82 protein-coding genes and 1 tRNA gene are annotated in these 87,245 nt (G+C 32.6%); 22 read left to right on the top strand and 61 right to left on the bottom strand.

Annotation, left to right across the window (positions count from 1 at the left end; all coding sequences use genetic code 11):
* Window positions 1–734: 734 nt before the first annotated feature.
* From Q0998_RS14045 to Q0998_RS14020, 6 genes are all read right to left on the bottom strand, one after another.
* The gene (locus Q0998_RS14045; protein WP_299664781.1) at window positions 735–1,118 is read right to left on the bottom strand and encodes an HU family DNA-binding protein; all 384 of its coding nucleotides are present in this window, start codon (window positions 1,116–1,118) and stop codon (window positions 735–737) included.
* A 1,292-nt stretch (window positions 1,119–2,410) separates the two neighbouring features.
* A complete protein-coding gene (locus Q0998_RS14040; protein WP_299670817.1) occupies window positions 2,411–3,025 on the bottom strand; it encodes a hypothetical protein in 615 nt (204 codons plus the stop codon).
* A gap of 642 nt (window positions 3,026–3,667) precedes the next feature.
* The gene (locus tag Q0998_RS14035) at window positions 3,668–5,224 is read right to left on the bottom strand and encodes a redoxin domain-containing protein (protein ID WP_299670815.1); all 1,557 of its coding nucleotides are present in this window, start codon (window positions 5,222–5,224) and stop codon (window positions 3,668–3,670) included.
* A gap of 24 nt (window positions 5,225–5,248) precedes the next feature.
* On the bottom strand, window positions 5,249–6,676 hold the full coding sequence (locus tag Q0998_RS14030) for a RagB/SusD family nutrient uptake outer membrane protein (protein ID WP_299670813.1): 1,428 nt from the start codon (window positions 6,674–6,676) through the stop codon (window positions 5,249–5,251).
* A 7-nt stretch (window positions 6,677–6,683) separates the two neighbouring features.
* A complete protein-coding gene (locus Q0998_RS14025; RefSeq protein WP_299670811.1) occupies window positions 6,684–9,869 on the bottom strand; it encodes a TonB-dependent receptor in 3,186 nt (1,061 codons plus the stop codon).
* A gap of 577 nt (window positions 9,870–10,446) precedes the next feature.
* Window positions 10,447–11,649 carry a FecR domain-containing protein gene (locus tag Q0998_RS14020; protein ID WP_299670809.1) on the bottom strand — a complete coding sequence of 401 codons (1,203 nt, stop codon included), beginning with the start codon at window positions 11,647–11,649 and terminating at the stop codon, window positions 10,447–10,449.
* Between the two features lie 543 nt (window positions 11,650–12,192).
* Here Q0998_RS14020 and Q0998_RS14015 point away from each other — a divergent pair.
* Entirely contained in the window at window positions 12,193–12,774 is a 582-nt protein-coding gene (locus Q0998_RS14015) for an RNA polymerase sigma factor (RefSeq protein ID WP_299670807.1), read from the top strand.
* Between the two features lie 11 nt (window positions 12,775–12,785).
* On the opposite strand, the gene Q0998_RS14010 is transcribed toward Q0998_RS14015, so the two are convergent.
* The 5 genes from Q0998_RS14010 to Q0998_RS13990 form a co-directional block, all read right to left on the bottom strand.
* A complete protein-coding gene (locus Q0998_RS14010) occupies window positions 12,786–14,258 on the bottom strand; it encodes a DUF389 domain-containing protein (protein WP_299670806.1) in 1,473 nt (490 codons plus the stop codon).
* A 63-nt stretch (window positions 14,259–14,321) separates the two neighbouring features.
* A complete protein-coding gene (locus Q0998_RS14005) occupies window positions 14,322–14,819 on the bottom strand; it encodes a CIA30 family protein (RefSeq protein ID WP_299670804.1) in 498 nt (165 codons plus the stop codon).
* A gap of 144 nt (window positions 14,820–14,963) precedes the next feature.
* Window positions 14,964–15,036: transfer RNA gene (locus Q0998_RS14000), tRNA-Lys, on the bottom strand.
* A gap of 60 nt (window positions 15,037–15,096) precedes the next feature.
* Window positions 15,097–15,864: an ATP-binding cassette domain-containing protein gene (locus Q0998_RS13995; RefSeq protein WP_299670802.1), complete on the bottom strand. Its 768-nt coding sequence runs from the start codon at window positions 15,862–15,864 to the stop codon at window positions 15,097–15,099.
* A gap of 4 nt (window positions 15,865–15,868) precedes the next feature.
* A complete protein-coding gene (locus Q0998_RS13990) occupies window positions 15,869–16,609 on the bottom strand; it encodes an ABC transporter permease (protein ID WP_299670800.1) in 741 nt (246 codons plus the stop codon).
* Between the two features lie 111 nt (window positions 16,610–16,720).
* On the opposite strand from Q0998_RS13990, the gene pafA reads away from it, so the two are divergent.
* Entirely contained in the window at window positions 16,721–18,364 is a 1,644-nt protein-coding gene (gene pafA / locus Q0998_RS13985; RefSeq protein ID WP_299670798.1) for an alkaline phosphatase PafA, read from the top strand.
* Here pafA and Q0998_RS13980 read toward each other — a convergent pair whose 3' ends face one another.
* The 39 genes from Q0998_RS13980 to rpsL form a co-directional block, all read right to left on the bottom strand.
* A complete protein-coding gene (locus Q0998_RS13980; protein ID WP_299670796.1) occupies window positions 18,365–19,039 on the bottom strand; it encodes a PrsW family glutamic-type intramembrane protease in 675 nt (224 codons plus the stop codon).
* On the bottom strand, window positions 19,040–19,975 hold the full coding sequence (gene ctlX, locus Q0998_RS13975; protein ID WP_299670794.1) for a citrulline utilization hydrolase CtlX: 936 nt from the start codon (window positions 19,973–19,975) through the stop codon (window positions 19,040–19,042).
* Window positions 19,976–20,119: 144 nt separating this feature from the next.
* A complete protein-coding gene (locus Q0998_RS13970) occupies window positions 20,120–21,034 on the bottom strand; it encodes a dimethylarginine dimethylaminohydrolase family protein (RefSeq protein WP_299670792.1) in 915 nt (304 codons plus the stop codon).
* Window positions 21,035–21,101: 67 nt separating this feature from the next.
* The gene (locus tag Q0998_RS13965) at window positions 21,102–22,388 is read right to left on the bottom strand and encodes a citrate synthase (protein ID WP_299670791.1); all 1,287 of its coding nucleotides are present in this window, start codon (window positions 22,386–22,388) and stop codon (window positions 21,102–21,104) included.
* A gap of 173 nt (window positions 22,389–22,561) precedes the next feature.
* Window positions 22,562–23,848, bottom strand: a complete 1,287-nt coding sequence (eno, locus tag Q0998_RS13960) for a phosphopyruvate hydratase (RefSeq protein WP_299670789.1) — start codon at window positions 23,846–23,848, stop codon at window positions 22,562–22,564.
* A 119-nt stretch (window positions 23,849–23,967) separates the two neighbouring features.
* Window positions 23,968–25,086, bottom strand: coding sequence for a glutamine-hydrolyzing carbamoyl-phosphate synthase small subunit (carA, locus tag Q0998_RS13955; RefSeq protein WP_299670787.1), 1,119 nt, complete (start codon window positions 25,084–25,086; stop codon window positions 23,968–23,970).
* 68 nt (window positions 25,087–25,154) lie between these two features.
* On the bottom strand, window positions 25,155–25,844 hold the full coding sequence (locus tag Q0998_RS13950; protein ID WP_299670785.1) for a hypothetical protein: 690 nt from the start codon (window positions 25,842–25,844) through the stop codon (window positions 25,155–25,157).
* 601 nt (window positions 25,845–26,445) lie between these two features.
* Window positions 26,446–26,919: a 50S ribosomal protein L17 gene (gene rplQ, locus Q0998_RS13945; RefSeq protein WP_299670783.1), complete on the bottom strand. Its 474-nt coding sequence runs from the start codon at window positions 26,917–26,919 to the stop codon at window positions 26,446–26,448.
* A gap of 143 nt (window positions 26,920–27,062) precedes the next feature.
* Window positions 27,063–28,055 carry a DNA-directed RNA polymerase subunit alpha gene (locus tag Q0998_RS13940; protein WP_299670781.1) on the bottom strand — a complete coding sequence of 331 codons (993 nt, stop codon included), beginning with the start codon at window positions 28,053–28,055 and terminating at the stop codon, window positions 27,063–27,065.
* A gap of 94 nt (window positions 28,056–28,149) precedes the next feature.
* The gene (rpsD, locus tag Q0998_RS13935) at window positions 28,150–28,755 is read right to left on the bottom strand and encodes a 30S ribosomal protein S4 (protein WP_299670779.1); all 606 of its coding nucleotides are present in this window, start codon (window positions 28,753–28,755) and stop codon (window positions 28,150–28,152) included.
* 145 nt (window positions 28,756–28,900) lie between these two features.
* Entirely contained in the window at window positions 28,901–29,284 is a 384-nt protein-coding gene (gene rpsK, locus Q0998_RS13930; protein ID WP_299670777.1) for a 30S ribosomal protein S11, read from the bottom strand.
* 78 nt (window positions 29,285–29,362) lie between these two features.
* Window positions 29,363–29,728, bottom strand: coding sequence for a 30S ribosomal protein S13 (gene rpsM / locus Q0998_RS13925; RefSeq protein ID WP_299670775.1), 366 nt, complete (start codon window positions 29,726–29,728; stop codon window positions 29,363–29,365).
* On the bottom strand, window positions 29,728–29,844 hold the full coding sequence (ykgO, locus tag Q0998_RS13920) for a type B 50S ribosomal protein L36 (RefSeq protein WP_004568720.1): 117 nt from the start codon (window positions 29,842–29,844) through the stop codon (window positions 29,728–29,730). The genes rpsM and ykgO overlap by 1 nt, the downstream gene beginning before the upstream one ends.
* Before the next feature lie 14 nt (window positions 29,845–29,858).
* Window positions 29,859–30,074: a translation initiation factor IF-1 gene (gene infA / locus Q0998_RS13915; RefSeq protein WP_004568721.1), complete on the bottom strand. Its 216-nt coding sequence runs from the start codon at window positions 30,072–30,074 to the stop codon at window positions 29,859–29,861.
* A gap of 1 nt (window position 30,075) precedes the next feature.
* Window positions 30,076–31,398 (bottom strand): preprotein translocase subunit SecY, encoded by a 1,323-nt coding sequence (gene secY / locus Q0998_RS13910; protein ID WP_299670772.1) that lies wholly within the window; start codon window positions 31,396–31,398, stop codon window positions 30,076–30,078.
* 11 nt (window positions 31,399–31,409) lie between these two features.
* The gene (rplO, locus tag Q0998_RS13905; RefSeq protein ID WP_299670770.1) at window positions 31,410–31,859 is read right to left on the bottom strand and encodes a 50S ribosomal protein L15; all 450 of its coding nucleotides are present in this window, start codon (window positions 31,857–31,859) and stop codon (window positions 31,410–31,412) included.
* A 13-nt stretch (window positions 31,860–31,872) separates the two neighbouring features.
* Window positions 31,873–32,055, bottom strand: coding sequence for a 50S ribosomal protein L30 (rpmD, locus tag Q0998_RS13900; protein WP_299670768.1), 183 nt, complete (start codon window positions 32,053–32,055; stop codon window positions 31,873–31,875).
* A gap of 11 nt (window positions 32,056–32,066) precedes the next feature.
* The gene (gene rpsE / locus Q0998_RS13895) at window positions 32,067–32,591 is read right to left on the bottom strand and encodes a 30S ribosomal protein S5 (RefSeq protein WP_299670819.1); all 525 of its coding nucleotides are present in this window, start codon (window positions 32,589–32,591) and stop codon (window positions 32,067–32,069) included.
* 3 nt (window positions 32,592–32,594) lie between these two features.
* Complete coding sequence (gene rplR / locus Q0998_RS13890) at window positions 32,595–32,945, bottom strand: 50S ribosomal protein L18 (protein ID WP_299670766.1); 351 nt, start codon at window positions 32,943–32,945, stop codon at window positions 32,595–32,597.
* A 96-nt stretch (window positions 32,946–33,041) separates the two neighbouring features.
* Window positions 33,042–33,587, bottom strand: coding sequence for a 50S ribosomal protein L6 (gene rplF / locus Q0998_RS13885; protein WP_299670765.1), 546 nt, complete (start codon window positions 33,585–33,587; stop codon window positions 33,042–33,044).
* 10 nt (window positions 33,588–33,597) lie between these two features.
* Entirely contained in the window at window positions 33,598–33,996 is a 399-nt protein-coding gene (rpsH, locus tag Q0998_RS13880) for a 30S ribosomal protein S8 (protein ID WP_299670763.1), read from the bottom strand.
* Window positions 33,997–34,157: 161 nt separating this feature from the next.
* Window positions 34,158–34,427, bottom strand: coding sequence for a 30S ribosomal protein S14 (gene rpsN, locus Q0998_RS13875; protein ID WP_299670761.1), 270 nt, complete (start codon window positions 34,425–34,427; stop codon window positions 34,158–34,160).
* A gap of 3 nt (window positions 34,428–34,430) precedes the next feature.
* Window positions 34,431–34,982 (bottom strand): 50S ribosomal protein L5, encoded by a 552-nt coding sequence (gene rplE / locus Q0998_RS13870; protein WP_299670759.1) that lies wholly within the window; start codon window positions 34,980–34,982, stop codon window positions 34,431–34,433.
* A gap of 8 nt (window positions 34,983–34,990) precedes the next feature.
* Window positions 34,991–35,293 (bottom strand): 50S ribosomal protein L24, encoded by a 303-nt coding sequence (gene rplX, locus Q0998_RS13865; protein ID WP_299670757.1) that lies wholly within the window; start codon window positions 35,291–35,293, stop codon window positions 34,991–34,993.
* 11 nt (window positions 35,294–35,304) lie between these two features.
* Window positions 35,305–35,673, bottom strand: coding sequence for a 50S ribosomal protein L14 (gene rplN / locus Q0998_RS13860; RefSeq protein ID WP_299670755.1), 369 nt, complete (start codon window positions 35,671–35,673; stop codon window positions 35,305–35,307).
* Window position 35,674: 1 nt separating this feature from the next.
* Entirely contained in the window at window positions 35,675–35,932 is a 258-nt protein-coding gene (gene rpsQ, locus Q0998_RS13855) for a 30S ribosomal protein S17 (RefSeq protein ID WP_018943599.1), read from the bottom strand.
* Window positions 35,933–35,952: 20 nt separating this feature from the next.
* On the bottom strand, window positions 35,953–36,144 hold the full coding sequence (rpmC, locus tag Q0998_RS13850; RefSeq protein ID WP_299670753.1) for a 50S ribosomal protein L29: 192 nt from the start codon (window positions 36,142–36,144) through the stop codon (window positions 35,953–35,955).
* Window positions 36,145–36,155: 11 nt separating this feature from the next.
* A complete protein-coding gene (gene rplP / locus Q0998_RS13845) occupies window positions 36,156–36,587 on the bottom strand; it encodes a 50S ribosomal protein L16 (protein WP_088354716.1) in 432 nt (143 codons plus the stop codon).
* 22 nt (window positions 36,588–36,609) lie between these two features.
* Window positions 36,610–37,338 (bottom strand): 30S ribosomal protein S3, encoded by a 729-nt coding sequence (gene rpsC, locus Q0998_RS13840; protein ID WP_299670750.1) that lies wholly within the window; start codon window positions 37,336–37,338, stop codon window positions 36,610–36,612.
* Window positions 37,339–37,349: 11 nt separating this feature from the next.
* Window positions 37,350–37,754, bottom strand: coding sequence for a 50S ribosomal protein L22 (rplV, locus tag Q0998_RS13835; RefSeq protein ID WP_299670748.1), 405 nt, complete (start codon window positions 37,752–37,754; stop codon window positions 37,350–37,352).
* A gap of 6 nt (window positions 37,755–37,760) precedes the next feature.
* The gene (rpsS, locus tag Q0998_RS13830) at window positions 37,761–38,039 is read right to left on the bottom strand and encodes a 30S ribosomal protein S19 (protein ID WP_015482224.1); all 279 of its coding nucleotides are present in this window, start codon (window positions 38,037–38,039) and stop codon (window positions 37,761–37,763) included.
* 6 nt (window positions 38,040–38,045) lie between these two features.
* The gene (rplB, locus tag Q0998_RS13825; protein WP_299670746.1) at window positions 38,046–38,870 is read right to left on the bottom strand and encodes a 50S ribosomal protein L2; all 825 of its coding nucleotides are present in this window, start codon (window positions 38,868–38,870) and stop codon (window positions 38,046–38,048) included.
* Between the two features lie 9 nt (window positions 38,871–38,879).
* Window positions 38,880–39,170 carry a 50S ribosomal protein L23 gene (gene rplW, locus Q0998_RS13820; RefSeq protein ID WP_299670744.1) on the bottom strand — a complete coding sequence of 97 codons (291 nt, stop codon included), beginning with the start codon at window positions 39,168–39,170 and terminating at the stop codon, window positions 38,880–38,882.
* A gap of 9 nt (window positions 39,171–39,179) precedes the next feature.
* A complete protein-coding gene (gene rplD / locus Q0998_RS13815) occupies window positions 39,180–39,809 on the bottom strand; it encodes a 50S ribosomal protein L4 (protein WP_299670742.1) in 630 nt (209 codons plus the stop codon).
* Entirely contained in the window at window positions 39,809–40,426 is a 618-nt protein-coding gene (gene rplC / locus Q0998_RS13810; RefSeq protein WP_299670740.1) for a 50S ribosomal protein L3, read from the bottom strand. Before rplC ends, rplD begins: the two co-directional genes overlap by 1 nt.
* Window positions 40,427–40,842: 416 nt before the next feature.
* Window positions 40,843–41,148, bottom strand: a complete 306-nt coding sequence (rpsJ, locus tag Q0998_RS13805; protein ID WP_075342599.1) for a 30S ribosomal protein S10 — start codon at window positions 41,146–41,148, stop codon at window positions 40,843–40,845.
* 18 nt (window positions 41,149–41,166) lie between these two features.
* Window positions 41,167–43,284: an elongation factor G gene (fusA, locus tag Q0998_RS13800; RefSeq protein ID WP_299670738.1), complete on the bottom strand. Its 2,118-nt coding sequence runs from the start codon at window positions 43,282–43,284 to the stop codon at window positions 41,167–41,169.
* A 5-nt stretch (window positions 43,285–43,289) separates the two neighbouring features.
* Complete coding sequence (rpsG, locus tag Q0998_RS13795) at window positions 43,290–43,769, bottom strand: 30S ribosomal protein S7 (RefSeq protein ID WP_208079957.1); 480 nt, start codon at window positions 43,767–43,769, stop codon at window positions 43,290–43,292.
* 115 nt (window positions 43,770–43,884) lie between these two features.
* Window positions 43,885–44,259 (bottom strand): 30S ribosomal protein S12, encoded by a 375-nt coding sequence (gene rpsL / locus Q0998_RS13790; protein ID WP_018943587.1) that lies wholly within the window; start codon window positions 44,257–44,259, stop codon window positions 43,885–43,887.
* Between the two features lie 212 nt (window positions 44,260–44,471).
* On the opposite strand from rpsL, the gene Q0998_RS13785 reads away from it, so the two are divergent.
* From Q0998_RS13785 to rlmB, 7 genes are all read left to right on the top strand, one after another.
* Window positions 44,472–46,103 (top strand): hypothetical protein, encoded by a 1,632-nt coding sequence (locus Q0998_RS13785; protein WP_299670729.1) that lies wholly within the window; start codon window positions 44,472–44,474, stop codon window positions 46,101–46,103.
* Between the two features lie 227 nt (window positions 46,104–46,330).
* On the top strand, window positions 46,331–49,459 hold the full coding sequence (locus tag Q0998_RS13780) for a SusC/RagA family TonB-linked outer membrane protein (protein WP_299670727.1): 3,129 nt from the start codon (window positions 46,331–46,333) through the stop codon (window positions 49,457–49,459).
* 20 nt (window positions 49,460–49,479) lie between these two features.
* The gene (locus Q0998_RS13775; protein ID WP_299670725.1) at window positions 49,480–50,922 is read left to right on the top strand and encodes a SusD/RagB family nutrient-binding outer membrane lipoprotein; all 1,443 of its coding nucleotides are present in this window, start codon (window positions 49,480–49,482) and stop codon (window positions 50,920–50,922) included.
* A 71-nt stretch (window positions 50,923–50,993) separates the two neighbouring features.
* A complete protein-coding gene (locus Q0998_RS13770; protein ID WP_299670723.1) occupies window positions 50,994–51,821 on the top strand; it encodes a hypothetical protein in 828 nt (275 codons plus the stop codon).
* Between the two features lie 12 nt (window positions 51,822–51,833).
* Window positions 51,834–52,730, top strand: coding sequence for a hypothetical protein (locus Q0998_RS13765; RefSeq protein WP_299670721.1), 897 nt, complete (start codon window positions 51,834–51,836; stop codon window positions 52,728–52,730).
* Between the two features lie 71 nt (window positions 52,731–52,801).
* Entirely contained in the window at window positions 52,802–56,017 is a 3,216-nt protein-coding gene (locus tag Q0998_RS13760) for a PA domain-containing protein (RefSeq protein WP_299670719.1), read from the top strand.
* 84 nt (window positions 56,018–56,101) lie between these two features.
* Complete coding sequence (gene rlmB, locus Q0998_RS13755) at window positions 56,102–56,872, top strand: 23S rRNA (guanosine(2251)-2'-O)-methyltransferase RlmB (protein WP_299670717.1); 771 nt, start codon at window positions 56,102–56,104, stop codon at window positions 56,870–56,872.
* 6 nt (window positions 56,873–56,878) lie between these two features.
* Here the strand turns inward: rlmB and Q0998_RS13750 are convergent, their stop codons facing one another.
* Window positions 56,879–57,556 (bottom strand): rhomboid family intramembrane serine protease, encoded by a 678-nt coding sequence (locus Q0998_RS13750; protein ID WP_299670715.1) that lies wholly within the window; start codon window positions 57,554–57,556, stop codon window positions 56,879–56,881.
* Between the two features lie 75 nt (window positions 57,557–57,631).
* On the opposite strand from Q0998_RS13750, the gene Q0998_RS13745 reads away from it, so the two are divergent.
* The gene (locus Q0998_RS13745; protein ID WP_299670713.1) at window positions 57,632–58,903 is read left to right on the top strand and encodes a replication-associated recombination protein A; all 1,272 of its coding nucleotides are present in this window, start codon (window positions 57,632–57,634) and stop codon (window positions 58,901–58,903) included.
* On the opposite strand, the gene Q0998_RS13740 is transcribed toward Q0998_RS13745, so the two are convergent.
* The 4 genes from Q0998_RS13740 to Q0998_RS13725 are packed head-to-tail and all read right to left on the bottom strand — an operon-like array spanning window position 58,900 to window position 62,315.
* On the bottom strand, window positions 58,900–59,676 hold the full coding sequence (locus Q0998_RS13740; protein ID WP_299670711.1) for a hypothetical protein: 777 nt from the start codon (window positions 59,674–59,676) through the stop codon (window positions 58,900–58,902). The two genes, Q0998_RS13745 and Q0998_RS13740, sit on opposite strands and share 4 nt — an antisense overlap.
* A gap of 1 nt (window position 59,677) precedes the next feature.
* Window positions 59,678–61,045, bottom strand: coding sequence for a DUF5723 family protein (locus Q0998_RS13735; protein ID WP_299670709.1), 1,368 nt, complete (start codon window positions 61,043–61,045; stop codon window positions 59,678–59,680).
* 1 nt (window position 61,046) lies between these two features.
* A complete protein-coding gene (locus Q0998_RS13730; protein ID WP_299670707.1) occupies window positions 61,047–61,595 on the bottom strand; it encodes a hypothetical protein in 549 nt (182 codons plus the stop codon).
* A 36-nt stretch (window positions 61,596–61,631) separates the two neighbouring features.
* Window positions 61,632–62,315, bottom strand: a complete 684-nt coding sequence (locus Q0998_RS13725; RefSeq protein WP_299670705.1) for a YjjG family noncanonical pyrimidine nucleotidase — start codon at window positions 62,313–62,315, stop codon at window positions 61,632–61,634.
* Between the two features lie 73 nt (window positions 62,316–62,388).
* On the opposite strand from Q0998_RS13725, the gene Q0998_RS13720 reads away from it, so the two are divergent.
* Together Q0998_RS13720 and Q0998_RS13715 are read left to right on the top strand one after the other, a co-directional pair.
* Entirely contained in the window at window positions 62,389–63,522 is a 1,134-nt protein-coding gene (locus tag Q0998_RS13720) for a glycosyltransferase (RefSeq protein WP_299670703.1), read from the top strand.
* A gap of 1 nt (window position 63,523) precedes the next feature.
* Window positions 63,524–64,789: a polysaccharide biosynthesis C-terminal domain-containing protein gene (locus Q0998_RS13715; RefSeq protein WP_299670701.1), complete on the top strand. Its 1,266-nt coding sequence runs from the start codon at window positions 63,524–63,526 to the stop codon at window positions 64,787–64,789.
* Here Q0998_RS13715 and Q0998_RS13710 read toward each other — a convergent pair.
* The 3 genes from Q0998_RS13710 to radC form a co-directional block, all read right to left on the bottom strand.
* On the bottom strand, window positions 64,759–65,613 hold the full coding sequence (locus Q0998_RS13710; RefSeq protein WP_299670699.1) for a hypothetical protein: 855 nt from the start codon (window positions 65,611–65,613) through the stop codon (window positions 64,759–64,761). The two genes, Q0998_RS13715 and Q0998_RS13710, sit on opposite strands and share 31 nt — an antisense overlap.
* Before the next feature lies 1 nt (window position 65,614).
* On the bottom strand, window positions 65,615–66,919 hold the full coding sequence (locus Q0998_RS13705) for a polysaccharide deacetylase family protein (protein WP_299670697.1): 1,305 nt from the start codon (window positions 66,917–66,919) through the stop codon (window positions 65,615–65,617).
* A 103-nt stretch (window positions 66,920–67,022) separates the two neighbouring features.
* Window positions 67,023–67,709, bottom strand: a complete 687-nt coding sequence (gene radC, locus Q0998_RS13700; RefSeq protein ID WP_299670695.1) for a DNA repair protein RadC — start codon at window positions 67,707–67,709, stop codon at window positions 67,023–67,025.
* A 196-nt stretch (window positions 67,710–67,905) separates the two neighbouring features.
* Here radC and trkA point away from each other — a divergent pair, with 196 nt between their 5' ends.
* From trkA to Q0998_RS13670, 6 genes are all read left to right on the top strand, one after another.
* Window positions 67,906–69,252 (top strand): Trk system potassium transporter TrkA, encoded by a 1,347-nt coding sequence (trkA, locus tag Q0998_RS13695; RefSeq protein WP_299670693.1) that lies wholly within the window; start codon window positions 67,906–67,908, stop codon window positions 69,250–69,252.
* 2 nt (window positions 69,253–69,254) lie between these two features.
* Window positions 69,255–70,754, top strand: coding sequence for a potassium transporter TrkG (locus Q0998_RS13690; RefSeq protein WP_299670691.1), 1,500 nt, complete (start codon window positions 69,255–69,257; stop codon window positions 70,752–70,754).
* A gap of 362 nt (window positions 70,755–71,116) precedes the next feature.
* Entirely contained in the window at window positions 71,117–73,336 is a 2,220-nt protein-coding gene (locus Q0998_RS13685) for a T9SS type A sorting domain-containing protein (RefSeq protein WP_299670689.1), read from the top strand.
* A 27-nt stretch (window positions 73,337–73,363) separates the two neighbouring features.
* On the top strand, window positions 73,364–73,531 hold the full coding sequence (locus Q0998_RS13680; RefSeq protein WP_299670687.1) for a hypothetical protein: 168 nt from the start codon (window positions 73,364–73,366) through the stop codon (window positions 73,529–73,531).
* Between the two features lie 90 nt (window positions 73,532–73,621).
* The gene (locus Q0998_RS13675) at window positions 73,622–74,761 is read left to right on the top strand and encodes a hypothetical protein (protein ID WP_299670685.1); all 1,140 of its coding nucleotides are present in this window, start codon (window positions 73,622–73,624) and stop codon (window positions 74,759–74,761) included.
* Window positions 74,751–75,863 (top strand): nucleotidyltransferase family protein, encoded by a 1,113-nt coding sequence (locus Q0998_RS13670; protein ID WP_299670683.1) that lies wholly within the window; start codon window positions 74,751–74,753, stop codon window positions 75,861–75,863. Before Q0998_RS13675 ends, Q0998_RS13670 begins: the two co-directional genes overlap by 11 nt.
* On the opposite strand, the gene Q0998_RS13665 is transcribed toward Q0998_RS13670, so the two are convergent.
* A complete protein-coding gene (locus Q0998_RS13665) occupies window positions 75,838–77,199 on the bottom strand; it encodes a Mur ligase family protein (protein ID WP_299670681.1) in 1,362 nt (453 codons plus the stop codon). The two genes, Q0998_RS13670 and Q0998_RS13665, sit on opposite strands and share 26 nt — an antisense overlap.
* A 170-nt stretch (window positions 77,200–77,369) precedes the next feature.
* Here Q0998_RS13665 and Q0998_RS13660 point away from each other — a divergent pair, with 170 nt between their 5' ends.
* From Q0998_RS13660 to Q0998_RS13650, 3 genes are all read left to right on the top strand, one after another.
* Entirely contained in the window at window positions 77,370–83,558 is a 6,189-nt protein-coding gene (locus tag Q0998_RS13660) for an MG2 domain-containing protein (RefSeq protein WP_299670679.1), read from the top strand.
* A gap of 94 nt (window positions 83,559–83,652) precedes the next feature.
* On the top strand, window positions 83,653–84,135 hold the full coding sequence (locus Q0998_RS13655; RefSeq protein ID WP_299670677.1) for a hypothetical protein: 483 nt from the start codon (window positions 83,653–83,655) through the stop codon (window positions 84,133–84,135).
* A 109-nt stretch (window positions 84,136–84,244) separates the two neighbouring features.
* A complete protein-coding gene (locus Q0998_RS13650) occupies window positions 84,245–84,691 on the top strand; it encodes a hypothetical protein (protein ID WP_299670675.1) in 447 nt (148 codons plus the stop codon).
* Between the two features lie 62 nt (window positions 84,692–84,753).
* Here the strand turns inward: Q0998_RS13650 and Q0998_RS13645 are convergent, their stop codons facing one another.
* Window positions 84,754–85,272 (bottom strand): DUF4136 domain-containing protein, encoded by a 519-nt coding sequence (locus Q0998_RS13645; protein WP_299670673.1) that lies wholly within the window; start codon window positions 85,270–85,272, stop codon window positions 84,754–84,756.
* A gap of 12 nt (window positions 85,273–85,284) precedes the next feature.
* Window positions 85,285–86,283, bottom strand: a complete 999-nt coding sequence (locus tag Q0998_RS13640) for a M28 family peptidase (RefSeq protein WP_299670671.1) — start codon at window positions 86,281–86,283, stop codon at window positions 85,285–85,287.
* Between the two features lie 68 nt (window positions 86,284–86,351).
* Here Q0998_RS13640 and kdsA point away from each other — a divergent pair, with 68 nt between their 5' ends.
* Entirely contained in the window at window positions 86,352–87,185 is an 834-nt protein-coding gene (gene kdsA / locus Q0998_RS13635; RefSeq protein ID WP_299670669.1) for a 3-deoxy-8-phosphooctulonate synthase, read from the top strand.
* The last annotated feature ends 60 nt before the right edge of the window (window positions 87,186–87,245 follow it).

Below are 87,245 nucleotides of genomic sequence, written 5' to 3'. Positions count from 1 at the left end.
GACATTTTGATTTCCGTATTATTTTATCTTTTGTACTCATATTCATACTTTGCACTTTTAACTTCTAACTTCCAACTTCCTGTCATCTCGCCTGTGCTGAACCTGTCTGCCGACAAGGCAGGCTTGATTCAGTGACCTTGTGGAGAGATCTCTAAAAAGCTAACGTTAACACGATATGAGATTGCTCTGTTCCGCTCCGCTTCGCTAGCTACCTTCCATCAAAATACATTTTGATTTCGGTAATATTTCTCCTTTATAAAGCCAACCCGCCAGCTGGCACGTTCACTAAAAATGTCCACTGGACATTTTCTTTACGTTCCGTACTATTATATCTTCTAAACTCACATTCAAATTGTTATTAAACCCAAAGCTTCCTAACCCTTCCCTTTGGGAAGGGTACTCACAGAGACTTAATAAAGCGAATAATACACTGGGATGGGCTTCACAAAGCAAAAAGTCTCCTCTGAGATGGGATCTCGGGGAAGGGCTCTCACAAACATTTCACAAAGCAAATAATACATCGGGATGGGCTCTCAGCCCAGTAACCACGGGGGCTAAAAACTGTGCCTACAAAAAAGTTGATTTGTAACTACAAAATGTTCTTTTTGTAACTACAAAAGTGTTCTTTTGTAACTACACTTTTCTTGCGCTGTGCTTACAACTTTAAAAAGAAAGCTGAGAACACTAAAAAAAAGGTGTTTTATGACCCCTTTTTTAGTGCTTGCTTTGCCAATTTATACTTTTTGATAGGTTAAAGTATCTCGCATCACTTTAAGTCGTGATCCTGGTGCAAAGAGTATTCTGGCTTTTTTAATCAGTGCTGTGGTGACTTCTTCTTGTGTAGCAACACCTTCGCTGCTTACACCTACACGTAGGTTTCCAAGTTCTCCTATACGAACCACATTGCCATAACTTAATTCTTCTATACACACATCAACGAGGGCATAGAGTACGGCACGGATGTCTGCACCACTAACGGTGCTTATTTTTTCAATACTTGTGGTAAGTGCTTCAATATTGCGCTCGTCTTGTTTGGCTGTAGTAGCATACCATTTTTTGATACCACCACCTGCTACACCTGGTTCTCCACGTTCCAGAGCTTTAATCTTTACTGGCATTTTATTTGTTTTTAGTGAAACTCTAATTTTAAAAACACGTAGTGTTTTAAAATTAGTTAGTTGAACTAATCCCTGCGACCTGTGCTGAACTTGATTCAGTAAGGCAGGGATCTCTCAACCTTTTAAATAAGATTTTTTTAAAATCGCGTAACATCCGTTCTAATCTATTAGAAGCGTTAAGGTTCATGAGACTCTAATTTTAAAACACTGCGTGTTTTAAAATTAGTTAGTCGAATTCATCCCGCGGAATCGCGGGATCTCATCTGTATATAAAGAGATCTTCTAAACAATCTCATCGCATCCGTTCCAAGATAGGAATCGGTAGGGTTCTTTTTTTGTTTGTATCATCATCTTTTTCTTTTGCAATGTCGTTGTGAATCTTCCTGTCATCCTGAATAGCCTGTGCTGAACAAAGTCAAATCACTCAGTTAGACATTTGTAATTACTTTTCAGACAGCCTCTCATCTGTATATAAAGAGACTTTCTAAACAATCTCTATCCCATCCATTCCCATATGGGCAAGGTTCGTTCTTTTTATTTATTGCATTGCTATTCTTTACTGTATACCATCTCGACCTGCGAGGTTATGGATTCCTGCCACCACTTCGTCTTCACTCAGCATAAACTCCGGAATGACAACGTAATTGTCAGATGCTATTGCGGTTAAAAATTCTAACTAATTGTTTTAATTTACTGCATATATTTTTCTTATTATTCTTCTGCACATATCAATAATATCAACATGAAACAAATGGTTATTGAAGTGATATAAAAAATCATGTTTTATTTTTTGTATGTATAATAAAAGGATAGGAAGCATTTTCTAGTTTTTACAAGGATCAGACATTTAGAAAATGTTTCCTAATTCTTTTTTTTTATTTCTATTTCTCTTTTCTACTACTTTTTCTTGATAACCTTCGATAGCTTCGCTAGCTACCTTCGGCGCAAAATGTCTTTTGTTTTTCGGCAATGGTCAAACAGCATTTTTTTCTTTACGAAATCTTCTAACCATTGACGCCTGACGGTAGACAGGCTCGCCTCCAAATCCTATGGCGAACCTACCATTTGATATTTTGTACAATTTTTATACTTTGTACTTCTAACTTCTAACCTTCAACTCTCTGTCATCTCGACCTTGCAGAGAGATCTCTAAAAAGCTAACGTTAACGCGATATGAGATTCCTCGGTTCCGCTTCACTCCTCTCGGAATGACACGATGATTTTAGATTTGATTTTATCTTTTGTACTCATCTATACTTTGTACTTCTAACTTTTAACTTCAAACTTTAAAACTACCCCCAAAAAACAACCACCACCACATCACTTTCCTGCCCAATTTCATCATCGCCTTTTAGGCCGATGGCCATATATTCTCGGGTTTCTGGAACATTGGGGTTTTCTAACGGACGTTGGTCTTCATAGGGACTGCTAGTATCTCGAGATAAAAAACTCCACCCAACAGAGCCCTTGATACGGGAATAGATGTTAACGCCACTAAAACCGCCTTTGATAAATTTAATACGTACATAGCCCGGAAACGCCTCTGCGCTAAGGGTAGGTTTAGCATTATTTAAATCTTGTGGGGTGGTTTCGCCTACAATACTCAGGTCTTTACCAATGGCCTCGGTATAGTTGGGGTTGGTTTTAATACGGGCAATTTCGGTACGCAGGGTACTAATGGTACTCTTTTTGGTGTTGTCTTTGGCCGTTACGGCTGTGGCCAGGTCTGTTCTGGCGGTTTCTACCGCAGTAATGGTGGCAATTAAGGCCTCACAATCTGCGGTAATAGCGGTAAGGGCTTCTGGACTTAACCCCAGGTCTGCCCCCAAGGTAGCTATTTTGTCTTTAAAATTTGTCAACCATATGATAAGCTGACCTTCTGTTCTAGGAATAAAATCTCGTGTCATAATAAACTTATTTTTACGTTTAGGTATCTACTACTTTTTTTTATGGTGGGCTAATACGGAGTCACCATAACCTCCAACAAAACGGGCAGTGGCTTCAACAAACCAACCGTTGCTCCCAACGGAACAAGCGTTGCCCCCAACAGAGCGCCCGTGAGCCCCAACGGAGCGGCCGTGGACTCCAACGAACCAACCGTGGGCTCCAACGGAGCAAGCGTTGCCCCCAACGGAACAGCCGTGGACTCCAACGAACCAACTGTTGTGCCCAACGGAGCGCCCGTGAGCCCCAACGGACCAGCCGTGAACCCCAACGGACCAGCCGCGGACCCCAACGGAGCAGCCGTTGGCTCCAACGGAGCGGCTGTTGTGCCCAACAATTGAGCCGTAACCCCCCACCTTTAGGCCATAACCCCTTATAATACTGGGGTTATAACCGTTTTAACCCCAATTGGGCTACCCATAGGGGATTGAACACGGCTTAAATAGGGCTTTTGTTCTGGACTTTCATAGGTGTGCTATTTTTTATTATTGTTCTTCTTTTATGGGTGTTCTTACCCATTTTGTAAAATTGATACCATAACAGCTGTAACGCTTCTTCTTTTAGGAAGTTTTGATGCACGACACCTGAGGAGACTAAATTTGACTTCATGGTACCGTTTTTTGGTTTGTAATGGGGTCTCTAATGACCACTACCTTCATTGGATGAGTGCTTCTCTCTAAATTCAAGCCCAAACGATTTAAAAAAGCTTTTGCCAATGAAAAATCGTGCTTGTTTAATGCAGTATTTATCTTGTCGTTCTCTTCCAAACTTATACTATAATCTATTTGAAAATCAAATTCTGTAGCATCAATAAAAGGAAGTATATTTGCGGTTTTATTGGATGGAGGACGGGGTGTATCTGTAAGCCCTGAATTTGAAGCCAATTTCCATATAAAATCTTGAATTTCTGCATTTTTGACGTCATATCCTTTTTCATTATCCCATTTTAACCTACGATAGGGTTGCCCAGGTGTTTTTGATTTTAAATTTTGAACAGCATTTTTATTCGCTGTGATTTTCCAACATGGCATTTCCCTAATTTCTACACGTACATCATATCCGAAGTAGGTTTTTAGGTCTCTTTGCATGGCATCTTGTAAAAATTTGGCAGTGCCTTTTTCTGTCGGAACCTTTAGGCTATAATTGTATTTATTCATAGGTGAGTTATAAAACCAATCAAAGGGTTTCTTATTGGAAACTTCCACAATAGGTTGCAACCAATATTTACCATAAGATCTTTTGGTATAAGGATTCTTTAAAGTATCTGGAAACATAAGGTTCTTTGGAAGTCTGTATGAAGGCATATTCCAAAGAGTATCACCATAAGCCATGTTATAAAGATGCGGAAGCGAAGTACCTGTTGTCTGAACTCTTCCCAGATACATCTCTGTCTCTGGTTTTGGATGTGCCAAATAATATCCAGTTATAAATGATGGAGGTGCTTTTTGTATATCTCCATTATAATTTGTTAAAATAGAACGGTATAAAAAATTAGTTGACTTACCGCCATTGTCCTCTATTAACAACAGTTTTTTGTCATTATAAGGAGTTTGATTTTTTTTATCTTCTTTGCTCCAAGCAATAAACTTATTGATATCATACTCATTACTTAATATAGTATTCAATATTTTTTCTATTCCATTGGATTCTACCCGACCAATCCAGGCTATCCGCCCTTGTTTATCAACAATAAATGTATATGGGACTCCATTTTTTCCTTCGGCTCGTAACCAAGTATTTTCCATGGTGCGTTCTGGATCATCCACGGCAACACTGTAGTCCATTTGATCACCCTTTTTAGTCACATACTTTTGCACTCTTGCAACATATTTTGGTTTTTTAGTGTCTTTAGGTTCATTATTATATTCCATCACAAAAAGACCAATCACTTTAACTTTTTTCTTGTATTTTTTTTGCAAGGCTGTCAATTTTGGGATAGCTACTGCACAGGGCTTACACCAGGTAGCTCCAAATTCTACCACATAGACTTGTCCTTTTTTAAATTCAGAAACAGGGCTTCCCTTTATCCATTGAAAAACCTTTAAAGGTGGCGCTGAATCACCTATTTGTAAAGAGCTATTTTGAGCTTTTACATAATTACTAAGTAAAAAAATACATAGAATTAATAACAATTTGTTTACCCTACTATCTTGAAAATTCATTTATTAAGTATTTATTAGCTATTATTAATAACCATTGTTCTGAGGTAATAGGTTCGGATTTACTTCTAATTCAGATATGGGAATTGGAAATAATATGTCTGTAGATTGCCAATCTTTTAAAGGAATAGCGGACAGTACTGTACCTGCTTGTCCAAAGCGTCTTAAATCAAACCAGCGATGCCCCCATTCTACAAACAATTCAAATCTTCGTTCTTTTAATATCGCATCCAACAAATCTATTTGACTGATACTGGGATTGGTTTGGGCTATTAATGGTAAACCCGCTCTATGACGAATTATGTCTAGGTCTGCTATTGCACTTGCTAGCTTATTTTGCCTTGCATGGGCTTCTGCACGGATTAGATACTGCTCTCCTAAGCGAAAAAGAGTAGAATACTCTACAAGATTTCCATCAGGGAATTTGTATTTAAAGGGATAGTAAAAGGTATCACCATCATCCATAAGCATACCTACCCAATCTGATTGTCTATTATCCCCTGTCTCAAAAGCATTATAAAAATCATCTGCCAATGATACCTCTGAAGGTCTGCTTGTAAGCACGAATTTCTGTGCTTGAAGCACAAAACCAGAAGGTGTTGCTGGTTTTAACTGCCAGATTGCTTCGGTATTGTTTGGCGTAAATACCTGATTAAGGTCAGTTTCCAATGAATAGGTGCTTGATAAATTAATAAGTGCCGTGGCTTGAGCTTCTGCATTTATCCAATCTTCTTGATATAAGTAGACTCTTGCCAACAAGGCAGTCGCAGCTCCTTTATTAGGACGTACCCGTTCGTCATTCGCAAAGGAAAAATCATCCGTCATCAAAGATTGTGCTTCTAATAAATCTGAAATGATTTGTTCATAGACTAAATTAATTGATGAACGACTTAATACTTTATTTCTTTGGAAATCTGTAGTAGTTACAATAGGGATCTCGCCAAATAAATTGACCAAATAAAAATGGCAAAAGGCACGTACAAATAGGGCTTCTCCACTAATCTGATTCTTAGTAAAATCCGTAATAGACGACGCATTCTCTAACTGTTCCAAAATTTCATTAGCATTCCATATATAATTATAGGCTTGCTCCCAAAACGACCCAAACACAATTCCATTATCTGGATTTAAATTATTCGTAAAAAATTCCCCATCATCAAGCGAAAAGGTATTAAAGTTAAGTAGTTCATCCGAAGCCAGTCCTGTATACTGTTCAATCTCAGCGTTGGTAAAGCTTCGATTGGTAATCATTTGACTATAAATACCGCTTATGGCAGATAGCACTGTAGCATCAGTAGTAAATACGGTTTCACTGGTAACTTCTGTTCTTGGTGGATCAATATCCACAAAATCCTCACAGGAAAACAATGCTATCGCCCCAAAAAAAGCTGCTACAATCAATCCGTAGGATTTTGATATTAAATTTCTGCTATTATTAAATGTTATTTTCATCATTATTTTTTTAGAAGGTGAATTGAATCCCTGTAGTAATCATCTGTAATGGTGGTAAGGCAATAGTACTTTGGCTTTCAGGGTTTAGACCATTGTAATTTGTAATGGTAAAGAGGTTCTGTCCTTGTAGATAAACCTTTAATTGCTGTAATTTTAATCTGTTGGTTATCCTATTTGGAAATTTATAAGCTAACGACAAATTGCTTAAGCGTATAAAAGAGGCGTCTACAATACTGGCATTGGAGATTCTGTTATTCAGGGCTGCTCTTTGCGCAACACTAGAAGTGATATAATATCTTTGGATATTTGTAATGTCGTCAGGATTTTGCCAACGACTCAACACGACTTCTGGCTGATTAGAGAAACTTCCTGGATCCCCAAAAGAAGTTATATAACTATTTCCCGTTTGTTTTACAAATTGAAATAAAAAGCTTAATTCCAACCCATTATAGGTCAAATTATTTTGAACCCCCCAAAAAAAATCTTGAGCGACTTCTCCTATTATCTGATAATCATTATTATCAATAGTGCCATCCTCGTTGACATCTTCAAAAGTATAAATTCCCGTATCTGGATCCACACCTGTATATACAGGTCCTTTTCTTATAAATAATGAACTCCCTACTTCATACCTATCAGCAAATGGAGAATTTTCTAATTCATCATATTTTACCAATTTTGAACGGGGTATACTTAAATTAATACTCGTATTCCATTTAAAATCAGCTTTGTTTACATTGACTGTATTTAATTCAAATTCCCAACCTCGGTTTTCAATCTCGGCAGGTAAATTGAACTGGATAGAAGATTGACCTGTAATAACTGGTAAAGGCAACGCCAGGAGTTGATCCAAAGTACGATTCCTATACCAACTAGTATTTAATAAAATTTTATCTTTTGCAAAACCCAACTCCAAGCCTACTTCCAATTTTCGCACGGTTTCCCAAGAAAAATCAGGATTGCTTAAACGGGTTAGAGACAACCCTGAAACCCCATTATAGGGATTATTTGTTGATATATAGGTATTTAAATATCCGTAATTTCCAATATTATCGTTCCCCGTTGTTCCATAACTTCCTCTTAATTTTCCATAACTTAGAAAATCCCAAGTATTTTTTATAAAGGCCTCATTAGAAAATAACCACGCAGCACCAATACTGCCGAAATTAGCAAATTGTTTACCTGGACCAAATCGACTGGAGCCATCCCGTCTACCTGTTAGATTTATAATATAGCGTCGGTCATAATTATAATTGATTCTTCCAAAAAGGGCACTGTATCGATACTGTGAATAATTAGAACCTAAAGAACTTAATATAACAGCGGCATTCCGATTTCTGAGCAGTGCATCACTGGTATACCCAGATCCGGCTATTCCATCTACTTCCTGAACTGAATTTTGAAAAGTCGTACCAATCAAGGTATTTAATTTCCCATTTTCAAAAGCTTTTTTATATTCCAATTGAGGTTCAACAATCCAGCTTCTTAAGTTGGATGTCGAAAAATTCGCACTACCTGTACTAGTACTAGTAATGGTTTCAGGATTCCTCGCACTTAATGGCAAAATACTGTTTTCATCTGTTTTTTGAAGAGTAAACCCGATTGATGTCTTAAACTGAATTTCAGGTGTTATAAAATAACCTAAAACGGCATTGGATACCAAATTATCTGTCAAGTTTTGATATTTATTTTCAAGCTGTGCTAAAGGGTTGAACCAGGTCCCATCCTCCCAGTTTAAATTGCCTTCTTCGTCATACAGTGATGGTGAGTTGGGAGCCAATCTAAACGCAAGTGCTGTAAAGTCTGATATTAAATTACTACTACTATTTGAATAGTTTACTGAGAGGTTGGCATTTAGTTTTCCATTTTTGGATTGGTGATTTAAATTGAACCGTCCCGAAATACGCTGAAAATCATTGTTTCCAGGAAATACCGTAGTTTCCCTAAAATAACTGCCTCCGAATACAAATTGGGTCTGGTCGTTACCTCCAGAAATATTAATTTGTGCATTGGTCTGTTCGGCAGTATCACCTAATAAAACTTCTTGCCAATCGGTAAAACGATCTTGATCCCAAAAAAAGACATCTGGGAAAAATCGTTCAAAAAAAGAAGGTGGATTGAAATTATCGTTAGCAAATGCTTCATTACGCATTTCCAGATATTCTTCTGTATTTAATAGATTCATTTTATTAGTTACCTGACCAAGACCATATGAGTAATTAACATCTATTTTGGTCTTACCTGTTTTTCCTCTTTTGGTAGTGATCAATACCACGCCGTTAGCACCACGAGATCCATAAATGGATGTAGCATCAGCATCTTTTAAGACCTCAATACTTTCAATATCATTTGGATTAATCGTGCTTAACGGATTTCCTCCTTGAGTAACTGCATTACCCAGATTTGTACCTCCCGTACCTGATATCGAGGCAGAAGGAAACGGAACACCATCTATTAAATACAAAGGAAGGTTTCCATTTATAGTACCTCCTCTACCATCTCGTAAACTATTTTGTCCTCTAATTAAAATGCTAAAAGCACCTCCTGGTACACCACTTTGTTGTTGTATATATACTCCTGACATTCTTCCTTGTAAAGTTTGCAAAGGATTGGATACTGGTTGTTGCTCTATTTCTACAGCGGTCACTTTGGCTATATTCCCTGTTGCTTGACGTTGAGAGGTTTTGTAGTACCCTGCATTAATCGTCACTTCATCTAGGGCATTCACACTTTCTTTAAGGCTTATATTCATAATCCTTTGAGTACCTACCAAGATTTCTTGTGTGGCATAGCCTAGATAGGAAAAGACCAAGACACTGGCGGGGTCTGGTACGCTAATTTGGTAGTTGCCATCAAAATCAGTGGCCGTACCCCTAGAGGTACCCTTAAGCATTACCGTTACCCCTGGGATGGGTTGCCCTGTGGCATCGGTTACTTTACCCGAGACCTGCCGTTGTTGGGCCTTTGTTTTTTTGTTAATTACAATCCGGTTGTTGGTACTTAATACAATGCTAAATTGCCCTTTGGGTAAAATTTGTTGTAAGAGTTTGCCCAGCCTAAAGGTGCCTTTTTTTACCGTTACTTTGGGTAGCTCTTTAAACAGGTCTTCTGGATACATAAAACGGAAGGCGGTTTGGTCTATAATTAGATCAAACACCTCATCTACCGTCAGTAGCTGGTCGGTCTTTATAGTCACCTTTTTTTGCGCCAAACTGTTTTCTACATTAAAACTGAATACGGTGGTGCAGAGTAAGAACAAGAATGTTTTCATAAGTAGCATCAAGAGTCGTTTTCTATAGCGAAACACGACTAGGTTTAATTTAATTTCCATAAATTTGTGTGTATTTAGTTAGTTTTTATTTTTTAATTAAATGAATACGTTTGAGGGGGATTTACAGTTTGAACTTTGCAGGTATGAACTGTTTCCTCCTTTTTAGTGAGACGCAATTTTTAAGAAACACGTTTTGCGTGTGTACTTAAAATTGCTAGTCTAACCTGCCGCAGGCAGGCTAATCCTGATGTCTGTCGGGATCTCACCCTTTTCGATGAGATTTTCTTGGTGTTGTTTTTAGGTCATAGGTTTTGGTTTTTGGGCTTTAGGCTATTTGCGTTAAGCTGTTAGTGATTTTATGTTTTGTATTTATATTCATGTTTTGTACTTTTTATTGAACAGCCCTTCGACAGGCTCAGGGTGACATTTTGGTTTTGATTTTATGTTTTGTATTTATATTCATACTTTGCACTTTTTAACTTTTAACTTTTAACTTTCAACACTACATAAGCGTTACTGTTTTGTTATTAATTTTATAATCGTTAATTACCCCAAAGCTTTTAATGGTATTTAGTATTTCTACAATGGTTTGGTCTTTGCCCAATACCCCTACAAAACGTACCTCGCCCAGTTCTGGCCTGGTAAAGCGAACCTCCATATCATACCAACGTGACAGCACCTGCATGATTTCTTTTAGGGTTTTATGGGCTAGCATAAACTCGCCATGCCTCCAGGCGGTTTCTCGGTGGGGGTTTACTTGTTTTATCTCCATTTGTTGCTGCGTACTATGTAATACTGCCTGTTGCCCAGGTAGCAGCGTATTACTTTGGTCTCCGTAGTGCACCCGTACTTTGCCTTCTACCAGCGTGGTATAGAGTGTGGTTTCGTCTTTATAGGCTTTAAGGTTAAACTCAGTACCCAATACTTCTATGATTTGGTTGTTATTGACAGATTGCTTCGTACCTCGCAATGACGTTAATGACGGAGACACTACTTTAAAGGACGCTCCTTTATGTGCTGTACTTGGGGAAACGTCAAAATAGGCTTCACCATAGATAAGTTCTACCTGTCTTGTTTCTCCTTTGGTAAAGGCTACTGGGTATTTAATTTGGGTTTCTGAGTTGAGCCATACCTGGGTGCCGTCGGCTAGGGTCATGGTAAATTGGCCGCCTCTGGGGATGGTTAGGGTGTTGTAGGTTATTTGGTTTCTAGTTTCTGGTTTCTGGTTTCTGGTTTCTTGGTAGACGATTTCTTCTCCGTTGCTGGTGGCATTGGCACTTTGGAAGGAGGCGCCTTTAATTAAGGTAATTTCTTCTCCAGAGGCTAGGGTTAGTTTTGCTTTGTCGGTACCCGTTTCTATTTGGTTGTTGACAATGATAGGGGTGGTTTCTATAGTGGTATTGAATATGTTGCCTCTAAAGAAATAGCCTGTAGCCAACACACCAATAAATACGGCTGCTGCCGCTGCATAACGCAGATAGAAGCTACGTACTGGTTTTTCTTGATTTTTAATAGCTCTTTTTACTTTTTGAAGGGCGGCTTCATCATCAATCACATCATATACCATATTCAAATGGTAGTTCTCTTTAATATACGCCTGAAATTCTTTTAGGTTTTCAGGTTTTTTAAGCCAATGAATCAACTGCTCTAGCTCTGTAGCTGTAATGCTGTTCTCTGTTAAATATTTTAGTATGGTATTTTTCATTCAATAATCGTATTGTTTGGGAGTCTCTATTAGTATATCGATTTCAGTTTGCAAAAACCCTTAGTGGAAAGTTAAAAAATTTAGGTATCGATTCCTAATGTTGGTTTCTGTTGGCTTCCTAAGACCTACCCATACATTTAAAAAAACATTCATTTGCCCGTATCAAGGTAGTGTAGCAACTAATTTAATATTGAAAAAATAAAACATTTTCCCCTAGGGCATCAGGCAATATAGAAACAAGAACACCCCAAACACAATACTCTGTAGGACCTGCCTGCCAGCAAAGGCAGGGTTATACATCATCCAGAAAATCAAAAAGAAATCGCTCATCATATTCCGCTTCAAATTTTTTGAGGAATTGAATGTACAATACCATTCCTTTTAGGACAATTCTTTCGATGACCTACCAATGCAGAGCAGAATCATACTTTGTTAAAAAAGAATTCAGTACTGATTCTGCCCTACTACCACTTCAAATAAAAACTACTATCTATTTTTTATGTATATTTCCCAACAAAATAATACCCATATATCCGTTGATTTATGAAAGACCAAGAATTAATTCTTAGCATTAAAAAAGATGACCGTGCTGCTTTTGATGTACTTTTTAAGAAGTATTACAAACCTCTTGTGGGGTATATCAGATCGCTTTCTCATGATATTTATAGCTCAGAAGATATTGTACAGCAGGTGTTTATGACCTTGTGGATGAACCGGCACGATTTGAATATTAGTAAAACGGTAAAAGGCTATTTATACTGGGTTTCTTATACTACGTATATTGATCAATACCGAAAAACAAAACACAGAACGCATTTACTGGGGGAAATTAAAGAAAAGACCTTACGAGATGCCATTCCTGAAGATAAAGAGTTGATAAATTCTAGAATTAAAAAATTAAAACAGCTTATTGAAACCTTACCACCTGTTTGTAAAAAAGTATTAGAGCTCAACAAATTAGGCGGTTTAAAGTATGATGAAATTGCGAAAACACTAAATATCTCAAAAAAAACAGTAGAATCGCATATGAGAACAGCCTTTAAAAAAATACGCAAAGGATTTGACAGCGATACATTGATTTTGTTCTTTTTAAGAAATATTGTAAGACTAAAGACACTCTTTTAAAACGGTCTTTTTTATCTATCTCTTTTAATAAAAAGTGTATCTAGTGCCATTTCTTTTTGCAACCAACGTCTTAATTCTCTTTCTTTTGGTGCAATAATACTATCAGATAATTTTCGATTCCATTTTATAGTCGCAATGGGTATGGTATCTATTTTTATAAAATCTTTAGAGGACAACACATTTGCAAAACTAATTTCTTTAATATCTACATATCTAATTTTTGCGTCTTTTGCAATTCTACTAAAAGCAACCACTTTCTGATTTTTATTCAATGCATCTTGCTCAATCCTAGTGTTTAAAGTAGAGATCGTTTCTTGTAATGCTGTTATTTGCTTCTGTAAACCCGCAATGATATTTTTACTTTCCTGGAGCTCTTCTCGTTTCTCTTTATAAGCAGTTGTAATCAGTTCGAAACTCTTTGTATCGCTTCCTTTAATTTTTAGTTGAAAATCTCCAATATTTGGATAAAAAACGATGTTTGACAATTCGTTTGTTAAGTCATTCTCAGTAGCATCCGTAATTTCGTTAAAAAAGTTTAAATAAATTTCTTTTTTATCAATGTCTTTATCCCAGTCAATTAACTGTAGAGACTTATTTGCTTTTATTTCGTTTTTAATAAAAGCATTTATTTGAGTATTTACTTGGTTGTCCTGAAATACATTAATAAAGGTAAAAATAGCAGGGATCATCACGGCAATACCAACTACCGTTGCAATGGTAGAGTACCTTTTTCTCTTCGCAGCATTTGCATATTTATGCATTGGAAAACGCAATAATTTCAATACTAAAAATGTTGCCAAAGCAATAAAAATGGTATTGATTGTAAACAAATACATCGCACCAAAAAAGTAAGAAAAATTACCTTTTGCCAAACCATAACCGGCTGTACATAAAGGTGGCATTAACGCAGTAGCAATAGCCACACCAAAAATTACAGAGGCAATGGTTCCTTTTTTAGTTCTTGCAACCATTAAAGCCAAACCTCCAAAAAAGGCGATTAAAACATCTCGAATATCTGGACTTACTCTTCCTAACAATTCTGAATTGTCTTCACTTAACGGAAAGAAATAAAAGAAGAGAAAGGAAGCAAATAAACTTAGCCCAATCATGATGCCTAAGTTGATCAGCGATTTTTTAAAGGTATTAATGTCATTTAATGCAAAAGACATACCGATACCTAAAATTGGTCCCATTAAAGGAGATATTAGCATGGCTCCAATAACAACTGCAGTAGAATTGGCATTCAATCCTATAGAGGCCACAAATACGGCAAAAATAAGCACCCAAGCAGTGGCACCTTTAAAAGGTATATCTGCCTTAATTGCTTCTAACGTAGCTTCATGATCTGTATCGTCTCTAAAGTCAAAGAGTTCAATTAAAAACTTTCGAATGCTTTCTAATAAACCTTTGGCCTCATTCTGAGCACTTTGCTTAACATCTTCCTCCGGATGTGGTTTTATATTCTTTTCTATATCTTCTTCCATATGCTATCATTTAGAATGCCGGAAAGATACAAAAAAAGTTCTCTGAAAAATGGGTGTAAAAAATTACTGTAAGTAGATTTTATCAATCTCTAGTTGAAAGCTTTGTTCTTTTTTATTTCCTATTAAAAAAGCGAGTTCTTCTATATTTTCTGAAGAAAAATGATTCATATCTAATTTTCTTCCTCTAAATGCAGGATACATGTCTGAGAGGGTAATTTTTATGGTTTGCCACTCTCCGTTTGTTTCAAAAGTAGCAATAAAAGAATGGGAATTATACACATCATCTTTTAGTCTGAATTGATATTTTTTACCATCACCTTTCACTCTTAAAACTACCTCTTTAAAATCTTTTACGTTTATTGGAGAAAAACGATAGCGTAAGGAGGAGAATCCGCCGTTGTTTTCTAAAGAAACATTTCCATAAAATACTCCGAAACTTTCTTCATTCATTTTAAAGTTCCCACGAGACCTTCCTCCCATCACCACATCATCAACAATTCTCCAATTAGAAATATTGGAGTCTGAATTAAAATCAAAAATTGTTTTAGTAGTAGCACTCATACATACGATTGTTAAAAGAATTAAAAAAAGGTTGTTCATAATTATAAAGAAATAATGAAACAAAAATATTGATAAAAATCCTTTAAGACTGTTGGCATAGTGTTAAAATAAAAAAAAACTCCACACAATGTGCGGAGTTTTTAGTGACCGGGCTGGGGCTCGAACCCAGGACCCTCTCCTTAAAAGGGAGATGCTCTACCAACTGAGCTACCAGGTCATTCTTTTGTTTTTAACGGGTGCAAATGTATGCTTTATTTTACAATAAAAAAACATTTTTCTATTTTGTTTCATTTAAATAAACTTCTCTTACTTTTTTCAATAAATTAGAAGAATACACAAAATCTACAACCGCTTCATTATCAGTTGAAAATATGTTTTCACTAGACCCTTCCCACTCTTTAATACCTTTTCTTAAAAAAACTATTTTTTCTCCTATCTCTATAACAGAATTCATATCGTGGGTATTTATGACCGTAGTAATCTTATATTCTTCTGTAATTTCTTGAACTAAATTATCAATTACAATGGCTGTTTGAGGATCTAAACCAGAATTGGGTTCATCACAAAATAAATATTTAGGATTCATCACAATTGCTCTGGCAATGGCAACTCTCTTTTGCATTCCTCCAGACAATTCTGCTGGTAATTTTTTATTTGAATTTTCTAAGTTTACACGATTTAAAACAAAGTTTACACGATCTAACATTTCTGATTTTGTTTTTTTCGTGAACATTTTAAGTGGAAACATCACATTGTCTTCAACCGTTTGAGAATCAAACAATGCACTTCCTTGAAAAACCATGCCTATTTCTTGCCTCCATTGTTGTCTTTCTTCTTCTGTAAAATTTGTATTTACTTTTCCATCAAAAGAAATAGTGCCTTGTTCTGGAATATGTAAACCAATTAAAGATTTTAAGAATACTGTTTTTCCAGAACCACTTTGCCCAATAATAAGGTTTGTTTTTCCTGGTAAAAAGGTTGCTGATATTCCTTTTAGAACTTCTACACCTCCAAAACCTTTATGTAAATTTTTAACTTCTATCATAGTCTTAAGTTAATAACAATTGTGTTAAAATATAATTGGCGACTACAATTAAAATAGTGGTCCAAACTACAGATTGCGTACTTGCTCTTCCCACCGCAATAGATCCTCCTTTTACATAATACCCATGATAAGAGGGTACGGTAGCAATTAGAAAAGAAAATACCAATGTTTTTATCAAAGCATACACAATTAAAAAAGGTTTAAAATCAGTTTGAAGTCCAGTAATGTAATCTGTTCCTGCAAATAAACCAGAAAGCACCCCTGCAACCCAACCTCCAAAAATTCCTAAAGCCATTGCCAAAGCAATTAAAAAAGGATAAAAGAATAAAGCAGCGATTACTTTGGGTAGTACTAAAAAGTTAATGGAGTTGATCCCCATAACGTCTAGTGCGTCTATTTGTTCGGTAACTCTCATCGTACCGATACTAGAAGTAATATAAGAACCTACTTTTCCTGCTAAAATAATTGAACAAAAAGTGGGTGCAAACTCTAATATAATAGATCTTTTTGCTGCAAAACCAATTAAAGAGTCTGGTATAAACGGACTGTCTAAATTTAATGCCGTTTGAAGTGCAATTACCCCTCCAATAAAAAAGGATATAAACATTATGATTCCTAGAGACTTAAGTCCTAGGTCATCAACTTCTTTCATTAAAGCTTGGTAAAAAATGCGTGGTTTTTGTGGCTTTCTAAAAACGCGACCTAGCATCATAAAGTATTTACCTACATGTTCTATATATGTCATTCATACAAATTTTAAGCTAAAGTATTAAATAATGCTTAATTGAGTGTTAATTAATACACTTCAAAATAAAAAATAATTACTTTTGATGAAATATTAAATTTTCTTCCCGAAATGAAAAGAGCTTTTTTATACTTTTTAGGATTGATTCTTCTTTTTTCAAGTTGTCATACAACTGAAAAAAAATTAGAAAAACCAAAATTAGTCGTTGGTATTGTTATCGATCAAATGCGTTATGATTATTTAACGAGGTATGCAGATAGATACGGAGAAGATGGCTTTCATAGAATTCTTAAGGATGGATTTTCGTTAGAAAACGCGCATTTTAATTACATTCCTACCTATACCGCTGTTGGGCATTCTTCTATTTTTACAGGAACAACACCAAACAATCATGGTATTATATCTAATAATTGGTATGACAAGTTTTTAAAAAAAAGCATTTATTGTGTTGATGATAACAATTACAGGACTATTGGTAATGATGGCACTGTTGGAAAAAAATCTCCCCATAGATTATTTACAACTACCATTGCAGACCAACTGCATTTAGCGCAAAACATGCATGGAAAAACCATTGGAATTTCTATAAAAGACAGAGCTGCCATTCTACCCGTAGGACATACGGCAACTGCAGCCTATTGGTATGATGGGGGCGATAAAAACCAATGGATTACAAGTTCTTTTTATATGAATGAATTACCAGATTGGTTAAAAAAATTCAATAATAACAACAAAGCAGATGAATATTTAAATACTACTTGGAATACATTATACGATATAAAAACCTATAAAAATAGTATTGCAGATAACAATATTTTCGAAAATAATTTAAACGGACAAGAAACACCTACGTTTCCTAAAGATTTAAAAAAGCTAAGAGAGAAAAACGAAAATTTCAGCTTGATAAAAACAGTACCCGCAGGAAATACGTATACCGTAGATTTTGCGAAAGCTGTAATTAAAGGAGAACAATTAGGAAAAAGTAAGTACACAGATTTTTTAACGGTAAGTTTTTCATCTACAGATTATGTAGGTCATAGATATGGTGTTGCTGCTGTAGAAACAGAAGACACTTATTTGCGCTTAGATAGAGATTTAGCAGATTTTTTTAATTTTTTAGATGCTGAAGTTGGTAAAGGAAAATACACACTCTTTCTAACAGCAGATCATGCAGCTGTTCATGTGCCCTCTTATTTACAATCTTTAAAAATTCCTGCGCATTATATGAATACGAAAAAAGCGTTTAGAGATTTTATGTTAGAGGTTACCCAAAAGTATTTTAACTCTAAAGAATTGATTGAAAATGTTTCGAATTATCAGATATTTTTAAATAAAGATAAGATTGAATCTCTAGGGTTAGACAGAAATGTAGTTGCTCAAAGATTAGCTGATGAAGTTGTAAATTTTGACAAGATCTATAAAGCAGTTACCGCAAGAACTTTACAAACCACCAATTTTACAGAAGGCATTATGAATGCTCTTCAAAATGGTTACAACCAAAAATTCTCTGGAGACGTTTTAATGATTCCTTATCCAGCAACTCTAATTTACGGTAGAAAAGGTTCCAGTCATGGTTCTGGCTATTCCTATGACACGCATGTTCCAATTATCTTCTATGGAAATGGAATACAAAAAGGGTCTTCAACCCAAAAATATGATATTATAGACATTGCTCCAACTATTGCGAACCTATTAAAAATTGAAGCTCCTAACAGTACTTCGGGTACAATTATTGAAGAGGTTTTAAAAAAATAATTAAACTCTAAAATTAGAGCTATTTTGATGTCTTTTGATTGCTTTTCTAGAAAGCACAATTCCTATAATTAAAGAAATAAAAGCTCCGATTGAAATTCCGGGTATAAAATTAATAAACAAGAAGAAATCATAGAAACCGTGAAATAGTGTAGCGAAGAGAAGTCCTGCGATATTTAGTTTTACTCTATGGTTAGAGAATTTTGCTTTCCCCATAAAATAGCCCATCAAAATTCCAAAAGTTGCGTGTGCAGGAACTGCCGTAAAAGCTCTAAGCAAACCAGTACCCGCGCCATATTGAAAAGTATACAGAATGTTTTCTAAAGCGGCAAAACCCATAGAAACCATTACAGCATAAACAATTCCGTCAAATGATTCATTAAAATCGCGCTTCCTTTGAGCGTAATACCTTACAATTAAGTATTTGGAAAACTCTTCTACAAGTGCCACCACAAAAAATGCTTTTAAAAATTGCTGAAATATATTTTTAGCATCTGTTAGTGGTAAAATAATTGCAGCCAAATAGCCAACTACAAATGTGATGATAATACTTACCGTTGCACCTAATAAGAAACTTTTTGTTAAAAGCCCAATAGGTTCCTTTTCATATGTATCTTTAAAATAAATATAAATGATGATTACTAAAACAGGTGCAATTGCTAAAAAAAGTAGACTCATCTAATGCGCTTTGGGAAGAAAAATTTCTGCCATCATACAACGTGCACTTCCACCACCACAAGTTTCTATTGTTTCTAAAGAGCTTGAGATAATTTTACAGTGATTTTTAATTTTTGAAATTTGACTTTGTGATAAAGCATCGTAAGCTGCTTGACTCATCACTAAAAACAATTCATTATCTTTTCCTTTTACTTGCAGCATATTTCCTGCAAAATGATGCATTTGCGCTTCAGAAATTTCAATTACTTGTTTTCCGTCTTCTTTTAAATGTTTTAATACATTTTTTCTTTCAGATGTATCGTCTATCGTCTCTAAACAAATCACTGCAAATGTTTCAGCAATACACATCATGACATTGGTATGATATATAGGTGCTCTTTTGTCTTCAACCGTTTGATTTGCCACAAAAACAACTGGGGTATACTCAAAATCTTCACAAAACTCAATAAACAATTCTTCACTAGCTCTTGCAGACAGCGCGCAGTATGCTTTTCTATTTACACGATCTAAGATAATGCTTCCAGTACCTTCCAAATATAAATCTTCCTCTTCTGCAGAAGTATAATCAATTACATTCTCTATCACAAAACCATTTTCTTCTAGCGTTGTTAAAATATCTTCTCTTCTTTCTAAGCGTCTGTTTTCTGCAAACATTGGGTATAAACCTACAGAACCATCTGCGTGAAAAGAAATCCAGTTATTTGGAAAAATGGAGTCTGGTGTATCAAATTTTTCGGTATCAGAAATCACAATAACTTCTACACCAAAACTTTTCAATTTAAAAACATAGGCATCAAACTCTTCTTGTGCTTTCTTATTGATCTCAGTATTTTTTAGAGATAACTCCTCTTGAAAGTAATTATTTACAGCAGTTTGTTCATTCATCCTAAAATGAATAGGACGAATCATTAAAATTGAATTGGTAGTTTGTTTCATGTATATCTAATCGGTTGGCAAAATTATAAATTAAAATGATCATAATACCCAAAACTTTAGAATATTAAATCATTTTAATGAAGGTGTTTTTAGAATCAATAATACGAAAATCAAAAGACTCAGATGTAAATTGTGAGGCTTTCTTTATGCTCTGATTAATGGCATCGTAGAGCAGCGCAGCAAACCTTCTTGTTTTGCAATTTCCGCATACGGAACTTCTTCCACAGTAAAGCCTTTAGCTCTCAGCCAAGCATTTAATCTTGTAAAGTTTTTTTCCGATATGATTACTTCTTCAGAAATAGAAAAAATATTACTATTCATATGGTACATTTCTTCTTTATCAATTTCAAACACATTTTCTTTGCCAAAGAAATTCAGCAACCATTCATATTCTTTTTCAATTAGAAATCCGTTTTTATGCAGTATTGCTTTGTCTTTTCCAATGGGTTGAAAACAGCAATCTAAATGCAGGGCATTTTCTTTAGCATTTGTATTAGATTTTCTTAATTCAAAAGATTTTACAATTTTATTTGGAAACAACTCTTGAAGCGCAATTACTGCGTCTATATTTGTTCTTGCTGTAATAAAATCTGGATAATCTTCACCAGAATAAGTCCCTACAAAAATATAATCGTTCCAAGGCATTACATCACCACCTTCTACATGACATGCTTCTGGTAAATTTATAATAGTATCTGGGTGAATTTTAGAGATTACATGAGATATCGCTTTTATTTCTTGGTCTCTATCCGGTAAAATATTTGCTTTTACTAATTTATCATCAATGACAAATGCAATATCTCTTGAAAATATTTGATTGTAATTTTCTATGATTTTTGGTCTAAAAACTTCCACATTGTATTTCTCCAAAACCTTTGCAACAGCTTCCATCTCAAGAACCATATCACTTTCTTTTGGGTAAGTTCCTGACAACACATGTTGAATACTTTTAGGATCATAACAGTCTTCGACTTTTGGTGTAGGGCCATTGCTGGTAGCAATTCCTAAAACAACTGCTTTTAAAGTAGCAGTCTCATTTTGGATATTTAATTTTAGCATACATAAAGGTATTAAAAAAAGCTTCATAAGGTATGAAGCTTTTTTTTATGATTTAAAATAAAGAAGTTTATCTGTTGTCTATAGATTTGAAATCTCTAACATTTTCTCCTGTATAAATTTGACGTGGTCTACCTATTGGTTCTTTGTTTAATCTCATTTCTTTCCATTGTGCAATCCAACCTGGTAAACGTCCCATCGCAAACATTACTGTAAACATCTCTACAGGAATATCCATGGCTCTGTAGATAATACCAGAGTAAAAATCTACATTCGGATATAATTTTCTATCTACAAAATAAGGATCGCTTAAAGCTTCTTTTTCTAAACCTTTGGCAATTTCTAAAATAGGATCTTCTACACCTAAACTTGCTAAAACTTCATCAGCCGCTTTTTTAATAATCTTTGCTCTTGGATCGAAGTTTTTATACACTCTATGACCAAAACCCATCAATCTAAAAGGATCTGATTTGTCTTTTGCTTTTGCCATGTATTTTTTAGTATCTCCACCATCTTCTTTAATCGCTTCTAACATTTCTAAAACAGCTTGGTTTGCACCCCCGTGAAGTGGCCCCCAAAGCGCAGAAATTCCTGCAGATAAAGAGGCAAATAAACCTGCATGAGAAGAACCTACAATTCTTACTGTAGATGTAGAACAGTTTTGTTCGTGATCTGCATGTAAAATGAACAGCTTATCTAAAGCATCTTTTATAATAGGATTCATCACATAATCTTCATTTGGCTCTTCAAACATCATTTTCATAATGTTTTCTACATAACCTAAAGATTTAGAACCATAGTTTAAGGGCAGTCCTTTTTGCTTGCGCATTGTCCAAGCCACTAAAACAGGAAATTTTGCCATAATTTTCACTATAGCATTGTACATTTCTTCCTCAGAATCTACATTTACAGATGTTGGATTAAATGCAGTTAAAGCACTTGTTAAAGAAGATAAGATGCCCATTGGATGCGCAGTCTTTGGAAAAGCATCTAATATTTTCTTAATATCATCATCTACAACAGATTTTGATTTGATATCTGTGTGAAATTTCTCTAATTGTTCTGTAGTTGGTAAATCACCAAAAATTAGCGCATAAGCAACTTCTAAAAAATCTGCTTTTTCAGCCAATTCTTCTATCGCATATCCTCGATATCTTAAAATTCCTTTTTCACCATCTAAAAATGTAATAGCACTTTCACAAGAACCTGTATTTTTATATCCAGGATCTATTGTGATAACACCATTTGTAGCCCCTCTCAAAGATTTAATATCTATTGCAACTTCATTTTCTGTTCCTTTTACAAGAGGAAATTCATAAGAATCTTCTCCTATTTGTAATTTAGCTATATCTGACATTTGTAATGATTTTTTTTGTTTTTCTAATAGCCACGAAGATACCAAATTTTGAAGAATTTTGAAATGTGTTCCTATAGATTTTTGATATTTTTAAATAATATTAACCTATTTGATAATTTCACAAAAAAAGCCTCACATTTTGATGTGAGGCTTCATTAAAAATAATTATACGATTATATGTTAAAGGCTTTTCCTCTAGGGAAATAAGCCACTTCTCCTAATGCTTCTTCAATTCTTAATAATTGGTTGTACTTGGCCATTCTATCTGAACGAGAAGCTGAACCTGTTTTAATTTGACCACAATTTAAGGCCACTGCTAAATCTGCAATCGTATTGTCTTCTGTTTCGCCAGACCTGTGACTCATTACTGAAGTATACCCCGCATTTTTTGCCATATTAACGGCAGCAATAGTTTCCGTTAAAGTACCTATTTGATTTACCTTAATTAAAATTGAATTTGCGATACCATTTTTAATTCCTTTAGACAAACGCTCAACATTTGTAACAAACAAATCGTCACCAACTAATTGTACTTTGTCTCCAATTTTTTCAGTTAAATATTTCCAACCGTCCCAATCGTTTTCATCCATTCCGTCTTCAATAGAAATAATTGGATAATTTGCTGCTAACTCTGCTAAATAATCTGCTTGTTCTTTACTCGTTCTAACTTTTCCTTTACTTCCTTCGAACTTCGTATAATCGTAAGCGCCATCAACATAAAATTCCGCAGCAGCACAATCTAAGGCAATCATTACTTCATCACCCAAAGAATATCCTGCATTATTAACTGCTAATGCGATGGTATCTAATGCATCTTCTGTACCGTCTAAAGTAGGTGCAAAACCGCCTTCATCTCCAACTGCTGTAGATAAATTCCTGTCGTGTAACACTTTCTTTAAATTATGAAAAATTTCAGAGCCCATTTGCATTGCTTTAGAAAAAGTTTTTGCTTTTACTGGCATTACCATGAATTCTTGAAATGCAATAGGTGCATCTGAATGAGAACCACCATTAATAATATTCATCATTGGAACTGGCAATGTATTTGCTGAAACACCACCAATATATCTATACAAAGGCATCCCCAATTCATTTGCTGCTGCTTTGGCCACTGCCAAAGAAACCCCTAAAATTGCGTTGGCACCTAATTTTGATTTATTTGGAGTACCATCTAAATCTCTCATTAGTTTATCAATTCCGTTTTGTTCAAAAACAGAGACGCCTAGCAATTCTTCAGCAATAATTTGATTTACATTTTTTACGGCTTTTAAAACGCCTTTACCCATGTAATCTTTACCCCCATCACGTAACTCAACAGCTTCATGCTCTCCTGTAGAAGCTCCTGAAGGAACAGCAGCTCTTCCTAAAACTCCATTATCTGTTGTTACATCTACTTCTACTGTTGGATTTCCTCTTGAATCGAAAATTTGACGTGCATGAACACTAATAATAATACTCATTATCTATTTGATTTAGTTAATTTACTCTATTTATGATGGCTAATTTACAAAATAAGCACTTGATTCATCTGACTTAAAAAGAATTGTTACGAAAACGTTTTCAAACAAGTTTTTGTTTTTTAGACAGAAACCTTCTGATGTTTTTCGATGGTTTCTATAAATTGATCAAATAAATATTCAGAATCATGAGGTCCTGGACTCGCCTCTGGATGGTATTGAACAGAAAAAACAGGTTTATTTTTCATTCTTATTCCCGCAACGGTATGGTCATTTAAATGAACATGGGTAATTTCTATATCTTTATGATTCTCAGTTTCTTCTTTATTGATTGCAAAACCATGATTTTGAGAAGTAATTTCTCCTTTACCTGTTAACATATTTTTAACTGGGTGATTGATCCCTCTATGTCCGTGGTGCATTTTGTATGTAGAAATTCCATTTGCTAATGCAATTATTTGATGTCCTAAACAAATGCCAAATAGTGGCAAATCTTTTTTAATAATTTCTTTTGCAAGCGCTATTGCCGCAGTTAAGGGTTTTGGGTCTCCTGGTCCATTAGAAATAAAATAGCCATCTGGATTAAAAGCAGCTAAATCTTCAAACGTGGAATCGAAAGGAAATACTTTTACATAAGCGTCTCTTTTTACAAAGTTTCTAAGAATGTTCTTCTTGATTCCGATGTCTAAAGCAGCTATTTTAATTCTAGCATTTTCATTTCCAACAAAATAAGGTGCTGTTGTAGATACTTTAGATGCCAATTCTAAACCATTCATAGATGGCACCTTGGCTAATTGCTTTTTTAAAGCTTCAATATTATCGATATCCGTAGAAATAATTGCATTCATGGCTCCGTTATCTCTAATGTAAGAAACCAAAGCTCTGGTATCTACATCTGAAATAGCAACCGTATTGTGCTTTTCAAACCAACCTTTTAAATTCCCATCAGAGTCTACTCTAGAATGTGTAAAACTAAAATTTCTACAAATTAAACCAGAAATTTTTATTCCATCTGATTCTACTTCGTTGTCATTCACACCATAATTCCCAATATGTGCGTTTGTGGTTACCATAATTTGTCCGAAATAAGAAGGATCTGTAAAGATCTCTTGATATCCAGACATACCGGTATTAAAACAAATTTCTCCTGTTGAAGTTCCTTCAATACCTACAGATTTCCCATAAAAGATAGTTCCGTCAGCTAATAAAACTAATGCCTTTTTTCTAGTTTGATATTTCATTGATATAAATTGTGTTTGTTCCTGTAAAAATATAAAAAAAGGGATAAACGTAAACGCTTATCCCTTTTTTATTGTTTGATGTTTTCGTAGAATTGAAAAATTTTAGCTAAGTCTTCATCATTTTTAATTGAAAGTTTATTTTTTTTGATATATTTTTTAATAATTGGACTCTTATTACCAAATATTTTTAAAAAAGTTGTGTTTTTTAGTTTTATTTTTTTAATAATATTTTCTGATTTTAGATAATAAGTTTCTTTTAAAATATATTGATCAGGTTTGAATTGATTGGTGAATGCATCTCTAGCTCCCTTTTTTATTAATTTACTACTTTTTTTTAGAATTTCTTTACCCTTTGTAAAGGCTATCAATTCATAATAGGATTGTACATTATTATTGGAGACAAGCTTAAACACTTTATTATTTAGTCTTATTTTATTTAAGGAGTTAAAATCGAAAACAAATACTGAATCTAAAGAAAATTTTGATACAAATCTATCTATTTTTGTATCATAATTTATATTTTTCACTTTATGTGTTTTACCATCATTAGAGGATATTGTAGCTAAATTTACCCACTTTTTGAATAAATAAGGAGTTCCTTTAATTTTTTTTGAAATTGGAGACTTCACCCATAAACCTGAGGAACCTACATTTAAATCTCCAGCAGTATTAGCTCTTGTATCGATGTCATCCTCACTAGTTTGTGCATTTAATGTTAAAGAAAGTAAACTAACTAATATTAAAATTGTTTTTTTCATAATATGGTTTATTTTGTGTTAATCTAAGTTGTTATAAAATTCAAAAATTTATACTAAATCTGAATAGTTACTAAATTATTCCAACTTTTCAATTATTGGATACATTACTCCTATTACGAGTACCCCAAAACCATTTGACCGAATATCTGAATTTTAAAAAAAATTACTCTTGACCAAAGCTCTCATTTCTAATTTGAGAATAACAAATTGAAGTTATTATTATAAATACTATAAAAAATATTTTTAATAATCTGTGGATTTATTCTCTAAAATACAAAATAATAGTTAATTTTAAACTTGTGAGTAAAGATTTTTTAAAACCAACTGTCTTTGAGGCAGAGCTATAAAAGTATTTTACTAGTTTCATATCTAGTCAATCTGGGCACAAGCTTTGAACTAAAAAAAGTCAAAAATCATACCGACAACATTCTGGAGTATACTGAGATTACCGTTCTTGCTTGTCTCAGGAATCTTTATGGGAGTATTTTCTGGAGTTTTAAAAGGAGGCAGAGCCTTGAGGAATTCTTTTCGATTAAAAATAAAAAGGGATAAACGTATACATTTATCCCTTTTATATAAGTTAAAAAATTTTCATTTCTTATTATTCTTCAGATTTTTCTTCTGTTGTAGTCTCTTCTACTTGAGCAGTGCCCGCTTTTTTGCTTCTTCCTCTTCTTGTCGTTTTCTTAGCTTTTTTCCCTTTAGGATTGTAGATTTCATTATAATCAACCAATTCTACCATAGCCATAGGAGCATTATCTCCTTGACGGTTTCCTAATTTGATGATTCTAATATAACCACCTGGTCTGTCTGCTATTTTTACAGAGATTTCTTTAAAAAGTTCTGTAACTGCATATTTATCACGTAGGTAAGAAAATACAATACGTCTGTTGTGTGTTGTATCTGCTTTCGACTTTGTAATTAATGGCTCTATAAAACATCTTAATGCTTTTGCTTTCGCCACTGTCGTATTAATACGTTTGTGTTCTATTAAAGAACAAGACATATTCGCTAACATTGCTTTTCTATGCGCTGTTTGTCTTCCTAAATGATTATGCTTTTTTCCGTGTCTCATGACGTTTGTTTTATACTTTCATCTTGCATCTACTCATTTTGAGGAGCAAAATATGAAAGCGTTTTTAATATTAAATATTAAAAGTTTGATATTAAAAAGTATTTGAAATTTCCACTATCAAACTTTGTACTTCGTATATTGAACTAGTCTCTATCTAATTTGTATTTACTTAAATCCATTCCGAAGTTTAATCCTTTCACGATTACTAGTTCTTCTAGTTCTGTTAATGATTTTTTACCGAAATTTCTAAATTTCATTAAATCGCTCTTATTAAAAGAAACTAAATCTCCTAAGGTATCTACTTCTGCAGCCTTTAAACAATTTAAAGCTCTTACAGATAAATCCATGTCGATTAGTCTGGTTTTTAATAATTGACGCATGTGTAATGATTCTTCATCATACGTTTCTGTTTGTGCAATTTCATCTGCCTCTAAAGTGATACGCTCGTCAGAGAATAACATAAAGTGGTGGATTAATATTTTTGCAGCTTCAGTTAATGCATCTTTAGGATTTATAGAACCATCAGTATCTATATCAAATACTAATTTTTCATAATCTGTTTTTTGCTCTACACGAAAATTTTCGATTGCATACTTTACATTCTTAATTGGTGTGTAAATAGAATCGGTAAAAATTGTTCCTATAGGTGCAGAAGCTTTCTTATTTTCTTCCGCAGGTACAAATCCTCTACCTTTTTCTATAGTAATTTCTGCATTTAATTTTACAGATTTGTCCATATTACAGATAACTAAATCTGGATTTAATACTTGAAAACCTGAAATAAATTTTTGCAAATCACCCGCAGTAAACTGCTCTTGACCTGAAACAGAAACAGAAACAGTTTCTCTATCTGTTTCTTCTATTTGTTTCTTAAAACGAACTTGTTTTAAGTTTAAAATCATTTCTGTAACATCTTCTACGATACCAGATACAGTAGAAAACTCATGTTCTACACCATCAAGTCTTAAAGATGTAATTGCAAAACCTTCTAAAGAAGATAACAATACTCTTCTTAAAGCATTACCTACCGTTAAACCAAAACCTGGTTCTAAAGGTCTGAATTCAAATCTACCAGAAAAATCTGTAGATTCAATCATTATTACTTTATCAGGCTTCTGAAAATTTAAAATTGCCATATTTCTTCGTTTTAATTGTTATTTAGTTGCGCGGTCTATACGTCTGAAGATGTACAAATAAACCCTTTGGCTAAATACCAATTTGATTAAATTATTATTTAGAATATAATTCTACAATTAATTGCTCTTTGATGTTTTCTGGAATCTGTAATCTTGCTGGTACTTTTACAAAAGTTCCTTCTTTTTTATCTGAATTCCAAGTCAACCATTCGTATACATTGCTGTTAGATGCTAAAGCATCATCAATAGCTTGTAATGATTTAGATTTTTCTCTTACAGCAACAACATCACCTTCTTTTAATCTGTAAGAAGGTACGTTAACGATTTCTCCATTCACAGTAATGTGTCTGTGAGAAACTAACTGACGCGCTCCGCTACGTGAATTAGATACGCCCATTCTGTAAACAACGTTGTCTAAACGAGATTCACATAATTGTAATAAGATTTCACCTGTAATTCCTTGAGAAGCTGAGGCTGTCTTAAATAAATTACTAAATTGACGCTCTAAAATACCATAGGTATATTTTGCTTTTTGCTTCTCCATTAATTGAGTAGCATATTCAGATTTTTTTCCTCTTCTTCTTGCATTTCCATGCTGTCCTGGAGGGTAATTTCTTTTTTCGAAGTTTTTATCTTCTCCAAAAATTGCTTCGCCAAATTTACGAGCAATTTTAGTTTTTGGTCCTGTATATCTTGCCATTTCGTTTTTGTTATAGGTAGGGATTATGAATTAAGGCTTACTCCTTCGATAATCTGATTCCTACCAAATTAAAATATGATTAATTTTGATATGCTCATTTAAGATACTGAAACAAGTTCAGCATATAATTTAAACAAAGTTTAAATTATACTCTTCTTCTTTTTGGTGGGCGACATCCATTATGAGGAATTGGTGTAACATCAATAATTTCTGTTACTTCGATACCTGCATTATGAATAGATCTAATAGCAGATTCTCTACCATTACCAGGTCCTTTTACATACACTTTCACTTTACGTAAACCTGCTTCCTTTGCAACGTTTGCACAATCTTCTGCTGCTAATTGGGCTGCATAAGGAGTGTTCTTCTTAGAACCTCTAAAACCCATTTTACCTGCAGATGACCATGAAATTACATCACCTTTTTTATTTGTTAAAGAAATAATGATATTGTTAAAAGATGCAGTTACATGCGCTTCTCCTACAGCATCAATAATTACTTTACGTTTTTTCGAACTTGCTTTTGCCATAATTATTCAGTTTTAGTAATTTAGTTTTCTAATTTTAAAGCATTTAAGCTATTATTAGATCTTTATTACTTCGCTAACTTATTTTTTCTTGTTAGCTACAGTTTTTCTCTTACCTTTTCTTGTACGAGAGTTGTTCTTAGTTCTTTGCCCTCTTAATGGAAGACCAAGTCTATGACGAATTCCTCTTTGACAACCGATATCCATCAAACGTTTGATGTTTATCTGTACTTCAGAACGTAACTCTCCTTCAATTGTGAAAGATCCTACTTGTTCTCTAATTGCAGCGATTTGATCATCAGTCCAATCTTGAACTTTGATGCTTTCGTCTACTTTTGCTTCAGCTAACACCTTTTTAGATCTGCTGCTTCCTATACCAAAGATGTAAGTTAAAGCGATAACTCCTCTTTTATTCTTTGGAATATCAATACCTGCTATTCTTGCCATTACCCTTGTCTTTGTTTAAATCTAGGATTTTGTTTATTAATTACGTATAATCTACCTTTCCTGCGCACTATTTTGCAGTCGGCACTTCTTTTTTTAACTGATGCTCTAACTTTCATCTGTTCTGTTTTTTTTAGTATCTGTAAGTAATTCTTGCTTTTGATAAATCGTATGGACTCATTTCTAGTTTTACCTTATCTCCAGGTAATAACTTAATATAATGCATACGCATTTTACCAGAAATGTGAGCCGTTACAATATGCCCATTTTCTAATTCTACACGAAACATGGCATTTGATAATGCTTCTGTAATTGTTCCGTCTTGTTGAATTGCTGATTGCTTAGCCATATTATTTAATCGATTTTCTATTGCTATTTCCCGCTTTCATTAAACCATCATAATGACTGTTTAATAAGTACGAGTTAATTTGTTGTATAGTGTCAATTGCTACACCTACCATAATGATTAATGATGTACCACCGTAAAACATTGCCCAACTTTGTTGTACTCCAAATTGAACTACAATTGCTGGTAAGATAGATAAGGCTGCTAAAAACAACGATCCTGGGAACGTGATTCTAGACAATACGCTATCTAATCTGTCTGCTGTGTCTTTACCAGGTCTTATTCCCGGTATAAAACCACCACTTCGTTTTAAATCTTCAGCCATTTTATTCGTTGGAATTGTAATTGCTGTATAGAAAAAACTAAAAATGATAATTAACAATGCAAAAATAACATTGTACCATAAACCGTTCATGTCTTGCAAACTTGCAATTGCTGGAAATCTTTGAGCCAAAGCAACTGGTAAAAACATAATTGCTTGAGCAAAGATAATAGGCATTACACCTGCAGCATTTAACTTCAAAGGAATATAATCTCTTGAGCCGGCAACATTTTGTATGTTTCCTGCCACTGTTCTTCTAGCATATTGTACGGCGATCTTACGAACGGCGGTTACCAGTAGTACAGTTAATAAAATTACTACAAACCAAACGATTATTTCAATTAAAATCATCATAATTCCTCCTGCACCAGCATTTGTTGTTTTTGCAACAAATTCTTGTAAAAATGCAGCTGGAAAGTTTGCGATAATACCCACAGTAATTAATAAGGATATTCCATTACCAACTCCTTTGTCTGTAATACGCTCACCTAACCACATTGCAAATATTGTACCCGCAGTTAAAATGATAATAGATGAAATCCAAAAAGTTAAGCCTGGAACTAAAAAAGCTTCAGGACCTAAACCAAATTGAGTTTTAATAGCTGTAATATATGTTGGTGCTTGCACCAATGTAATTGCTATTGTTAACCATCTTGTTATTTGCGTAATTTTTTTACGTCCACTTTCTCCATCTTTTTGTAACTTCTGTAAATAAGGAACCGCAATTCCCATTAACTGAACTACAATAGATGCAGAAATATATGGCATAATACCAAGTGCCATTACTGACGCTCTAGCAAATGCCCCTCCCGTAAATGCATTCAATAATCCTAAAAGACCTCCTGAAGTACTTTCTTTTAATGCTGAAAGTTGTAATGGATCTATTCCAGGTAATGGAACAGCAGCCATAAAACGATACACAGCAATTAAACCGATTGTAAGAAGAATTTTGTTCTTTAATTCTTCAATCTTAAAAATGTCTTTTAGCGTATTAATAAAATTCATATTTACGTTTCTTATAAAGTAACTACTTCTCCTCCGGCAGCTTCAATAGCCGCTTTTGCAGTTGCAGTAAATTTATGTACAGTGATGTTTAATTTAGCTTTTAATTCTCCGTTTCCTAAGATTTTAATTAGGTCGTTTTTACGTGCCAACCTATTTGTAATTAAAATGTCTAAATTAACTGTATCTGTTATTTTTCCGCTATCTACTAAAGACTGTAACTTCTCTAAATTGATACCTTGATATTCCTTACGGTTTATGTTGGTGAAACCAAATTTAGGTACACGTCTTTGAAGTGGCATTTGCCCTCCTTCAAAACCAATCTTTTTAGAATAACCAGAACGAGATTTCTGTCCGTTGTGACCTCTTGTAGCGGTCCCACCTTTTCCAGATCCTTCACCTCTTGCAATTCTTTTTCCTTTTTTAATGGAACCTTCTGCTGGTGTTAAATTATGTAAACTCATTTTTCTAAATATCTTATTTAATTTCTTCGAAAGAAACTAAGTGTTTAACTGTATTTACCATACCAATAATTGTAGGAGTTGCCTCGTGTTCTACAGTTTGGTGCATTTTACGTAAACCTAATGCCTCTAAAGTTCTCTTTTGATTCTGAAGACGCCCGATTTGACTTTTTACTTGTGTAACTTTAATTCTTGCCATCGTTCTTAGATTTATCCGTTAAATACTTTTTCTAAAGATATACCTCTTTGTTTTGCAACTGCAACTGCACTACGCAATTGTAACAATGCATTAAAAGTTGCTTTTACCGCGTTGTGAGGGTTAGAAGAACCTTGAGATTTTGATAATACATCATGTATCCCAACTGATTCTAATACTGCACGAACTGCACCACCAGCAATAACCCCTGTACCAGGAGAAGCAGGTTTGATAAACACTTTTGCGCCACCAAATTTACCTTTTTGCTCATGAGGTAAAGTACCTTCCAAAATTGGTATTCTTACTAAATTCTTTTTTGCATCTTCAACAGCTTTTGCTATTGCTGAAGAAACATCTTTCGACTTCCCCAATCCATGTCCAACAACACCGTTACCATCTCCTACAACAACAATTGCAGAGAAACCGAATGCTCTACCACCTTTTGTAACTTTAGTAACACGTTGTACACCAACTAATTTATCTACAAGTTCTAAGCCGCTTGGCTTCACTCTTTCTACGTTTTTATAACCTTGCATAATTTCTTAAAATTTTAAACCAGCTTCTCTTGCAGCTTCTGCTAATACTTTAACTCTACCATGGTATAAATAACCATTTCTATCGAAAGCAACTGTTTCTATACCCGCTTTAACACCTTTTTCTGCAATTGCTTTTCCAACTGCTGTAGCTGCTTCTACTTTAGAACCTGCTTTTATTTCTTTATCTCTAGATGAAACGGAAGCTAATGTTACTCCGTTTACATCATCAACTAGTTGCGCGTAAATTTCTTTATTACTTCTATAAACCGATAATCTTGGTTTTGTAGCAGTACCAGAAATAATCTTTCTGATTCTACGCTTTATTCTAGCTCTTCTTTGTAGCTTTGATAATGCCATATTTTCTATATTTAAATATTTAGATATAAAATAGTAGATTTAAAATTCTTGTTGAAAAGACTTTGCACTTCTAACATCTTAAATCGTATATTTTTTTTATGCAGATTTACCTGCTTTTCTTCTTAATATTTCACCAACAAACTTAACACCTTTACCTTTGTAAGGTTCTGGAGCTCTGAAAGAACGAATCTTTGCAGCAATTTGACCCACTAATTGTTTGTCAAAAGAAGATAATTTAATGATCGGGTTTTTCCCTTTCTCAGATACTGTTTCAATTTTTACTTCTGGAGCTAATTCTAAAACAATATTATGAGAGAAACCTAAAGCTAAATCTAATTTTTGTCCTTGGTTTGAGGCTCTATAACCTACACCAACCAATTCTAATTCCTTAGTCCAACCTTTACTTACACCTTCAATCATGTTATTGATCAAAGCTCTCATTAAACCATGTTGTGCTTTATGGTCTTTACTTTCGGATGCTCTATCTAAAGTGATAATACCATCTTCAATCTTTACTGTAATTCCGTTTGAAATAGTTTGAGTTAACTCACCCAATTTTCCTTTTACGGTTACCACATTGTCTTTTATGTTTACATCTACACCTTGTGAAATGCTAACGGGATTTTTTCCTATTCTACTCATTTCTTATAGATTAATAAACGTAACATAAAACTTCTCCTCCAACATTATCTTGACGTGCTTTTTTATTTGTCATTACACCTTTAGATGTAGAAACAATAGCAATTCCAAGACCGTTTAATACTCTTGGCATCTCTGTAGACCCAACATACTTGCGTAAACCTGGTGTACTAATTCGTTGAATTTTTCTAATTACTGACTCTTTTGTTTCCTTGTCATATTTTAAAGCTATCTTAATAGTTCCTTGAACTTTATCGTCATTGAACTGGTAACTTAAAATAAATCCTTGATCAAACAAAATTTTAGTCATTTCCTTCTTCAAGTTTGAAGCCGGAATTTCCACTACTCTGTGTCCTGCTGCGATGGCATTTCTTACTCTGGTAAGAAAATCCGCGATTGGATCTGTATACATATTTATTTATATTGCGATTACGGTTTTCAAACACCTCTATTGTACCTACAGATTGCTCTGTGATATCCGAACCTATAATCAGTTAATACTCTTATACTTAAAAAAATAGAGCGTGCAAAGATACACATTCTATTTTTATATTTAAGTTTTATTTCAAATTTCTACCAACTTGCTTTTCTAACACCTGGTATCAAGCCTTGATTTGCCATTTCACGAAACGTTACACGAGACAAACCAAACTGACGCATATATCCTTTTGGACGCCCTGTTAATTTACATCTATTGTGCAATCTAACCGGTGATGCATTCTTTGGTAATTTCTGCAAACCTTCATAGTCTCCAGCTTCTTTTAAAGCTTTTCTCTTTTCAGCATATTTTGCAACCGTACGTTCTCTTTTGCGCTCACGCGCTTTCATTGATTCTTTAGCCATTTCTTAATTTTTTTTGAATGGTAAACCTAATTCTCCTAATAATGATTTTGCTTCTTTATCAGTGTCTGCAGATGTTACAAAAGTAATATCCATTCCATTGATTTTTTTCACTTGATCAATATTTATTTCTGGGTAAATGATTTGTTCAGTAATTCCTAAATTGTAATTACCTCTACCATCAAATCCGTTAGCTTTTATACCGTTAAAGTCTCTAACACGAGGCAATGAAGCAGTAACTAATCTGTCTAAAAATTCGTACATTTTATCACCTCTTAACGTAACCTTTACACCAATTGGCATTCCCTTACGTAATTTAAATGATGCAACATCTTTCTTAGACATTGTAGAAATTGCCTTTTGACCCGTAATTTTAGTCAACTCTTCTAAAGCATAATCTATTAACTTCTTATCTGCAATTGCAGCACCAACACCTTTAGAAACAACAATCTTTTCTAATTTAGGCACTTGCATTACATTCTTATAACTGAATTCTTCAGTAAGCGCCTTTACGACTCTTTCTTTGTATTCTGATTTTAATCTTGGTACGTAACTCATGATTATTCTTATTTTTTAGTTTTTTTAGAGATCTTCGTTTTAGATGCTCCATCAACTTGATAACCTACTCTTACAGCTACCCCTTCTTCTAATAACATTACGTTAGAGATGTGAAGAGATGCTTCTTTCTTTACAATACCACCTTGAGGACTTTGAGCACTTGGCTTGGTGTGCTTAGAAACTAAGTTTACACCTTCTACTAATACTCTGTCTTTATCTTTGATGATTTGTAAAACTTTACCTTCAGATCCTTTATGATCTCCTGCAATTACTTTTACAGTATCTCCTGATTTTATTTTAAACTTCTTCATTTTATGATAATTTAAAGCACTTCAGGTGCTAATGATACTATTTTCATGAATTGTTTCTCACGAAGTTCACGAGCAACAGGACCAAATACACGTGTTCCCCTCATTTCCTCTGTAGGATTTAAAAGCACACAAGCATTATCATCAAATCTGATGTAAGACCCATCTTTACGTCTAACTTCTTTCTTAGTTCTTACAACAACGGCTCTAGATACTTGACCTTTCTTTACCGATCCGTTAGGAGTTGCAGATTTTACCGTTACAACAATTTTGTCTCCAATACTTGCATAACGTTTTCTAGTTCCTCCTAAAACTCTAATTACTAAAACTTCTTTGGCTCCAGTATTATCTGCTACTTTTAATCTTGATTCTGTCTGTAACATATTATTTAGCTCTTTCTAGGATTTCTACTAATCTCCAACGTTTAGATTTACTCATAGGTCTTGTTTCCATGATCCTAACGGTATCTCCTTCGTTGCAATCATTCTTTTCGTCGTGTGCAACGTACTTCTTAGTCTTTAATACGAACTTTCCGTACATTGGGTGCTTTACTCTTTTAGTTTCTGCAACAACAATAGATTTTTCCATTTTGTTACTAGAAACAACACCAATTCTCTCTTTTCTAAGATTTCTTTTTTCCATCTTTAAAACTGACTATAGAATTATTGTAATTCTCTTTTTGTTAATTCTGTTGCAATTCTTGCTACAGTTCTTCTTAAGCTTCTCAACTGCAATGGATTCTCCAAAGGAGTTATTGCATGCGCCATCTTAAGATCGGTATAATTTTTTTGCAACGCTCCATGCTTCTCATTAAGATCTGCTATAGATAATTCTTTTATTTCTGATTGTTTCATTCTATTTAGAATTAAGCGTTAATATCAAAATCTCTTGCTACTACAAACTTCGTTCTTACGGGAAGTTTTTGAGCTGCTAAACGTAAAGCTTCTTTTGCAACATTCATTGGCACTCCACCAACTTCAAACAAAATTCTACCTGGCTTAATAACTGCAACAAAATGATCTGGTGCTCCTTTACCTTTACCCATACGAACCTCTAAAGGTTTTTTGGTAATAGGCTTGTCTGGAAATATTTTAATCCACAACTGACCTTCTCTTTTCATATGACGAGTTGCCGCGATACGAGCTGCTTCAATTTGACGAGAAGTTAACAAGTTTTGATCTATAGATTTAATACCAAACATTCCATTAGAAAGTTGATTTCCTCTACCAGAAATACCTGTCATATTTCCTTTCGCCTTCTGTACCTTACGGTATTTTACTCTTTTTGGCTGTAACATTTTTAATTTCTAATTTTAAAAATTATTTTCTTCTACGAGGTTGCGGTCTTTTTCCTCTATCTCCACCACCTTTATTACCACCAGATTGTTTTTTAGACAAACCAACTAATGGCGATAATTCTCTTTTACCATATACCTCACCTTTCATAATCCACACTTTAATACCTAATCTTCCATAAGTAGTGTGCGCTTCAACAAGTGCATAATCGATATCTGCTCTAAAAGTAGATAACGGAATTCTACCATCTTTAAAATGCTCTGAACGTGCCATTTCTGCGCCGTTTAAACGACCTGAAATCTGAATTTTAATTCCTTCAGCATTCATACGCATGGTAGCTTGAATAGCCATTTTAATAGCTCTCTTGTAAGAAATTCTATTTTCAATTTGACGTGCAACACTGGTTGCTACCAATCTAGCATCCAATTCTGGACGTTTGATTTCAAAAATATTAATTTGAACTTCTTTTCCTGTAATTTTTTTAAGCTCTTCTTTTAACTTGTCTACCTCTTGACCTCCTTTACCAATAATGATACCTGGACGTGCAGTGGTGATAGTAACGGTTACAAGTTTTAAAGTACGCTCTATAATTACACGAGAAACACTTGCCTTAGATAAACGAGCATGAATATACTCTCTTATCTTATAATCTTCAGCAATTTTATCTCCGTAGTCATTACCACCGTACCAGTTAGATTCCCAACCTCTGATGATCCCTAAACGATTTCCTATTGGATTAGTTTTTTGTCCCATTTCTACTTTGATTAATTACTTAAATTTTTACTACCTAACTCTAAAGTAACGTGATTAGAACGCTTGCGAATTCTATGAGCACGACCTTGTGGAGCTGGTCTTAATCTTTTTAACATTCCTGCGCTATCTACATAAATAGTTTTTACAAATAACCCAGCATCTTCTATACTTGCATCTTCATTCTTAGCTTGCCAGTTTGCAATTGCAGACAATAACAATTTTTCTAAGTTGATAGATGCTTCTTTAGGACTGAATTTTAAGATTTGTAAAGCTTTTTCAACTTCCACTCCTCTTACTTGATCCGCTACTAAACGCATTTTTCTTGGTGACGTAGGACAGTTAGTAAGCTTAGCAAAAGCACGGTGCTTTCTAGCTTCTTTTAACTGATCTGCCATATTTTTTTTACGAACTCCCATTTCCTACTATTTTTTACCTTTATTTTTCGCACCAGCATGTCCTCTAAAAGAACGCGTTGGTGAAAATTCGCCTAATTTGTGCCCTACCATGTTTTCTGTAACATATACTGGTACAAACTGACGGCCATTATGAACAGCAATTGTTTGTCCTACAAAATCTGGTGTAATCATACTTGCTCTAGACCAAGTTTTGATTACTGTTTTGTTACCAGCTTCTACATTAGCTAACACTTTTTTCTCTAATTTATAGTGAACGTAAGGTCCTTTTTTTAATGATCTTGCCATAACTTATTATTTCTTTCTACGTTCTAAAATATACTTATTACTAGCTTTAGTCTTAGACCTTGTCTTGTAACCTTTAGCAGGAATACCGTTTCTAGATCTTGGATGACCTCCAGAAGCACGTCCTTCACCACCACCCATTGGGTGATCTACAGGATTCATTCTAACAGCATTTACTCTTGGTCTTCTACCTAACCATCTAGATCTACCAGCTTTACCAGAAACTAGTAATTGGTGATCTGAATTAGATACAACTCCAATAGTAGCCATACAAGTTAACAAGATTAATCTTGTTTCACCAGAAGGTAACTTTACCGTTGCATATTTACCGTCTCTTGCCATTAACTGAGCAAAAGAACCAGCAGAACGCGCCATAACAGCACCTTGACCTGGACGTAATTCTATACAAGAAATTGTAGTTCCTAAAGGAATTTCACTTAACGTCATTGCGTTTCCAATTTCTGGAGTTGCTTCGTTACCTGAAATTATAGATTGACCTACTTTTAAACCGTTTTGTGCAATCACATAACGTTTTTCACCATCAGCATAACTTAGTAAAGCAATAAATGCCGTACGATTTGGATCGTACTCTATAGTTTTTACTGTTGCAGGAATACCTTGCTTATCTCTTTTAAAATCGATAATACGGTATTTTTGTTTATGACCACCACCAATGTTACGTGTGGTCATTCTTCCCTGATTGTTTCGACCTCCAGATCGTTTTTTCGGAGCAAGTAAACTTTTCTCCGGCTTATCAGTTGTTATGGTGTCGAACCCATTTACAACTCTAAAACGCTGACCTGGTGTTATTGGTTTTAATTTTCTAACTGACATGTTCTTCTCTTAAAGATTGTTATAAAAATCAATACTTTCTCCTTCTGCTACTTGTACAATTGCTTTTTTGTACCCACTCTTAATACCAGTTACCAAACCTTTTTTAGTAAACTTTGTATTTCTTTGAATTGGGTAGTTTAAAGTTTTCACACTAGAGATAGAAACTCCGTAAGCTGTTTCAACAGCATCTTTGATTTCTAACTTATTCGCTTTTTTATCTACAACAAATGTATAACGATTAAATAATTCGCTATCGCTTGTCGCTTTTTCCGTAATAATAGGTTTTATTAAAATACTCATTTTGAATCCCTATTTGCTTAAATTTGTGTTTATATCTTCTAAAGACCCCTCAGTAATTATAATCTTATTAGCGTTTAACACACCATAAGTATTTAATTCTGAAGCCTTGATCACTTTAGATTTCTTTAAATTACGTGATGACAAATACACATTCGTATTTTCACTACTTAATACAAACAATGATTTTTTAGTATCTACATCAAACGCTTTTAATACGTCGATAAAGTTTTTAGTCTTTGGAGTTTCAAAATTGAAATCTTCAACAACTACTAAATTTTTATCATTTGCTTGAATACTTAAAGCAGACTTACGCGCCAAACGCTTTAAGTTTTTATTCAATTTAAAAGAATAATCTCTTGGTCTTGGTCCGAACATACGTCCTCCACCTCTAAAAACACCAGACTTGATAGAACCTGCTCTTGCAGTACCAGTTCCTTTTTGTTTTTTTATTTTCCTTGTAGATCCTGTAATTTCAGCTCTTTCTTTAGCTTTATGCGTTCCTTGACGTTGATTTGCCAAATACTGCTTAACATCTAAATAAATAGCGTGATCATTAGGTTCTATACCGAATACATCTTTAGAAAGTTCAACTTTTCTACCTGTATCTTTTCCTGTAATATCTAAAACTGCTACTTTCATTATTTCTGAATAGTTACAAAAGCATTTTTGTGTCCAGGAACTGCTCCTTTAACAACAAGTAAGTTCTTTTCAGCAACTACTTTTAATACTCTTAAGTTTTGTACTTTCACTTTATCTCCACCCATTCTTCCTGCCATACGCATTCCTTTGAATACTCTTGCAGGATACGATGCAGCACCAATTGAACCAGGAGCTCTTAAACGGTTATGTTGACCGTGCGTAGCTTGACCTACACCAGCAAATCCATGACGCTTTACAACACCCTGAAAACCTTTACCTTTAGATACACCTGATACATCAACAAATTCTCCTTCAGTAAAGTGCTCTACGGTAATAGCATCTCCTAATTTATACTCCTCTTCAAACCCTTGAAATTCAACGACTTTTTTCTTAGCGATTGTGCCAGCTTTTTTAAAGTGACCATCTAACGATTTGTTAGAACTTTTCGCCTTTTTGTCATCGAAACCAAGTTGCAACGCATTGTAGCCGTCAACCTCTTCGGTTCTGACTTGGGTAACAACGCAAGGACCTGCTTCGATTACTGTACAAGGAATGTTCTTCCCGTTTTCATCAAATAAGCTGGTCATTCCAATCTTTCTTCCTATTAACCCAGACATTTAGTTAAAATTTAAGACGATAGATGTTTATCCAGCGCGTCTATATTAATATTTATTTTTTTGAAACCATTGTTTCATTGTTATCTTTTGAGTTTCTGCTAAAAAAAACAGCGCAAAACAAATTCAGCGCTGATTTTGTTTTTCCGTTTTTCCTTTGCGAAACGCTCCAGACATGTTACTATTATTGAATTTTCATCAAAAAATAGCCTCACCCTACTCTATTTCGGGTTGCAAAAGTATAAAAAACTTTCGGTTTAACAAAATGAAACCGAAAGTTAATATTTATTTGCTTTTTTTTTAGAGATTCCGAAACAAGTTCGGAATGTATTCAACTTGAACTTTAAAAAAAAGTATAGTTTTATAATGCTTCTTTATTGAGATTCCCACTTTCGTAAGAATGTTCAATAAAGGTTTTACTAAACCTTTATTTCTACTTCAACACCACTTGGTAACTCCAATTTCATTAAAGCATCAATAGTTTTCGAAGAAGAACTATAAATGTCTAATAATCTTTTGTAAGCAGATAATTGAAATTGCTCTCTAGATTTTTTGTTTACGTGCGGTGAACGCAATACGGTAAAAATCTTTTTATGTGTTGGCAATGGTATTGGTCCGTTTACTACAGCTCCAGTACTTTTTACCGTCTTTACTATTTTTTCAGCAGATTTATCTACTAAATTGTAATCGTAAGACTTTAATTTTATTCTAATTTTTTGACTCATCTTGTATTATTTAGTAGGTTACCCTTTTGCTTTTGCAATTACTTCTTCAGAAATATTTGATGGAGTTTCTGCATAGTGAGAAAATTCCATGGTAGAAGTTGCTCTACCAGAAGACATGGTTCTTAATGCTGTAACATAACCAAACATTTCCGATAATGGAACGATTGCTTTTACTACTTTAGATCCTGCTCTATCTGACATGTCATTTACTTGCCCTCTTCTTCTGTTCAAATCTCCAACAATATCTCCCATGTTTGCTTCAGGAGTTAACACTTCTAACTTCATTAATGGTTCCATTATTTTTGCTTTTGCAGATTTTGCAGAAGCTTTATAACCCATTTTTGCAGCTAATTCAAAAGACAAAGCATCAGAATCCACTGCGTGGAAAGAACCGTCTCTTAATGTTACTTTCATCGAATCCATTTCATAACCTGCCAAAGGACCGTTATTCATAGCTTCTCTAAAACCTTTCTCTACAGAAGGAACAAATTCTCTAGGAACGTTTCCACCCTTAATAGTTGATGCAAATTGTAAACCTTGAACACCTTCATCGGCTGGACCAATAGTAAATACGATATCTGCAAACTTACCACGACCACCAGATTGTTTCTTATAGATTTCTCTATGCTCTGCTTCCGCTGTAATTGCTTCTTTATATTCTACTTGAGGTTGCCCTTGATTTACTTCTACTTTAAACTCACGTCTTAAACGGTCTACAATTACATCTAAGTGTAATTCACCCATTCCAGAAATAATAGTCTGCCCTGAAGCTTCATCTGAACGTACTGTAAACGTAGGATCTTCTTCAGCTAACTTACCTAAACCGATCCCTAATTTATCAACATCAGCTTTTGTTTTAGGCTCCACAGCAATACCAATTACTGGATCTGGAAAATCCATAGATTCTAAAACGATTGGATGCTTTTCAGCGGTTAACGTATCTCCTGTTTTGATAGATTTAAATCCAACAGCAGCACCAATATCTCCAGCTTCAATATAATCAATAGCGTTTTGCTTGTTCGCATGCATTTGATAAATACGTGAAATACGTTCTTTTTTACCTGAACGGTTATTCAACACATAAGAACCTGCATCTAAACGACCAGAATATGCTCTAAAGAATGCCAAACGCCCTACAAAAGGATCTGTAGCAATTTTAAAGGCCAAAGCTGCAAAAGGTTCTTTTACATCTGGCTTACGTAGTTCTTCTTCGCCTGTATCAGGATTTGTCCCAACAATACCTTCTTTATCCATTGGAGAAGGTAAATAACGACATACAGCATCTAAAAGAAACTGAACACCTTTATTTTTAAATGCAGAACCACAAATCATAGGAATGATAGACATATCCATTACAGCAGCTCTCAGTGCAGCATGCACTTCATCTTCTGTGATAGAATCTTCATCTTCCATATATTTTTCTAACAAATCTTCATCATATGCAGCAACTTCTTCAATAAGTTTGCCACGAAGAATCTTTGCTTCTTCTTTTAATTCTTCAGGAATATCAACAACATCAAATGTTGAACCCATTCCTTCTTCATGCCATACAATAGCTCTATTTTTAACCAGATCTACAATACCTTTGAAGTTTTCTTCATCACCAATATTTAAAACAATAGGCACTGCATTAGAACCTAACATTTCTTTTACCTGCTTGCAAACCATCATAAAATCAGATCCTTGACGGTCCATTTTATTTACGAATCCAATTCTTGGCACTTTGTAATTATCTGCTAGTCTCCAGTTTGTTTCAGATTGAGGCTCAACACCATCAACAGCTGAAAACAAGAAAACTAACCCATCCAATACACGTAAAGATCTGTTTACTTCAACAGTAAAATCTACGTGACCTGGAGTGTCAATAATATTAAAATGGTAATCTTTAGTATCTGGAAGCACTTGCGCATTTTCCATTGGAAATTGCCAAGTACATGTAGTTGCCGCAGAAGTAATTGTAATACCTCTTTCTTGCTCTTGCTCCATCCAGTCCATTGTTGCTGCACCATCATGAACTTCTCCAATCTTATGAGAAACTCCTGTATAATACAAAACACGTTCTGTAGTTGTGGTTTTACCAGCATCAATATGTGCTGCAATACCAATATTTCTTGTATATCTTAAATCTCTAGCCATTTCTATTAAAATCTAAAGTGAGAGAATGCTTTGTTAGCTTCTGCCATCTTATGAGTATCTGTACGCTTTTTAACTGCTGCTCCTTCTTCTTTAGCCGCAGCTAAGATTTCGGCAGCTAAACGCTGTGCCATGGTTTTTTCGTTTCTCTTACGAGTGTACAAAATCATCCATTTAATAGCCATAGATACTTTACGATCTGGTCTAATTTGCATTGGAATTTGGAATGTTGCACCACCCACACGACGAGATCTTACTTCTACGTGAGGCATTACATTTGACAAACCATCTTTCCAAATTTCTAAAGCCGACTTTTCTTCGTCTTCTCCTTTTCTTTCTTCTACGATGTCTAACGCATCATAAAACACTTTGAACGCTACAGACTTCTTACCACTCCACATTAAGTTATTCACAAAACGTGTTACTAGCTGATCGTTAAATTTTGGATCTGGTAATAAGACTCTTTTTTTTGCTGCTCTTTTTCTCATGTCTTTACATTAAAAAAGTTAATTAATTAAGTTATTTAGCTATTCATTATTAATTATTAGCCCTCTGTGTTTCTACTTCAAACTTCTAACCTCTAACTTTTACCTTCTAACTTTTTTACTTCTTTGGGCGTTTTGCTCCATACTTAGACCTACGTTGGGTTCTACCCTCAACTCCTGCAGTATCTAATGCACCACGTACTACGTGATATTTAACTCCTGGCAAATCTTTTACCCTTCCACCTCTAACTAATACTATCGAGTGCTCCTGTAAGTTATGTCCTTCACCTGGAATGTATGCGTTTATCTCATTACCATTTGTCAATCTAACTCTTGCAACTTTACGCATTGCTGAATTAGGTTTCTTTGGTGTTGTAGTATAAACACGTGTACAAACTCCACGTCTTTGAGGACAAGACGACAAAGCAGCCGATTTACTCTTCTTAGTTATTTTGGTTCTTCCTTTACGAACTAATTGTTGAATAGTTGGCATACTATATAATTCCTGTTTTTCGTTTATAATTAAACTTTTACCCTATTTTAAGGGTTTGCAAATGTACAACTATTTTATAATTATACAAATATCAGTAAGTTATTTTTTCAAAAATGCATTTTTATTTATAAACCTTTCATCCTTTTACTCTACTTTTGAGTATCAAAATACATATAAACTTGACTAGAAAAAGAATACATTTCCTCAGTTTTTTGATTATTCTTCTTGTTTCAACAGAAATAATAGCACAAAAAATTGAATTAAAATTGTTTTCTATCCATCAAGAAGAAAACATTTTTTTATCTAAAGTTGATTTTAAAAATAAACACTCCGACAGTATTTCTATTTATAATGAAATAGCCAAAATTTCTAAATACCTAAAATTAAATGGTTACTTTTTAAATACTTTAGATAGTATTGTCAAAAATGACAAACAACATACAGCTTATTTTTCTCTAAACGAAAAGTTAGATACTATTGTTTTGAGCAAAACGAACCTTCCCAAAGTTATTTTAGACCAAATCTTTTACCACAAAAAAAAACTTACAATACCAATTAGTAAGCTAGAAGCTACTTTAAATGAAATATCTGATGTACTAGAAAAAGAAGGGAGTTCTTTTTCTAAAGTTGCTTTAAAAAATTTTACAATTGATAAAAAGACCTTATTCGCCGACATTGTTATTCTAAAATCTAAAAAAAGGAATATTAATAAAGTCATTGTAAAAGGATACAAAGATTTTCCAAATGCCTTTATCAAAAATTATTTTAATATCAATAACGAAACAACTTTTAATCGGACTAAATTAAAAGAGATCTCTGCACTTTCTAAAGGTTTAGATTTTGCTTCTGAAATAAAACCTCCAGAGACTTTATTTACAAAAGATTCTACGTTTATATATATGTATCTAAAAAAGGAAAAAATAAATAGCTTCGATGGTCTTATCAATTTTACAACTCAAGATAGCGGTAAACTCCTTTTTACGGGTTATTTAGATCTGAAACTAAAAAACCTTTTTAAAACTGGCGAAAGTTTAAATCTGCTATGGAACAGTATTGGGAACGAAAGACAAGAACTCAAACTATCAACCAAACTTCCTTATCTTTTCAATACAAAAGTATCTTCTGAAATTAATTTCTCTATCTACAAACAAGATTCAACATTTTTAAACACAAAACTAAATTCCAAGATACAATATCAAATAAAAAACAACTCCAATTTATTTTTATCTTTTGTGTCAGAAAATTCAGAAGAACTAGAAAACACAACTACTAACAATATAGATACATTTAGCAGTATTTTTATTGGATTAGGATATCAATACAAATTATTAAAAAACGATTTTTTCAACAACAATAAATTCTTTCTTGAGATTAATCCTTCTTTTGGAAAAAGAAAAAATTCAAATGCATCATTCAATCAAATAAAATTAGAATCTACAATTTCTTATCTTTTCGATTTAAATAGTAGAAATACAATTTTCACGAGAAACAAAACAGGTTTATTATCTTCTGAAAATTATATCGACAATGAATTGTTTAGAATCGGTGGTAATAATTCTATTAGAGGATTTAATGAGCAGAGTATTTTCGTTAAAAATTACGTTCTTCAAAACATAGAATATCGATATAAAACATCCAGTAAATCTTTTTTATACTCCATTACAGACTTGGCATTGGTGTCAACTTCAAAACAAGAAGAAAAATTGTTTGCCTTAGGTATTGGTTATTTATTTAATACGAATAATTCGCAAATAAACATAACTACTTCTGTAGGAACCAGTTCAAAAACCTCACTAAATTTTAATAATATCCAATTCTTTGTAAATTGGGTTAATTATTTTTAATTTCAGTAAATTAAAAGTGAAATACTATTGTAAGGGAATAGAAAAGGTATCTACTTATCATACGAAAACAGTTTTTGATCTTAAAGTAAGTATGTTTTATCAAAATTTAACATTTGGTCTCTTTGATTAACAACAAATTAACTTTTTTTTGACATTTTAGTGTTAAAAAGTTGGTGTTTTAAGTTTTATTTATGACTTTTGACGTAATTAATTCAAATAATTATAAAATGAAGACAAAGTTTAATGGGATTTTAACGCTTTTATTAGCGTTTGTTGTGCAAATAAATTTTGCGCAGACTAAGACTGTTTCTGGGTTAGTTTCTGATGAATCAGGAGCATTACCAGGAGTTAGTGTTGTAATTAAAGGTACAAATACTGGTACCGAAACAAATTTTGACGGTAAATATTCTATAACAGCTAAAACAGGAGACGTTTTGGTTTATAGATATTTAGGTTTTAAACCTGTAGAAAGAACAGTAGGTAACTCAAATATTATTAATATTAAATTAGAGGAAGATTCTAATGTATTAGATGAGATTGTTGTTACAGCTTTCGGTATTAAAAGAGAAGAAAAAGCCTTAGGATACTCTGTACAAAGTATTAAAGGAGGAGATTTAACAGAAGCACGAGAGAGTAATATTACAAACTCTATTAGTGGTAAGATTGCTGGTGTTCAAGTTACTGGAACTTCGGGAAGTGTTGGCGCATCTTCTAGAATTGTTTTAAGAGGTAATTCTTCTATTACTGGTAATAATGAACCTTTGTATGTAGTAGATGGGGTTCCGATTAGTAATAGTACTTTTGGAAATGCTGGTTCTGGTGGTGGAGTAGATTTACCAAACGGAGCTGCGGATATTAACCCAGATGATATTGAATCCATTACTGTTTTAAAGGGGCCAAATGCTGCCGCTTTGTATGGACTAAGAGCTGGTAATGGTGTAATAGTTATTACTACAAAAAGGGGAAATGTGAATAGAAAATTTGGTGTTTCTATTAATACAAACGTAACTTTTTCTAACCCTTTATTGTTACCTGATTATCAAAATTCTTATGGACAAGGAGGAGATACAAATAACTTTAAATATGTAGATGGTGCTAGTGGTGGTATCGGTGATGGTGTTGATGAAAGTTGGGGTCCAGCTTTAGATGCAGGTTTTGAATTTGTTCAATGGGATTCTCAACTAACCAATAACGGAAACCCTACTCCTTGGATTTCTCATCCTGATAACGTAAGAGATTTTTTGAATACAGGTATAAACCTTTCAAATAATGTGTCTGTTACAAGTGGTTCTTTTAGATTATCATTAGGTAATAGTGAGCAAAAGGGTATGATTCCTTTTACTGAATTTAAAAAATTCACTGTTGGTCTAAGTGGGTCTATGGATATTGGAGAATATATAAAAGCAGGTATTTCATTAAATTATATAAATCAAGATAGTGATAACATTCCGATTACTGGATATAATAATGAAAACCCTTTTCAACAATTTATATGGTCTGCTAGACAAGTTAATTTTTCTGATTTGAAAGATTGGAGAAACTTTCCACTTGCTCCAGAAGGCACAGCAGCGGCAGGCACTCCATTAAACTGGAATCATAATTTTCAAAACAATCCTTACTGGGTTTTAGAAACCAATACAAATACTTTTGAAAAAGATCGTATCATTGGAAACATTACCACGGACTCTCAACTTACAGAACATTTATCATTAACTACAATGTTAGGAGTAGATGGTTTTAGCCAGAGAACAACTAATAGACAAGCTGTTGGTAGTAATAATGCACAAAATGGGTCTTATACTGAAAGAATTAGAAGATTTGAAGAAATAAATGCAAATTTCCTCTTCAATTATAATAATACAATATCAGAAAGTATTGGTCTTTCATTAAGCTTTGGTGGTAATCACATGAATAGAACTCTAGATAATGTTCTTGGTAATCTACCAAATTTAGAATTACCAAACTTGTACAATTTATCTAATTTACAAACGGGTTCTACAGCTGTATTGAGTAATTATCACAGCGATCAACAGATAAATAGTTTCTATGGTACGGGACAAATTTCATTTAAAGATATGATTTTTATAGACTTTACAGCTAGAAATGACTGGTCTAGTATTTTACCAGTAGCTAATAATTCATTCTTTTACCCATCGGTTGCTGCATCTGTTTTATTATCTGATGTTTTTGAAAACCTTAAAGAAAACAACATAAATCTTCTTAAAATTAGAGGTGGTTGGTCTCAAGTTGGTAGTACAGGAGCTTTAGGAGCTTATTCTTTAAACCAAACTTTCGGATTAAACAATTCAGGGTTTGGAAATCAAGCAAGTGTTCCTAATACTCAATTTAATCCAAATTTAAAAGCTGAAACTGTAACTGGAGTTGAATTTGGTCTAGATTTAAAGATGTTTAGAAATAGATTACGTTTTAGCGCAACATACTATGATCAAAAAAGTGAGGACTTGTTAGTACCTATTCAGGTTTCTGCAGCAACTGGCTTTACAAGTGTTTGGGATAATATCGCAGACATGCAAAATACTGGGATAGAATTGCAGTTGGGAGGAACTATTGTTAAAAATGAGAACTTTTCTTTTGATGTTGACTTAAACTTCGCAAGAAATGTAAATGAAGTTACTTCTTTAGATGGATTAGATACCTATGTTTTAGGTGGTCAATGGGGAATTAGTTTAGAAGCTAGACCAGGGCAGCCATACGGAACTTTAATTGGTAGAGATTTTGAAAGAACAGATGATGGTCAAGTAATATATCAAAATGGATTACCTTTAGTGAACGATGATCAACAAGTAGTTGGTAATATTGCTCCAGATTGGACTGGTGGTGCAAACTTTTCTTTCCGTTACAAAGATTTTGATTTTTCTACTCTAGTCGACGCAAAAATTGGTGGAGACGTGCATAGTATGAGTTATTCTTGGGGTAGATATGCTGGTACATTATCTGAAACGATAATAGGTCGTGAGACTGGTGTTGTTGGAAACGGTGTTATGTCTGATGGCAATGGTGGATTTGTACCAAACAATGTAGCCGTATCGGCAAAAGCATACAATCAAGCTTCGTTTTCAAATGGAGTTGAGTCTAGCGCAATTTTTGATGCATCTTATGTTAAATTAAGACAAGTATCATTAGGGTATTCATTGCCTCAAAGATATCTTTCTAATTCAATCGTTCAATCACTAAAATTCTCGGTTGTGGGAAGAAATCTAGCTATTCTATTCAAGAGAGCGCCACATATTGATCCAGAGACTGGTTTTAGTAGTTCTAACGGTAATCAGGGTCAGGAATTTGGTCAATCACCTTCTGCTAGAAATATTGGTTTTAATATCAACTTAAGATTTTAATTGAAAAATACAAAAACATCATGAAAAAAATAAATATAGTTTTATATACTCTTTTGAGCTTTATCCTAATCACAGGTTGTGATAGAGGGTTCGAAGAGCTAAATGTGGATCCCAATAATTCCACCGCTGTTCCTGCACATTTACTATTAGGAGGGCCCCAAAGAATATTCATTAATACAATGTACGGTATGCAGTTAGGTGGTGACATGGGAGCATGTTGGGCACAACATTGGTCTAAAGTACAATATAATGATGAGGCAAGATACATACCAAGAAGAGGTAATATAGATGCCATTTGGAATAATATGTATGCGAGCGTTATTTCTGAGTCTAGTGCTATGTTTGATTTAGCAGAAGCTGAAGGAAATAATAGTCTGAAAGGTGCTGCACTTGTTATGAAGGCAATAGGTTTTCAAACATTAGTAGATTTTTATGGACCTGTTCCATTCACGGAAGCTATCAATGGTGACATTTTACAACCTGTTTATGATGATGAGGCAGTTGTATATGAAGGTGTAATTAAATTGTTAACGGATGCTGCGGCGTTACTTAGTAATAGTGATGGTACAATAGTAGCTAGTTCAGATCTTTTTTATGGAGGTGACGTATCTAAATGGTATAAGTTAGCAAATTCTTTAAAGTTTAGAGCTTTAATGAGAATTTCTTCGACTAGAAGTGTCAATGCTGAGTTGCGATCTTTAATGGGTAAAATGTTTACATCTAATGATGATAGTGCGCAGCTTACTTATTTATCAGCAGCACCAGATGCAAACCCAATTTGGGAAACTGTTGTAGACGGTAACAGACCAGAATACAAAATTAATTCTGTTTTAGTTGATATATTAGAAGATTTAAATGATCCTAGGTTGGAAGTATATGCAGGATTAAATGCGGATGACGAGATTGTAGGGAAGCCATCAGGATTTGGTGCTCAAACTACTTTACCAAACGAAGGCTTAGGTTATACTTATGCAAATATTTCACCTTTAGGAGATTTTTATTTACAGCCAACACTTCCTGGTGTATTATTATCTTATTCACAATTAAGTTTATTAATTGCTGAAGCTATGAATGAAGGTTTTGTTTCTGGAGGAATTACAGGTTCTTTAGATTGGTATAAAAAAGGAATAACAGCAAATCTTGAATTCAATGGCGTAGCTTCAGGTGATGCACTAGCTTATTTAAATCAAGCATCTTTAAATTATGCAACTAAAGCTGATGCGACAGAAAAAATTGCGATACAAGAATGGATTGCTTTATTTGGCCAAGGTTTTGAAACGTGGACAGAATGGAGAAGAAATAAAATTCCAGCTTTAACACCAGCTACAGAAGCAATACTAACGCAAATTCCATCTCGTTTGTTTTATCCAACAACAGAACCTTCTTTAAATAAGACAAGTTATGATGCTGGCGCTTCTAAGATTAATGGTGATGAGTTAACTTCACCTTTATTCTGGCAATAACATATTAATAATAAATATATAAAAAAATGAAAAAAATAAAAATTTTATCAATATTTTTCCTTTCAATCTTTATGACGTTTACTTCTTGTGAAGACAGTGAGGATTCACTAGACGTAGATGCTGGTATAGTAGCAGAAGGAGTAATAACAACTTTATCTGGTACATCAGGTAAATTATTAGGAAACGCTCTAAATCCAGCAGATTTAGAAACATCTGAAGTTGCTTTAACTGATGCCAATGCAGAATTAACACTTAATTTATCTGTTTTACCAGGTCAAATACCCAGTAACGTTGCTAAATATCAGATTGTAAAATCTTTTGAGGGTGGAGAAGAAGTTGTGGTAATAGAATCTGAAACATTGCCTATTTCCACTAGTTTTGATTCTGTAAGTGATTACTTTGAAGGTTTAAACGTTGATCTAAAAAACGTAAGAATCGGAAATCAGATTAATTTTAAAGTCAAAGTTTTCACAAACTCTGGAAATGTATTTTATCAGGGTTCTAATTTTAGTAAGTATGATGTAACTGTAAATTGTGCCTCTGCTCTAGCTGGTGTATATAGCTTAAGATTTACTTCTAATTTTAATCATGACATTACTTTTCCTAATGAAATAATAACTGAAGTTAGTCCAGGAGTATATAAAACTACTACTACTTACAGGTGGGCAAGCCCTGACGGACTTCCTGCTCCTGATCAAGGATTTAATTTTAGCGATGTTTGTGGTACTTTAAATGTACCTCAACAAGGACTAGCTCAAGGATTTTATAGTAACCAAGTTTATAATTTTGCTGACGGTAGTGTAGATTCAACAACTGGTGATTTAAAAATCTATTACATTATAGAATTCTCTGGGGGAGCTACAAAAATAGAATGTACTGGAGTTTATACAAAATTATAAAATAAAATAAAAATGAAAAATATTATAAAATACGTATGTTTTGCCATTTTGGGTGGTATTATTATTACATCTTGCGAAAACAATGATGATTATACTGGTGCCTCAAAAATGTCTTGGACCGATGCAACAGTAACCTTATCTAGTTCACAGGCATCTTACACTTTTAATGAAACTTTAATTGATGTAGATGACCTTGATACTTATACAGCAACTGTAAGTGCAAGCTTAATGGAACCACAACCTTTAGATGCAATAATATCATTTGTACAAACTAGTGGTAATGCTGACAGTGATGATTATACTATAGGTGAAATTAAAATACCTGCTGGGGCTACTACAGCTTCTACAGAATTATCAATCAATAGAAATGGTGATATCGAAGGTACAGAGACATTCGTCTTATCAGCGGTAACAGATGGTAATTTTAATTTAGCTAGTGAATATAATTTACCAGTAACAATTAATAATGATCAAATTGATGATACATTGATGTTTACTACAACTTGGGCTGGGTCTTACACTTTTGAAGCTGCAGGACCTACAGATGTTACTTTAGATTTTTGTAACATAGATTTTGATGTACTGTTATATACAAATGCAGGACTCTTTGTTCAAACTTTAGGAGCTACTGGTTCTTGTACTGAAACAGATTCTACTATGGAAAATTTACCTGACGGAGAATACTTTCTGGTACTTGAGGTATATGATAACCCATTTACAGTTTATGATCTTACAGAACCAGTTCCTGTTACTGTAAGTTACAGTCAGTCAAATTCTGATTCAGGAGAGTTTACTATTGCAGACACATTTACTCTTAGTTCTATAGAATCTGTTTCTGGAACTCCAGCAGAAACAGCAGTAGCAACAATAACTAAAAGTGGTTATAATTTTACAGTAACCCCTTTGTAAAAATAATTTTATTAATACAAAAAATACCTCTGTAAATTATTTTACAGGGGTATTTTGCTTAACAATTAATTATGATAAAAAAAAACAAACTACCTATTCTAATTTTAGCTCTTGGTATAGTATTATTTGCTATTATTTATGTTAATATAAATACTCCAGTAAATTCAATTGACAGGCTAAAAGAGTTACATGCAAAAAATATAGAAAAAAATCCATTTAAAGAAACATTAAAATTATCTAAAAATGAAAGAAAAAGTTTAGGCATACCACCTAATAAATATAATGAAGAGCAATGGATTCTTACTATGAATCCTAAATTAGGAAGACCAACTCCTATAAAAGTAGCTGAATTACAAAAAGAATTATTACTAAAGAATAATACTCAATATAGAACTCCTGGTGATGCGTCAGATAACAAGTGGATTAATAGAGGTCCAGATAATGTTGCAGGGAGGACTAGAGCGATAATGTTTGATCCTAATGATACTACAGATAATACCGTTTTTGCAGGAAGTGTTAGTGGTGGATTATGGAAAAATACAAATATTTCTGACGAAAATTCTGTTTGGACAAGAGTTGATATCCCAGAAAATTTAGCAGTATCATCTATTACATTTGATCCAAATAATCCAAAAATATTTTATGTTGGTACTGGAGAATCTTATGTTGGTCATACAGATGGATCAGTCAATGGAGATGGTATATGGAAATCTATTGATGGCGGAAATACATGGACTAACATCTTTGGTGGAAATACTGGAGTTAGTTACTTTGTATCATCATCAAATATTACTGTAACAGGCTCATCACAGGTAAATGGTAACTATCAATCATTTCCCACTGCTAATTTTGGTTCAGAAATTACATCAGAAATTTCAGGAGAATTTACTTTGGCAAATGGAACGGTTCCATTCGTTGCAAATAATGGTGGTACGTCAACAGAACCTAATGAAAATTGTGGCCCCTCAACAATTGATTTGACTGGAAAAATAGCTTTAATACGCAGAGGAGTTTGTTCTTTTGTAGAAAAAGTAAAATCCGCACAAAATGCTGGTGCAATTGCCGTAATAATGATGAATAATGTAAGTGGAGAACCTATACCCATGGGTGGAGAAGATGCAACAATTACAATACCATCTGTGATGATATCAAAAGAAGATGGAGACAAAATTGAAGCTGCAATAGTCTCTGGATCAGTGAGTGGTTCTTTAAACCCTGCTTCAGGAAATTTTACTGCGACAGTAGTTCCTGGAATACAACATATAAATGATATTAAAATAAAAGATAACGATGGTGTTTCGGAAATATATGTAGCTGCAGCAGATGCATTATATGGTGCTTCTAACTCTGCTACTACTATTGGTGGATTGTCTTATGGTTTATATAAGTCTACAGATGGTGGTAATAACTGGTTAGAGATAAATCTTCCATTAACAGCTGATGGAAATAAACATTGTCCAAATGATATTGAAATTGGTTCAGATGGTCAAATTTGGTTATCGACTACTACAAGTAAATTATTTAACGATGGTGGTGGTGAAATATTTTCGTCTACAGACGGTATAATTTTCACAAAGAAATATACAGTTCCAGATGGAGTTAGAACTCAAATAGCAATTTCTTCTTCAGATGCACAGAAGATATACGTTTTAGCTGAATTAGCTGGTGGTGGTGTTTCTATAAAGAGTACAACAGATGCTTTTAATATATCATTTTTAACAAGATCGAAAACTCTGCCCAATGACGCCGATACAAATATAACAGCTGCAGATTTCACAAGAGGACAAGCCTTTTATGATTTAATGTTAGAAGTTGACCCAAATAATGATGATATTTTATACATTGGTGGTATCGATTTATTTAAATCTACGGATGGGGCTTCTGAATGGTCACAAATTTCTCACTGGTATGCTGGTTTTGGGTTTCAGTACGTTCATGCAGATCAACATATTGCTGCTTTTGGGCATAATGATTCCAACAAAGTTATTTTTGGTCATGATGGTGGTGTATCATATAGTGCAGATGGAGGAACAACAATTGTAGAAAGAACTAAAGGTTTAATTACTTCTCAATATTACACCGTTGGTGTTGGACCAACCACTGCATTTACTGGAGATTATTTTGCAGGTGGTTTGCAAGATAATGGAACACTTTTAATTGAAAACGCAAAAAATTCAGAATCAAATAGCTCTACTGAAATTCAAGGAGGTGATGGTGCCTATACTTTTTTTGACCAAGATGGTAGCGATAGATATATTGTTTCTAACTATGTTTATAATGATCGCGTAAATTTATATAATTTCGATGGTGATAATGTTACTATTAACAATGAAGATGCTAGTGCTGGATCTTTTATCAATCCTCAGGCATTAGACTCTAACTTAGATATTTTGTATTCTAATTATACATCTGGACCTAATGTTATAATTAAAAGATATTCTGGAATTAAGTCTCAAACTACACTAACAAAAACAGATTTAACGGATGACTTACTAATAAGAATGCCAACAGCATTTACTGTGTCACCTCATACAAAAAGTTCTTCAACACTGCTTGTTGGATCAATTTTAGGAGATGTTCTTTTAGTAGAAAATGCAGATACAGAAACTCCTATTTGGACTGGTTTAGATGATAATATTATAGTTGGTAGTATTTCAGATTTAGAATTTGGTGTGGATGAAAATAATATTTTTGTTACGGTGCATAATTACGGTGTAAACAATATATGGTACACTAATGATAAGGGTATAACATGGCAGGCAAAAGATGGAAATTTACCAGATCTACCTGTAAAAGCAATACTTCAAAACCCGCTAAATTTAGAAGAGGTTATTATCGGTACAGAATTGGGTATATGGTCTACAACTAATTTTTCAGCTTTAGATCCTAAGTGGGAAACTTCCTCTAACGGTATGAGTAATGTTAAAGTATTAGATTTAGATTTAAGAAATGATAACATGGTATTTGCTGCAACTCATGGTAGAGGTGTATTTTCTGGAATGTTCACAGCAGAATCACTATCTGTCGATAATACTGTATTTACGAGTTCAGAATTAAATGTATATCCAACAATTTCCAATGGAATTGTTAATATTACTTCACAAGATAATATTGGTAAAACAAAAATAAATGTTTATAGTATAACAGGTAAATCCGTTTATTCTGACGTACAAAATTTATCAAGTAGTAAAAAAACGTTAAACTTAGAACACTTAAATGCTGGGTTGTATTTAATTAAATTTTCGAATGGAAGTAAAAAAATTACAAAAAAAATTATCATAGAATAATTTTTTGTTAACTATCTTAAAACCATCATAAGTATTATCTTTTGATGGTTTTTTTTTGCTCTATATTTAACATACATTTGCAAAATGGAAAATAAAACAACAACCATCTTTGGTATTAGAGCAATTATAGAAGCCATTGAAAGTGGTTCTACAATGAGTAAAATCTATTTACAAAAGGCTTTGAGAGGAGAACTGTATTATGAATTGAATAAGCTCATCAAAGAAAAAAGCATCGCTACAAGTGTTGTTCCTGTTGAAAAATTAAATCGTTTGTCAAAAAACGGCAACCATCAAGGTGCTGTTGCTCAAATATCTCCTATAGAATTTTACGACTTAGAAACTTTAATTAATGAGACTTTAGAAAGTAATACTACGCCACTCTTTCTTTTATTAGATCAACTTTCTGATGTTCGAAATTTTGGTGCAATTATTAGAACGGCAGAATGTACAGGCGTTAATGGAATAATTATTCAGAAAGACGGAAGTGCTCCTGTAAATGCTGAAACGATAAAAACATCCGCAGGTGCTGCTTTTAAAATTCCAATTTGTAAAGTAGATCATATTAAAGATGCCTTGTTTATATTACAGGCTTCAGATATAAAAACGGTTGCTGCTACAGAAAAAACAGATACTTCTATCTACGATGTAGATTTAAACCAACCAATTGCAATTATTATGGGTTCTGAACATAGAGGTGTAAACCCTTCCATCCTTAAAATGGTCGATTATAAAGCAAAATTACCTTTGTTAGGTGAAATTGCCTCGTTAAATGTTTCCGTTGCGTGTGGAGCCTTCTTATATGAGACTGTAAGACAGAGAATGGCAGTAGGCAGTAGAGTAGGCAGTAGGCAGTAGGTAAAACTAAAATTTTATTTCATCATTTTCTTCTTCTACTTCTTTTGGTGGAGAAAAATTACCGTTTTCATCAAATAACAAATCGAATGCAGTTTCTTTGAAATGGTGTTCTTGTTTTGTTATTCCTTTATTTCTATAGATAAAAGCAAATAAAAGCCCTACAAGAAAACCAGATAAATGGCCTTCCCAAGACATTCCATCTTTAATGGGTAACACATACCAAATCATACTTCCGTAGAGAAATATTACAATTAAAGATAAGGCTACCAATCTATAGTGCTTTCGTATAATTCCACTAAAAAAAACAAAACTAAACAAAAGATACACAACACCGCTAGCGCCAATATGATAAGATTCTCTAGCAATCATCCAAGTCGATAATCCCGTGAGAATTCCACCAAAAATTAAAATTTTTAAGGCGACATCTCTATAAAAATAAAAAAGACTTGAAAGCAATACAAACAGAGGAATTGAATTATTAAATAGATGACTCGTATCACTATGGATAAAATGCATTAGAAAAACACCTCTAAAACCAAGAGGATCTCTAGGAAATACACCGTATTTATTAAAATTGAAGTTAAAATAAATTTCCACCCAATAGATAAACCAAATACTTACGATATAAAGTACTGGTATAAAAAATACAGATTTTGAGATCTTTAATTGGTTTTCATCTTCCATAGTTAAAAAATAACAAATATGTTACCAAAATAAAAAATTACAACTTCTGTCATAAAACTTTATTATTTTTGCATTATGAATGAACCTTTGGCAGAAAGAATTAGACCTAGAACATTAGAAGACTACATTAGTCAACAACATTTGGTTGGTGAAAAAGGGGTTTTAACAAATTTAATAAAACAAGGTATTATTCCATCATTAATACTTTGGGGACCTCCAGGAATCGGAAAAACTACGCTTGCAAATATTATTGCGACCGTTTCAAATAGACCTTTTTACACCTTAAGCGCCATTAGTTCTGGAGTAAAAGATGTTCGAGAAGTGATAGAAAAAGCGAAGAAAAGTGGTGGATTGTTCACTGCAAAAAATCCAATTCTTTTTATTGACGAAATTCATCGGTTTAGTAAATCTCAGCAAGATTCCTTATTAGGCGCTGTAGAAAAAGGTTGGGTCACTTTAATTGGTGCTACCACAGAAAACCCAAGTTTTGAAGTGATTCCTGCCCTACTCTCTCGGTGTCAGGTTTATATTTTAAACTCTTTTGATAAAGAAGATTTAATTGCGCTGCTAAATAGAGCTATGAAAGAAGATGAATTTCTTTCTTCCAAAAAAATAACGTTAAAAGAAACCGATGCTTTATTGCAAGTTTCTGGTGGCGATGCAAGAAAATTATTAAATATTTTTGAATTATTAGTTTCCACCGAAGATAAAATAGAAATTACGAATAAATTAGTCTTATCTAAAATTCAAAAAAATACAGCTAGATATGATAAAACAGGAGAACAACATTATGACATTGTTTCTGCATTTATAAAATCGATCCGTGGTAGCGATCCTAATGCTGCTGTTTATTGGTTGGCAAGAATGATTGAAGGTGGTGAGGATGTAAAATTTATTGCACGAAGAATGTTAATTTTAGCTTCTGAAGATATTGGCAACGCAAATCCGACTGCATTGATATTAGCAACCAATACATTTCAAGCAGTTTCTGTAATTGGTAATCCAGAATCTCGGATTATTTTAAGTCAGTGTGCCCTGTATTTAGCAAACTCTTCAAAAAGTAATGCTTCTTATTTAGCCATAGGTGAAGCCCAAAATATTGTAAGAAAAACAGGCGATTTATCTGTGCCTTTACATTTAAGAAATGCGCCTACTAAATTGATGAAAGATTTAGATTACGGAAAAGACTATCAATATTCGCACAACTATCCTAAGAACTTTATAAATCAAGAGTTTTTACCAGACGAAATTTCTGGCACAAAATTGTATGAGCCTGGAGAAAATCAAAGAGAAAATCAGTTTAGAGAGATCTTAAAGAATCGATGGAAAAGCAGATATGATTACTAGAATTTTATCTGATATTTTTTAGTGACTAACTTTTCGTTTTCGTAGAATTCTGCAATCCAATGGGCCTCTTTTTTATACAATAAGCCGTTTTTATTTTTGATAATATAAACGTCTTGTATATTTGTATTTAAAATTAAGAAAACCACTTCGGGCTTGAGGTTAATCAATTGATAACCATTTTCTTTTGGCTGTGCATATAAAACGCTTAATGTATTCGTCGCCTTGTTTTTTGTGGATTCAATTTCTTTGTTTATAGAGGGAATGATTTTATCAACTCTATTAACTATCATAGGCTTACTTACAATTACTTCTTTTTTGGTTTGAATTATATCTTCACCAGATAATGCTTCATAAGTAATACTATTCATATTGGCATGTGCATTTCTAATGGCTTCTTGATAGCTTCTTTTATATTCTTTCAATCTACTTTCACCCTCTTTAGAAGCATATACTGTTTTGTTATAACAGTCTTTTAATTCAATTACAACCTTTGTTTTAAACATAGAAGATTTGTTGGTAACATTTGCTGTTAAGGCATTGCATGGATTATTTTTTAATTCTATTGGATATTCCTCTGAATCTAAAATTACCGTAAAACCATTTTTCTGTAAAAGAAATTTAGTAAGCGAACTTGTTTTGTATTGATCATTTTCTTTTAAGAAATCAAACCTTTCTGGTACAATAATATATTTGTAATTTTGAACTTGTTTTTTTTGACTAAAAGCAATGACATTAGACATCACTAAAAATATTATTATTAATTTATTTTTCATTTTAATTGAATATAAGATTAAAACCGAATTGTAAAGAAACGTTATTTGCGGAAGAAATATCTGACATTTCGGCGAGATTATCAAGAATTCCGTAAAAATTTAATTTCCAAATTTGTGCAGAAACACCAATACCAATGTTATAATAAGAGTAATCATCTACTGTATAAGTAACTTTCACATGTAATTTGTTTGTAAAAGATTTTTCATAAAACCCAGTAAGCGCAAATTGCTGACTTAAGGGTCTAAAAACTGAATATAATTGCGCACCAAAGGCATCTGTGTAAAAATCTTTGTACGTATTATCATAACAATATTTACCTCTTTTTTCTCCAAAACTGTATTTTAATGCCGCATTTAATTTCGCTGGTCTCCAAGAAACATAAGACTCCGCATTTTCTGTGGTTGGCAATTGTTCTTTAAAAGCAGTATTTAATTCATCCCAATAATTTCTGTTTGAATCATCATATTCAAACTCAATACCTTCAAAAGTAAAACTTCCCGCTGTTAAGGTGTTTTTAATGTTTTTCTTATGATTTACAAATCCAACATCTATAATACTTCCAGAAAATTGTAATTGTTTGTTGATGTGATATGTAATTCCGAAATCTAGCCCTACACCTAAATTACCTCCTAAAAAAGTGCTTTTTAAATATGTACTAGGATCATCAATATATTCATCATCTTTAATTAAACCAGAAGTTTTAAAATTCACATTTACATTGTCTAAATAATGTGTGTAAATATTGTTATTTCCTAAAGTGGTTGTAAAGGTTCCTGAATTGTTGGTAGATTGTACATTCAAAGCAGATGAATAAATCTTAAATCGACCACCAATTGTTAATTTGTCGTTTATTTTTCTGGTGATTCCAGCATGAATGACACCTAAAACATCTAATTTGTATAAAATTTGAGATGCATCAAAACTTTTATTTAAATACGCTCCATTTCCTTCATTTGCCAAGGTAATGATATCTTGAGGAAAGTAAACAATACCATCTAATTCTTGATAAAAACCAAAACTTAAATAGGTTTCTTCATCATACCTGTAGCCTGCATTCAAAATTTCAATTTGAGAATTCAATTTTATATAATCTCTGGTATCTATGTCTTCTAAAACAGCAGCAATCTTGTCATTAATAGTTCTACTATCTACCGCAAAAATATCTGAAACCACAAAACCAGTAGTACCAAACTCAGACGAAAAACCTGATAGTAATGGAACACCAACATGGTATTTGTAATTGGTTTCTAAACCAGGATTGATAAGCAATGTTTGAGGCAAACCTGCAAAATCATATAAAACCTGCTTATTCTGTGAGTAGGATTGTATACTCAGTAAAAAACTAAAAAGTAAGAGAATATTTTTCATCCTATAGAGTGGTTTCTAAATAGACTGTAATTGCAGATTTGAAATCCAAAATCCCTATGTCTGATGCACTTATTGGTGTAATTTTATCATCTAAACTTAATGTAACCTCTACATTCGTAAAATTTCTTAAATTTGGATTTTGAGTAATGTCTATGATTTCTTTTTGTATAAATTCTAAGTTATTGGCTTCGATATTTAAATCTTGTAATTTATAAATCAAATTATTAGCAGCATCTAACAAAGAAATTTCCATCGTAAAATCTCGATTGAATTCATTTCTAATTTCAAAATCAAAATCAATTCTCACCAAATTATCTCTTACATAACTATTCTCAAAAATCTTAAAATCAGAGCGTTCAGAAATTTCTGTAACTGGTGGTGCACCTGGGAATGCTACAAAATTAGAAGCATTTAAGGTAAATAAGGTAAGTGAAGATGTAAAAACAGGCGTTGTCGTATAATCTTCTATTTGATTGAAATCTAAGGTTTGAGAACAAGAGAAAAATAAAATAGTGCTTAGTAGAAAAGACACCTTTTTAAAAAATTTCATACAGAAAGTTTTATTGATTTTTAAACGCAAAAGGTACTACAAATATTGTTTTATTTCTAATAGATTTTTTACCGTTGTAAATGATGTATTGTTCGAACTAATCTCATCAAAATTACAATGAATTGCCCTTAAACCTATAGCTATTGCACCTTCAATATCTGCTTCTAAACTATCGCCAATCATAATCGATGTTTCTTTGTCTGCTTTTGCAATCTCTAAGGCATAATTAAATACTTTAGGATTTGGTTTTTTTACACCTACAGATTCTGAAGTAATAATTTGATCAAAATAGTGATGAATCTTCGAATTCACCATTTTCTTACTTTGAATTTCTTCAAAACCATTGGTAATTATATGAAGTGTATATTTTTCTTTTAAATACTCTAACAGTTCAAACGCACCCTCAAAAAGGTGATTAAAATTAGCTAGATTCTCAATATAATCGATGGCTATTTTATCAATCAAATTATCTGAAATTGTATAATTCACGGCATCGAAAGTAGTTTTTAAACGACCGTATCTCAACGCTGTTTTAGAAATTTTTTCTTCTCTATATAATTTCCAATATTTTAAATTTAAAGGCTTGTAAACTTCCAAAAAATCAGCAATACTAATAGTGATATTGTTTTCAAGGAATATTTTATGGAATGTTAATTCAGAATTTCTTTCAAAATCCCAAAGAGTATGATCTAAGTCAAAAAAGACGTGTTCAATTTTCATTTGCTAAATGTAAAAATTATAAATAAAAAAACGCAGATTAAGTTGTTATATTTGTGATAACAAAACTTTTTCTTTGAACAATAAACTTCATATTTTATTTCTTTGTGGTTGGTATCCTTCTCGAGTTTTACCAACAAATGGCGATTTTATTGAAAGACACGCACGTGCAGTATCTTTAAAACATAAAGTAACCGTTTTTCATATGATTACAGATAATAATTGCATTAAAAATATGGAAGTAGTTTCTACAAAGGAAGAGCATTTAACAGTGCATATTGCTTACATAAAACCTCAAAAAATCATTTTAAAAAAAATATTATTATTTTGGAAAGCTTATAAACTTCTTTTAGGCAAAACTGATACTTTTGATGTTATTCATTTAAATGAGATTTTTCCTTTTGGAATTTTTGCAAGACAAACATCTAAAAAAAGAAACATACCCTATTTAATTTCTGAACATTTTACAGGATTTTTAAAAACGTCAAATTTTAAATTTAGTTTTTTAAAAAAGTTTATTTCTAAGCATATTATAAGAAATGCGGATACCGTTTGTCCTGTAAGTAATTACCTATCAGAAAACATGCAAGAGTTAGGTTTTGATGGGAATTATGTAACCGTAGCAAATGTGGTAGATACAGATTTATTTATTCCGAAGGAGAAAGACAACAAAATTTTAAAATTAGTACATGTCTCTAGTTTAAAAGATGAACATAAAAACATCAAAGGAATGTTGCGGGTTGCAAAACTTTTAGATGAGCAAGTAAATGACTTCGAATGGAAATTTATTGGTAATAATGGTATTGGATTTAAAGAGTTTCTAAAAGAATTAAATATAAAAAACGGTAAAATATCTTTTATAGATCATCAAACGCAAGAGGAATTGGTTACTAATTTACAAAATGCTTCTGTATGTATTTCATTTAGTAATTACGAGACTTTTGGCATTGTAATTCCAGAAGCAATTGCATGTGGAACTCCTGTAATTGCAACGAATACAGGTATTACAATAGATTTTAGTGAGTATGATTTTTGCCAAGTAATTCCCATAAAAAATGAAGTATTGTTATTACAAGAAATTTTAAACTCTAAAAAAACGTTTGCTAACTTAGAGGTAGAAAAAATGCATCATTTTATACAACAACAATTTAGCAAAGAAGTTATTTCTAATAAATTTTCTTTACTTTACTACCAATCTTTAAAAAGGTAATTTGAATTTAATAACATCTTACATTGCAAATTTTTTAGGCAGAAAAGGAAGCTATGTTCTTTTTGCCACAATTTTTGCAAGAATATTTTCATTTTTAGCGGCCTGGTTTGCATTAAAGTTGATTCCTAACAAAGAATTAGGAGTTGTGCTTTTTGCTTATAATATTATCATTTTTATAGTACCAATTAGTGGCTTAGGCTTGCATCAAAGTTTTTTAAGATATGGCGCATTATTAAAATCTGCTGAAGAAAAAAATAGCTTGTTTTTGTATGTTTTAAAAAAAGGTTTTCTAGTTTCTTTACTTCTAATTGTATTGATTAATATAAGTGCTTTTTTTATTGATTTTCAGTTTCAGAATACCAAAATATATTTAGTATTATTGTCTTTTATCATAATCCCTTCCTTTCTTTTAGAGATTATAAAAGCGCAACTACGTCTAAATCACAATAATAAAAGTTTTGCATATACAGAAATTGTTCAAAGTATTTTCTTACTAATAAGCGTTGTAGTTTTAAGTTATTTTTTTGCCGAACTCGGCTACGCGATTGCGTTGGTTTTAGCGCCAACCCTAACTGCTCTGCTATTTATCACTAAAATTAATATCAATTATAGATTAAAAGATAAACTTCAAATTACTGATTTTACTTTTTGGAAATATGGTTTCTTCGCAAGTTTGTCTAACGTAGTTACTCAGCTACTTTTTATAATAGATATTCTACTAATTGGCTATTTACTTGTTAATACAGAAATGGTTACCAATTACAGATATATTTCGCTAATTCCTTTTAGCTTATTGTTTTTACCTCGTGTTTTTATTGCGACAGATTTTGTTGCCTTTACAGAAAAAATTTACGATAAAAAATATATTGAAAAATATATAAAAAGTTACATGTTGTTATTTTTAATTGTGAGTTTTATGCTCGTAACCGCATCCTACTTTTTTGGTGATTTTGTCTTAAAACTGCTGGATGAAAATTTTGTAAAATACTCACAAACTTTTTTTATTTTAATGGTAGGCATTTCTGGAATTTTTATTTTTAGAGGTCTTTTTGGTAACTTACTATCTTCTATAGGGAAAGCGCATGTTAATTATTATATTGCTACCATAGCACTCGCCTTTAACATCGCTAGTAATTATTATTTAATCCCTATATATGGTATTAAAGGAGCTGCCATAACCTCTGCAATACTGATGTGGTTTACAGGAATTGTATCTGCAATATGTTTTAAATTACTTTATAATAAAGTTCTATTGAAAACTGAATAGTTTTCTTCTTTAGCACCAAAACTTCTGTAAAATCTACCAATATTAGGCATATTCCCACCTTCAAAATCAAGAATTAGATTCGAATTCACATTTTGTTTTATTACCCTAGAAATAAGGAAGCTTGCGGTTTGTAAAGATCTACCCTCCTCTGAAAATGCCGAATATAAATAAATAATTCGATCCTTAGATTTTATAAAAAAACCTCCACCTAATAATACTCCATTTTTAAAAACTCCTAAAACTATTCCGTTCTCTTTTTGAAGAGATACACTTTCTAAATGTAATAATTTTTCTTTGGGAATTTTATATTTGTAAAATTTATTTTGAATATCTATAAGGTTTTTCAAAGTTGTTTTTTGTAGTTTTAAGTCCAGTTTCTCTCCAACTTTTATTGCATGTTTCCTTCCTTTAGAGAAGCTTTTTTGTATTGTTGAATATTCATTAGAAATATCCAATAAATAATTTAATAATTCAGATTTTTTCGAAATTAGTAGATTCTCAGAATTCAGATTTAAAGAAACTTTTAAAAATTTAAGTGGGATTTTGTTTATGAATTTTAATTGAAGATCATTAGATATTTCAACTTTAGAAAAAATGCCTAATTGCTGGCAAAAATGAGGCTGGCTAACATATTTTATACCATATTTTTTTCTCCAAGGAATAGGCATTACAGCTTTATAATCATCCAAAACCAAGACATCCCAATTTTCTGCAACAATATCTAAATACCAAGAAAATGCATAGATTCTAGATTGAACAGATTTTTCGATACAGTCATCGTACTTTTCAATGTCTAAATCTTGTCTTTTAACGTAATGAATCATGCTAAGAAGTTGCAATTTTTATCATAGACTCATACAAGCGTTTCCAACCTTTCCATCGCAAATAATTGCTTAAAGTCTCATTGTGGAATAAGGTAATAAAAGTACCATTTACCGCTTTTACTTCGTTTCTTAAATCTCTAATTTTTCCTATAGATTGTTTGGGTGTTATTTTTAGATAATCGTTTAAAGTAGTATCCATCAAAGCAAATGGAAAAATTTTTAATGGTGTCTGAATTTCAAAATCTAAATCATAAAAATAGAAAGGTGTACAGGTACTCGCCCTAAAACCTACATTACTTGCATAGCCCATTGAGTAGTCTTCTTCTATTTCTAAATCTATTAATTGTTGATAGGTATCTGGCAAATTAAAGCGCAGGTAATGTTGCCTAGATCTAATGATGGGTGTATTTGTTATGTTTTCTAAACGTTCTTTTTCTTTCTTTAAAATCGCTATATTTTGCATGGTAAAATACGACGGATGCAGCCCAACACTAGCATAATCTACCAAGTCTTTTACTAACAGTCTATATTTATTTTTAGAGAAAGAAACATTGGTATCGAAAGTTGTATAATCTCCAACAGAACAAAAGAAAATAGTTTGAACATCTTGAGCTTTTTTAATGTCTAATATTTTTTGAAAATTATCAAAAGGATCTTTCTTTATATTCAATAACACAGCAAGTCTGTTCCAAATATTTAACAGTCTAAATTTAAAAATGTCATTCAGAAAACCTCCACAAGATCTTACAAAGTTTTTGTATTTATAAGCAAAAGCATTGTCTATGTCTATCGTAGAAATATAGTTATAAGTTCTTGTTTTATATTCGTAATTTGGAAATCGTTCTTTTAAAGATGCTAATAGTTTGTATGCCCAAATGTCTACTACAGGTTTTTCTAAAAAACCGTTTTTAAATGCGAGACTTTGTGCTGCTGTATAACGTGCATGCGTATCTTTTACATGAGGCAAATATTCTTCATAGCGAGAAATTAAATAGAAACTTGCCGCAAAAATATCAAACGGAATGGCAGATTTATTTCCTGTTGCAAAAAAACAAGGAATGCTGTCCCATTTTTGAATGTTCATCTCTAGATCATTTACACCTTGCTCGAATAATAAGTTGTTGCTTTTTATAAAAAATTCGGTTCCTAACGGAGTTTTAGTATATGTTAATTTAGGACCATTGTGTGCTACAAATTCATCAACCTTCGTAGTAAAACCTACAGGTATTAAAAGTGTTCTTGTTAAGATATGTTTAAATATATAACGAACTCTTGGTGTAATTTTATGTGTATAAACTAAGATCATATTTCAGTATTCAGTCAGCAGTATTCAGTCAGCAGTATTCAATAAACATTTATAAACTAAAACTGCTTTACTGTTTTACTGAATACTGCCAACTTGTTGCTTGCTAAAGCAACCCTTCATCCGCAAAGCTAAAATAAGCTTTTTCGGTAATAATTAAATGGTCTAAGAGTTTAATATCTAAAGTGGTTCCAGCGTCTTTTATTTTTTTCGTAAGTTCTCTGTCTGCACTGCTTGCTTCTAATTTTCCTGAAGGATGATTATGACAAACAATAATAGCAACAGCGGCCATTTCTAACGCTTTTTTAAACAGCAAACGAATGTCTACAATAGTGGCTGTTAATCCGCCTTTACTAATTTGAGATTTTGCGACTACTTTATTCGAATTGTTTAAAAACAACACCCAAAATTCTTCATGTGCTAAATCTCCAATAATGGGTTGCATTGCATTCGCAACATCTTTACTGCTTGTAATTTTCGGTTTTTCTAAAGCAATTTCTAACTGTCTTCTTTTCCCCAATTCTAAAGCCGTAATAATAGCAATAGCTTTGGCTTCTCCAATTCCTTTAAACTCCGATAATTTTTCTACGGAAAGTTTTGCAAGTTCGTTGATGTTACCGTTTACAGATTTAAGAATTCGTTTAGACAACGCAACAGCACTTTCCTCTCGATTACCAGAACCAATTAAAATGGCAATTAGCTCAGCATCAGAGAGTGTTGTTTTTCCCTTTGAAACTAATTTTTCTCTAGGTCTGTCATCTAATGCCCAAGATTTAATAGTTAGTTTCTCCATATATTTTTTTTATAAAAGTACAAAATAGAAACCTAAATGTATTTTCAAAAGCTGTTGTAAATTATTTAAACTTTGATGTTTAATAAATTTTAATTGAAATACCTACCCATTTTCCACTGTAAAAAAGAATCTCAATTTTTAAAAAAACAGTTTCAAGACTTTCGTATCTTTGCACTTTATATTCTATATATTTTATATGAAGATTATTATAGCAGGTGCTGGAGATGTTGGCTTTCATTTAGCAAAACTACTTTCCTACGAATCTCAAGACACTTACATTATAGATTTTGATGGCGATAAGTTAAATTATCTCAACAGTCATTTAGATGTTATTACTAAAAAAGGAGATGCAACTTCTATAAAGCTTTTAAAAGAAATTGGTATTGATTCTGCAGATTTGCTAATTGCAGTAACAGAAAGCCAAAATACTAATTTTACAATTGCTGTAATTGGTAAATCTTTAGGAGTTAAAAAAACAATTGCTCGCATAGACAATCCAGAATTTTTAAATGAATGCGAAGTAGATTTTAAACAATTTGGTTTAGATTTTATGATTTCTCCGCAAGAATTAGCGGCGAATGAAATTAAAATGTTGTTAAATCAATCTTCTTTTAACGATACTGTTGAATTTGAAAGTGGTCTTTTTAATATTATGGGAACCTCTTTAACCTATAAATCGCCTTTGGTAGATTTAACGGTAAAAGAAGCGAAGCAAAAATTTAAAAACATCGATTTTATAACCATTGCAATTAAAAGAGAAAACGTTTCTCAAACCATTATTCCTAGAGGAGATACTACGTATCAATTAAATGACCAAGTTTATTTTTCTGTACCAAGTTATAGTATAAAAGACTTGTACCCTATTATTGGTAAGAAGAAAATCGATATAAAAAACGTAATTATTCTTGGTGGAAGTAGTATTGGCGAAAAAACTGCAAGAAATTTATGCCAAAATAATTTTCAAGTTAAGTTGATTGAAAAAGATAAAGAAAAAGCAGAAAATCTTGCAGAAGATTTAGAAAATGTGTTGGTCATCAATGGAGACGGAAGAGATCTGGAACTATTAGAAGAAGAAAATATTAGAGAAACAGATGCATTTATTGCTGTAACGGGCAACTCTGAAACCAATATCATGTCTTGTTTGGTAGCCAAATCTAAAGGTGTTAAAAAAACCATTGCTTTGGTAGAAAATATGGATTATATAGATATCTCTCAAACCATTGGAATTGAATCTCTGATTAATAAAAAATTAATTGCTGCAAGTAATATTTTTAGACATATTAGAAAAGGTGAAATATTAGCGTTAGCAAATTTACATAACATAGATGCTGAAGTTTTTGAGTTTGAAGTAAGACCGAATGCAAAAGTAACCGAGAAACCAATTAAAGATTTAAATTTCCCAAGAGAAGCTGTTTTTGGTGGAATCATTAGAGACGAAAAACCTTTAATGTCTTTTGGAGAAATGCAAATACAAGACGGAGATAAAGTAATTGTCTTTTGTCTTCCTGAAGCAATTCATACCGTAGAAAGTCTATTTAGATAAAAATGGGGACTTTAAACACAAAAATAATTTATCGTTTTTTAGGCATTACGGCTATTCTAAATGGCTTGTTTATGTTTGTGGCATTTCCCTTTAGTCTGTATTATGATGAACCCCAAAAATGGGGAATTTTAAATGCTGGTATCATTACCATATTTATTGGAATTCTATTTTATTTCTTAAACAAACCATTAAACACAAACATTCAAAAGAAAGAAGGTTATTTAATTGTAACCTTAGGTTGGCTAACACTTTCTTTTACAGGAATGTTACCGTATCTACTCTCTGGTGCAATTCCAAATATTTCAGATGCTTTTTTTGAAACTATTTCTGGCTACTCCACTACAGGATCATCAATTTTAACAGATATCGACAATATGCCAAAAGGAATTTTGTTTTGGCGAAGTGCAACGCACTGGATTGGTGGTATGGGAATTATTGTTTTAACCATTGCTATTTTGCCGCTTCTAGGAATTGGAGGCATGCAGCTATTTATGGCAGAAGCACCAGGACCTTCCGCAGATAAATTACATCCAAGAATTACAGACACTGCCAAAAGATTGTATTTAATTTATGTTGCTTTAACTTTAGCCGAATTTTTCTTGCTAAAATTTGCAGGTATGACTTGGTTCGACGCTATCAATCATGCAATGGCAACCATGAGCACAGGTGGTTTTTCCACAAAATCTGACAGTATTGCATTTTACAACGGTAAACCATTGATACAATACATTATAATTGTCTTTATGTTTATTGCAGGCACCAATTTTGTACTCACTTATTTTGCATTGAAAGGCAAAGTTCAAAAGGTGTTTAAAAGTGAAGAATTTAAATACTATATGTTTGGAATTTTAGGAATTTCGGCACTGGTTTCAGTAATTATTCTCTTTTTTCAAGACCCGAACTTAGCATCTGTTTTAGCACATCCAGAAATATTTGGCAAAACTGAAAGCGCTATCAGACACTCGCTTTTTATGGTTACTTCTGTGGTAACTACTACAGGTTTTGTATCTGCAGATTTTACAATGTGGAATTTCTTTGCAACAGGTATTTTCTTTGCTTTATTTTTTACGGGAGGTTCTGCGGGTTCTACGAGTGGTGGTGTAAAAGTTGTTAGACATATAGTGATGTTAAAGAATAGTTTTTTAGAGTTTAAAAAAGCATTACACCCAAATGCCATTATCCCTGTTCGATATGACGGGCAGTCTGTTGATAAAAATATTGTCTTTAGTATTTTGTCTTTCTTTATTATTTACATGCTCATTTTTGTTATTTCTTCTGTAATACTAACATTATTGGGTTTAGATTTTTTATCTGCTTTGGGTGCTGCAGCTTCGTCTTTAGGGAATATTGGCCCCGCAATTGGCTCTGTAAGTCCTATAGATAATTTTGCACATTTATCAAATGGGGCAAAATGGTTTTGTTCTTTTTTAATGCTAATTGGGCGTTTAGAACTTTTTACGGTATTGATCTTATTTACACCTTTCTTTTGGCGTAAAAATTAAATAATTTCTATTTCTTCAATTTAATAAAAAATTTCTTGAAACCGACTATCCTCGCAGAGCCGTAGAGGCACTTCGATGAGCTCAGCAGAACTATTGTGCCGGTTTCATTTTAACCTCGGAGCCAAAAACCGAAATTTTATATTTTGCCCCACCCAGAATTGCTTTTTCACAATTCCGACTTCCCCCCAAGAGAAGGTATGATCGGAAACCCCGCAGAGCCATCGGAGAATTATAAAGATTAAAATTATCAGTTCACAATTTTTATATCCTAAAATTAAATATCTTTTTTTTACATAAACAACTGATAAACAGTGGTTAAATAAAAAAAAATTTATATATTTAAGCTCTAAATTTAAATTATTATGAAAAAACATACCATTTTAATTCTTTTATTGTTTTTAATAATAGGATTTAACAAAGCTTGGGCGCAAACTATTCTTTCTGCTGGTGACGTTGCCATTACATCGTTTAATGCTGATACGAATGATGAAATCAGTTTTATTTTATTAAAAGATATTACTGCAAATACAAAAATTTACTTAACAGAAAATGGATGGGATGATGATGCTAATGGTGGTGGTGCAGCACCAACATGGGGCAATACAAATCAAGGTACTTTAGAGTGGACCAGTTCTTCAGCAATGAGGGTTGGTGCACAGATACAAGTTACAACTCCAAAGTTGAATGCAACTCTAAAGGTTAGTGAGGGAACTATTATTAAATATGGCACATGGTCAACATTAGCTTCTTCTGACTCAATAATTATCTATCAAGGTACTGCAAAGCCAGATGATGGAACGGAAGTAACTCAGTTTATTTGGGCTTTTAATACAGGTGCTAACGATTGGGTTTCTGATGCTACAGGTAGCAATAAGACTACTGGCATACCAACAGGCTTAATAGACGGCACCAATGCTATTTCATTTAAAGGTGTCACAGAAGATGATAATTTACAATACAATTGCAATGTAACTTCGGTAAATGACATTACAGCATTAAGAACTTCACTAGCTACAGAATCAAATTATAATACAAACAATACCAATGCAAATTATAAGGCACCCATTTGTATTACTACAACTTGGAATGGCGCTACAGATTCTTCTTGGTCCAATACAGCTAATTGGAGTGATGCTGTACCTTCTTACGGATTTAACGTAACAATACCAGATCTTGCAAAAGCCCCAGTAATTGGTTCTAATACGGCAGCAAGTGTTGGAAATTTAACTATTACTGAAACTGAAGGTCTAACAATTAATTCAGGAGGTACTTTAATTGTTTCGGGTACTTCATCAGGAAATGTTACCTACAAAAGAAATTTAGCAACCACAAATTGGTATTCTGTATCACCGCCAGTGAGTGGAGAAATCATGACAGATATGAGAGCAAATAACGATTTTGCTCCTGGTACCAGTGGTGGTAGAATTGGTTTTGCACCTTATGACAATTCTCAAGCTGATCCTAATAATAGGTGGGCTTATTTTACAACTTCTTCTAATGATCTATTAATAAATGGTAAAGGATATACAGCTAAATTGGCTACAACTGGAAATATTTCTTACACAGGTACTATAAATGATACAGATGTTTCTATTGGATTAACTCAAGGAGGTGTTAATGGTAATAATTATAATCTTTTGGGAAACCCTTACACTGCTTTTATCAATAGTGGCTTTTTTTTAAAATCTAATACCGCTGAATTAGTTCAGGAAGAAATATATATTTGGAATCAAGCATCAAGCCAATATGATACAAAGGTCTCTGGAATTTCTTTTAAAGTCGCTCCTGGTCAAGGTTTTTTTGTAGAAGCGAACTCAACCAATAATGTAACCTTTACAAAAGCCATACAATCTCATGAAACTATTGGTACTTTTCAAAAAACGGCTAATACAACTATCCCAAAAATTACGCTATACATGAGCGATAATACTTCATCAAGATATACAGATATTTATTATATAAATATGACTACTACAGGGTTTGATAATGGATACGATGGTAAATTATTTGGTGGATTTCCTCAACCCTTTGCATTGTATACGCATTTAATTTCTGATAGCAAAGGAGATAATTTTCAAATACAATCTTTACCAAATTCAAACCATGAAAACATGATGATTCCTATTGGAATAAATGCTGATGGAGGAAAAAAAATTACTTTTACCGCTCACGCATCTAGTTTGCCATCTAAAATTAAGGTCTACCTAGAAGACAGACTTACCCATACATTTACTAGATTAGACGTAGCAAATAATAATTACAAAATTACGCTATCTGAACCTATGAATGGGATTGGAAGATTCTATTTGCATACAACAGAAAGTGTATTAAATATTGATACTAATTATTTAGAGAATGTAAGCATTTATAAAAAAGACAATTCCACATTAAGAGTTGTTGGTTTATCGCAAAAACGGTCGAAACTAAAACTCTTTAATATTCTTGGGAAACAAATGTTGAATGCATCTTTTACATCAAACAAAGTACAAGACATTTCATTACCTAAATTAACTAAAGGTATTTATTTTGTTAGGTTAGAAACTGACAACGGTTACTTAAATAAGAAAATCATTCTTGAATAATTGTTATGATAACTCAAAACATAAAAAATGAAAAAGCAAATTGATAATAACAAACAAATTTCTCGTAAAGAGGCACTGAAAAAAATAAAAGAACACAGTAAATATGCTGCTTTAACAGCATTAGGAACTTACTTCATATTACATCCTAAAAAAGCACAGGCACAAAGTCTTGAAGTTCCAGGAACAGGATTTTAATACACGCTAACTACATTTTATAAAACGTCTCATTTTTTTTGAGACGTTTTTTGTTTTAAAAGCTCTAGAAAATACTTACTTTTATTTTTTATGAAAAAAAAATCTCATTTTTTATACAAACCCATAGAAGACAAAACTATTGTTTGGTTTGAAAATAGTAACGAATACCTCGTTTTAGAAAATATTACGGCCGATATTTTAAAAAGATTGCATAAAGGAATTTCTGTAAAGGAAATAGCAACGGCTTTGGCTAAAAAGCTAGCGGTTCCTTTAGAGAAAACAATTGATTTTATTTTAGATTTAGAAAAAAAAATCTATGCTCCTAAGTCTAGTAAAAAGTTAAATGTTATTAACGATTATCGAGACGTAAAAAAGCCAAAAAAATTTGAATTTATAAAATATTATAAGATCAATAAAAAGATTTTTAAAGTTGAATTTTCTTCTGAATATGAATTGTATTTAGTGCATCCAAAATTTGCGCATTTAGAGGTCGATGATAAAAGTAAAGCAACCCATACTTTTACGATATTTTTAAATCATAACTTCATCTTTTTTTATGTGGATAAAAATTTTATTGGTGCTTGGAGTAAAAATGAAATTCACTTTTTTCAAGGAAAATTTTCTATGGAATTGATTCAGAAGATTCATCAAAAAAAAGAAAATAAATGGATGGGCGTTTTTCATGCTTCCGCAGTTTCTAATGGAGAAAAATCTATTTTATTCTTAGGAGATTCTGGTAACGGAAAAAGTACTTCCTTGGCATTATTACAAGCCCACGGTTTTACTTGTTTGGCAGATGATTTTGTACCCATTGATGCTGAAAAGAAAGAAGTATTTAGTTTTCCCGCTTCCATCTCCATCAAAAAAAATAGCTTAGAAACCTTACTTCCACTCTATCCTGAACTGAAAAATTCTGCTGAATATCATTTTAAAAGACTGAACAAAGTTGTTCGATATTTAAAACCGAACAATACAAATTTTAATGCTCATTTGCCTTGTAAAGATTTAGTGTTTATCAAGTATAAAAAAGAGGCTGATTTGCAAGCAACAAAAATATCGAAAATTGACGCATTTCAACAATTAGTTCCAGATTCTTGGCTGTCTCCTAGTAAAGAAAATGCACAATTATTTTTAGATTGGTTTGCGAATTTAAATTGTTATCAAATTACCTATTCAGAGAATAAAAAAATGATTGCTACTGTTTCTAAAATTTTTAAAAATGAATTATAAAGAAACCCTATTCTTTGTCGCAAAGTGTTTGACCATTTCTTTGGAAGAAAAAAACAGATTAGAAATTGAGATACAACTGAAAACAACTAAAATAGACTGGGATGCTGTTGTAAAAGTAAGTACTGGGCATTATGTGTTTCCTGCTTTGTACTGTAATCTAAAACGTGCTCATTTTCTGCAATATCTTCCAGAAGATTTGGTAGCATATATGAAACACATTACCGATCTAAATCGCGTAAGAAATGAGCAAATTATTCAGCAAGCAAAAGAACTCCATCAACTTTTACTAGATCATCATATCACACCCATATTTTTAAAAGGAACTGGCAATTTATTAGAAGGGTTGTATGAAGATATCGCAGAAAGAATGGTGGGAGATATTGATTTTATTTTTTCAAAAGAAGATTACCCTAAAGCAATTGAAGTTTTAACGTTAGATAAATATACTAAAGTTGTTGAAGAAAAATATGATTTTCCTCAATTCAAACATTACTCTAGATTGCATAAAGCGCACAGAATCGCTGCCGTAGAAATTCATAAAGAATTATTAATAGAAAAATATGCGCAGGAGTTTAACTATGATTTTATAATAACAGATTGTCAAAAGATTCATGAAATCTCAGTAATGAGTTTTGAAAATCAATTATCATTATCAATCATTGCGAAACAGATTAATGATGATGGTTTTCATTTTAAAAACATCGCATTAAGAAATGCCTACGACGTTTTTCTATTATCTAAAAAAGCAAATACAAAAAACGCATTCTCAAAATTTAATACCTTAAAAAATCCGTTGAATTGTTTTTTAGCAATTTGTTATGAAGTTTTTGGGGGCATTAATTCTTTAGCCTATGAAGAAACAACTGACACAAAGGAATATATAAACACTTTTTATCTTTTCCTTACCAACGAATCTAAAAGAAAAACTAAAACCAATCTTAAAACTAAAGAACTTTTTATAAAAAAAAGAATGTCTATCATCTATAAATCTTTGTTTCACAAAGATTATAGAACTTGGGTGTTCAAAAGAATTTCAGATAAAAATTGGCAAAAAGAAAAATTAATTCAACTAGGAATTAAAAAACCGACACCAAATTCTTAACTTCTTCAAAATCTAAGCCACCATAATTACCAGAACTCATTAATAAGAGTGCTGTATTTGCTAAATTTTGTTTGAATAAAAATTCTTTAAATTCTTGCGGATTTGTATAAAAAATCAAATCTTCTCTATCAAAAGCCTTGACAATCTGTGCTTCTGTTACTTCCTCTAATTGTTTAATTTCTACAGCATAAGGCGAATAAAAAACCACAGCTTTATCTGCAGTATCTAAAGCACCTTTATATTCTGCTAGAAATTCGGCATTTAAACTAGAATAGGTATGCAATTCTAAACAAGCCAACACAGTTCTTTTGGCGTATTGATTTTTTACAGCATTTGTTGTTGCTTCTACTTTACTTGGAGAATGAGCAAAATCTTTAAAAACAACGGTAGATTCATTTTCAGCAATCTTTTCTAAACGTTTACTTGCACCAGAGAAATTGGCAATGGCTTCATAAAAATCATCTTCATCAATTCCCATATGCTGACAAATCCATTTGGCACCAGCTAAATTTTGAAGGTTGTGTTTTCCAAAAATTTCTAAAGGCAAATCTCCTTCAGGTGTTTCTAAATAGGTAATTCCGTTTTCTATAAAATGATTCGGAGTTTGGTATGGGTATTTTTTAATATGATTTACAGAAGATGTTACCACCTCTTTCACAACTTGATCTTCTTCATTATACACCATACTACCGCCGTTAATCATGGAATCTGTAAAAATTCTAAACTGGTCTGTATAGTTTTCAAAAGTTGGAAAAACGTTGATATGATCCCAAGCAATACCGCTTAGCAACGCAATATTTGGTTTGTAGAGATGAAATTTCGGACGCATATCTATAGGAGAGCTCAAATACTCATCACCTTCTAAAACAATAAAATCGTTTTCTTCTGTTAGATGCACCATGGTCTCAAAACCTTCTAATTGTGCGCCAACCATATAATCTACTTCTTTTTCATGATAGTTCAACACATGCAAAATCATAGAAGTTATTGTTGTTTTTCCATGAGAACCACCAATTACAACACGTGTTTTATTTTTAGATTGTTCGTATAAAAATTCAGGATATGAGTAAATTTTCAACCCTAATTCTTGTGCTTTTAACAATTCAGGATTGTCTTTTTTAGCATGCATTCCCAAAATAATGACATCCAATTCAGTTGATATTTTCTCTGGAAACCAGCCAAATTCTTTGGGTAACAAACCTCTTTTTTCTAAACGAGATTTTGACGGATTATGGATGGTATCATCACTCCCAGAAACTTGGTATCCTTTTTGGTATAAAGCAATTGCTAAATTGTGCATTGCGCTACCACCAATAGCAATAAAATGAATGTTCATTTAACAAAATTTAAAAAAAGTAAAAATACAAAAGCTTTAAACAATATAAAGTATCTTTAGAATTAAACTCAGCTAAAATTCAGTTTTACGCATCCAAAAGTTGTGTTTACGAAGTTTCGTTTGATTTTTAAATTATTTTATCCGTGCTTTGAAAATTAAATCTATTGATTATGAAAAATACAATATTAGCAATTCTTGTAATGATGTTGTTTTCTTTAACAACAAATTCTCAAAACAACTTTGATACACTTTGGAAAAAAGTGGAGAAATTAGAAGTTGATAATTTACCAAAATCTGCCTTAAAAATTGTTGAGGATATTTATACAAAAGCAACAAATGAAAACAACACTCCACAGTTGATAAAATCACTTTTTTATAAAAGTAAATTTTCTTTAACATTGGAAGAAGATGCGCAGTTAAAGATAATTTCTTCATTTAAAAAACATATTTCGGAAAGCGAATTTCCAACAAAAAATGTATTGGAAAATGTATTGGCCAACTTATACTGGCAATACTTTAATCAAAACAGGTACAAATTTTACAACAGAACTTCATTAGAAAATACTTCATCAAGCTCAGCACAAGACTTTAGAACGTGGGATTTAAATACACTTTTTAAAGAAATTCATCTTCATTTTAAAACATCTTTAAAAGACGAACAAAAACTTCAAAAAATAAATATTGGCGAATTTTCTGAAATTCTACAGCTTGAAAAAAACAGCAAAATTTACAGCCCAACATTGTATGATTTTCTAGCAAATAATGCTTTAAAATTTTACAAATCTTCAGAAACATCAATTACAAGACCTTCTTATAAATTCACTATTGATAATTCTGATTTTTTATGCGATGCTCAAATATTTTCAACTTTAAAAATTACCTCAAAAGACAGTTTATCGTTACAGTTGAATGCTTTAAAAACCTATCAAAAAGTCATTGCTTTTCATTTAAAAGAAGACAACAAAAATGCATTGGCAGCGATAGATATTGAAAGACTTCAATTTGTTAGAAAAAACGCCATTTTTGAAAACAAAGCAGCACGCTATTTAGAAACCTTACAAGATTCAAAAGAGGCTCATAAAAAACACGAATCTGTAGCTTTGTACGCATTTGAAATAGCGAAAATATGTAAAGAAAAAGCAGAATCTTACAAAGATTCAAAAGATAAAACAGCGCAATTTAAAAATAGAGAAGCTTTAGAAATTTGTAATGAAATTATCACAAAATACCCAAAAAGTTTAGGAGCAAAAAAATGTACCGTTTTAAAAGCGAAGATTAAAGAAAAAAGACTTTCTATTCAAGCAGAACATTACGTTCCTATTCAAACCCATTCGAGATTATTAATCTCCTATAAAAATATTGATAAATTATTTTTTAAAGCTTTTAAAATCACAGAAGCACAACTAGAAAACTATCAGAAAATTTATAAAGTTGAAGAAAAAATTAAGTTTATAAACAAGTTTGAAATTGTTAAAAAGTGGAATGAGACCTTAAGAAATGAAAACGATTATCTATCTCACACTACAGAAGTCATTGTCCCTAAGTTTGACAATGGAATGTATCTTATTCTAGCTTCAGAAACAGCAAGTCTGGATAAAAATATCATTTTTGGAGCAACTCCATTTCAAGCAACCAACTTAGCATTAATTCACAATACGTTTAATAACATTCACAACTATCAAATTGTTGATCGAGTGAATGGAGCGCCTATTAAGAATGCCGAAATTCATCTTCAAAACAAGCAAAAACAAAGAGGTGGTTATATCAATAAAAAATTAATTACCAATAAAAATGGTTTTGCAACTTATAAGAGCTACAATTATTTTCAGAATGTGACATTTTCAGTAAAAACAAAAAATGATGTTGCTAAGTTCGGAAATCAATTTTTAAGAAAAAATGAGAAACAAAACAATATTCAAAAAGAGCGCTCTTACCTAAAACCGTTTATTTTTACAGATAGAAGTATTTACAGACCCGGGCAAACTGTTTATTTTAAGGCAATAGTTCTTAAAAAACTAGGAGAAAATTCAGCAATATTTATAGATGAATTTGTTGAGGTTGTTTTAAAAGACGTAAACAATCAAGTTGTAAAAACCTTGCATTTAAAATTAAATGAATTTGGCTCAATTTCTGGCGAATTCATCATTCCAAACAATGGTTTAACAGGTAATTTTTCAGTTGAAATTAATAAAAGTTCAGCAAGAAAAAGCAAATACAATTATAAATTCGATTATGGGAATTCTGCCATAATTGCTGTCGAAGAATACAAGAGACCCAAATTTAAAACCGAATTCAAACCCATTACAGAAAGTATCAAACTAAACGATTCTGTATTGGTAAAAGGGTTTGCAAAATCTTTTTCTGGCGCCAATATCACAGATGCGAATGTGGTTTACCGCGTACATCGAAAGGTACAATATCCTGCTTGGTATTCTTGGCGAAGACCTATTTACAACTCGAGTTCGCAAGAAATCACAAACGGAGAAAGTACTACAAATGCTAAAGGTGAATTCGAAATCCTATTTAAAGCAATTCCTGATAAAACAGTTTCCAAAGAAAACCTACCAATTTTTACCTATGAAGTTACAGCAGACGTAACAGATGTCAATGGAGAAACAAGAAGCGCTACAACTATTGTAAAAGTTGGGTATCATTCTTTAGTGGCAACCATTGCTATGGATGAAAAAATAGCAAAAAACGAAAAAGAAACCACCATAAAAGTTGAAACAAAAAACTTAAATGGCGAATTTGTTCCTGCTAAAGGAATTGTGAAAATTTACAAGTTATTAGCACCTCAAAATCCATTAAGAGATAGCCCTTGGAATGCGCCAGATTACCAAGATATTTCTGAACGTGAATTCAGAAGATTGTTTCCTAATGATGCCTATTTAAAGCATGAAGAAGACGCCAATACCTGGAAAAAAGGGCAATTGGTGTTTTCTAAAAAGTTCGACACAAAAGTTTCCAAAGAAATTCAGCTTGAAAATACCAAAAACTGGCCTTTAGGAAAATACATTGCTATATTAGAAAGTGAGGATACATTCGGACAAGCAGTAAAAGATGAGAAAAGGTTCAGCCTCTATTCAACAAAAGGAGAACAAGTTGCTGACAATAAATTGTTTGTAATTAATACCAATAAAACAAACTATAAAGTTGGAGACATTGTTGAACTTCAAGTTGGTTCTGCTTCGAAAGACATGACGGTTGTTGTTCAAATAGAAAAAAATCATACAATTATTGAAACGCGTTTGTTAAAATTAAACAATTCTACAAAAACGATTAAAATTCCTGTAAACAAAGAAGATCTTGGTGGTTTTGCAGTAAAATATCATTATGTGAATTTTAATGATTTTAAAAGCGGAAGTCTATTCGTAAAAGTTATTGAAAAACAACTTTCACCCATAGCAATAGAAACCAATATTTTTAGAGACAAGCTACAACCCGGCGCAGAAGAAAAATGGAGTTTCACCATAAAAAATGATGAAAAAGATACCATGGCTGCTGAAATGTTGGCTTCTATGTATGATGCTTCTTTAGACGAATTTAGACCTCATAATTGGCAATTCAATCCTATTTCAAAAAAAAGAACTTACTATTCTTATGAAACCAGCACTGCCAAACAGAGTTTTGGAACAAATAGGTTTCAAATGGTTAATAATCGTAGCAATTATAATGAATTTCCATCTGTAAAATATCCTAATTATAACTGGTATGGATTTCAATTTGGAAGAAATCAACAACTCTATTTAAGAGGAAATTCAAGGATTTCTAAAGTATCTAATGGACAAGCAGAGCGGGTTCAAATGGTCTCAGATGAAATGGAAGAGTCTTCTTTAGTGTCTCCTGAAGTAGATGCAGCAGATTCTTTAGATGAAATTGTTGTAGTTGGATATGGAAAGGAAAAAGAACAAGAAAAAATTTCTTTCGATGGCGTTCAGATTCGTAAAAACTTTCAAGAAACTGCCTTCTTTTTTCCACAATTAAGAACAGATAAAAACGGAAAAGTTAGTTTTTCTTTTACAATGCCTGAAGCTTTAACCAGATGGAAATTGCAATTACTGGCACATACAAAAGATTTAAAATCGGCTACAAAGACTTTACAGACGGTTACACAAAAAGAATTAATGGTTGTGCCAAATGCACCACGTTTTTTAAGAGAAAAAGATACAATTTCTTTAAGTGCAAAAATTACGAATTTAACAAACAATCAATTAAGCGGATTTGCAAAATTGATTTTAACGGATGCTATTTCTGGAAAAGAAATCACGCAAAACTTATTAAGCAAGAGTGGTTCTCTCCCTTTGGGAGAGATGTCAGGAACTGACAGAGTGGGCTTTTCTGTTGATAAAGATGGAAATGCAAACGTTTCTTGGAGTTTATCAATTCCAGAAACTGTGCAAGCAGTTCAATATAAAATTGTGGCGAAAGCAGGTGATTTTTCTGACGGAGAACAAAATGTCTTACCTGTATTATCTAATAGAATGTTGGTTACAGAAACATTGCCAATGTGGGTTCGTTCGAATCAAACAAAAACTTTTACTTTAGATAAATTGAAGCAAAACAGTTCTTCAACGCTAAAAAATCATAAGTTGACATTAGAAATGACGTCAAATCCTGTTTGGTACGCCATTCAATCTTTGCCTTATTTGATGGAATATCCTTATGAATGTTCAGAGCAAATATTTGCTAGATATTATGCCAATACCTTGGCAAGTTTTGTCGCCAATTCAAATCCTCGAATTCAGGGAGTATTTAATGCTTGGAAATCTTCTGATGCATTACTTTCCAATTTAGAAAAAAATCAGGAATTAAAATCACTGATTATTCAAGAAACTCCTTGGTTAAGAGATGCACAGTCTGAAACTGAGCAAAAAAAGAGAATTGCCTTACTGTTCGATTTGAATAAAATGAAAAATGAACAGCAGAAAGCCATTCATAAATTAAAAAATATTCAGATGAATTCTGGTGGATTTTCTTGGTTTAAAGGTGGTAGATATGAAAACAACTTTATTACCCAACACATTGCAACTGGCTTTGGTCATTTACAAAAATTAGGGGTTTCAGAATTTGATCAAACGACAAAAACAATGCTTGAAAAAGCGGTAAAATATTTAGATAAAGAAATAGTAACTCAATATCAAAAAATCCTTCAAAATGCGTCAAAAATAAAAGCAGAAAAAGGAAATAAAAAATACGAAGACTATTTAGCTAAAAATCATTTGAATTATTTTACCATTCAGTATCTATACATGCGTAGTTTTTATGATGCTATTTCTAAAAATGATAAAACTAAAACGGCAATCTCTTACTATCAAAATCAATCTCAAAAATACTGGAATGATTATAACATCTATGCGAAAGGACAAATAGCTTTATCCCTTTTTAGAAATGATAAAAAAGCAGTTGCCAACAAGATTTTAAAATCTTTAAAAGAAAATAGCATTACTTCAGATGAATTAGGAATGTACTGGAAGTCTAATACTGCTGGTTATTATTATTATCAAGCTCCTGTAGAAACTCAAGCATTAATGATTGAGGTTTTCTCTGAAATTTTAGAGGCTGATATTCATCAGGACAAGCTAGAAACGATTGATAACCTTAAGATTTGGCTTTTAAAAAATAAACAGACAAACCGATGGAAAACAACAAAAGCAACTACTGAAGCAGTATATGCATTGCTATTAAATGGTAGTAATTGGGTTTCTATTACCGAAATGGTAGATATTACGATTGGTGATAAAAAGATCAATCCAACAGCAATGGAAAATGTAAAAGTTGAAGCTGGTACAGGTTATTTTAAAACTTCTTGGAATGGCAATGAAATTATTCCTAATATGAGTGAAGTTACCATCAATAAAAAAGGGGATGGTATTGCTTGGGGAGGTTTGTATTGGCAGTATTTTGAAGATTTAGATAAAATTACTTCGGCTAAAACGCCACTAAAACTAAATAAAAAACTCTTCTTAAAAGTAAATTCTGACACCGGAAAAGAATTAAAAGAAATCAATAGTACAACAAATTTAAAAGTAGGAGACTTAATCACCATAAGAATAGCATTGCATTCAGACAGAGATCTAGAATTTATTCACATGAAAGACATGAGAGCTTCTGGTGTAGAACCAATTAACGTGCTTTCTAGATACAAATGGCAAGACAATTTGGGGTATTATGAAAGTACAAAAGATGCAGCCACCAATTTCTTTTTTGATCGTTTGCCAAAAGGAGTCTATGCTTTTGAATATGATGTTCGGGTAAACAATGCGGGTAATTTTAGCAATGGAATTACAACAATACAAAGTATGTATGCTCCAGAATTTAGCAGCCATTCAAAAGGAATTCGTCTTAAAATAAATAATTAAAAATTTCGTTTGTATCAATATATCATTTGAATGAGACCATTAAGCTAACATAATAGTTCTAACTTCGCCATTCAATCAAATTAAATATAATATTATGAAAAAAACATTTTTAATTATCGGTCTTTTAGTAGCGGGCGCATTTTCAGCAAACGCCCAAAGTATTTCTAAAAATGCTATTGGTTTACGTTTAGGCGACAATGATGGTTTTGGAGGAGAAATTTCTTACCAAAGAGCTTTAGGCGACAACAACAGATTAGAAATTGATTTAGGTCTAAGAGACAACAATAACTACGATGGTTTTAAAGCTACTGGTATTTATCAGTGGGTTTGGAACATTGATGGAGGTTTTAACTGGTACGCAGGTGTTGGTGGTGGTTTAGGAAACTACAGTAGCAAAAATGATAACAGTGATTTTTCTGAAACATTTGTTTTTGCAGCTGGTGATATTGGAATTGAATACAATTTTCCAAGTGCTCCTATTTTACTTTCGTTAGATTTAAGACCAGAATACGGTTTTGGAAGTAACTTTAATGATTACGATAATGATATAGCTTTTAGTATTAGATACCAATTCTAAAACCCAATATTAACTGTTTAAGGAATCCTCTAAATTAATTTTTAGAGGATTTTTTTTTAATAATTTATTCTTAATGATTGAAAATAATATACCTTTGAAAATAAAAAACATGAAAAAAGTATTAATAGTATGTAGTTTTATTTTTGCGGCAATATTTTCATCAAACGCACAAGAAATTTCAGACAATGCAATTGGTTTGCGTTTAGGAAGCAATGATGGTTTTGGTTCTGAAATATCCTATCAAAGAAAGTTAAAAGAGAATAACCGTTTAGAAGTAAATCTTGGTTTAAGAGATGCTTTTAGCGATGTGAAGCTTACCGGTTTGTATCAATGGGTTTGGAATTTAGAAGATAAATTCAATTGGTTTGCGGGTGCAGGAGGAGGAATTTATGATGCCAACAGAACTTCTCTTTTCGCTTCTGGTGTTATTGGTATTGAGTATAGTTTTGATATTCCTTTAATGATTTCTATTGATTACAGACCAGAAATTGGAATTACGGGTAATTTAGATGGATTGAATTCTGATTTAGGTTTGTCTGTTAGGTACCAATTTTAATCTTTAATTTTACAACAGTAAATAAAATCTTCTAAAAATGAATTTTTAGGAGATTTTATTTTTTATCCTTTTGGAGGAAACTCTTTTAAAATTTTTTGAACCACTTCTTTTAAATGCAGTTCTTTTTGTTCTGGTGTTCTTTTTTCTTTAATCACTGAATTTAAAGAACCTTCCCAAAACAAATCATTAGTTTTGGCTTCAATAAACTTAATAATTAATTCTTCGTTCAATTTTTTACCTCCAATAGGTATTCCTCCAGAAATTCCTATTCCACCGTTTCTACCTCCAGAACCAACACCAATTCCGATGCTATTATTATTTTGAGCTTCAGCAGTATTTGTGTCAAAAAAGATAAAAAAATCTGGAGCTGAATTTTGTAAAAATCCTGTTTCTATAAGCTTGTTAAAAATAATATCTGAAATTCTGTTTACATCTAATTCATTTAAATTCTCACCATTATCTTCGTAGAAATCAAAGGTTTTAAATTTCGAAAAATCTTCTTTCGCATCATAATCAGTAATTACTTTAGAAGTTGAACAACTGATAAATAAGAGCAAAAAAATAAATCTAAAATTACTCATAACAACTATTTTTTATTTAATTATAACTCTTGTTGGTGTATCTTTTCCGTTTATAATGCTTTCTGTTCCTTTTGCAACAGCTTGAATGGTTTGTGTAATAACCGTCATGTTTAGCGTTTCTGCTTCATCTGTTACTTTATGATAATCGGGATCTACATCTATTGGCGTTGTAGAAAACGTATGAGAAGGCACTCCTAATCTTGCCAAAGAAGCATTGTCTGATCTAAAAAATAAATTGAATTTCTTGTACGGATCTGGAAATAATTGATACCCTGTTCCTTCTAAATTTTGCTGAATAATTGTGCCAAAATCTGAACGTTCAAAACCCGTTAACCAAGCAGTATTAGGGCCAAAACTTGGCGTTTTACCAATCATTTCTAAATTAATTCCGGCTACAAATTTACTGGCATCGATTCCTTTTCCAAAATGTGTAGAACCAATTAGCCCCATTTCTTCCGCAGTAAAAGCCGCAAAAACAATAGTTCTTTCATGGCCAACCTTTTTAAAATATTCTGCCAAAGCTAAAACACCAGTAACTCCAGAAGCATCATCATTTGCACCATTAAAAATAAGATCTCCTTCCCCACTCTTTTTTATTCCTAAATGATCGTAATGTGCAGAAACGATAACATATTCGTCTTTTTTACTCTTTCCTTCTAAAACACCAATAATGTTACTAGAAGTAATGTCTTCTTTTGTTCTTCTATTCTTAAAGGTAAACGTTTGTCTGTAACTTGTTAAATCGCCAAAAGTAGCCAAGCCTAACCTTTCAAACTCATTTTCTATATAAACAGCTGCTTTTTCTATTCCTGGAGTTCCAGATTTTCTTCCTTCCATGGCATCTGAAGCCAACGTGTATAAATGTTTTCTAACCGTATTAGAATCTATCAACATTAAATTTGTAGCAACTTTTAAAGCTGTTTTTTCGACATTAGAGGTTGCTGTACTTTTAACAGGATGACAAGAAATGATACTTACAGATGCTAAAATAGCTATGACTATTTTTTTCATATTTTTTGAGTTTTTAAAGCATAAATATAGCGAATTTAATTTCGTATTTTTGCTAAAAATTTTCACAAATGATTTTATCTGAAATTCCAAATATAAAACATACAGACGCAAACAACTTTTTTCTCTTGGCGGGACCTTGCGCTATAGAAAGTGAAGAAATGGCGTTAAGAATTGCTGAAAAAGTAATTACTATTACAGACAAATTAACCATTCCGTATATTTTTAAAGGAAGTTTTAAAAAAGCAAATAGAAGTAGAATTGATAGTTTTACAGGAATTGGAGATGAAAAAGCATTAAAAATATTGCGCAAAGTTTCTGAAACTTTTAACGTGCCAACCGTTACAGATATTCATGAAGTTTCTGATGCTGAAAAGGCTGCTGAATATGTAGATGTTTTACAGATTCCTGCTTTTTTAGTGCGCCAAACAGATTTGGTAGTAGCTGCTGCAAAAACAGGAAAGGTTGTCAATTTAAAGAAAGGCCAATTTATGAGTCCAGCTGCAATGAAACACGCAGTACAAAAGGTAAAAGATGTGGGCTCTCATAAAGCATGGATTACCGATAGAGGAACCATGTTTGGATATCAAGATATGATTGTAGATTTTAGAGGAATTCCTGAAATGCGTGAATTTGCGCCTACAATTTTAGATGTTACACATTCGTTACAACAACCAAATCAAGCTGCCGGAGTCACTGGTGGAAGACCAGAAATGATTGAAACTATTGCAAGAGCTGGTATTGTAAACAACGTTGATGGCTTATTTATAGAAACTCATTTTGATCCTGCTAATGCAAAAAGCGATGGTGCAAATATGTTGCATTTAGACAATCTAGAAAGCTTATTAACTAATTTGGTGGCTATTAGAAAAACTGTAAATAATTTATTTGAGTTAGTCATTTAATTTCCGTATATTTAAGTCAATAAAACTAGGATAATGGAACAATTTGAAGGACAAGATATA

The organism is uncultured Polaribacter sp. (assembly GCF_947501385.1).
Lineage (GTDB): Bacteria > Bacteroidota > Bacteroidia > Flavobacteriales > Flavobacteriaceae > Polaribacter.
The sequence above is the reverse complement of the archived record's forward strand: the minus strand, read 5'-3'. Positions and strand labels throughout refer to the sequence as shown.

Excerpts from the sequence above, each read along its gene's own strand:
- Q0998_RS13670 (WP_299670683.1), top strand. The coding sequence starts at position 74,751 with ATGAATTATAAAGAAACCCTATTCTTTGTCGCAAAGTGTTTGACCATT.
- Q0998_RS13685 (WP_299670689.1), top strand. The coding sequence starts at position 71,117 with ATGAAAAAACATACCATTTTAATTCTTTTATTGTTTTTAATAATAGGA.
- Q0998_RS13780 (WP_299670727.1), top strand. The coding sequence starts at position 46,331 with ATGAAGACAAAGTTTAATGGGATTTTAACGCTTTTATTAGCGTTTGTT.
- Q0998_RS14005 (WP_299670804.1), bottom strand. The coding sequence starts at position 14,819 with ATGAGTGCTACTACTAAAACAATTTTTGATTTTAATTCAGACTCCAAT.
- rplB (WP_299670746.1), bottom strand. The coding sequence starts at position 38,870 with ATGTCAGTTAGAAAATTAAAACCAATAACACCAGGTCAGCGTTTTAGA.
- rplC (WP_299670740.1), bottom strand. The coding sequence starts at position 40,426 with ATGTCTGGGTTAATAGGAAGAAAGATTGGAATGACCAGCTTATTTGAT.
- Q0998_RS13940 (WP_299670781.1), bottom strand. The coding sequence starts at position 28,055 with ATGGCAATTTTAAATTTTCAGAAGCCTGATAAAGTAATAATGATTGAA.
- rpmD (WP_299670768.1), bottom strand. The coding sequence starts at position 32,055 with ATGGCAAGAATTAAAGTTACACAAGTAAAAAGTCAAATCGGGCGTCTT.
- Q0998_RS13990 (WP_299670800.1), bottom strand. The coding sequence starts at position 16,609 with ATGACATATATAGAACATGTAGGTAAATACTTTATGATGCTAGGTCGC.
- Q0998_RS13775 (WP_299670725.1), top strand. The coding sequence starts at position 49,480 with ATGAAAAAAATAAATATAGTTTTATATACTCTTTTGAGCTTTATCCTA.
- rpsG (WP_208079957.1), bottom strand. The coding sequence starts at position 43,769 with ATGAGAAAAAGAGCAGCAAAAAAAAGAGTCTTATTACCAGATCCAAAA.
- ykgO (WP_004568720.1), bottom strand. The coding sequence starts at position 29,844 with ATGAAAGTTAGAGCATCAGTTAAAAAAAGAAGTGCCGACTGCAAAATA.
- rpsJ (WP_075342599.1), bottom strand. The coding sequence starts at position 41,148 with ATGAGTCAAAAAATTAGAATAAAATTAAAGTCTTACGATTACAATTTA.
- Q0998_RS14020 (WP_299670809.1), bottom strand. The coding sequence starts at position 11,649 with ATGAAAAATACCATACTAAAATATTTAACAGAGAACAGCATTACAGCT.
- Q0998_RS13965 (WP_299670791.1), bottom strand. The coding sequence starts at position 22,388 with ATGTCAGATATAGCTAAATTACAAATAGGAGAAGATTCTTATGAATTT.
- rplR (WP_299670766.1), bottom strand. The coding sequence starts at position 32,945 with ATGGCATTATCAAAGCTACAAAGAAGAGCTAGAATAAAGCGTAGAATC.
- Q0998_RS13970 (WP_299670792.1), bottom strand. The coding sequence starts at position 21,034 with ATGCTAAAATTAAATATCCAAAATGAGACTGCTACTTTAAAAGCAGTT.
- Q0998_RS13980 (WP_299670796.1), bottom strand. The coding sequence starts at position 19,039 with ATGAGTCTACTTTTTTTAGCAATTGCACCTGTTTTAGTAATCATCATT.
- radC (WP_299670695.1), bottom strand. The coding sequence starts at position 67,709 with ATGGAGAAACTAACTATTAAATCTTGGGCATTAGATGACAGACCTAGA.
- rlmB (WP_299670717.1), top strand. The coding sequence starts at position 56,102 with ATGGAAAATAAAACAACAACCATCTTTGGTATTAGAGCAATTATAGAA.
- Q0998_RS13745 (WP_299670713.1), top strand. The coding sequence starts at position 57,632 with ATGAATGAACCTTTGGCAGAAAGAATTAGACCTAGAACATTAGAAGAC.
- Q0998_RS14015 (WP_299670807.1), top strand. The coding sequence starts at position 12,193 with ATGAAAGACCAAGAATTAATTCTTAGCATTAAAAAAGATGACCGTGCT.
- carA (WP_299670787.1), bottom strand. The coding sequence starts at position 25,086 with ATGAAATATCAAACTAGAAAAAAGGCATTAGTTTTATTAGCTGACGGA.
- Q0998_RS13645 (WP_299670673.1), bottom strand. The coding sequence starts at position 85,272 with ATGAGTAATTTTAGATTTATTTTTTTGCTCTTATTTATCAGTTGTTCA.
- Q0998_RS13665 (WP_299670681.1), bottom strand. The coding sequence starts at position 77,199 with ATGAACATTCATTTTATTGCTATTGGTGGTAGCGCAATGCACAATTTA.
- rpsS (WP_015482224.1), bottom strand. The coding sequence starts at position 38,039 with ATGGCAAGATCATTAAAAAAAGGACCTTACGTTCACTATAAATTAGAG.
- Q0998_RS13710 (WP_299670699.1), bottom strand. The coding sequence starts at position 65,613 with ATGATTCATTACGTTAAAAGACAAGATTTAGACATTGAAAAGTACGAT.
- secY (WP_299670772.1), bottom strand. The coding sequence starts at position 31,398 with ATGAATTTTATTAATACGCTAAAAGACATTTTTAAGATTGAAGAATTA.
- Q0998_RS13770 (WP_299670723.1), top strand. The coding sequence starts at position 50,994 with ATGACGTTTACTTCTTGTGAAGACAGTGAGGATTCACTAGACGTAGAT.
- rpsQ (WP_018943599.1), bottom strand. The coding sequence starts at position 35,932 with ATGGAAAAAAGAAATCTTAGAAAAGAGAGAATTGGTGTTGTTTCTAGT.
- Q0998_RS13655 (WP_299670677.1), top strand. The coding sequence starts at position 83,653 with ATGAAAAAAACATTTTTAATTATCGGTCTTTTAGTAGCGGGCGCATTT.
- rplP (WP_088354716.1), bottom strand. The coding sequence starts at position 36,587 with ATGTTACAGCCAAAAAGAGTAAAATACCGTAAGGTACAGAAGGCGAAA.
- rpsD (WP_299670779.1), bottom strand. The coding sequence starts at position 28,755 with ATGGCAAGATATACAGGACCAAAAACTAAAATTGCTCGTAAATTTGGC.
- Q0998_RS13740 (WP_299670711.1), bottom strand. The coding sequence starts at position 59,676 with ATGAAAAATAAATTAATAATAATATTTTTAGTGATGTCTAATGTCATT.
- rpsC (WP_299670750.1), bottom strand. The coding sequence starts at position 37,338 with ATGGGACAAAAAACTAATCCAATAGGAAATCGTTTAGGGATCATCAGA.
- Q0998_RS13650 (WP_299670675.1), top strand. The coding sequence starts at position 84,245 with ATGAAAAAAGTATTAATAGTATGTAGTTTTATTTTTGCGGCAATATTT.
- rplX (WP_299670757.1), bottom strand. The coding sequence starts at position 35,293 with ATGAAGAAGTTTAAAATAAAATCAGGAGATACTGTAAAAGTAATTGCA.
- Q0998_RS13735 (WP_299670709.1), bottom strand. The coding sequence starts at position 61,045 with ATGAAAAATATTCTCTTACTTTTTAGTTTTTTACTGAGTATACAATCC.
- rplE (WP_299670759.1), bottom strand. The coding sequence starts at position 34,982 with ATGAGTTACGTACCAAGATTAAAATCAGAATACAAAGAAAGAGTCGTA.
- rpsM (WP_299670775.1), bottom strand. The coding sequence starts at position 29,728 with ATGGCAAGAATAGCAGGTATTGATATTCCAAAGAATAAAAGAGGAGTT.
- Q0998_RS13950 (WP_299670785.1), bottom strand. The coding sequence starts at position 25,844 with ATGAAAAAAACAATTTTAATATTAGTTAGTTTACTTTCTTTAACATTA.
- rpmC (WP_299670753.1), bottom strand. The coding sequence starts at position 36,144 with ATGAAACAATCAGAAATAAAAGAATTATCTATAGCAGATCTTAATGAG.
- Q0998_RS13765 (WP_299670721.1), top strand. The coding sequence starts at position 51,834 with ATGAAAAATATTATAAAATACGTATGTTTTGCCATTTTGGGTGGTATT.
- rplW (WP_299670744.1), bottom strand. The coding sequence starts at position 39,170 with ATGAGTATTTTAATAAAACCTATTATTACGGAAAAAGCGACAAGCGAT.
- rplV (WP_299670748.1), bottom strand. The coding sequence starts at position 37,754 with ATGGGAGTTCGTAAAAAAAATATGGCAGATCAGTTAAAAGAAGCTAGA.
- Q0998_RS13675 (WP_299670685.1), top strand. The coding sequence starts at position 73,622 with ATGAAAAAAAAATCTCATTTTTTATACAAACCCATAGAAGACAAAACT.
- rplN (WP_299670755.1), bottom strand. The coding sequence starts at position 35,673 with ATGTTACAGACAGAATCAAGATTAAAAGTAGCAGATAATACTGGAGCC.
- Q0998_RS13660 (WP_299670679.1), top strand. The coding sequence starts at position 77,370 with ATGAAAAATACAATATTAGCAATTCTTGTAATGATGTTGTTTTCTTTA.
- eno (WP_299670789.1), bottom strand. The coding sequence starts at position 23,848 with ATGAGTATTATTATTAGTGTTCATGCACGTCAAATTTTCGATTCAAGA.
- infA (WP_004568721.1), bottom strand. The coding sequence starts at position 30,074 with ATGGCTAAGCAATCAGCAATTCAACAAGACGGAACAATTACAGAAGCA.
- Q0998_RS14035 (WP_299670815.1), bottom strand. The coding sequence starts at position 5,224 with ATGAATTTTCAAGATAGTAGGGTAAACAAATTGTTATTAATTCTATGT.
- rpsK (WP_299670777.1), bottom strand. The coding sequence starts at position 29,284 with ATGGCAAAAGCAAGTTCGAAAAAACGTAAAGTAATTATTGATGCTGTA.
- rpsH (WP_299670763.1), bottom strand. The coding sequence starts at position 33,996 with ATGTATACAGATCCAATCGCGGATTTTCTTACCAGAGTAAGAAATGCC.
- Q0998_RS13995 (WP_299670802.1), bottom strand. The coding sequence starts at position 15,864 with ATGATAGAAGTTAAAAATTTACATAAAGGTTTTGGAGGTGTAGAAGTT.
- Q0998_RS13725 (WP_299670705.1), bottom strand. The coding sequence starts at position 62,315 with ATGAAAATTGAACACGTCTTTTTTGACTTAGATCATACTCTTTGGGAT.
- Q0998_RS13640 (WP_299670671.1), bottom strand. The coding sequence starts at position 86,283 with ATGAAAAAAATAGTCATAGCTATTTTAGCATCTGTAAGTATCATTTCT.
- Q0998_RS14045 (WP_299664781.1), bottom strand. The coding sequence starts at position 1,118 with ATGCCAGTAAAGATTAAAGCTCTGGAACGTGGAGAACCAGGTGTAGCA.
- rplO (WP_299670770.1), bottom strand. The coding sequence starts at position 31,859 with ATGAGTTTACATAATTTAACACCAGCAGAAGGTTCCATTAAAAAAGGA.
- Q0998_RS13730 (WP_299670707.1), bottom strand. The coding sequence starts at position 61,595 with ATGAAATTTTTTAAAAAGGTGTCTTTTCTACTAAGCACTATTTTATTT.
- rpsL (WP_018943587.1), bottom strand. The coding sequence starts at position 44,259 with ATGCCAACTATTCAACAATTAGTTCGTAAAGGAAGAACCAAAATAACT.
- rplD (WP_299670742.1), bottom strand. The coding sequence starts at position 39,809 with ATGAAAGTAGCAGTTTTAGATATTACAGGAAAAGATACAGGTAGAAAA.
- pafA (WP_299670798.1), top strand. The coding sequence starts at position 16,721 with ATGAAAAGAGCTTTTTTATACTTTTTAGGATTGATTCTTCTTTTTTCA.
- rplQ (WP_299670783.1), bottom strand. The coding sequence starts at position 26,919 with ATGAGACACGGAAAAAAGCATAATCATTTAGGAAGACAAACAGCGCAT.
- ctlX (WP_299670794.1), bottom strand. The coding sequence starts at position 19,975 with ATGAAACAAACTACCAATTCAATTTTAATGATTCGTCCTATTCATTTT.
- Q0998_RS14010 (WP_299670806.1), bottom strand. The coding sequence starts at position 14,258 with ATGGAAGAAGATATAGAAAAGAATATAAAACCACATCCGGAGGAAGAT.
- Q0998_RS14030 (WP_299670813.1), bottom strand. The coding sequence starts at position 6,676 with ATGATGAAAATAACATTTAATAATAGCAGAAATTTAATATCAAAATCC.
- Q0998_RS13760 (WP_299670719.1), top strand. The coding sequence starts at position 52,802 with ATGATAAAAAAAAACAAACTACCTATTCTAATTTTAGCTCTTGGTATA.
- Q0998_RS13705 (WP_299670697.1), bottom strand. The coding sequence starts at position 66,919 with ATGATCTTAGTTTATACACATAAAATTACACCAAGAGTTCGTTATATA.
- Q0998_RS13690 (WP_299670691.1), top strand. The coding sequence starts at position 69,255 with ATGGGGACTTTAAACACAAAAATAATTTATCGTTTTTTAGGCATTACG.
- trkA (WP_299670693.1), top strand. The coding sequence starts at position 67,906 with ATGAAGATTATTATAGCAGGTGCTGGAGATGTTGGCTTTCATTTAGCA.
- rplF (WP_299670765.1), bottom strand. The coding sequence starts at position 33,587 with ATGAGTAGAATAGGAAAAAATCCCGTTAGCATTTCACAAGGTGTAGAT.
- Q0998_RS13680 (WP_299670687.1), top strand. The coding sequence starts at position 73,364 with ATGAAAAAGCAAATTGATAATAACAAACAAATTTCTCGTAAAGAGGCA.
- Q0998_RS13750 (WP_299670715.1), bottom strand. The coding sequence starts at position 57,556 with ATGGAAGATGAAAACCAATTAAAGATCTCAAAATCTGTATTTTTTATA.
- fusA (WP_299670738.1), bottom strand. The coding sequence starts at position 43,284 with ATGGCTAGAGATTTAAGATATACAAGAAATATTGGTATTGCAGCACAT.
- rpsN (WP_299670761.1), bottom strand. The coding sequence starts at position 34,427 with ATGGCTAAAGAATCAATGAAAGCGCGTGAGCGCAAAAGAGAACGTACG.
- kdsA (WP_299670669.1), top strand. The coding sequence starts at position 86,352 with ATGATTTTATCTGAAATTCCAAATATAAAACATACAGACGCAAACAAC.
- Q0998_RS14040 (WP_299670817.1), bottom strand. The coding sequence starts at position 3,025 with ATGACACGAGATTTTATTCCTAGAACAGAAGGTCAGCTTATCATATGG.